General features: G+C 65.7%; 76 protein-coding genes and 2 tRNA genes (1 of these 78 only partly in view). 48 read left to right on the top strand and 30 right to left on the bottom strand.

What is annotated here, in order from left to right; all coding sequences use genetic code 11:
* Together lepB and tldD are read right to left on the bottom strand one after the other, a co-directional pair.
* Nucleotides 1-716, bottom strand: partial view of a signal peptidase I gene (gene lepB, locus QW881_RS26750; protein WP_315757600.1) — the 5' portion only. 76 nt of this gene lie to the left of the window's left edge; 716 of the gene's 792 nt are visible here — the first part of the coding sequence; its start codon is at nucleotides 714-716; its stop codon lies beyond the left edge, outside the window.
* Nucleotides 713-2,137: a metalloprotease TldD gene (gene tldD / locus QW881_RS26755; RefSeq protein WP_315757599.1), complete on the bottom strand. Its 1,425-nt coding sequence runs from the start codon at nucleotides 2,135-2,137 to the stop codon at nucleotides 713-715. Before tldD ends, lepB begins: the two co-directional genes overlap by 4 nt.
* 84 nt (nucleotides 2,138-2,221) lie before the next feature.
* Between tldD and QW881_RS26760 the strand changes: the two genes are divergently transcribed.
* Nucleotides 2,222-2,722: a GNAT family N-acetyltransferase gene (locus tag QW881_RS26760; RefSeq protein WP_315735867.1), complete on the top strand. Its 501-nt coding sequence runs from the start codon at nucleotides 2,222-2,224 to the stop codon at nucleotides 2,720-2,722.
* 85 nt (nucleotides 2,723-2,807) lie between these two features.
* Here the strand turns inward: QW881_RS26760 and QW881_RS26765 are convergent, their stop codons facing one another.
* Nucleotides 2,808-3,437, bottom strand: a complete 630-nt coding sequence (locus tag QW881_RS26765) for an invasion associated locus B family protein (RefSeq protein ID WP_315757598.1) — start codon at nucleotides 3,435-3,437, stop codon at nucleotides 2,808-2,810.
* A 482-nt stretch (nucleotides 3,438-3,919) separates the two neighbouring features.
* On the opposite strand from QW881_RS26765, the gene coxB reads away from it, so the two are divergent.
* The 15 genes from coxB to QW881_RS26840 all read left to right on the top strand — a co-directional run bounded on the left by coxB (nucleotide 3,920) and on the right by QW881_RS26840 (nucleotide 16,541).
* Nucleotides 3,920-4,756 (top strand): cytochrome c oxidase subunit II, encoded by an 837-nt coding sequence (coxB, locus tag QW881_RS26770; protein WP_315757597.1) that lies wholly within the window; start codon nucleotides 3,920-3,922, stop codon nucleotides 4,754-4,756.
* 69 nt (nucleotides 4,757-4,825) lie between these two features.
* Complete coding sequence (ctaD, locus tag QW881_RS26775) at nucleotides 4,826-6,439, top strand: cytochrome c oxidase subunit I (RefSeq protein ID WP_315735873.1); 1,614 nt, start codon at nucleotides 4,826-4,828, stop codon at nucleotides 6,437-6,439.
* 158 nt (nucleotides 6,440-6,597) lie between these two features.
* Nucleotides 6,598-7,536, top strand: coding sequence for a heme o synthase (locus QW881_RS26780; protein ID WP_315757596.1), 939 nt, complete (start codon nucleotides 6,598-6,600; stop codon nucleotides 7,534-7,536).
* 7 nt (nucleotides 7,537-7,543) lie between these two features.
* Nucleotides 7,544-7,720, top strand: coding sequence for a CoxF protein (locus QW881_RS26785; protein WP_315735877.1), 177 nt, complete (start codon nucleotides 7,544-7,546; stop codon nucleotides 7,718-7,720).
* A 34-nt stretch (nucleotides 7,721-7,754) separates the two neighbouring features.
* A complete protein-coding gene (locus QW881_RS26790) occupies nucleotides 7,755-8,390 on the top strand; it encodes a cytochrome c oxidase assembly protein (RefSeq protein ID WP_315757595.1) in 636 nt (211 codons plus the stop codon).
* Between the two features lie 87 nt (nucleotides 8,391-8,477).
* Nucleotides 8,478-9,335: a cytochrome c oxidase subunit 3 gene (locus tag QW881_RS26795; RefSeq protein WP_315757594.1), complete on the top strand. Its 858-nt coding sequence runs from the start codon at nucleotides 8,478-8,480 to the stop codon at nucleotides 9,333-9,335.
* 166 nt (nucleotides 9,336-9,501) lie between these two features.
* Nucleotides 9,502-9,891, top strand: coding sequence for a DUF983 domain-containing protein (locus QW881_RS26800; RefSeq protein WP_315735883.1), 390 nt, complete (start codon nucleotides 9,502-9,504; stop codon nucleotides 9,889-9,891).
* A 190-nt stretch (nucleotides 9,892-10,081) separates the two neighbouring features.
* Nucleotides 10,082-10,858: an SURF1 family protein gene (locus tag QW881_RS26805; protein ID WP_316158937.1), complete on the top strand. Its 777-nt coding sequence runs from the start codon at nucleotides 10,082-10,084 to the stop codon at nucleotides 10,856-10,858.
* A gap of 141 nt (nucleotides 10,859-10,999) precedes the next feature.
* Nucleotides 11,000-11,479, top strand: coding sequence for a MerR family transcriptional regulator (locus QW881_RS26810; RefSeq protein WP_315757592.1), 480 nt, complete (start codon nucleotides 11,000-11,002; stop codon nucleotides 11,477-11,479).
* Nucleotides 11,364-11,837 carry a carboxymuconolactone decarboxylase family protein gene (locus QW881_RS26815; RefSeq protein ID WP_315757680.1) on the top strand — a complete coding sequence of 158 codons (474 nt, stop codon included), beginning with the start codon at nucleotides 11,364-11,366 and terminating at the stop codon, nucleotides 11,835-11,837. Before QW881_RS26810 ends, QW881_RS26815 begins: the two co-directional genes overlap by 116 nt.
* A gap of 65 nt (nucleotides 11,838-11,902) precedes the next feature.
* Entirely contained in the window at nucleotides 11,903-12,097 is a 195-nt protein-coding gene (locus QW881_RS26820; protein ID WP_315757591.1) for a hypothetical protein, read from the top strand.
* Between the two features lie 277 nt (nucleotides 12,098-12,374).
* Nucleotides 12,375-13,790 (top strand): threonine synthase, encoded by a 1,416-nt coding sequence (gene thrC / locus QW881_RS26825; protein ID WP_315757590.1) that lies wholly within the window; start codon nucleotides 12,375-12,377, stop codon nucleotides 13,788-13,790.
* Complete coding sequence (locus QW881_RS26830; protein WP_315735902.1) at nucleotides 13,790-15,079, top strand: pitrilysin family protein; 1,290 nt, start codon at nucleotides 13,790-13,792, stop codon at nucleotides 15,077-15,079. The genes thrC and QW881_RS26830 overlap by 1 nt, the downstream gene beginning before the upstream one ends.
* Before the next feature lie 114 nt (nucleotides 15,080-15,193).
* The gene (locus tag QW881_RS26835) at nucleotides 15,194-15,781 is read left to right on the top strand and encodes a GNAT family protein (RefSeq protein WP_315735904.1); all 588 of its coding nucleotides are present in this window, start codon (nucleotides 15,194-15,196) and stop codon (nucleotides 15,779-15,781) included.
* A 142-nt stretch (nucleotides 15,782-15,923) separates the two neighbouring features.
* Nucleotides 15,924-16,541, top strand: a complete 618-nt coding sequence (locus tag QW881_RS26840; RefSeq protein WP_315757679.1) for a hypothetical protein — start codon at nucleotides 15,924-15,926, stop codon at nucleotides 16,539-16,541.
* 122 nt (nucleotides 16,542-16,663) lie between these two features.
* Here the strand turns inward: QW881_RS26840 and QW881_RS26845 are convergent, their stop codons facing one another.
* From QW881_RS26845 to QW881_RS26865, 5 genes are all read right to left on the bottom strand, one after another.
* Entirely contained in the window at nucleotides 16,664-17,155 is a 492-nt protein-coding gene (locus QW881_RS26845; RefSeq protein WP_315757589.1) for an ATP F0F1 synthase subunit B, read from the bottom strand.
* On the bottom strand, nucleotides 17,155-17,715 hold the full coding sequence (locus QW881_RS26850; RefSeq protein WP_315757588.1) for a F0F1 ATP synthase subunit B': 561 nt from the start codon (nucleotides 17,713-17,715) through the stop codon (nucleotides 17,155-17,157). The genes QW881_RS26845 and QW881_RS26850 overlap by 1 nt, the downstream gene beginning before the upstream one ends.
* A 28-nt stretch (nucleotides 17,716-17,743) precedes the next feature.
* The gene (locus tag QW881_RS26855; RefSeq protein ID WP_006615622.1) at nucleotides 17,744-17,971 is read right to left on the bottom strand and encodes a F0F1 ATP synthase subunit C; all 228 of its coding nucleotides are present in this window, start codon (nucleotides 17,969-17,971) and stop codon (nucleotides 17,744-17,746) included.
* A 40-nt stretch (nucleotides 17,972-18,011) separates the two neighbouring features.
* Nucleotides 18,012-18,755 carry a F0F1 ATP synthase subunit A gene (locus tag QW881_RS26860; RefSeq protein WP_315735910.1) on the bottom strand — a complete coding sequence of 248 codons (744 nt, stop codon included), beginning with the start codon at nucleotides 18,753-18,755 and terminating at the stop codon, nucleotides 18,012-18,014.
* A gap of 73 nt (nucleotides 18,756-18,828) precedes the next feature.
* Entirely contained in the window at nucleotides 18,829-19,206 is a 378-nt protein-coding gene (locus QW881_RS26865; protein WP_315735912.1) for an AtpZ/AtpI family protein, read from the bottom strand.
* 286 nt (nucleotides 19,207-19,492) lie between these two features.
* On the opposite strand from QW881_RS26865, the gene QW881_RS26870 reads away from it, so the two are divergent.
* From QW881_RS26870 to QW881_RS26880, 3 genes are all read left to right on the top strand, one after another.
* Nucleotides 19,493-20,116: a 2-hydroxychromene-2-carboxylate isomerase gene (locus QW881_RS26870; RefSeq protein WP_316158938.1), complete on the top strand. Its 624-nt coding sequence runs from the start codon at nucleotides 19,493-19,495 to the stop codon at nucleotides 20,114-20,116.
* 102 nt (nucleotides 20,117-20,218) lie between these two features.
* Nucleotides 20,219-20,785: a hypothetical protein gene (locus QW881_RS26875; protein WP_315757586.1), complete on the top strand. Its 567-nt coding sequence runs from the start codon at nucleotides 20,219-20,221 to the stop codon at nucleotides 20,783-20,785.
* 24 nt (nucleotides 20,786-20,809) lie between these two features.
* Nucleotides 20,810-21,277, top strand: a complete 468-nt coding sequence (locus tag QW881_RS26880) for a secondary thiamine-phosphate synthase enzyme YjbQ (protein WP_315757585.1) — start codon at nucleotides 20,810-20,812, stop codon at nucleotides 21,275-21,277.
* Nucleotides 21,278-21,385: 108 nt separating this feature from the next.
* Here QW881_RS26880 and QW881_RS26885 read toward each other — a convergent pair whose 3' ends face one another.
* On the bottom strand, nucleotides 21,386-23,056 hold the full coding sequence (locus QW881_RS26885; RefSeq protein WP_315757584.1) for an MFS transporter: 1,671 nt from the start codon (nucleotides 23,054-23,056) through the stop codon (nucleotides 21,386-21,388).
* A 352-nt stretch (nucleotides 23,057-23,408) separates the two neighbouring features.
* On the opposite strand from QW881_RS26885, the gene QW881_RS26890 reads away from it, so the two are divergent.
* On the top strand, nucleotides 23,409-24,083 hold the full coding sequence (locus QW881_RS26890) for a response regulator (protein ID WP_008961908.1): 675 nt from the start codon (nucleotides 23,409-23,411) through the stop codon (nucleotides 24,081-24,083).
* A gap of 674 nt (nucleotides 24,084-24,757) precedes the next feature.
* Nucleotides 24,758-25,369 carry an Imm21 family immunity protein gene (locus tag QW881_RS26895; RefSeq protein WP_315757583.1) on the top strand — a complete coding sequence of 204 codons (612 nt, stop codon included), beginning with the start codon at nucleotides 24,758-24,760 and terminating at the stop codon, nucleotides 25,367-25,369.
* 142 nt (nucleotides 25,370-25,511) lie between these two features.
* Here QW881_RS26895 and QW881_RS26900 read toward each other — a convergent pair whose 3' ends face one another.
* The 3 genes from QW881_RS26900 to QW881_RS26910 all read right to left on the bottom strand — a co-directional run bounded on the left by QW881_RS26900 (nucleotide 25,512) and on the right by QW881_RS26910 (nucleotide 26,798).
* Nucleotides 25,512-25,814, bottom strand: a complete 303-nt coding sequence (locus QW881_RS26900) for a HigA family addiction module antitoxin (RefSeq protein WP_315757582.1) — start codon at nucleotides 25,812-25,814, stop codon at nucleotides 25,512-25,514.
* A gap of 10 nt (nucleotides 25,815-25,824) precedes the next feature.
* The gene (locus tag QW881_RS26905; protein ID WP_315757581.1) at nucleotides 25,825-26,109 is read right to left on the bottom strand and encodes a type II toxin-antitoxin system RelE/ParE family toxin; all 285 of its coding nucleotides are present in this window, start codon (nucleotides 26,107-26,109) and stop codon (nucleotides 25,825-25,827) included.
* 464 nt (nucleotides 26,110-26,573) lie between these two features.
* Nucleotides 26,574-26,798 (bottom strand): hypothetical protein, encoded by a 225-nt coding sequence (locus QW881_RS26910; protein WP_315757580.1) that lies wholly within the window; start codon nucleotides 26,796-26,798, stop codon nucleotides 26,574-26,576.
* Between the two features lie 53 nt (nucleotides 26,799-26,851).
* On the opposite strand from QW881_RS26910, the gene arsA reads away from it, so the two are divergent.
* Complete coding sequence (gene arsA, locus QW881_RS26915) at nucleotides 26,852-28,606, top strand: arsenical pump-driving ATPase (RefSeq protein ID WP_315757678.1); 1,755 nt, start codon at nucleotides 26,852-26,854, stop codon at nucleotides 28,604-28,606.
* A gap of 157 nt (nucleotides 28,607-28,763) precedes the next feature.
* On the opposite strand, the gene QW881_RS26920 is transcribed toward arsA, so the two are convergent.
* The 6 genes from QW881_RS26920 to QW881_RS26945 form a co-directional block, all read right to left on the bottom strand.
* A complete protein-coding gene (locus QW881_RS26920) occupies nucleotides 28,764-32,282 on the bottom strand; it encodes a PAS domain-containing hybrid sensor histidine kinase/response regulator (RefSeq protein ID WP_315757579.1) in 3,519 nt (1,172 codons plus the stop codon).
* A 448-nt stretch (nucleotides 32,283-32,730) separates the two neighbouring features.
* Complete coding sequence (gene hemA / locus QW881_RS26925; protein WP_315757578.1) at nucleotides 32,731-33,960, bottom strand: 5-aminolevulinate synthase; 1,230 nt, start codon at nucleotides 33,958-33,960, stop codon at nucleotides 32,731-32,733.
* A 209-nt stretch (nucleotides 33,961-34,169) separates the two neighbouring features.
* Nucleotides 34,170-35,228 (bottom strand): MBL fold metallo-hydrolase, encoded by a 1,059-nt coding sequence (locus tag QW881_RS26930; RefSeq protein ID WP_315757577.1) that lies wholly within the window; start codon nucleotides 35,226-35,228, stop codon nucleotides 34,170-34,172.
* A gap of 275 nt (nucleotides 35,229-35,503) precedes the next feature.
* Nucleotides 35,504-37,642, bottom strand: coding sequence for a HAMP domain-containing methyl-accepting chemotaxis protein (locus QW881_RS26935; RefSeq protein ID WP_315757576.1), 2,139 nt, complete (start codon nucleotides 37,640-37,642; stop codon nucleotides 35,504-35,506).
* 243 nt (nucleotides 37,643-37,885) lie between these two features.
* The gene (locus QW881_RS26940) at nucleotides 37,886-38,620 is read right to left on the bottom strand and encodes a porin family protein (RefSeq protein ID WP_315757575.1); all 735 of its coding nucleotides are present in this window, start codon (nucleotides 38,618-38,620) and stop codon (nucleotides 37,886-37,888) included.
* A 220-nt stretch (nucleotides 38,621-38,840) separates the two neighbouring features.
* On the bottom strand, nucleotides 38,841-39,152 hold the full coding sequence (locus QW881_RS26945) for a hypothetical protein (protein WP_315717894.1): 312 nt from the start codon (nucleotides 39,150-39,152) through the stop codon (nucleotides 38,841-38,843).
* A 286-nt stretch (nucleotides 39,153-39,438) separates the two neighbouring features.
* Between QW881_RS26945 and QW881_RS26950 the strand changes: the two genes are divergently transcribed.
* Complete coding sequence (locus QW881_RS26950; protein WP_315757574.1) at nucleotides 39,439-41,427, top strand: methyl-accepting chemotaxis protein; 1,989 nt, start codon at nucleotides 39,439-39,441, stop codon at nucleotides 41,425-41,427.
* 74 nt (nucleotides 41,428-41,501) lie between these two features.
* Here the strand turns inward: QW881_RS26950 and QW881_RS26955 are convergent, their stop codons facing one another.
* From QW881_RS26955 to QW881_RS26965, 3 genes are read right to left on the bottom strand one after another with little or no spacing between them, the layout of a single operon-like run.
* Entirely contained in the window at nucleotides 41,502-43,766 is a 2,265-nt protein-coding gene (locus QW881_RS26955) for a xanthine dehydrogenase family protein molybdopterin-binding subunit (protein WP_315757573.1), read from the bottom strand.
* Nucleotides 43,756-44,814, bottom strand: a complete 1,059-nt coding sequence (locus tag QW881_RS26960) for a xanthine dehydrogenase family protein subunit M (RefSeq protein WP_315757572.1) — start codon at nucleotides 44,812-44,814, stop codon at nucleotides 43,756-43,758. Before QW881_RS26960 ends, QW881_RS26955 begins: the two co-directional genes overlap by 11 nt.
* Nucleotides 44,811-45,305 carry a (2Fe-2S)-binding protein gene (locus QW881_RS26965; RefSeq protein ID WP_315757571.1) on the bottom strand — a complete coding sequence of 165 codons (495 nt, stop codon included), beginning with the start codon at nucleotides 45,303-45,305 and terminating at the stop codon, nucleotides 44,811-44,813. The genes QW881_RS26960 and QW881_RS26965 overlap by 4 nt, the downstream gene beginning before the upstream one ends.
* Nucleotides 45,306-45,501: 196 nt before the next feature.
* Here QW881_RS26965 and QW881_RS26970 point away from each other — a divergent pair, with 196 nt between their 5' ends.
* Nucleotides 45,502-46,083, top strand: a complete 582-nt coding sequence (locus QW881_RS26970) for a TetR/AcrR family transcriptional regulator (protein ID WP_315757570.1) — start codon at nucleotides 45,502-45,504, stop codon at nucleotides 46,081-46,083.
* A 21-nt stretch (nucleotides 46,084-46,104) separates the two neighbouring features.
* Nucleotides 46,105-46,533, top strand: a complete 429-nt coding sequence (locus QW881_RS26975; RefSeq protein ID WP_315757569.1) for a hypothetical protein — start codon at nucleotides 46,105-46,107, stop codon at nucleotides 46,531-46,533.
* Nucleotides 46,534-46,554: 21 nt separating this feature from the next.
* Here the strand turns inward: QW881_RS26975 and QW881_RS26980 are convergent, their stop codons facing one another.
* The gene (locus QW881_RS26980; protein ID WP_315757568.1) at nucleotides 46,555-47,256 is read right to left on the bottom strand and encodes an alpha/beta hydrolase; all 702 of its coding nucleotides are present in this window, start codon (nucleotides 47,254-47,256) and stop codon (nucleotides 46,555-46,557) included.
* Nucleotides 47,257-48,062: 806 nt separating this feature from the next.
* A complete protein-coding gene (locus QW881_RS26985) occupies nucleotides 48,063-48,863 on the bottom strand; it encodes an IclR family transcriptional regulator C-terminal domain-containing protein (protein WP_315717886.1) in 801 nt (266 codons plus the stop codon).
* Nucleotides 48,864-49,074: 211 nt separating this feature from the next.
* Here QW881_RS26985 and QW881_RS26990 point away from each other — a divergent pair, with 211 nt between their 5' ends.
* The 4 genes from QW881_RS26990 to corA all read left to right on the top strand — a co-directional run bounded on the left by QW881_RS26990 (nucleotide 49,075) and on the right by corA (nucleotide 55,089).
* Nucleotides 49,075-50,433 carry an aromatic ring-hydroxylating dioxygenase subunit alpha gene (locus QW881_RS26990; RefSeq protein ID WP_315757567.1) on the top strand — a complete coding sequence of 453 codons (1,359 nt, stop codon included), beginning with the start codon at nucleotides 49,075-49,077 and terminating at the stop codon, nucleotides 50,431-50,433.
* Nucleotides 50,434-50,626: 193 nt separating this feature from the next.
* Nucleotides 50,627-52,066, top strand: coding sequence for a glutamine synthetase family protein (locus QW881_RS26995; protein WP_315757566.1), 1,440 nt, complete (start codon nucleotides 50,627-50,629; stop codon nucleotides 52,064-52,066).
* A gap of 318 nt (nucleotides 52,067-52,384) precedes the next feature.
* Entirely contained in the window at nucleotides 52,385-53,989 is a 1,605-nt protein-coding gene (locus QW881_RS27000; protein ID WP_315757565.1) for a hybrid sensor histidine kinase/response regulator, read from the top strand.
* Nucleotides 53,990-54,051: 62 nt separating this feature from the next.
* Nucleotides 54,052-55,089 (top strand): magnesium/cobalt transporter CorA, encoded by a 1,038-nt coding sequence (corA, locus tag QW881_RS27005; protein ID WP_315757564.1) that lies wholly within the window; start codon nucleotides 54,052-54,054, stop codon nucleotides 55,087-55,089.
* A 244-nt stretch (nucleotides 55,090-55,333) separates the two neighbouring features.
* Here corA and QW881_RS27010 read toward each other — a convergent pair whose 3' ends face one another.
* On the bottom strand, nucleotides 55,334-56,617 hold the full coding sequence (locus QW881_RS27010) for a hypothetical protein (protein WP_315757563.1): 1,284 nt from the start codon (nucleotides 56,615-56,617) through the stop codon (nucleotides 55,334-55,336).
* Between the two features lie 117 nt (nucleotides 56,618-56,734).
* Between QW881_RS27010 and QW881_RS27015 the strand changes: the two genes are divergently transcribed.
* From QW881_RS27015 to QW881_RS27030, 4 genes are all read left to right on the top strand, one after another.
* Nucleotides 56,735-57,463 carry an SDR family oxidoreductase gene (locus QW881_RS27015; RefSeq protein ID WP_315757562.1) on the top strand — a complete coding sequence of 243 codons (729 nt, stop codon included), beginning with the start codon at nucleotides 56,735-56,737 and terminating at the stop codon, nucleotides 57,461-57,463.
* Between the two features lie 15 nt (nucleotides 57,464-57,478).
* Nucleotides 57,479-57,826 carry a hypothetical protein gene (locus QW881_RS27020; RefSeq protein WP_315717880.1) on the top strand — a complete coding sequence of 116 codons (348 nt, stop codon included), beginning with the start codon at nucleotides 57,479-57,481 and terminating at the stop codon, nucleotides 57,824-57,826.
* A gap of 132 nt (nucleotides 57,827-57,958) precedes the next feature.
* Nucleotides 57,959-60,034: a HAMP domain-containing methyl-accepting chemotaxis protein gene (locus tag QW881_RS27025; protein WP_316158946.1), complete on the top strand. Its 2,076-nt coding sequence runs from the start codon at nucleotides 57,959-57,961 to the stop codon at nucleotides 60,032-60,034.
* Between the two features lie 181 nt (nucleotides 60,035-60,215).
* The gene (locus tag QW881_RS27030) at nucleotides 60,216-60,854 is read left to right on the top strand and encodes a VOC family protein (protein WP_315757560.1); all 639 of its coding nucleotides are present in this window, start codon (nucleotides 60,216-60,218) and stop codon (nucleotides 60,852-60,854) included.
* A 767-nt stretch (nucleotides 60,855-61,621) separates the two neighbouring features.
* Here QW881_RS27030 and QW881_RS27035 read toward each other — a convergent pair.
* A tRNA-Thr gene (locus tag QW881_RS27035) sits at nucleotides 61,622-61,696 on the bottom strand.
* Nucleotides 61,697-62,047: 351 nt separating this feature from the next.
* Between QW881_RS27035 and QW881_RS27040 the strand changes: the two genes are divergently transcribed.
* The 10 genes from QW881_RS27040 (at nucleotide 62,048) to QW881_RS27085 (ending at nucleotide 69,626) form a co-directional block, all read left to right on the top strand.
* Nucleotides 62,048-62,230: a hypothetical protein gene (locus QW881_RS27040; RefSeq protein ID WP_315757559.1), complete on the top strand. Its 183-nt coding sequence runs from the start codon at nucleotides 62,048-62,050 to the stop codon at nucleotides 62,228-62,230.
* 25 nt (nucleotides 62,231-62,255) lie between these two features.
* Nucleotides 62,256-63,974 carry an FAD-dependent oxidoreductase gene (locus tag QW881_RS27045; RefSeq protein WP_316159247.1) on the top strand — a complete coding sequence of 573 codons (1,719 nt, stop codon included), beginning with the start codon at nucleotides 62,256-62,258 and terminating at the stop codon, nucleotides 63,972-63,974.
* 150 nt (nucleotides 63,975-64,124) lie between these two features.
* Nucleotides 64,125-65,414, top strand: coding sequence for a UDP-N-acetylglucosamine 1-carboxyvinyltransferase (gene murA / locus QW881_RS27050; protein WP_315757557.1), 1,290 nt, complete (start codon nucleotides 64,125-64,127; stop codon nucleotides 65,412-65,414).
* Nucleotides 65,415-65,438: 24 nt separating this feature from the next.
* Nucleotides 65,439-65,888, top strand: a complete 450-nt coding sequence (locus tag QW881_RS27055) for a DUF2948 family protein (RefSeq protein WP_315735991.1) — start codon at nucleotides 65,439-65,441, stop codon at nucleotides 65,886-65,888.
* An 87-nt stretch (nucleotides 65,889-65,975) separates the two neighbouring features.
* On the top strand, nucleotides 65,976-67,271 hold the full coding sequence (gene hisD, locus QW881_RS27060; RefSeq protein ID WP_315757556.1) for a histidinol dehydrogenase: 1,296 nt from the start codon (nucleotides 65,976-65,978) through the stop codon (nucleotides 67,269-67,271).
* Nucleotides 67,268-67,774, top strand: coding sequence for a UPF0262 family protein (locus tag QW881_RS27065; RefSeq protein WP_315717869.1), 507 nt, complete (start codon nucleotides 67,268-67,270; stop codon nucleotides 67,772-67,774). Before hisD ends, QW881_RS27065 begins: the two co-directional genes overlap by 4 nt.
* A gap of 69 nt (nucleotides 67,775-67,843) precedes the next feature.
* Nucleotides 67,844-68,314: an arsenate reductase ArsC gene (locus QW881_RS27070; protein ID WP_315757555.1), complete on the top strand. Its 471-nt coding sequence runs from the start codon at nucleotides 67,844-67,846 to the stop codon at nucleotides 68,312-68,314.
* Nucleotides 68,315-68,494: 180 nt separating this feature from the next.
* Entirely contained in the window at nucleotides 68,495-69,124 is a 630-nt protein-coding gene (locus QW881_RS27075; RefSeq protein ID WP_006613056.1) for a Maf-like protein, read from the top strand.
* 48 nt (nucleotides 69,125-69,172) lie between these two features.
* Nucleotides 69,173-69,376: a DNA gyrase inhibitor YacG gene (gene yacG / locus QW881_RS27080; protein WP_315757554.1), complete on the top strand. Its 204-nt coding sequence runs from the start codon at nucleotides 69,173-69,175 to the stop codon at nucleotides 69,374-69,376.
* 174 nt (nucleotides 69,377-69,550) lie between these two features.
* Nucleotides 69,551-69,626 (top strand) — tRNA-Phe (locus tag QW881_RS27085).
* 269 nt (nucleotides 69,627-69,895) lie between these two features.
* Here QW881_RS27085 and QW881_RS27090 read toward each other — a convergent pair.
* From QW881_RS27090 to QW881_RS27110, 5 genes are all read right to left on the bottom strand, one after another.
* Nucleotides 69,896-70,705, bottom strand: coding sequence for a DUF3616 domain-containing protein (locus QW881_RS27090; RefSeq protein WP_315759586.1), 810 nt, complete (start codon nucleotides 70,703-70,705; stop codon nucleotides 69,896-69,898).
* A 377-nt stretch (nucleotides 70,706-71,082) separates the two neighbouring features.
* Nucleotides 71,083-72,114, bottom strand: a complete 1,032-nt coding sequence (locus QW881_RS27095) for an N-acetylmuramoyl-L-alanine amidase (protein ID WP_315759587.1) — start codon at nucleotides 72,112-72,114, stop codon at nucleotides 71,083-71,085.
* A gap of 99 nt (nucleotides 72,115-72,213) precedes the next feature.
* Entirely contained in the window at nucleotides 72,214-73,506 is a 1,293-nt protein-coding gene (locus QW881_RS27100) for a hypothetical protein (RefSeq protein ID WP_315759588.1), read from the bottom strand.
* Nucleotides 73,413-74,114, bottom strand: coding sequence for a hypothetical protein (locus QW881_RS27105; RefSeq protein ID WP_316159246.1), 702 nt, complete (start codon nucleotides 74,112-74,114; stop codon nucleotides 73,413-73,415). The genes QW881_RS27100 and QW881_RS27105 overlap by 94 nt, the downstream gene beginning before the upstream one ends.
* Before the next feature lie 280 nt (nucleotides 74,115-74,394).
* The gene (locus QW881_RS27110) at nucleotides 74,395-74,622 is read right to left on the bottom strand and encodes a hypothetical protein (protein WP_315759590.1); all 228 of its coding nucleotides are present in this window, start codon (nucleotides 74,620-74,622) and stop codon (nucleotides 74,395-74,397) included.
* A gap of 133 nt (nucleotides 74,623-74,755) precedes the next feature.
* On the opposite strand from QW881_RS27110, the gene QW881_RS27115 reads away from it, so the two are divergent.
* The 5 genes from QW881_RS27115 (at nucleotide 74,756) to QW881_RS27135 (ending at nucleotide 93,004) form a co-directional block, all read left to right on the top strand.
* Complete coding sequence (locus QW881_RS27115) at nucleotides 74,756-76,399, top strand: hypothetical protein (RefSeq protein WP_315759591.1); 1,644 nt, start codon at nucleotides 74,756-74,758, stop codon at nucleotides 76,397-76,399.
* 21 nt (nucleotides 76,400-76,420) lie between these two features.
* The gene (locus QW881_RS27120; protein WP_316159245.1) at nucleotides 76,421-77,512 is read left to right on the top strand and encodes a phosphatase PAP2 family protein; all 1,092 of its coding nucleotides are present in this window, start codon (nucleotides 76,421-76,423) and stop codon (nucleotides 77,510-77,512) included.
* Nucleotides 77,513-77,522: 10 nt separating this feature from the next.
* Nucleotides 77,523-79,772 (top strand): hypothetical protein, encoded by a 2,250-nt coding sequence (locus tag QW881_RS27125; protein ID WP_315759593.1) that lies wholly within the window; start codon nucleotides 77,523-77,525, stop codon nucleotides 79,770-79,772.
* Nucleotides 79,773-80,545: 773 nt separating this feature from the next.
* Nucleotides 80,546-87,223: a hypothetical protein gene (locus QW881_RS27130; RefSeq protein WP_315759594.1), complete on the top strand. Its 6,678-nt coding sequence runs from the start codon at nucleotides 80,546-80,548 to the stop codon at nucleotides 87,221-87,223.
* 135 nt (nucleotides 87,224-87,358) lie between these two features.
* On the top strand, nucleotides 87,359-93,004 hold the full coding sequence (locus tag QW881_RS27135) for a hypothetical protein (protein ID WP_316159244.1): 5,646 nt from the start codon (nucleotides 87,359-87,361) through the stop codon (nucleotides 93,002-93,004).
* Nucleotides 93,005-93,216: the final 212 nt, after the last annotated feature.

Genomic DNA, 93,216 nt, shown 5'->3' on the forward strand with positions numbered 1-93,216 from the left:
AGGTCCCAGGAGCCGACCACCGCGTCGGCGCGGCCCACGAGGTTGTCGATCGGCAGCAGGCCAACGCCGCCGTCGCGCAAGGCAACGCGGCTGTCGGCGGAGTTGTCGCGGTTGTCGCCGAGCACGAACAGCTTGCCGGGCGGAACGGTCACCTCCGGGGTGTTGTCGAGCCGGCCGTTGTCGCGCATCTTGAAGATCAAATGCGACACGCCGTTCGGCAGCGTCTCGACGTAACGATAGGCCGGCTCGTTACGGCCGGTGTCGTCCTCGGCATCGCCGATGCCGTCCGGCTTCAGCGCGGCTGCCTGGCCGTTGATGTAGAGCTGGCCCTGGCGCATCTGGATGCGGTCGCCGGGCAGGCCGACGACGCGCTTGACCCAGGCCTGTGAGGTGTCGCCGGGCCAGCGGAACACGACGACGTCGCCCCGCTTCGGCGTTTCGCCGAACAGGCGGCCGGTCTCGGGCAGCGTGATCTGCATCGGCAGCGACGAGGTGCCGTAGCCATAGGGGAATTTCGACGCCAGCAGGGCGTCGCCGATCATCAGGGTCGGCTCCATCGAGCCGGACGGCACGTAGAACGGCTCGGCGATCGCGCCCTTGGCGACGAACACCACCATCACCACGGCGGCGAGTTGCGCAAGCTGACCGCCCCAAGTGGTTTCCTTACGCACGGCCTTGGTTCCGATCTTGCTCGTGGACATCTTGTCGAGGCTCATCGGCCCGTGCCTCCAACGGTGATGCGATCCATGCGAAGCGTCGGCTGACCGACGCCGACCGGCACGCCCTGGCCGTTCTTGCCGCAGGTGCCGATGCCGGTATCGAGCGACAGATCGTTGCCGATCATGCTGATGCGGTTCAAATCCGTCGGGCCGTTGCCGATCAGCATCGCGCCCTTCACCGGCGCACCGACCTTGCCGTTCTCGATCTTGTAGGCCTCGGTGCACTGGAAGACGTATTTGCCCGAGGTGATGTCGACCTGGCCGCCGCCGAAATTGACGGCATAGATGCCGTTCTTGACGGATGCGATGATCTCGGCCGGATCGTGCTCGCCGGCCAGCATGTAGGTGTTGGTCATGCGCGGCATCGGCACATGTGCGTAGCCCTGGCGGCGGCCGTTGCCGGTCGGCGCCATGTTCATCAGCCGCGCGTTCTGGCGGTCCTGCATGTAGCCGACGAGGATGCCGTCCTCGATCAGCAAGGTACGGCTGGTCGGCGTGCCCTCGTCGTCGATCGACAGCGAGCCGCGGCGCGAGGCCATGGTGCCGTCATCGACCACGGTGACGCCCTTGGCGGCGACCGGCTTGCCCAGCAGTCCGGCAAAGGCCGAGGTCTTCTTGCGGTTGAAGTCGCCCTCGAGGCCGTGGCCGACGGCCTCGTGCAGCATCACGCCGGGCCAGCCGGCCCCTAGCACGACGTCCATCTCGCCGGCGGGGGCGGGGACAGACTCCAGGTTGACCAGCGCCTCGCGCAGCGCGCCGTCGGCGGCCTCGCGCCACGCCTTGGTCTCGATGAAGCGCGCATAGGCCTCGCGGCCGCCATAGCCCTTGCCGCCGCTCTCCTGGCGATCACCCTGGCCGGCGACGACGGAGATGTTCACGCGCACCAGCGGGCGGATGTCGCGATAGCTCTCGCCGTCGGGCCGCAGGATCTCCACGACCTGCCAGGTCGCGCCCAGGCTCACCGTCACCTGGCGCACGCGCGGATCCTTGTCGCGCAGATACGCGTCGATCTCGCCGAGCAGCTTGACCTTGGTTTCGAAGCCCGGGGCGTCCAGCGGATTGTCGTCGCCATAGAGCCGGACGTTGGTGTGCGGCGGTGCGCTCGCGAACGTGCCGGAATAGCCGCCCCTGACCGCGCTCACCGCATCGGCGGCGCGCATCAGGGCCGGCAGCGACACGTCGGAGGAATGGGCATAGCCGACCGCGTCGTCCTTCACCGCGCGCAGGCCGAAGCCCTGGCTGGTGTCGTAGGTCGCCTGCTTCAGCCGGCCATTGTCGAAGGTCAGCGCCTCGGTCTGGCTGTATTCGAAGAACAATTCGCCGTCATCGGCGCCGGCCAGGCCGCGCGCGACCTCGCTCCGGACCGCATCGCGATCCAGATTGGCGCGCTCGAGCAGGGAAGTGGTGGGAGCAGTCATGTGTCAATCCGTTGTCGGAGCGTTCATTCCAAGATAGTTGTTTTGACGCCGGGGCGCGAGGGGCTGGATGATTACCGAACTGACATGGTTGAGATCGTTCCCATCACGTCCGCTCACATCGAGAGCTTCCACCGCACGCTCGATCATGTCGCGCGCGAGCGGCGCTATTTGTCGTTCGTGCAGGCGCCGCCGCTGGAGTCCACGCGCGCCTTCATTCTGAACAACATCCACGAGGGATATCCGCAATTCGTCGCTCTCTCGGCCGGGGAGGTGGTCGGCTGGTGCGATGTGACGCCCAAATCGGGGCCAATCGATGCCCGGATCGGGGTGCTCGGCATGGGCTTAATGCCGCAGTTCCGGCACCAGGGCCTCGGCAGGCGACTGATGGCGGCGGCGCTCGAGGCCGCGCGGGCGGCCGGCTTCTCGCGTGTCGAGCTCACGGTCTACCGCAGCAACACCAACGCTATCCGGCTTTACCAGAAGGCCGGATTCCTGCTCAAGGCGGTGCAGCCGCGGGAGCCCGGCGATGACGGGTTCGACAAGACCCTGCTGGTGATGGCGCTGGCGCTCGACGGCCCGCGCTGAGGCCGCGGCGCGCGCATTCAGACGCGCGAACTCACGGCTCGATCACGGCATCGTGCGCGGGAGGGCCTGTCAATCGTGGCCAACGTCAGGGCAGCTTGTCGAAGCCTTCGGCGAGTCCGTTGAGGCTCAGCGGGAAGCCGATCCCTTCCTCCGGCGTCTCGAAGATGATGAAGGTCGCGGTCTTCGCCGTCTTGAGCTGGCCGAGCAGCTTGTCCTCCAGCACCACCTCGGCGACGCAGCCATTGGGCAGGCAGCGCACGAAGCCGGCGCGGCCGACGTCCTGGTTGTCGAGCTTCAGGCCGAGGCCGGAGGGCAGCAGCACGCCGAGCGGCGCCACCACGCGCATCAGCCGGCTCTTCTGGTCGGCGGTCTTCAGCATGATCACGGTGAGGCCGGCATTGGAGCGGTCCTCGGCCACGACGCTCTGGATCAGCGCGCACTGCTCGCTCTGCGCGCCGGGCGGCGTGTCGCAGCGGATCTGCCAGTCGCCATGCACCGAGCGCACCGCGCCCTGTGCCAACGCCGCGTGCGGCACGCCGACCACCGTCGCGGCCATCAGCGCGATCGCCGTTGCTGCGGCGGAGGTCATTGCGGCGACACGCGTGAGTCGCGCACGCACCGCGCTGAATCGGTACAAACGGCGCGAGTCATTCGCAGCTGGGGTCGACATGTCAGCTGTCCTGTCCGTTGAAACCCTGATCCGGGTCGGTGCCATGACAATTTCCTGTGGGTGATCTGCGCGTCCGACGCCATGATACGGCAATGATGGCGTCTTGAGGACAGCGTCACCGGCGTACGGCACGAAACGATACCAAATATGGCCGCACCCCGGTGGGGGCGCTGCCGCAGCGCCTCGCCGAATCAGCCTCGCAAACGGCCGTGTCCCGTTTGCCTACATCGCGCCGCACGCCTGTCAAGCGCCCGTTGCCCGCGAAATCACGGCATGCGGCAATCTCCCGGAAAATACGCCTGTCGCGACGAACAGCGCGGCGCGCGATATCCGGCGCAAGACTGCATTGCGATAGATCAAGAATTATGGTTTGAGAAGAAAGATTTCGTCATTCCAGTGAACTGGCCCAGGTGCTTTTCTATGCATCCGCCCGAAGGCCATTTGTCAGGAGAGCGGATCGAACGGCGCGCCGCCGCGTGAAGCGGGCGGTGCGCTGAGGGGGAAAGTTCTGAAGGGAGCGCGACGGCATGAAGATGTCGAGAGGCCAATTGAGCGCCTTGCTGGGGTTGGCTGTAACGGGCATGACGCTCGTGTCGGGTGGAGCGGCGTTTGCTGAAACGGGGCAGCCGGCGCCATGGGAAGTCAAGCTGCAGGAGGCTGCGACGCCGGTGATGGAGAACATCACCTGGTTCCACGGCCTGCTGCTGACGATCATCACCATCATCACGCTGTTCGTGCTGGCGCTGCTGATCGCTGTGGTGGTCAAGTTCAACGCGCGCGCAAATCCGGTGCCGTCGCGGACCACGCACAACACGCTGCTCGAAGTGGCGTGGACGCTGATCCCGGTGCTGATCCTCGTCACCATTGCGGTGCCGTCGTTCCGCCTCTTGTTCCTCGAGCTCGACGTGCCGAAGGCGGACCTCACGATCAAGGCGACCGGCAAGCAGTGGTACTGGAGCTACGCCTATCCCGACAACGGCAAGTTCGAGTTCGACTCGCTGATGGCGCAGGACAAGAAGCCGCGCCTGCTGGCGGTCGACAATGAGATGGTCGTGCCGGTCAACAAGGTGATTCGCGTCCAGACCACCGGCGCCGACGTCATCCACTCCTTCGCCGTGCCGTCCTTCGGCATCAAGATCGACGCCATTCCCGGCCGCCTCAACGAGACCTGGTTCAAGGCGACCAAGGTCGGCATGTATTACGGCCAGTGCTCCGAGCTGTGCGGCAAGGATCACGCCTACATGCCGATCGCGGTGCGCGTCGTGAGCGACCAGGAATTCACCGCCTGGGTCGAGGACGCCAAGAAGAAGTACGCCAGCGCGCCCACCAGCACCTACGCGTCGGCTGCGGGCATATCGCAGTAGCGCGCGGGGACGAGCGCTTAGGATTGAGGGCCGCCTCGCGCGGCCTACGGGGACACTGAGGATTGGACAATGGCGACGAACGCGACGACCCTGACCGGCCATGACGATCACGCGCACGACCATCCGACCGGATGGCGCCGCTGGATCTATTCGACCAACCACAAAGACATCGGCACGATGTATCTGATCTTCGCGGTGTGCGCCGGCATCATCGGCCTCGTCATGTCGGTCGCGATCCGCATCGAGCTGATGTATCCGGGCGTGCAGTTCTTTCACGAGAACCACACCTACAACGTGTTCGTGACCTCGCACGGCCTGATCATGATCTTCTTCATGGTCATGCCGGCGATGATCGGCGGCTTCGGCAACTGGATGGTGCCGCTGATGATCGGCGCGCCGGACATGGCGTTCCCGCGCATGAACAACATCTCGTTCTGGCTGCTGCCGGCCTCGTTCGCGCTGCTGCTGACCTCGACCTTCGTCGAGGGCGAGCCCGGCGCCAACGGCGTCGGCGCCGGCTGGACGATGTATGTGCCGCTGTCGACCTCAGGTCATCCGGGACCGGCGGTGGATTTCGCGATCCTGTCGCTGCATCTCGCCGGTGCGTCGTCGATCCTCGGCTCGATCAACTTCATCACCACCATCTTCAACATGCGTGCGCCGGGCATGACCCTGCACAAGATGCCGCTGTTCGTGTGGTCGATCCTGGTGACGGTGTTCCTGCTGCTGCTGTCGCTGCCGGTGCTCGCCGGCGCCATCACCATGATGCTGACCGACCGCAATTTCGGCACCACCTTCTTCGATCCGGCCGGCGGCGGCGACCCGCTGCTGTTCCAGCACCTGTTCTGGTTCTTCGGCCATCCGGAAGTGTACATCCTGATCCTGCCCGGCTTCGGCATGATCAGCCAGATCGTGTCGACCTTCTCGCGCAAGCCCGTGTTCGGCTATCTCGGCATGGCCTACGCCATGGTCGCGATCGGCGGCATCGGCTTCGTGGTGTGGGCGCACCACATGTACACGGTCGGCATGTCCTCGGCGACGCAGGCCTATTTCGTCGCCGCCACCATGGTGATCGCGGTGCCCACCGGCGTGAAGATCTTCTCCTGGATCGCCACGATGTGGGGCGGCTCGATCGAATTCCGCGCGCCGATGCTGTGGGCGGTGGGCTTCATCTTCCTGTTCACGGTCGGCGGCGTCACCGGCGTCGTGCTGGCGAATGCCGGCGTCGACCGCGTGCTGCAGGACACCTATTACGTCGTCGCGCACTTCCACTACGTGCTGTCGCTCGGCGCCGTGTTCGCCATCTTCGCGGGCTGGTACTACTGGTTCCCGAAGATGTTCGGCTACATGTATAACGAGACCATCGCCAAGGCGCACTTCTGGGTCACCTTCGTCGGCGTGAACCTGGTGTTCTTCCCGCAGCACTTCCTCGGCCTGTCGGGCATGCCGCGCCGCTACATCGACTATCCCGACGCCTATGCCGGCTGGAATCTGGTGTCGTCGATCGGCTCCTACATCTCGGCCTTCGGCGTGCTGATCTTCATCTACGGGGTCGTCGACGCCTTCATGCGCAAGCAGCAGGCGGCGAACAATCCGTGGGGACCGGGCGCGACGACGTTGGAATGGACCCTGTCCTCGCCGCCGCCGTTCCACCAGTTCGAGGTGCTGCCGAAGGTGCAGTGAGCCTGATCTCTCCGACGCGGCGCCCATCCGGCGCCGCGTCGATATCCGCCGGTGGTGCGCCCGATGGTTTGCCGGATGGAGTCTTGAATCGAGGTTCTGGCGGGCCCTGCGTCAGAGCCGTTTGAATTGAAGCCTGTGAATTGAAGTCTGGATTCGTCGTGTCGATCATCGATCAGAACGCCATTGCCGTCGGCCCGCGGATTTCCGAGGCCGATGTCGGCGACTACCTCGCGCTCTTGAAGCCGCGGGTGATGTCGCTCGTGGTCTTCACGGCGCTGATCGGCCTGCTGATCGCGCCCGGCCATTTCCATCCGGTTCTCGCCATCACCTCGCTGCTGTGCATCGCCGTCGGCGCCGGCGCCTCCGGGGCGCTGAACATGGCGCTGGAAGGCGACATCGACGCGCTGATGTCACGCACCGCCAACCGTCCGATCCCGCGCGGCCGCATCACCCGCCAGGAGGCGCTGGCCTTCGGCATCACGCTGTCGTTCTTCTCGGTGCTGACGCTCGGCATCCTCGTCAACTGGTTCGCCGGCGCGCTGCTCGCCTTCACCGTCTTCTTCTACGTCGTCATCTACACGCTGTGGCTGAAGCGCTGGACCGCGCAGAACATCGTCATTGGCGGCGCCGCCGGCGCCCTGCCGCCGGTGGTCGCCTGGGTGTCGGCCACGGGATCGATCGCGCCGGAGCCGCTCTGGCTGTTCCTGATCATCTTCTTCTGGACCCCGCCGCATTTCTGGGCGCTGGCGCTGTTCCGCAGCGACGATTACGCCCGCGCCGGCGTGCCGATGCTGCCGGTGGTCGCCGGCCCCGATGCGACCCGGCTGCAGATCCTGCTCTACACGATCGTGCTGGTGGCGGTCGCGCTGGCGCCCTGGCCGCTCGGCTATTTCGATGCCGTCTACGGCGTCGTCTCGCTGGCGCTCGGCGCCGGCATGCTATGGCTCGCGATCGAGGTGTTCCGCAAGCGCGAGCGCAGCACCTCGTTGCGCGCCAACCGCAGGCTGTTCGCCTTCTCGATCCTTTACCTGTTCGCACTGTTCGCGACGCTCGGGCTCGAAGCGGTCGCGCGCATGATCGCGCCGCTGATCTGGTAAGAGGCGCATGGCGATCACGATGGCAGATCCGAACGAGCAAGAGGGCATCGTCCTCACCGAGGCGCAGCTGCGCAGCCGCCGTCGCCGCTCGATCGCGATTGCGCTCGCGCTCGGCGTGCTGGTGGTGCTGTTCTTCGCGGTGACCATGGTGAAGGGTCCCGCGGTGCTGAATCGGCCGATGTAGAGACGCGATGCAGGACAGGGCGAAGCAGACCGCAATGGAGACAACCGACCAGATCGTTCCGGCGACAGCGCCGGCCGCGCCGCGCCGCGGCCTCGGCCGCGATGCGCTGGTCGGCGGCATCTGCGGCGCCGTCGTGGTGCTGATGGTCGGCGCGTCCTATGCGGCCGTGCCGTTCTACAACTGGTTCTGCCGCGCCACTGGCTTCAACGGCACCACGCAGGTCGCGACCGCGGCGCCGTCGTCGGCGCCGCTGGCGCGCCGGATCGGCATCCGTTTCGATGCCAATGTCGCCGGCGGGCTGCCGTGGAAGTTCGAGCCGGAGAAGACCGAGATCGAGGTCGCGATCGGCGAGGTGGTCACGGTCTACTACAAGGTCACCAACCAGGCGGCGCGCACCACCATGGCGCAGGCGGCCTACAACGTGACGCCGCTGACGTCGGGCGCCTATTTCCAGAAGATCAACTGCTTCTGCTTCACCGAACAGACCATGGCCCCGGGCGAGACCCGTGAGATGCCTGTCGTGTTCTACGTCGATCCGGCGATCGCGGCCGATCACGAGAATGACGGGCTGAAGACGATCACGCTGTCCTACACCTTCTATCCCGTCCGCGACGCCGAGCCCAAGCCGGTCGCCGCGGGCGAGCCGGACAAACCGCGGGGCAACCTGTGACCGCGCGGACGTCCGATGTCCGGGGACCATTGCTGTTGAACGACACCGTGCCGGCGCGACCGGCATCGATCTGGGGAGAGACCTGACATGGCTGAGGCGCACGCCAAGCATCACGACTACCATCTCGTCGACCCGAGCCCCTGGCCGTTCGTCGGCTCGGTCTCGGCCTTCATCATGGCGTTCGGCGCGATCGGCTGGATGCACAAGATGTTCGGAGCCGCGCCGGTCGTGTTCGGCATCGGCACCATCGGCGTGCTCTACACCATGGCGAGCTGGTGGGGCGACGTCATCAAGGAAGCGCAGTACAAGGGCGATCACACCCGCGTGGTGCAGCTCCATCACCGCTACGGTATGATCCTGTTCATCGCCTCCGAGGTGATGTTCTTCGTCGCCTGGTTCTGGGCCTATTTCAATGCCGCGCTGTATCCGAACTTCGAGGTGCAGGCCACCCGCGACGCCCTGTTCGGCGGCGTCTGGCCGCCAAAGGGCATCGAGACCTTCGATCCCTGGCATCTGCCGCTGCTCAATACGCTGATCCTGCTGACTTCGGGCACCACGGTGACTTGGGCACACCACGCGCTGCTCGAGGGCGACCGCAAGGGGCTGAAATACGGCCTGATCCTCACCATCCTCTTGGGCGCCACCTTCACCTGCGTGCAGGCCTATGAGTACAGCCACGCGACGTTCTCGTTCGCCGGCCACATCTACGGCTCGACCTTCTTCATGGCGACCGGCTTCCACGGCTTCCACGTCCTGGTCGGCACGATCTTCCTGATCGTCTGCCTGGCGCGCGCCTATGCCGGCCACTTCACGCCCAAGCAGCATCTCGGCTTCGAGTTCGCGGCCTGGTACTGGCACTTCGTCGACGTGGTCTGGCTGTTCCTGTTCATCTGCATCTACGTCTGGGGCCACGGCGCCGAGGCGATGGCCCACGGCGCGCACTGAAGCTGGCGCGTACCGGTTCCGCCGAACGTGCTAAGAAGGGGCGGCCGTCGGGCCGCCCTTTCTCGTTGCGGCGGCGCCCGGCGGTTGATCGAAATGTGATCCGCTCTCGTCGCCTCCGGTTGTATCACCATGAGGCGTCGCCCGGCCGCCCAGGGGGCAAGACACCATGACCACCCATCCGCCCGTCACTTTGGCCCAGACCGTCCTGCGCGGGCTCGCCTGCCGCTGCCCGCGCTGCGGCCGGGGCAAGCTGTTCGACGGCTTCCTTAACCTGCGCAAGCGTTGCGAAGCCTGCGATCTCGACTACGCCTTCATCGACACCGGCGACGGTCCGGCGATCTTCATCATGATGCTCGCCGGCGCCATCGTGGTCGGCGCCGCCCTGATCGTCGAGGTGAAGTATCAGCCGCCGTTCTGGGTCCATGCCGCGCTATGGGGACCGCTGATCCTGGTGACGACGCTGCTGCCGCTGCGCGCGATGAAGTCGCTGCTGATCGCCCTGCAATTCCACCACAAGGCCGCGCCCGGCCGTTTGGTGGACAAAACGCCGCGATGAGGGACTTAACTGATCGCCGCCGGCGTGGTGCGCTCCCTCCCCCCTTGTGGGGGAGGGGTGGGGAGGGGGGGAGCTCCGGCGGCAGTCTTTGTGGGGCTACCCCCACCCCCAACCCCTCCCCGCGAGGGGGAGGGGAGCGCACCGTCTGCGTCGGCAGAGCGCGCAGCCTGTCGTTGGCGGCCCTGCAACGATGACCTCGACCCGCCCCAACACCTCATCTCGCGCCTTTGCCGCCTTCACCCTCGTCATGGTCGCACTGTTCATCGGCCTCGGCGTCTGGCAGTTGCAGCGCCGGGCAGCGAAGCATGCGCTGATCGCCGCGCTCACCGATCGCGTCGCCGCTGCGCCCGCGCCGCTGCCGCCACAGACGGAATGGCGCACGCTGACGCCGGAGCGCGACGAATTTCGCCGCGTCAGCTTCACCGCCACCTACACCAGACTGCCGGATGCCATGGTCTACAGCGCCGGCTCGGCCGTGCGGGAGGACGTCTCCGGGCCGGGCACCTGGGCGTTCCTCCCCGCGCGCCTGCCGTCTGGCGAGACCGTCGTGATCGACGCCGGCTTCGTCGCCAACACGATGCAGGAACGCGCGGTACAGGACCGCGCCACCGCCAAGCTGGTCACCGCCGAGCCGCTCACCCTGACCGGCTATCTGCGTTTCCCCGAGGCTGCAGGCGTGCTCACCGCCGCCGAAAACCGCGGCAAGCGGCTGTGGTTCACGCGCGATCATCTGGCGATGGCCAAGGCGCTCGGCTGGGGCGAGGTCGCACCGTTCTACATCGACCTCGAGACCCCGGTGCCGGACAACGGCATCCCCAAGCCCGGCCCGTTGTCGCCGCATCTGCGCGACGAGCACATGCAATACGCGATCACCTGGTTCTCGCTCGCCGCGGCGCTGATCATCGCGTTTGCGGTGTGGGCGAGGGGACGGCGCGCGGCGGATCGATGCCCCCCGCAGCGCGCATGAGCGACAGCGACATGCGGAACCGGTGCTGACCCCGCAGGTCGCAGCCGCTCATGCGCGCTGCGCCCCCCGCAAAACGGCGCTTGACTTAGAGTGCGCTCGAACCCGTAGCCTGCCGGGCGTCGTGAATGGAGACGGGAGCGCATGAAGATCGGCGAGCTGGCCAGGCAGTCGGGGCTGACGCCCCATACGATCCGCTACTATGAGCGGATCGGGCTGCTGCCCAGGGCCGATCGCGATCGTCAGCGGCAGCGGGACTACGACGCATCGATCCTGACCTGGATCGAATTCCTCGGCCGGATGAAGGCTACGGGAATGCCGATCCGGGACATGCTGCGCTATGCCGAGTTGCGGGCGCGCGGCGTCGCCACCGAGCCCGAGCGGCGCCAGCTCCTGGAGCGGCATCGCGACGTGGTCCGGGCGCGCGTCGCCAGCTTGCAGGACTGCCTTCTCGTTCTCGACGGCAAGATCGCCGGCTATGCCGGCACCAGCAAGAGGACGAACGATCATGACGCCATCAACGCCCAGCCGATCCACGACGACGAACCCGACGCCGTCCAGCCCGCAAGCCGGCGCGACCGGCAATCAGGATCGGCTGGCGCGCGGCCGGCGCGCGCTCGATAGCATCGACGGCGAGGCCGGCCACAATGTGATCGCGGCGCTCGCCGACATCGCGCCGGATTTTGCGACCTACGTGATCGAGTTTCCGTTCGGCGACATCTATTCACGCCCCGGCCTCGATCTGCGCAGCCGCGAGATCGCGACCATCGCGTCCTTGACCGCGCTCGGCAATGCCACCCCTCAGCTCAAGGTTCATATTCATGCGGGCCTCAATGTCGGCCTCAGCCGCGACGAGATCACCGAGGTGATCATGCAGATGGCGGTCTATGCCGGCTTTCCCGCCGCGCTCAACGGCCTGTTTGCGGCCAAGGCCGTGTTCGCCGAGGCCGATGCGAAGGGCGCGGAGGCCGCACAGCTCTGAGCGGCCGCCGGGTCACTCGTAGCCCGCATGAGCAACGCGACATGCGGGACCGGTGCCGACCCCGCATGTCGCTGTCGCTCATGCGCGCCACGGTTGCGGGCTACGGCTTGGCCTCGATCGACCGCACGCTCCCCGAGACCTTCACCGGCGCGCCGGTCAATCTGTCGAGATCGACCTGCAGGCAGCAGGGCACGCCCATGTCCTCGCCCTGGCGGATCACGATCGGCCCCTCGGCTGCCCAGGCGAGCTCGCGCAGATAGCCGGCAGACGACGATCGTCAACGTTTCTACCGAACGCATTGAACCGGGCGATGACGGCGGAGCGGGAGGCTGGTTCAGAGCGCCACCATGCGCTGCGCTCCCGCGCCGGCGTCCGTAACGCCGCCGTAACCCGGAGCCGCGACCATTGCTGTGCCAACAACCGGTTTCGCGCACGGGCCAAAACCATTATGGTGCCGGACCATGTTGCCGCCAGGCGGTTCCGATTTCGAATTCAATCAACGGGTTATGGCCTGGTGACGCAGGTCAGGAGAGCGGTTTGACGCGCTATGTTTCGACCCGCGGGGAAGCCCCCGCGCTCACCTTCTGCGACGTGATGCTGACCGGGCTCGCCCGCGACGGCGGCCTGTACGTGCCCGAGACCTGGCCGCAGCTCTCGGCCGACACCATCGCCTCGTTCTTCGGCCGGCCCTATTGGGAGGTCGCCGTCGAGGTCATCAAGCCGTTCGTCGCCGGCGAGATTTCCGACGAAGAGCTCGGCCGCATGGCCAACGAGGCCTATGCCACCTTCCGCCACCCGGCCGTGGTGCCGCTCGACCAGATCGCGCCGCATCAGTTCGTGCTGGAGCTGTTCCACGGCCCGACCTTGGCGTTCAAGGACGTGGCGATGCAGCTGATCTCGCGGCTGATGGACCACGTGCTCGCCAAGCGCGGCGAGCGTACCACCATCGTCGTCGCGACCTCCGGCGACACCGGCGGCGCCGCGGTCGAGGCTTTCGCCGGCCGCGACAATGCCGATCTCATCGTGCTGTTCCCGCATGGCCGCATCTCCGAGGTGCAGCGGCGGATGATGACGACGTCGGGTGCGGCCAACGTGCATGCGCTGGCGATCGAAGGTCATTTCGACGACTGCCAGGCGATCGTGAAGGGCCTTTTCAACCATCACGGCTTCCGCGATTCGGTCAGGCTGTCGGGCGTCAACTCGATCAACTGGGCGCGCGTCGTCGCCCAGGTGGTCTACTACTTCACCTCGGCGGTCGCGATCGGCGCGCCGCACCGCGCCGTCGACTTCACCGTGCCCACCGGCAATTTCGGCGACATCTTCGCCGGCTATGTCGCCAAGCGCATGGGCCTGCCGGTGCGCACGTTGCGCGTCGCGACCAACGTCAACGACATCCTCGCCCGGACGCTGACCACCGGCATCTACGAGGTGCGCGAGGTGCATGCGACGGCTTCACCCTCGATGGACATCCAGGTGTCGTCGAATTTCGAGCGGCTGTTGTTCGAGGCCGGCGGCCGCGACGCCGGCACGGTGCGGCGGCTGATGGAGAGCCTCAAACAGTCCGGCCGCTTCGTGTTGCCGGATGCGATGCTGGCGGCGATCCGCGCCGATTTCGATGCCGGCCGCGCCGACGAGACCGAGACGGCGGCGGCGATCCGCGCTGCGTTCCGCGAGGCCGGCGATCTCGTCGATCCGCACACGGCGGTGGCGCTGGCCGTGGCCGATCGCGACGGCACGGATCTGACGGTGCCGAACATCGTTCTGTCGACCGCACATCCCGCCAAATTCCCTGATGCGGTCGAGGCCGCCTGCGGGATGCGGCCGCATCTGCCGTCGTGGCTCGAAGGGCTGATGAGCAAGCGCGAGGACATCAGGATCATGCGGAACGACCAGGCCGAGGTGGAGAAGTTCATCCGCTCGGTCAGCCGGGCCGCCAAGCAGGGAATTGCATGATGGGTGTGGAAGTCACCAAGCTGCCGACGGGGTTGACGGTCGTCACCGACACGATGCCGCATCTGGAGACGGCGGCGCTCGGGGTCTGGGCCGGCGTCGGCGGCCGCGACGAGAAGCCGGATGAGCACGGCATCTCGCATCTGCTCGAGCATATGGCATTCAAGGGCACGACGACGCGCAGCGCCCGCGAGATCGTCGAGACGGTCGAGGCGGTCGGCGGCGATCTCAATGCCGGCACCTCGACCGAGACCACGGCCTATTACGCCCGCGTGCTGAAGGCGGACGTGCCGATGGCGCTCGATGTGCTCTCCGACATTCTCGCCAATCCGTCGTTCGTGCCGGAGGAGCTGGAGCGCGAGAAGAACGTGATCGTACAGGAAATCGGCGCGGCACAGGACACGCCCGATGACGTCGTGTTCGAGCATCTCAATGAGCTGTGCTTTCCGGACCAGCCGATGGGCCGCTCGCTGCTCGGCACCGCCAAGACGCTGGAGGCGTTCGATCGCGACAAGCTGCACGGCTATCTGTCGACGCATTATCGCGGACCCGACATGGTGGTCGCGGCGGCCGGCGCCGTCGATCATCAGCGGGTGGTCGAGGATGTGACGAAGCGATTTGCCAGCTTCAATGGCGGCCCGGCGCCGAAGCCGCTGCCGGCGACATTCGGCAAGGGCGGCTCGCGCGTCGTGCACCGCGATCTCGAGCAGGCGCATCTCACGCTTGCGCTCGAGGGCGTGCCGCAGGCCGATCCGTCGCTGTTCTCGCTGCAGGTGTTCACCAACATCCTGGGCGGCGGCATGTCGTCCCGGCTGTTCCAGGAGGTGCGCGAGAACCGGGGGCTCTGCTACTCCGTCTATACGTTCCACGCGCCCTATAGCGACACCGGCTTCTTCGGCCTCTACACCGGGACAGATCCGGCCGACGCGCCCGAGATGATGGAGGTCGTGGTCGACATCATCGGCAATGCGGTGGAGACCTTGAGCGAGGCCGAGGTCGCCCGCGCCAAGGCGCAGATGAAGGCCGGGCTGCTGATGGCGCTGGAGAGCTGCAGTGCCCGAGCCGAGCAATTGGCGCGGCATATCCTGGCCTATGGACGGCCGCAGACCTTGCAGGAGATGGTCGCCAAGATCGAGGCGGTCAGCGTCGAGAGCACGCGCGATGCGGCGCGGGCGCTGCTCGCACGCAGCAAGCCGGCCGTCGTCGCGCTCGGCACCGGCAGGGGTCTGGACACAGCGGTAACTTTCGCCGAAGGTCTGACCGGTTCGAGATCGAAGGCCCAACTGCACTGAACGTGGTGCGGCTCGGTGCGGTCTTCGCATTGAATTCCGCCAGGACTCGGCGCCGGAGATCTGGGGTGGGTCGGAGCAGGCTTCGACCCGGAAAGAGCAGGGGGAGCATCACAGATGGCCCTGTTTCGCTTGCCATCCAACGGACCGGCTGCGCTGGCTCCGCGCGGCCAGGGCCTGCTGCTGCGCGCGCCGCAGATGGCCGATTACGCGCAATGGGCGCGGCTGCGCGAGATCAGCCGCGACTATCTCACGCCCTGGGAGCCGATCTGGCCGTCCGACGACCTGACGCGCTCCGGCTTCCGCCGCCGGCTGCGCCGCTATGCCGAGGATATCTCGGCCGACCGCTCCTATCCGTTCATCCTCTTCCGTGAGCAGGATGGCGCCATGCTCGGCGGCATCACGCTCGCCAATGTCCGCCGCGGCATCGTCCAGGCCGGCACCATCGGCTACTGGATGGGGCAGCCGTTCGCGCATCATGGCTACATGACGGCGGCGCTGCGGCTGCTGCTGCCGACCTTGTTCGGCGAGCTCAATCTGCACCGGGTCGAGGCGGCCTGCATCCCGACCAATACGCCGTCGATTCGCGTGCTGGAGAAATGCGGCTTCACCCGCGAGGGCCTGGCGCGTCGCTACCTGTGCATCAACGGGGTCTGGCAGGACCATTACCTCTATGGCCTGTTGCACGAGGATTTCCGGGGGTAGCAATCGTGATCGGGATGGCCGCGGGAGAGGCCGATCGGGGCTGGTTCCGGCCTCTGAATTGGGTATAGACGCCTGGGCTGGGCGACCGAGTTGCCGAGGATATCAGACGATGCGAGAGACGAGCGTGATCAGGGTTGGGACGTTGGCAGCCGTGCTGCTGGCCTTGGGAGCCGCGGGCGCGGCGCCGCCGGCGGCCGCCCAATCGCTGACCGACCGCTTCAAGAGCCTGTTCGGCGGCGGCTCCGACAACAAGGGACAGGAGAACTTGCCGGCCGGCGGCGGACCGCCGGCCGATCCGACCGAGGGCCTGACCTGTCCGCCGGTCAGCATTCGCGCCGGTGCCTCGACCTATGCCGTGGCCGCGCCCGGCAAGCAGGCGGTCGGCAATGACGTCCGGTTCCAGGCGTCGATCACGAAGACCGCGCGCGAATGCAATCTCAACGGGGCCGAAATCACCGCCAAGATCGGCATCCAGGGCCGCATCGTTGCCGGCCCCGCGGGCGCGCCGGCGAGCGTCGACATTCCCATGCGCATCGCCGTGGTCCAGGGCGGCATCGGCGAGAAGGTGATCGCGACCAAGTCGTATCGCACCACGGTGCAGATGACCGAGGACGGCAGCGTGCCGTTCACGATCGTCGCCGAGGACATGGTCTATCCGGTCCCGCCGCCCGGCGCCAATGCCGACAATTACGTCTTCTACATCGGCTTCGACCCGCAGGCCCTGACCCCGGAGCGGCCGCACGGCAAGAAGCGGAGGTGAGGCGGGTGAACGACGGCGAGGCCGCGCTCGGCATGTCCGGGGCTGATGGCCTTCAACGCAAAAGGCCGGCGCGATGAAATCGCCCCGGCCTTTTGAAAATACTGGATCAGATGGACTGCCGCTCAGTTCAGCTTGCGGCCGACTTCCGCGATGCCTTTGGCGACGAGGTCTTCGCCAAGAGCGCCCTTGACCGACTGCGACAGCACGGTCGCGGCGGCCTGGACGGCGGCCTCCGCCGCAGCGGACCTGACGTCGGCGAGAGCCTGGGCCTCGGCGAGGGCGATCTTGCCCTCGGCGGCCTTGGTGCGACGGGCGACGAAGTCTTCCATCTTGGCCTTGGCCTCGGCCGCGATGCGCTCGGCTTCCGCCTTGGCGCTGGCGATGATCTCCTCGGCCTCACGTTCGGCACTGGCGCGGCGGGTCTTGTAGTCGGCGAGCACCTTGGCCGCCTCTTCCTTGAGCCGCTTGGCCTCCGCCAACTCGTTCCTGATGCGCTCGGAGCGATTGTCGAGCGCCTTCAGGACCGTGCGGTGGACACCGAGATAGGCGAACAGGCCCATCAGGATCACGAAGGCAATCGCAACCCAGGTTTCCGGATCAGCAAGCAAATGCATCAGGCTGTTCCCTTCAACGATGCATCGACCGCAGCCTCGACCGTCTTGGCCGCAGGGGCCTTGCCGGTGAGCTGCTTCACGATCGCGCTGGCTGCGTCTGCGGCGATGCCGCGGACATTGGTCATTGCGGTCGTGCGCGTGGTGGCGATGGACTTCTCAGCCGCCGCAAGCTTGGCAGCGAGGCTGTCTTCCAGCGCCTTGCGCTCGGCGTCCGAAGAAGCCGCGAGCTTCTCGCGGGTCTCGGCTCCGATTGCCTGGGCACGGGCACGAGCCGTCGCCAGCTCGCTTTCATACGCCTTCATCGCGGCTTCGGATTCATCCTTCAGCCGCTGCGCTTCAGCCAGATCGCCGTCGATCGACTTCTGGCGGGCGTCGATGACGGCCCCGACCTTCGGCAGCGCCACACGCGAGACAATCACGTACAGCGCCACGAAGGCGATCACCAGGGAGACGATCTGGGAGGGAAAGGTTTCCTTCTGGAAGGGAGGGAAACCATGCCCGCCATCGGCCTCAGTATGGGCGCTTGCGGTGCCCTTGGCCTCGCCATGACTTTCAGCCACGGGCTTCTCCTGTCCGGCTCAGGCCGTCTTAGACGGCGTACAGCAGGAGCAGCGCGATCAGCAGCGAGAAGATGCCGAGCGCTTCGGTCACCGCGAAGCCGAAAATCAGGTTGCCGAACTGGCCCTGGGCAGCCGACGGATTGCGCAGAGCGGCCGACAGATAGTTGCCGAAGATGATGCCGATGCCGGCACCCGCGCCACCCATGCCGATGCAGGCAATGCCCGCGCCAATGTACTTCGCTGCAACCGGATCCATGAAACGAACTCCTTTGAGGGGTTTGGTAGAGAGGGCCGGATCAGTGGCCCGGATGGATAGCATCGTTGAGATAGATGCAGGTGAGGATCGTGAAGACGTAGGCCTGGAGGAACGCGACCATCAGCTCAAGGCCGGTCAGCGCGACCGTGAGGCCGAGCGGCAGCAACGCGCCAACCTTGCCGACGAAGCCGAGCGCGCCGAGCATGGTCACGAAGCTCGCGAACACCTTCAGCGTGACGTGGCCGGCCAGCATGTTGGCGAACAGACGGACGCTGTGCGAGATCGGGCGGGAGAAGAAGGAGATGATTTCGATCACGACCACCAGCGGCAGGATCACCGCGGGGATGCCGGACGGCACGAACAGCTTAAAGAACTTCAGGCCGTTCTTGTAGAAGCCGTAGATGATGACCGTCAGGAACACCAAGAGCGCCAGCGAGAAGGTGACGATGATGTGGCTGGAGACGGTGAAGGTGTAGGGGATGATGCCGACGATGTTCGAGACGAAGATGAACATGAACAACGAGAACACCAGCGGGAAGAACGTCATGCCGTGCGAGCCGGCGCTGGTTCTGATGGTGTTGGCGACGAATTCGTAGGACAGCTCGACCACCGACTGGAACCGGCCCGGCACGAGCGCTCGCCCGGCGGCCATCATCATGACGGCGATCAGCACGACCGCGAGCAGCATATACGCGGACGAGTTGGTGAAGGTGATCTCCTGATTGCCGATGTGGCCGATCGTGAAGATCTTGTTGAGATGGAATTGGTGGATCGGATCGATCATCCGCGTGGCGTCTCAGTTGTTCACCGGCCACGCCGGCGCTTTGCAATTCACTCGACGATCTTCCGCGCTGATCTCACTGGCGGGGCCTGTCGGGAGCTATGCCTGCGGATCTCACCACGTTCAACACGCCGGCGGCAAAGCCGAGCAGGAAAAACACGATGAATCCGAAGGGCGATGTCGACAGCAAGCGGTCGAAGCCCCAGCCAAGCAACGCGCCGACGAGGACACCGGCGATCAACTCGGACGACAGTCGCAGGCCACGCGCCATGGCCGAAGCCCGGGCTGCAGTGTCACCGCTGCCGTTTCCAGGTTGATCAGCCCCGATCTTTCGGCCGTCGCGAATTTCGGACAACCGTTGGTCGAGACTTCCGAGCCTTGCGGAAAGCGCAACCTCATCGGGCGACTTGTCGCGATCCTTGTGTCCGCTGCTCTCGTTCGTGTCATCCGCCATGTGCCATCCGCCACGTGTGGAGACCCGACCCGGTGCCGCGAGTTTCAGGAATTAGCGCCCCATCGCCCTTTAAAGCCGGGCGGACCATACTGACCGCATCCCCCCAAGTCAAGATTGCGTGTTGAACTGTTAGATGCCTGAATTTACACGTTTTCTCGGCTTTTTCGTCAGATCGGTCGCGCGTGTCACCGCGCCGCATCAACAGTGTTGTGTGCGGCTGCGATCTTGCACCCGTCAGGACCCTCTGATCAGCTCTCGCTGAGCTCCAGCCAACACGGGAACCCTCATGGCGCGCCAGATCGACTACTATTTCTCGCTGCAGTCGCCATGGGCCTATATCGGCCACCGGCTGTTCCGCGACATCGCCGCGAGCCACGGCGCGACCGTCAACCTCAAGCCGGTCATGCTGGTGGACCTTTTCGCCGAGACCGGCGGGCTTCCACTGGCCAGGCGCCATCCGGCGCGGCAGCGCTATCGCATCGTCGAGTTGAAGCGGTGGCGCGACAAGCGCGGTCTTGATTTCCACATCCAGCCGAACAACTGGCCCTTCAACGCCCGGCTCGCCGACGGCGTCGTCGTCGCGGCGCAGCAGGCCGGCCTCGATCCGGAGCCCTATCTGCAGCGCGCCTTCCCGGCGATCTGGGAGCAGCAGCTTAATCTTGCGGATGCCGAGGTGATCGCGGGCTTGGCCGATGCAGCCGGACTGCCGGGCCGCGATCTCGTGACGCAGGCGGCGACGGACGTGGTCGGGGCCGCCTACGAGCAGAACCGGCAGGACGCGATCGCGGCCGACGTGTTCGGCTCGCCGGCCTATGTGCTGGACGGCGAGATCTTCTGGGGGCAGGACCGGCTCGAGCTGCTGGCGGACGCGTTGAAATCCGGTCGCTCCGCCTATACGTCCGAAACATAGGTGCGGCCTGTGGCAGGGGATCGCACCTGGGGCAACGTCATGGCCGCGACACAATGTCGGCGTGCATGGCGGCGGTTGCGAATGCGCCTGGGAGAGCCAGCCATGAGTCTCACGAAGCCCTACCGGCCGCCCCTCCTCGCGCTGTTGGCGTTGAGCTGCCTCGGCGGAGAGGCGTTTGCGGTCGAGGACACCGCGCCTGACGGCGACAAGGGACGCTACACGATGTCGACGACATCGGATGGCGTGATCCGGCTCGATACGAGGACCGGTGCGGTCTCGATGTGCAACAACAGCGGTGGGTCGGGCTTCGCCTGTTACACGGTGCCCGATGAGCGCGCCGCGCTGGATGCCGAGATCGGCCGTCTGCAGGCGGAGAATGAAAAGCTCAAGGGCCAGCTCGCGTCGCGCGACCAGAGCATCTCCGGCAAGATCGATGAGCCGCTGCCGAAAGATCAGGCGCTGCCCAAATCCGATCAGTTGAAGAAAGCCGAACCCAAGACGGGGGACAGGCCCGGTGAATCGAAATCCTCCGATGGAACGCGCAAGCTCGAGATCCCGCTGCCCAGCGACCAGGACATGGATCGCATGATGGGGTTCCTCGAACAGGCTTGGCGCCGGCTGCTCGACATGGCGACGCGGGTGCAGAAGGACGTCTCGGGCAGGATCTGAGACCGCTTCGAGGAGGCTGAACGCATGCCAGCCAGATCGATGTCGCGCAGCGCGCCCTCGGCGAGCGTCATCAATACGATCGTAACCTCGACTCTGACCGTACAGACTTCGGGCCGCGGCTTCACCGATCTCACGCGCGAGGTCGAGGCGTTCCTGCGTGAAGTATCCGCCAGGGAAGGCGCGGTGACCTTGTTCATTCGCCACACCTCGGCGTCGCTGATGATCCAGGAGAATGCCGATCCCACCGTGCTGCACGATCTCGCCACGGCGCTGGCGCGGCTGGCGCCGGAGAATGCCGGTTGGGTGCACGACACCGAGGGGCCCGACGACATGCCGGCGCACGTCAAGACCATGTTGAGCGCGGTCTCGCAGCAGGTGCCGGTGCAGGACGGCCGCATGATGCTCGGCACATGGCAGGCGCTCTATCTGATCGAGCATCGCGCGCGTCCGCATCGGCGCGAGGTGGTGTTGCAGTTCATCGGCGCGGCCTGAGGCCATAAAAGAGAAAATCCCTGGCGCAAAAAGCGGAACGGCCGCGGAGTGATCCGCGGCCGTTCGTCGTTGGAAGCAGATGCAAGCGGGGTGCCGCTCGCCTCGTGATCAATCGGCCTGGATGTCGACGTCCTTGGTCTCCGGCAGGAAGATGAAGCCGACGACCGCGGTGATCACGGCGAACGTGATCGGGTACCACAGGCCGGCATAGATATCGCCGGTCGAAGCCACGATTGCGAAGGCGGTGGCGGGCAGCAGGCCGCCGAACCAGCCGTTGCCGATGTGGTAGGGCAGCGACATCGAGGTGTAGCGGATCTTGGTCGGGAACAGCTCGACCAGCATCGCCGCGATCGGGCCGTAGACCATGGTGACGAAGATCACCAGGATCAGCAGCAGGCCGATGATCGCCGCGACCTGCGGACGGAAGATGTCGAACGGATGCGCCATCTTCACGATCGCCGGGTTGCCGGCCTTCGGATAGCCGGCCTCGCCGATCGCCGCCGTCAGCGCCGGGTTGCTGGTCTTGGCGTCGGTGTAGGGCACTTCCTTGCCGTTGAAGGTAACCTTCACGCCGGAGCCGGCCGGACCGTACACGGTCGAGTACTTGACCGAGGACTGGGCCAGGAAGGCGCGGGCGGTGTCGCAAGGCGCGGTGAAGACACGGGTGCCGACCGGGTTGAACAGGTCGCCGCAGCCGGCGGGATCGGCCACCACTTCCACCTTCGTCGCCTCGATCGCCTTCTCCAGCGCCGGGTTGGCGTTGGTGGTGATCATCTTGAAGATCGGGAAGAAGGTCAGCGCCGCGATGAGGCAGCCGCCCATGATGATCGGCTTGCGGCCGATCTTGTCGGACAGCATGCCGAACACGACGAAGAAGCCGGTGCCGAGCAGCAGCGACCAGGCGATCAGCAGGTTGGCGGTGTAGCCGTCGACCTTCAGGATCGATTGCAGGAAGAACAGCGCGTAGAACTGGCCAGTATACCAGACCACGCCCTGGCCCATGGTGGCGCCGATCAGGGCCAGCAGCACGATCTTGGCGTTGCCCCAGTTCGCGAACGCTTCCGTCAGCGGCGCCTTCGAGCTCTTGCCCTCGTCCTTCATCTTCTGGAACACGGGCGACTCGTTGAGGCGCAGACGGATCCAGACGGAGACGCCGAGCAGCAGCACGGACACCAGGAACGGAACGCGCCAGCCCCATTTGGCGAAGTCGGCCTCGCCGATGATGGTGCGGGTGAACAGGATGACCAGCAGCGACAGGAACAGGCCCATCGTCGCCGTGGTCTGGATGAAGGAGGTGTAGTAGCCGCGCTTGCCCATCGGCGCATGCTCGGCGACGTAGGTGGCCGCACCGCCATACTCACCGCCGAGCGCGAGGCCCTGCAGCAGGCGCAGACCGATCAGGATCACCGGTGCTGCGAAGCCGATGGTCTCGGCGTTCGGCAGGATGCCGACGATGAAGGTCGACAGACCCATGATCAGGATCGTGACCAGGAAGGTGTATTTGCGGCCGACGATGTCGCCGATGCGGCCGAACACGATGGCGCCGAACGGGCGAACCAGGAAGCCGGCGGCGAAGGCCAGCAGCGCGAAGATGTCGCGGGTGGCCGGCGGGTAGGCGCTGAAGAACTGCGCGCCGATGATCGAGGCCAGCGATCCGTAGAGATAGAAGTCGTACCACTCGAACACGGTGCCGAGAGAGGAAGCCAGAATGACGAAGCGTTCGTCCTTCGTCATGCCTCCCGATCTCGCTTGTGTGGCTACCATTGTCGACATCGGCATTCGCTCCCCATGATTGTTGTGATGATGGCTTTCGCCTCCGCATGCCGGACTTGGACGGCGCAGGTCGCGGAGACCTTGGCCTTCAGTAACATTGCAGTGAAACCCGCCCCAATACGACTTTCGGCTCTGCCCTCTGCGGCGCGCGGGAAAGATGGGGACATTGCGGCGGATCAAGTTCGGTGAGCGGCCGTCGCGTTACCGATGTTGCGTTGCACAAGGTTCGGATTAACCGCCTTCCCTGCAAGTGGAATTGGACGCTTGCATGCAACCGGTGGCCGGGCGAGTATTTCCGGAAAACCGGGCGCGTGCAGTTGCAGCATGTCGTCGGTCTCGCAAGGTCAAGTCTGGATTCATGGCGGCTGCCAGCACCCATCTCGTCATTGCCGATGATCACCCGCTGTTCCGCAACGCTTTGCGGCAGGCGGTTGCGAGCGTGCTCGCGGAGGCCGTGGTCGACGAGGCCGGTTCGTTCGAGGACCTCACCGCACTGCTGGAAAAGGATTCCGAGGTCGATCTCGTACTTCTCGACCTCACCATGCCCGGCATCTCCGGCTTCTCGGGCCTGATCTATCTGCGCGCGCAATATCCGGCGATCCCGGTGGTCATCGTGTCGGCGAGCGACGACGGCGCGACGATCCGCCGCTCGCTCGATTTCGGCGCGTCCGGCTTCATCCCGAAACGGTTCGGCGTCGATACGCTGCGTGATGCCATCAAGAAGGTGATGGACGGCGACGTCTGGGTGCCGCCCGACACCGACCTCGCCGCCGGGGCCGATCCGGAGATGACGAAGCTGCGCGACCGGCTGGTCACCTTGACCCCGCAACAGGTGCGTGTGCTGATGATGCTGTCGCAGGGCCTCCTCAACAAGCAGATCGCCTACGAGCTCGGCGTCTCCGAGGCGACCATCAAGGCGCATGTCTCGGCCATCCTGCAGAAGCTCGGTGTCGAGAGCCGGACCCAGGCCGTGATCGCCGCCGCGAAGATCGCGGGCAGCGCCTGGCGGCAGGATACGCCGACGGGGAAGTAGGCGACGGGAAAATCTGGATGAGTCGTCATTCCGGGATGGTCCGAAGGACCAGGCCCGGGATCTCGAGATTCCGGGTTCGGCTCTGCGAGCCGCCCCGGAATGACGATACCCCGCAACTGTCTGCCGGAGGCGCGACTGGCCGGCGCTTGATGCCGCCTTGCAGTGTATGTGGACAGCGTCCATTCCGCACGCCTTCTGCTTCACTCGCGACACACCTTCACGGCCTCGCGGCGCACAGCGCGTCCGAGCTTTGCCAATCATCGGCCCTCTTGAAGATAGAGGGCGCAGGGAAGGCCGGGCGCTGGCCGCGCCCGTGGCCCGCCTGCAGAAAAAAAGCAGGCGGCAGTCACCACAGGTCTGGCCGAAACACCCGGCCTTCCCTGCGCGATGGCTTTAACGGCTGCTCCGCGCTCTCCTCGGGGACCGGCTTTCTTGCCCCCGTCATCCGCAACACCGTCGTCACGGATTTGGCATCAGCAACGGGATGCCAGGACCACACGGCTTGACCGTGCGCGCCGGATCGTTCGTCGGCATGCCAAAGCACGCTGCGACCCGACGCGCCCACCGCATCCCGCGCCCCACGTTCGTGACGATCGCGAAGCGCCCCTCATGGCGGGCACGGGATGGTGCGACTCGTAGCATGATTTCTGGAAAAAAGAAATAAGAATCTTGGTGTGCTTGATCGAACCGGCAGCTCCGCTGGCCAGCGGGAATCTGCTATCTCCCGGCCTATGAACCGAACTCGCACCTGGATCGACACGGCCGGCGGTCCCCACCTGCTGATCCCGGAGGAGCAACTGCCACATTGGCGAGGCATCGAGGGATGGCGCAATCACGAAGACCCGGAGGACCAAAGTGACTATGCGCGTGCATGTAGGGTGACGAACTGGTTGGGATTGATCGTCTGCGGCGATGGATCCGCTGTTGTGTTGTCGGGCGATGTGGGTGACGTGGCATGGTACGCGGATGACCAGGACGACCGAGGTTTTCTCGTTCAATGGATCGGCGTGGACGACGAGGGACTGATCGATCTTGCATTGCGGATGCCACAATTGCGAGACGGTCTCTGCGGTTCAGACGCTGAGTGGATTCAATTTGAGACCGGTACGTCCGGGGTCATGTGGCTGATCGATGCAGCCGATCGAGGCGATGATCTTCGTGGCAATTTTCTGATCCTGGCGTTACGGCCAGGAAGATATCTCGCGAGAGCCGCTGACTGCGAGTCTCCCGGGCTCGCGATTGTCGTCCGAGAGATTCGCTGGATCAGCCAATTGACTCCGCTGTAGGACGCGGGCGGCGGCTGGCGGCCCCGAGTAGGTGCCGCTCCAGCATGACCCCAAGTGACGAAGATGGTGTGTTTGGTAGAGTGTTGGCCATTCCGACCGCTGCGGGTAGAGGTCCCTCCGGACCGCGCCGCACAGCGCGGCACTAGCCGGCCTGCGTCCGAACTCCTGCGCGGGTCGGCAGCTTCTTCGCGGCATCGCCAACTTCCAGCTGCGCTGGCCGTAATTCGTAGATCTTCTGCAAGTTGAGCCAGAAATCGGGGCTATTTCCAAACCAATGGCCGAGGCGCAAAGCAGTGTCGGCCGTGATGCCACGCTGCCCATTCATGATCGCGGTGATCCGGTTAACTGGTACGTCAAGCTGACGCGATAACTCTGCGGCTGACATCCCGAGCTCATCGAGTTCTTCAGCGAGATGAACGCCCGGATGAAGGGGGGTGCGTGCCACGACGTGTCTCCTAGTGATAGTCGGCAATCTCGACATTGACCGAACCGGGCGAGCCAGGCGGCCATTCGAAGCATATCCGCCATCGATCATTGATGCGGATGCTGAACTGGCCCTGCCGATCGCCCTCGAGCGATTCAAGCCGGTTGCCGGGCAGGGCGGCAAGATCCTTCAAGCTCGTAGCGGCTTCAAGTCGATCGAGTCGTATCTCCGCCTGCCGGACGAAGCCGGAGAATTCCCGAACAACTTCGCCATTGGCAAAGCGCGCGGTCCCTTTGCCCCGATCACCGACGATCATGGCAGCAACCTAACAGAATTACGATATACGCAAAGCATAAAGGTCATGCCAAAACGTGCCGTTGGCGTCAACTCCGACTACTGCGAATGCCGATCTGCAGTGTCCTAAGGCTGACTGCTCCGCCGCCACCATCTGCTGGATGCGCCACTGCCTGAGCAGGGCGCGGAGCGAGGCGGCTTCAGCGGCTTGTTGAGCACCGCGCGACTTGCAGCCCGTTCGCCGATCCGAGAGATGGACCTGAAAGCGCGACGGGCTCGCGCATCACGAGAACATCGGTTTCTCCGTCCGTTGATCCATCTCAACGAGGTCGCGGCCGAGGTTGCTATCAAGCTTCGGCTTGTATCCCATCACTGGGCAATGCAGCTTTCAGAATGTGTGATGACTGATGGCCAACAGGATGTCGTGATCTGTTCGACCGTGCGTACTGCCATCTGCACGGAGGGCGGCACGTTAGGTGAGGCCCGTTAGGAGATCTGCCCGCGGTTGATCCCGGCGCCGTGGTCGTCCGTGCGACCTGCTTGCGCTTGAGCCGATGAATTGAGCCCTTCCTCGCGAAGATCCTCCTTCGCGAAGGTCGTCCTCGCGAGAATTTCAACCGCTTGGGCGCGCATGTTTTCCGCTGCTTCGGACGCGTTGAGCCGATGAACCATCTTGAACGAACCATCTTGAGCGCAACGCTCATCGCGCATCCCGGCGACCGGCAGACCGTCGCATGACCGCTCCCTCCGTAGGACAGCCAATGATGCTCCCGTTTCGCGCGCTGATCTCCCCAACCTCGTATCTGTTTTTTACCGGAAAGGGCGGCGTCGGTAAGACCTCGCTTGCGTGCGCCACGGCCGTTGGCCTCGCCGATCGCGGAATGCGCGTTCTCATCGTCAGCACCGATCCTGCGTCGAACCTCGACGAGATGCTCGAAGTCAATTTGAGCGACCGGCCTACGCCGGTGCCAAACGTGACCGGACTTTCGGCGATGAATATCGATCCCGAGGCTGCTGCCGAGAGTTATCGCACCAGAGTGCTCGAACAACTCGGACCGGAGACCACCGCCGGCGAGCGATCGACCGTGCGCGAGCAGCTCTCCGGCGCCTGCACCACCGAAATCGCCGCCTTCGACGAATTCGTGGGACTGCTGGACGGCGATGTGGCGGGGTTCGATCACATCATATTCGATACCGCCCCGACCGGCCACACGCTGCGGCTCCTTAGCCTGCCAAAGGCGTGGACGGGCTTTCTCAAGGACAATGATCGGGGTGCGTCCTGCCTCGGGCCGCATTCAGGCTTGAAGATGCAGGAAGATCGCTTTCGCAAGGCGCTCCAGGCCCTGGGCGATTCCAAGCGGACGACGATCATCCTCGTTACCCGCGCCGACCACGGCGCAATCCGCGAGGCGGCCAGGACATCGAGCGAACTCGATGCGCTCAATCTCTCCAACCAGCTCCTCGTGGTGAACGGGCGCTTCCACGCGACCGACCCGACCGACGTCGTCGCGGTTGCCCTCGAGCGCGATCAGGACGAGGCGTTGGCCGCCATGCCGCCGTCGCTCACGAAACTGCCGCGAGACGAAATCCCGTTGCTTGGCTTCGACGTCGTCGGCCTCACGCCTCTGAGGGCGCTCTTGTCACCGTCCAATCAGCCGTCAGTCGCATCCGCCAAGCCGAGCGACGAACCGGTTGACCTCCCTGGCCTAGACCGGTTGGTCGATGACATTGCGCAGGGTGGGCACGGCCTCATCATGGTCATGGGCAAGGGGGGCGTCGGAAAGACGACGATTGCGGCCGCCGTTGCGGTGGGGTTGGCCAAGCGGGGCCATGCCGTCCACCTCAGCACGACCGATCCCGCAACTCACGTCGCTTTCGTCGTCGATGGCGTTATGCCGGGCCTGACGGTCGATCGGATCGACCCCAGAGTCGAGACGGAGCGGTATGTCGCGAAAATATTGGCGAGCCGAAGCCGGGACCTCGACGAACAAGGCAAGGCTCTTCTGCTCGAAGACCTCGCTTCACCTTGTACCGAGGAAGTCGCTGTGTTCCACGCCTTCTCGCACGTCGTTGCGCAGGCACGGAGCGCCTTCGTGGTGCTCGATACGGCGCCGACGGGCCACACACTCCTTCTGCTGGACGCGACCGGCGCCTATCATCGCCAGATGACGAGCCAGCTTGCGCCGACCGCTGCGGGACGCATCGTTACCCCGCTGATGAGACTCCGAGATCCGAGCCACACAAAGGTGATCCTGGTGACGCTGCCGGAGACGACGCCGGTTTCCGAGGCCGCCTCCCTTCAGGACGACTTGCGGCGTGCCGGCATCGAACCATACGGCTGGGTCATCAATAAGAGCCTCGCCGTCTCGGAAACCCGCGATCCTCTGCTGCGGCTTCGGCGAGATAAAGAGCGGACACAGATAGCTCGCGTTCAGAACGGGCTCGCAAAACGCGCTTTCATCATCGGATGGCGAAACAAGCCGCCCGTCGGCGTGGGAGAGCTTCGGACTCTGTCATGAACGTTGCCTCGCGGCATCCAATGATGTCCGTTGGGGACCCGGAGCCGCCACCACGCGACCTTCGGGTTTCAAATTGACCGGGTGCCGGTCCAACCGAGCGAAATCCATATGCGATAGCCCAGCCCAAAAGGCGAAGCTCGCGGCCGCGTCTACACGACTACTCCGCCGCCACCATCTGCTGGATGCGCCACTGCCCGAGCAGCGCGCGCAGCGAGGCTGGCTTGAGCGGCTTGTTGAGCACGGCGATGTTGTCGTCGCGGGCGGCGGCGCGGACGTGGGGGCTGCGGTCGGCGGTGATCAGGATCGCGGGCAGCGCCTCATTGAAGCGGCGGCGGATGTCGCGGATGGCGGCGATGCCGTTGCCGCGGTCGAGATGATAGTCGACGAGCAGGCCGGTGACGGCGCCGTCGCGTGCCGCGATCGCCTCCACCGCGGACTCCGGATCAGGGACGGCGATCACCTCGGCGTCCCACGCCGTCAGCAGGGTCTTCATGCCGTCGAGGATCGCGGGATCGTTCTCGATGCAGACGATCAGGGCGCCCGCGATCGGCGTCGTTGCCAGCGGGGTCGCGGTGGTGACGGCGGCGGTGTGGTTGATCGCCTTCGCGATCGGCACCGTCACTGAGAACACCGAGCCGCGGCCGGGCCGCGAGGCCAGCGCAATGCCGTGATTGAGCACACGCGCGATGCGCTCGACGATCGACAGCCCCAAGCCGAGGCCGCGCGCGATCCGCGCGCCCTGCTCGAGGCGGTGGAATTCCTTGAAGATCTCGCCGCGCTTGACCGGGGGGATGCCGACGCCGGTGTCGTAGACGCCGATCTGCAGCGACTGGCCGTGGCGGCGGCAGCCGACCAGCACGCGCCCCTTGGGCGTGTACTTGATGGCGTTGGAGATGAAGTTCTGCAGCAGCCGGCGCAGCAGCAGGCGGTCGGATTCGACCGGCAGCGACGACGGCACGAACGCCAGCTCCAGACCCTTGGCGCGCGCGGCCGGCGCGAACTCGATCTCCAGCGAGCGCATCAGGTCGGCCATCTTGAAGCTCGAGATCGAGGGCGTCATCGCGCCGGCGTCGAGCCGGGAGATGTCGAGCAACGCGCCGAGAATCTCCTCGATCGCCTCGAGCGAGTCGTCGATGTTCTCGACCAGGCGCGAATCCTCGCCCGCCGTCTGCCGCTCGACCAGGCTCGTCACGTAGAGCCGCGCCGCGTTCAGCGGTTGCAGAATGTCGTGGCTGGCGGCGGCGAGGAAGCGCGTCTTGGAGATGTTGGCGTCCTCGGCGGCGCTCTTGGCCAGCGCGAGCTCCGAGTTCAGCCTTGTCAGCTCCTCGGTGCGGTCGCGCACGCGCTTCTCCAAGGTCGCATTGGCGCGCTCCAGCGCTTCGGCGGCCTCGAACGAGGGCGTCACGTCGGTAAAGGTGATGACGAGGCCGCCATCCGGCATGCGGTTGGTGCGGACCTCGATCACCATGTGGCGGTCGGCGAGGCGTTCCAGATAAGGCTCGCCCTCGGTGGTGTAGGCGGCGAGTCGGCGCGCCAGCAGCGCCTCGCTGTCCTCATAGGTCGGCGCGCCGATCGTGCCCATGAATTCGAGGATTTCCTTCAGCGGGCTGCCGATCTGCACCAGATCCGGCGGCAGCCCGAGCAGGTCGACGAACTGGCCGTTGGAGCAGATCAGTTGCAGGTCGGCGTCGAACACCGCGATGCCCTGGCGCACATGGTTGAGCGCGGTCTGCAGGATCTCGCGGTTGAAATGCAGCGCGGCGTGGGAATCGTCGAGCAGCTTCAAGGCGGCCTTGGCCGACACCGTGCGCTTGCGCAACAGCAGCGACATCACGAGGCGCGACGACGCCGCGCCAATCGAGGAGGCGATCAGGTGCTCGGCATGGCGCAGCAGCTCGAAATCGGCCGGTGCGGCCGGATCGAGCGGGAGGTTGCGCTGGGCGGCGAACGCCTCGAACGAGGCGCGGGCGCGGTCGGGACCGAGATATTGGCCGACCGTGCTCTGGATGTCCTGCACCGTCACGGTCGAGCGCCAGCGCCGGAAGCTCGGCGCACTCGGCGTCAGCTCGGCCGGTACGAAGATGTCGGCCTGCAAGAGCTCGATCGACGACGGCTGCCGCGCCAGCGACAGCACGATGTAGGTCAAGAGATTGAGCGACAGGCTCCACAGCACGCCATGCAGCAGCGGCGGCAGATCGGTGCCGAGCAGCGCCTGCGGCCTGAGTGCCTCCAGCCCGAACGGGCCGTGCTGGAGAAACAGGATGCCCGCGGTCGAGGTGTCCAGGAAGCTCGGGATGAAGAGCGTGTAGAGCCAGACGGCGAAGCCGACCAGCATGCCGCCCATGGCGCCGCGCGCGGTCGCGCGCCGCCAGAACAGACCGCCGAAGAAGCTCGGCGCGAGCTGGGCGATGGCGGCGAACGACAGCAGACCGATCGCGGCGAGCTGGGTGTTGCCGAGCGCGCGATAGTAGAAATAGGCCATCACCATGATGGCGAAGATCGCGATGCGGCGGGTGCCGAGCAGGAAGCCCGCGAAGTCGCGGCCGATCTCGCGCTGCTCCTGACGCTGCAGCACCAGCGGCACGACGATGTCGTTGCACACCATGATCGACAGCGCCACGCATTCGACGATCACCATCGCGGTCGCCGCCGACAATCCGCCGACGAAGACGAGGATCGACAGCCATTGCGAATTGGCCTCGATCGGCAACGCCAGCACATACATGTCGCTGTCGACGGCGCCGAACGGGAAGGTGACGAGGCCGGCGAGCGCGATCGGAATCACGAACAGATTGATCGCGACCAGATAGAGCGGGAACAGCCAGCGCGCGCGCGACACCTCGGCGTCGTCGGCGTTCTCGACCACGCTGACATGGAACTGGCGCGGCAGCAGCATCGCGGCGCAGAACGACAGCAGGGTCATGGTGAGGAAATTGCCGATGCCCGGCACATATTCCAGCGCGCGCTCGGCCTCCGGCGATTTCATCGCACGCTCGATCAGCTCGACCGGCGAGAACATCCAGAAGGTGACGAAGGCGCCGGCGGCGATGAAGGCGACGAGCTTGATGATCGACTCGGTCGCGACCGCCAGCATCAGGCCGTGCTGGTGCTCGGTGGCGTCGGTCTGCCGCGTGCCGAACAGCACCGCGAAGACGGCCATCGCGAGCGTGACCATCAGCGCCATGTCGCCGACGATCGGGATGTGGGCGAAGGCGCGGTCGTCGATCAGGATGGTCTGCAGCGAGGAGGCGACGGCCTTGAGCTGCAGCGCGATGTAGGGCACCGAGCCGATGATCGCGATCAGCGCCACCGTTGCTGCGACCGCCTGGCTCTTGCCGTAGCGGGCGCCGATCAGGTCGGCCACGGACGTGATGTTCTGCGACTTGGCGAGCTGGATCACCCGGCGCAGCAGCGGCGTGCAGGCGCCGACCATCAGGATCGGCCCGAGATAGATCGCGAGGAAGTCGACGCTGGTGCGCGAGGCGAAGCCGACCGAGCCGAAGAAGGTCCAGGAGGTGCAGTAGATCGCCAGCGACAGCGGGTAGATCAGCCCAGCCAGCCGGCCACGGCTCTCCGCCGGCCGCCGCTCTCCGGCCCGGTTGCCGCGGCTGGCGACCAGGAACAGGAAGCCGATGTAGCCGAACGCGGCTGCGATCACGCCCCAGTCATGCAGCATGGCCTTCGCGAACTCCTCGATCACTGCGCCCTGTGAATTGGCTGCGAACTTAGCGCTTTGCGAGAGGCGGGGCGATAGGGATGTGGCGGGGGACGCAGGGAACGAGGAGGCGTCGTTAAGGGCGGGCGCTTCGGCTACGTCGGCGGTGTCAGGCGGATAGTCGGCTTCAAGGTGATGAGAGTCGATCTCTCAAGGCGCGGCCGGTCGGCTCCCCTCCCCCTTGCGGGGAGGGGTTGGGGGTCTCCGGGCGCCGAAGGTAGTTGGCGTGCGCCTCGGCCCATCCGCATTTCAACTTGGCAGTCGGACTCGCCGCTCCATTGGGGAGCCCAAGCTCTCACGGAGAGCGGGACTCGTGGACCCCCACCCCCGACCCCTCCCCGCAAGGGGGAGGGGAGCGCACCGCGCGGTCGCGTCGACGTGTGCGGGCTCACCGGGAGAAGTCTAACAGCTACTCCGCCGCCATCGCCTTCTTGTGCAGCGAAAGGCCCAGCCGTTCCCAGACCTGCAGCAGGGCCTCGGCGAGGCGGTCGATCAGGCCGTCATCGTGATAGGGCGAGGGCGTGATGCGCAGGCGCTCGGCGCCCTTGGCGACGGTCGGGTAGTTGATCGGCTGGATGTAGATGCCGTGCTCTTCCAGCAGCAGGTCGGAGGCCTGCTTGCACTTCTCGGGATTGCCGACGAACAGCGGCACGATGTGGGTGTCGTTGGTCATCACCGGCAGGCCGGCGGCGTTGAGGATCGCCTTCACCCGAGCGGCGCGGTCCTGGTGGCGTTCGCGCTCCCAGCTCGACGATTTCAGGTGCTTGATCGCAGCCGTGGCGGCCGAGCAGATCGGCGGCGGCAGCGCGGTGGTGAAGATGAAGCCCGGCGCATAGGAGCGCACGGCATCGATGATCTCGCCCTTGGCGGCGATGTAGCCGCCGAGGCAGCCGAACGCCTTGGCGAGGGTGCCTTCGAGGATGTCGATGCGGTGCATGACGCCGTCGCGCTCGGCGATGCCGCCGCCGCGCGGGCCGTACATGCCGACCGCATGCACCTCGTCGACATAGGTCATCGCGTTGTAGCGCTCGGCGAGATCGCAGATCGCTGCCAGCGGCGCGACGTCGCCGTCCATCGAATACAGGCTCTCGCAGGCGATCAGCTTCGGCCGGTTCGGGCCGGCCGCGATCAGGAGCTCTTCGAGATGGCCGAGGTCGTTGTGGCGCCAGATCTGGCGCTCGCAGCCGGACTGGCGCACGCCCTCGATCATCGAATTGTGGTTCAGCGCGTCCGACAGGATCAGGCAGTCGGGGATCAGCTTGGCGAGCGTGGCGATGCCGGTCTGGTTGGAGACATAACCGGAGGTGAACAGCAGCGCCGCTTCCTTGCCGTGGAGGTCGGCGAGCTCGGCCTCGAGCTGTACCAGGGGATGATGGGTTCCGGCGATGTTGCGGGTGCCGCCGGCCCCGGTGCCGACGCGGGTCGCGGTCTCGACCATCGCGCCGACCACCTTCGGGTGCTGGCCCATGCCGAGATAGTCGTTGGAGCACCAGATCACGACATTGCGTGGTCCGCTCGGCGAGTGCCAGGTCGCATGCGGGAACCGGCCGGCGATGCGTTCGAGATCGGCGAAGACACGGTAGCGACGCTCATCATGCAGGCGACCGAGGGCGGCACTGAAGTACTGGCTGTAGTCCATCACGAAACCCGAACTGGCGCGCTGCAGTGCAGCATCTGAAGTGAAGACCTCGCGGCATGCGTGGCGTGAGGTCTTCTTAGAGCGTTTCCAGAGCGGCTGTCGAGCCGGAATCCCACGGCGGGAATTGGGCGATTTGTCCAAGGGAGGAGTGATCTCGGCCGAACGGCGCCCGGATTACGGCGACGCGGCGGCGGCACAGCTCCGCGGCCTCAGGTGGTGCGATAATGCAGCACGCCGTCGACATCCTGGCCGGTCAGCCGACCCTCGACCAGCATGTAGTTGACGTGGGCGATCAGCTCGCCGGCGGCAAAGCCCATCTGGTGCGGGTCGAGCACGTGCTTGTGGAACACGACCGGCACGAGCTGCGCCGAGGTCTTCGGCCCGTCGCGGCAGGCGTCCGCGATCATCCGGCAGCGCTCCTCGTGGTGGTCGGCGAGCTGCTTGATGCGCGTCTTCAGCCCGTAGAACGGCACGCCATGGCCTGGCAGCACCAGCACGTCATAGGGCAGGGTGGTGGTGAGGCTCGCCAGCGAAGCCAGATATTCGCCGAGCGAGTTCTGGTCGGGCTCGACCGCCCAGACGCTGACGTTGGGCGAGATCTTGCTCAGCACCTGGTCGGCGGACAGGAACAGCTTGTCGGCGGCGCAATACAGCATGACCTGGTCGAGCGCGTGGCCGCCGCCGGTGATGACCTTGAAGCGCCGGCTGCCGATCTGGATCTCGTCGCCATGGGAGATGCGGCGGTAGGAGGCCGGCAGCACCGAGACGCGCTGCAGATATTCCTGGCCGCGGCCGAGCAGCTTGTCGGTCAGGGTCTCGTCCATGCCGTGGCGGCGGAAGAACAGCCGCTGGGCATCGCGGCGCTCTTCGGTGCCGCGGTTCTGGTGATAGACCGACTGCAGATACTCGACCTGCGACATCACCAGCGGGCAGTTGAAGCGCTCGACGATCCAGCCGGCGAGCCCGACATGGTCGGGATGCGAATGCGTCACGATCAGCCGGCTGATCTTGACGTGTTTGAGCGGGCCATCGAGCAGTCGCGTCCAGGCGGCGATCGACTCCTCATTGCCGAAGCCGGAGTCCACCGCGACCCAGCCGTCGCCATCGGCGAGCAGATAGATGTTCACATGGTTGAGGCGGAACGGCAGCTTCAGGCGCAGCCACAGCACGCCGGGCGCGACCTCGACGACCTGGTCCTCACCGGGATGCTGCTCCCAGGGATAGCGCAGGGCTTCGGCGGAGGAGTGAACGGTGTCTGTCTTCGTCATGCCTCATCGATTAACGGCCGCTGCGGGCGAGCGCCAGCCGAAAAACACATGGCTGGACGGCATTCCGGGGTACGGAAGGTGCTTCGGGTCGCGCCAGCATGACCTGCCTCGACGCCTTCTGCTTCGCCACGCCCCCCGTCATTCCGGGGCGAGGCCGCAGGCCTCGAACCCGGAATCTCGAGATTGTCTTGCGCTCATAAGCTCGAGATTCCGGGTTCAATCGCCAATGCGTAAAGCGCATTGACGATTGCCCCGGAATGACCGGCGAGTAGCAACTACGCTGCCCTGATGTTGGTCAGGAACGAATCGACCTCGGCGCGCAAGGTGTCGGCCTCGCGGCGCAGCGCCTCCGAGGCGCTGAGCACCTCGTTGGCGGAGGTGCCGGCCTGGGCCGAGGCGCTGGAGACGCCGGTGATGTTGTTGGAGACCTCGGTGGTGCCGGAGGCCGCCTGCTGGATGTTGCGGGCGATCTCGTGCGTCGCGGTGCCCTGCTGCTCGACGGCGGCGGCGATCGCGGTGGTGACGTTGTCGATCTCGGCGATGGTCTCGCCGATGTTGCGGATCGCCGACACGGCCGACGAGGCGACCTGCTGCATGCCGGCGATCTGGGTGCGGATCTCATCGGTGGCCTTGGCGGTCTGGCTGGCGAGGCTCTTCACCTCCTGGGCGACCACGGCGAAGCCGCGGCCGGCCTCGCCGGCGCGCGCCGCCTCGATGGTGGCATTGAGCGCGAGCAGGTTGGTCTGCGAGGCGATCGCCTGGATCAGGTCGACGACGACGCTGACGCGGCTCGCATTGTCGGCAAGACCCTGCATGGTGGAGTCGGTGGCGCCGGCCTCCTCGACCGCCTTCTTGGCGATCTGGGCCGAGGTCACGACCTGGCGGCTGATCTCCGCGATCGACGACGACAACTGCTCGGTGCCGGCCGACACGGTCTGGACGTTGACCGAGGTCTCCTCGGCAGCCGCCGCGACCGCATTGACCAGCGAGTTGGACTGGTCGGCGGTCTGCGACATGCTCTGCGCGGTCGCCTGCATGGCCGTGGCGGAGTTCTGCAGCGTGCCGAGGGCGCTGCGCACCGTCGCCTCGAACGTGGCGATCTGCGCCTCCATGCGCGCGGCGCGCTCGGCCTTGGCGGCGTTCTCGCGGTCCTGATCGGCGGCCAGGGTGCGGGCACGGACCATGTTGTCGCGGAACACCTGCAGGGTGTCGACCATCGCGCCGATCTCGTCGCGCTGCTTCGAGGCCGCAATCTCGGTGTCGAGATCGCCGCTCGACAGCGTCTGCATCGCCTGCTGCAGCCGCTTGATCCGGCGCAGGATGTTGCCGCCGACATAGAGCCAGACGAACAGCACCGAGCCGAGCAGCGTGGCTGCGCCGGCACCGACCATGCCGAGCGTTGCCAGCTCGATGTCACGGCCCGCCGTGCTGGTGGCGCTTTCGGTCGACTTGCGCACGCCTTCGACGAGCTGCTGCACGCTGATGTCGAGACCGACATTGAGCTTTCGCGTCTCCTCCAGCACGGTCTGCCCGTAATCGTTGGCGTCGAGCTCCTTCTCGCGCGTCTTGAACACGCGGGCCTTGCCCTCGCCGAGTGCGGCGAGCTTCAGCGCGGCATCGTGGATTGCCTTGGTGCTGCGGCCGGTCGGCAGCAATTCGAGATTGGATTTGAGCTGCGCCACCGCCTCCTTGAACTGCCGCTCGATCGTCTCCAGCGTGTCGCTGTCGTTGGCCGAGAGCGCGGCAGCCATCTGCGCCACCAGCAGGTTGCCGGACGCGATCACGTTGCCGAGCTGCTCGACGAACCGTGCGGCTGCCGTTGCGTCGTCCGCGGACACCTCGGCTGCGACGAGCACGGCGTTGAGCTGCGTCTGGGCATCCAGCATCGGCTCGTTGGCGGCGGCAGTGAAGTCCGCCTGCGCCTTGCGCAACGCATCATACTGCTTGTTGTGTAGGGCGGCGACTTCGAGACGCTCGCGTGCGGCCGACACCAGGCTCTGATTGGCCTCGTTGATGTTCTTGATGGTCTCGGCGAGCGGCGCCACCACGCTTTTCGCGGCGCCGAGCGCGCTGATCTCGCTCAGGCGCTCCTGCGTGGTCTTCTGGATCTCCTGCATCTTCTTCAGGCGATCGTTGAGCGCGTCCTCGCTCTGGGACTGCAGCAGCGCCGGGCCGAGGCTGGCCAGGCCTGAGCTCTGCGCCAGCAGTTGCAGGCTCGAGGTGAGGCGCGGAATCTCGCGGTCCGAGAGCTCGACCATGGTGCCGCCGACGTGTCGCAGCATCAGTCCCGCAGCGACGCTGATCGCGATCGCCATGCCGGCGATCACTGCGAAGGCTGCGAACAGGCTGCCGCGGACGCCCCATCCAGGTCGCAGGACTCCGAGCACCCTGCTGAAGCTGAACCGAATCGCCATCTCTGGTGTCCCCCGATATGCACTACTTGGAGCTGTTGCTTGCAGGCAGTATCGCGGCGGGCGGTTAACAAATCCGGGAAACTACTCGGGCAGTGCTGAGTTTTCTCGCATTTTCGCATTTCACCGTGCGGCATTTAACAGGACGGAAAGGATTGTTGGGCCGCGCTTTCGATAACCTATGACAGAAAAGGCCGGCATCGCTGCCGGCCTTCCCGTCGTTTGTTGTTATTTGACGCCTGCGGATCAGTAGCGGGCCGCGAGCGGAGCGCCCCAGTTGAAGCGGTAGTTCACGCCAGCCTTGAAGGTGTGGTCGTCGGTGGTGAAGCTGCCGGTCGGGACCAGCGCGGCGGGCGCCGTGAAGGTGGCGCTGCCGAAATTGTAGTACTGATACTCGGCCTTGGCCGACCAGTTGGGCGCGAACATGTATTCGAGGCCGGCGCCGACGGTCCAGCCGTTGCGGTGGTCGCCGTTGGTTGCGAAGCCGATCGGCGTGCCGGCGAACGTCACCTTCTCGTTGTTGTCGGAATAGGCGTAGCCGCCCTTCACGTAGAGCAGGCCCGGACCCCAGGTGTAGCCGAAGCGGCCGGTGATCGAGCCGAGGCCGCGCTGGCTGTTGGTGTAGACGAGGCCGCCGGGGAAGGCGGCGCCGACGCTGCCGCTCAGCCAACTGTACTGGCCCTCGGCGCCGATCACCCAGGTCGGTGCGAACTGCCAGTCGGCGCCGACCTGCACGCCGCCCAGGAAGCGGCCGTTGGAGTTGTTGCCGGTGGCGAGGCCGGAGAAGTTGTTGTCGCTGGAGAACGCGCCGCCGAGATGGGCGCCGAGATAGAAGCCGGTCCAGTTGTAGATCGGAGCGGCATAGGCCGGCGGCGCCTTGGTGGCGTAGGGATAGGTCCGGGCGCCGAAATCGGCGGCGACAGCGGACTGGGCCGAGGCCAGCGCGGCGACTGCAACGGTTGCGAACAGGATCTTCTTCATGGCGGGGTCTCCGATACTCAACTAACAAGGCTCGCGCATCGCGCGCCGTCGATGCATCGGAGATAGATTGCTTTCGAATAAAATGCTGTCACTCGCGCAGCACACTGGCCTCCAACCCGACCTTCTGCGGGCAAAGGTTCTGGCGTAGTTAGCAATGCACTAACGAAGGCTGAACCGGGAGTTAACGCCGGGCCCCTTTGTGCCGTCGCGGCACAACCGGTTAAGGTGCGTTAAGTGCTCGATGCAAGGCCGCGACTGCGTCGCGCAGCTGCTCGCGATGAACGATGTCGTCCTTGGGCATCGAAGCGATGCCGGCGGCGAGCTCGTGAAGGATCGCGGCGAGCAGTCCAAAGTTCAGATGCATATGGATCGATTTGCGGACGTCCTCGGGGCCGGGGCGCTCCAGGGTCAATGCCAGGCCAGATGATTCGAGATGGGCTTCGAACCGCGAGGAATGCTCGAACGTGCCGGCATAGAACTTGTCGGGATATTCGAGCGCGATCTCGGCCTTGTCCGGGATGGGTTTCGACATGGTGGCTCCTGAGCGGCGATGCGCGGATGTTCGCAGATCCGCCTCCCGCCGCCTTGCGCCAGGTCATAGTGGGCGGAGCGCCTGCGTCCCCCGATCGAGACTGGCCGGACCGCATTTCTACGGGGGCGGAAATTTACCTTCCCTGAGAAAAGGTTGTGCACGCTGATCAAATTGACGACTCGATGCCGGTCGTTCCGGACGGACCAGCTCCATGCAAGCGAGCGGAGAGGGCTCCGGCGGGGCGACGGCGGGTGCAGTCCACCTTCCAGCGAAATGTGCCGCCGACATGAAGATGCGTCTCTCCATTTCCACGTTCATTGCGGCTTTTGGCCTTGTGCTCGCGCTCGGCTTCGGTGCGGTCGTGCTGACCAGCGCCTATGCGTTGCGCGAACTCAAGGTCGGCGGGCCGCTCTACGACAAGATCAAGCTCGGCAATGATCTGGTGGCCGACATCCTGCCGCCGCCTGAATATGTGCTCGAGGCCTATCTCGAGGCGACCCTCGCACTCCGGACGCCGAAGGCTCTCGACACGCATGTCAGTAAGCTTTCGCAGCTGAAGAAGGACTACGAGGATCGCAAGACGTTCTGGACCGGCTCGGCCCTGCAGCCCGACCTGAAATCGCTGCTGGTCGAACGATCGGACGGCGAGGTCCGGAAATTCTGGCAGGCCCTGGAGGCCGAGTTGATCCCGGCGCTGCGCTCCGGCGACATGGCGAAGGCCGATGCCGCCTATGCCCGGCTCGCCGAAGCCTACGCCGCCCACCGCGCGGTGATCGATACGCTCGTCGACAAGGCGAACAAGCTGAATGCGGACATGGAGGCCACGGCGGCGACCCAGGATCGCAGCATCTCCATCGTCGTGTGGACCGTGTCCGGCATCGTTCTGGCTCTGGTCGTCGCCGGCATGTCGGGGCTGGTGATCGGCGTCGTCCGTCCGCTGTCGCGCATGACCGGCCTGATGCGGCGGATCGCCGAGGGCGATCTGTCGGCCGACATTTCCTATTCGGAACGCGGCGACGAGATCGGCGCGATGGCGGGCGCGCTGAGCATCTTCAAGACCAACGCGCTCGAGAACGCGAGCCTGCGCGACAAGCAGGAGCGCGATCGTTTGGCCGCCGAGGAGCATAAGAAGCGCGCCATGCTCGACATGGCCGACGTGATCGAGCGCGAGACCGAGACGTCCGTCGAAGCGGCGGCGGGCGCATCGCGCCAGGTCGAGGCCGTCGCCGCAGGCCTCTCGAAACTGGCCGAGGAGCTGTCGACCGATGCGCAATCGGTGGCCGCGGCCTCGGAGCAGTCGCTCTCCAATGCCCAGACGGTCTCGTCGGCAGCCGAGCAACTGAGCTCGGCGATCCGCGAGATCTCGAGCCAGGTGGCGCGCGCCAGCACGATCACCAAATCGGCGGTGACGGAGCGCGAGAAGGCGAAGAACACGATGCTCTCCTTGTCCACGGCCGTGGACAAGATCGCCGAGGTCTCCAACCTGATCGGCGGCATTGCCGAGCAGACCAACCTTTTGGCGCTCAATGCCACCATCGAGGCCGCGCGCGCCGGCGATGCCGGTCGCGGCTTTGCCGTGGTTGCGGCCGAGGTCAAATCGCTGTCGGATCAGACCGCCAAATCGACCGAGGAGATCTCGCGCCTGATCGGCGAGGTGCAGACCACCACGCAGGCGACCGTCGACGTCGTCGAGGGCATCGGCAGCCAGATTTCCGAGATCGACGAGGTCGCAGCCTCGATCGCCGCGGCGATGGAGGAGCAGCACGCGGCGACCCAGGAGATCAGCCGCTCGGTCCAGTCATCGGCCAGCGCGGCGCGCGACGTGTCGTCCAAGATCGGCAATGTCGGCAGGGACGCCGGCATGGTCAATGATCGGGCCGCCGAGGTGCGCAACGCCATCGGCTCCGTGGCAACGGGCCTGACCTCGCTCCGTGCCACGCTGGTGAAGGCCGTCAGGACGGCGACCGCCGAAGCCGATCGCCGTCAGTCGCCGCGGTTGAAGTCGAGCCTGTCGATCAAGGTCGTCGACGATCGCAAGGGCGCAATGAAGGCCGATCTGGTGGATATTTCCGAGGGCGGCGCCTGGATCCGGTTCGATCCCGAGCCGGGCATCGGCGATCGCGGCGTCATGGAATTCAGCGGCTTCGACGGCCGCGTGCCGTATCGGGTTCGCGCCCGTGAAAAGGACGCGCTGCATGTCGAGTTCGACCCCGGCCAAAATCGCGAGGCGTTCCTGGCGTGGTTCAGGCGGACCTTCGCACGGCAGGCGGCGTAGACGGAGCGCCGTCGCTTGCCTCCGCTCTCGGCCAAGAGAACGGAGGCTTCGTGCCGGTCCTCAACGCGCCATCGTCATTGGCGCGAGACCAGATCGCTGATCCGCACCGGAAAGCGCCTGATCCGAATGCCGGTCGCGTGCGCCACCGCGTTGGCGACCGCCCCGGCGGAGCCGGTGATGCCGATCTCGCCGACGCCCTTGACGCCGAGCGGGTTGACGAACGGATCGTGCTCCTCGACCGTGAAGGCCTCGATCGCCGGGACGTCGGCATTCACCGGCACATGATACTCGCCGAGATTGGCGTTCATGATCCGGCCGCTGCGGCGGTCGGTGACCGCCTCCTCGTGCAGCGCCAGCGAGATGCCCCAGATCATGCCGCCGACGAGCTGGCTCCGCACCAGCTTCGGATTGATGATCCGGCCCGCCGCGAATGCGCCGACCATGCGGGTCACCCTGACCTGGCCGAGATCGGGATCGACCTTCACCTCCGCGAAGACGGCGCCGTGTGAATGCATCGCATATTGCTCGTTCGCGGCAGGGTCGGGCAGCCCGCTGCCGGAGCCCTCGACTTCGTCGAGGCCGGCGCGGGCGAGGATGTCGGCATAGCTCTCGCCGCGGCCCTCATCGTCGCGCCGGAGCAGCCGCCCGTTGCGAGCGATCACGCCGGCATTGCCGGCGCCGAACAGCGGCGAGCGCTGATCCGCCGTCGCAAGCTCGGCAAGCTTCGCAATCACCGCGGCCCCCGCATTGTGGATCGCGGTGCCGACGGTCGCCGTATGTGCCGAGCCGCCGGCGATGCCGGCATCCGGCAGGTCGGAGGTGCCGGCCTTGAACGTCACTTGGTCGAGCTCGACCGCCAGCGAGTCTGCCGCGATCTGTGCGAAGGCGGTCCAGGCGCCCTGGCCCATGTCGTGCGCGCCGCTCTCCACGACGCCGGTGCCGTCGCGCCGGATCACCGCGCGGGCCTGGCCCGCGAACATCAGCGCATGGAACGTCGCCGTGCCCATGCCCCAGCCGACCAGGAAGCCGTCCTTGTCGCGCATCATCCGCGGCTTCAGCGGCCGCTCCCACCAGCCGAACCGCTCGGCGCCTTGCGTGTAGCACTCGCGCAGCGCCTTGGATGAGAACGGTTTGCCCGTGGCCGGCTCGACCTCGGCGTAGTTCTTGACCCGGAAGGCGAGCGGATCGAGGCCGCAGGCTTCCGCCATTTCGTCGACGGCGCTCTCCAGCGCGATCGATCCGGGCGCGATTCCGGGGGCGCGCACGAACAGCGGCGTGCCGGTGTCCATGCGCACCGCGTCATAGGTCGTCGCGATCGCCGGCGCGGCATACAGCGTGTGCGTCACATGCGCCGCCGCCTCGTAGAAGTCCTCGAAGCTCGAGGTCGCGATCCGCGCGTGATGATGGATCGCCGACAATTGTCCCGCGGCATCGGTGCCGAGCTGCAGCGTCTGCCGTGTCGGCGAACGATGGCCGAACGGACCATAGAGCTGCTCGCGGCGCACCACCAGCTTCACCGGGCGGCCGACCATCTTGGCGGCGAGAATGCCGAGGACCTGCGGCCCGGCCATCAGGCCCTTGCCGCCGAAGCCGCCGCCGAGATAGGGGCTGCGGATCAGGATGTTCTCAGGCGCGATGCCGAACAGCTCGGCAAGGCGGCCGCGCATCATCACCAGGCCCTGGGTCGGCGTGTCGATGATGAGCCTGTCGCCCTGCCACTCGGCGACGATCGCGTGCGGCTCCATTGCATTGTGATAATGCGGCGGGGTCTCGTAGATCGCGGTGATCTGCTTGTCGCTGCCCGCCAGCGCGGCCTCGACATCGCCGTGACGGCTCTCGGCGGGAAAACCCATGCCGACGACAGGCGGCACATAGGCGTCGGTGGCATCGAGACCGATGCGGGCCGGCTCGGCCTCGTAGCGCGGCGACAACAGCGCGGCGCCCTCGGTCGCGGCTTCCAGGCTTTCGGCAATGACCAGCGCGATCGGCTGGTTGGCGTAGCGCACACGGTCGTTCTGCAGCGCCTCGAAGCGGAATGCGAACGGGTTCGGCTTGCCGTCGGGATCGGCGTGCAGCGGCGGCCGGTTGGCGGAGGTCATTACCTCGACTACGCCGGGATGCGCCTTGGCGGTCTCGACATCGAGCGAGACGACGCGGCCGCGCGCGATGCTGGAGACGGCCAGCACGGCGTAGAGCAGGCCGGGCGGATTGTTGTCGGCGGCATAGCGCGCCGTGCCGGTGACCTTGGCGCGGCCATCGACGCGCGACAGCGACTGGCCGATGTTGGAGCCGTGGCGGAGATGGGCGGGATCGCGGGTCGGATTGAGCTCAGGCGTCATGGAGTGCTCCTGGAACGGCGGAGAAGGGAGAGGCCGGCAGCGCCGGCATGCGCGATGGCGTGCCTTGGCTCGCGGCCTGCAGCGCGCGCACGATCAGGCTGCGCGCGAGCGGGATCTTGTAGGCGTTGTCTCTGGAGGGCTTTGCGTCGTGCAGCGCCGCCTCGGCAGCGCGTTCAAACAGGTGCGTATCCGCGGGCCGTCCTGCGAGCAGCGCTTCGGCTTCATGGGGCCGCCATGGCTTGGCAGCGACGCCGCCGAGCGCCAGGCGCGCCTGCTTGATGCTGCCGTTCTCGATCACGAGACCGGCTGCCGCCGAGACGATCGCGAACGCGTAGGAATTGCGCTCGCGGACCTTCAGATAGCGCGCGTGCCTGGCGAACGCGCGCGACGCCGCGGGCAGCCGGACCGCGACGATCATCTCGCCCGGCGCGAGCACGCTCTCGCGCTCCGGCGTGCTGCCGGGCAACAGATGCAGCGCCTCCAGCGCGACCTCGCGCCGGCCCGCTTTGCCTTCGATCTCAACCACGGCATCGAACGCCGCCAGCGGCACGCAGAAGTCGGAGGGATTGGTGGCGATGCAGGCCTCGCTCCAGCCCAGCACAGCGTGCTGGTGGTTGTCGCCGCCGCGGGCGTCGCAGCCGGCGCCAGGCGTGCGCTTGTTGCACGCCGACGCCGGATCATAGAAGTAGGCGCACCGCGTCCGCTGCAGCAGATTGCCGCCGACGGTGGCGGCATTGCGCAGCTGCGCCGAGGCGCCGGACAGCAGCGCTTCTGCGACCGCCGGAAAATCATGCGCGAAGACCGCGTCATGCGCGAGGTCCGCATTGCGCACCAGCGCGCCGATCCGGACGTCGCCATTGCCGAGCGTCTCGATCCGCGTCAGCTCCTTGATCTGCGAGATGTCGACCAGCCGCGCCGGCCGGACGACATTGCCCTTCATCAGATCGAGCAGGTTGGTGCCCGAAGCGAGATAGGCCGCGCCGGGCGCGCTGGCCGCCGTGATCGCGTCCGCGACCGTCGACGGCTTCACGTAGTCGAACCGGTTCATGCCGCGCGCTCCGTCTTGTCAGCAAGCGTCGCCTGCGCGTCGAGCACGGCCTCGACGATGCCGACATAGGCGCTGCAGCGGCACAGATTGCCGCTCATGCCTTCCCGGACGCGGTCCGGGTCGTCGCCGGCCTGGCCTTCATTGATGAGCCCGACCGCGCTCATGATCTGGCCCGGCGTGCAGAAGCCGCATTGCAGGGCATCATGGGCGATGAAGGCTTCCTGCACCGGGTGCAGCTGGTCGCCTTGAGCCAGTCCTTCGATGGTGGTGATCGCGGCGCCGTCGAGGCTGACGGCCAGCGTCAGGCAGGAGTTGATGCGGCGGCCGTCGACCAGGACGGTGCAGGCGCCGCACTGGCCGCGGTCGCAGGCCTTCTTGGTGCCGGTGAGGTGGAGGCGCTCGCGCAGCAGGTCGAGCAGGGTGACCCTGGGGTCGTCGAGCGCAAGCGTTCGCGGCTCACCGTTGACGGTGAGTCTGACAGTCCAATTCATGCGTTGTTCCGATCGAAGCGATGGCCTAATCGGATCGCAGCGGGCACCGCCTTACGGGCGGTGGTCCGTCCAGATCCAGCGACCGCGGGACGACAGCTCAGGAAGGTTGGCTGTCCCGGGTAGCAGGTCTATTTATACGGAGGGTTCCTCCGTTTAGCAAGGGGACATGAACGGTCCGTCATCAAGAGCTGGTGAGATGCAGACGAAACCACAAGAGCGGCCGCGCAAGCCGCGCGCCGATGCGCAGCGAAATCGCGAGCGCGTGCTGGAGGCCGCCAAGGCGGTGTTCAGCGCCGGCGGCGCCGAAGCCAGCCTGGAAGCGGTGGCGCGCCAGGCCGGCGTCGGCATCGGCACGCTCTATCGCCATTTCCCCACCCGCGAGGACCTGTTCGAGGCGGTGTACCGGCGCGAGGTCGAGCAGCTCTCGGAGCTCGCCGAGGCGCTGAAGAGCGAGCCGTCGCCGGTCGAGGCGCTGCGGCGCTGGCTGCGCTCGACGGTGCAGTTCGTCGCCACCAAGAAGGGCATGATGGCCGCGCTGGCGATCGTCATGAACGCGAACTCCGAGCTCGCCGCCTATTCGCACGGCCATCTCACCCGCTCGATCGGCGCGCTGCTGTCGCGTGCCGTCGAGGCCGGCGAGATCCGCAACGACATCAGCGCCGACGACGTCCTGCGCGCGCTGATCGGCATGTGCTACATGCACGACCAGACCGGCTGGCAGCAGAGCGTGCTGCGGCTGTTGGATGTGTTCGTAGATGGGCTGCGGGTGCAACGTTGAGGCTCCCGTCAGGAGCCGATGATGCGAGTCGCCGTCGCCCTTATCTTGCTTGTCGCGCTGGTCTGTTCGGGCGAGTGGGTCTATCGCAGCTTCGTCCGGCCCATCGATCCGCTTCCTCCCGAGATCGCCGCGCTTGCGGACCATTTTGAAAGGAATGGCATCAAGGTCTCGCCCTTTGCCGTACGGCATGGCTTTCGACATTCGGAGGTGCAGGCGGTCGCGGCCTTCGAGGTTGCGGAGCTTCCGACCCCATTTATCGTTATCGTTTGCCCCGATGGCCGATCCGCGGCCGTCCGGCTTGCGGGGCTCAAGGGTGACGGCGTGAGGAGTACTGGCCAGAATGGCCGCATGGTGCTGGACCTCGGCCTGTGGGCCGACGACGACCAGGAGCGCGCGGCGAAAATTCGAGCTCTGTTCGAAACCTTCGAGGGCGAGATGACCGCCCGCTAGCCGCGCGCCTCACGATTGCAGTTATCCCCTCAACCACTCCATCAGCGCCTGCGCGGTTTCCTCCGGCTGCTCGGGCTGCGGCAGGTGACCGCAATTCTCCAGCACGACCAGCCAGCTGCCGTCGATGCCGTCGGCCATCTCCTTCGACAGGCTGTTCGGAATGGTGTTGTCGGTGTCGCCGGTCAGCACCAGGGTCGGGCAGCGGATCGCGGTCAATGTCGGCCGCGAGTCCGGACGCGACATGATGGCCGTCAGCTGCCGGATGAAGCCGATGACGCCGACCTCCTCGGCCATGTCGTGCACCAGCTGGCGCAGCCGCGGATCGTCCTGGCGCGACGGATGGACGAAGCCTGAGAACAGCTCGTCGACCACGCCGTGATAGTCGCCCTCCTTGGCGCGGGTGATCATGGTGCGGCGGCGCGCGCTCGCCTCCGGCGTATCGGGCCGCGCCTGGGTGTTGATCAGCGCCAGCCGGCCCACGCGCTCCGGCGCCTGGCGCATGATCTCGAAAGCGATGTAGCCGCCCATCGAATGTCCCGCGAGCGCGAAGCGCGGCGGCGCCTCGGCCAGGATGCGGCGCGCGATCGCGGCCATGCTGTCATCGCGGACGTGGTTGGCCACCATCACCGGCCCGAGCCGCCACAGCGCGGGGATGACAGGCGCATAGATGCGGGGCGACGAGATCAGTCCAGGCACCAGCACGAGCGGCAGCGCATCAGTCATGGGTCTTCCCCCGGAAACGGCGTTCACCTGCAGGTCCGGGTGTCTTCCACCCGGCATGCCATTTACGCGCGTGAGGCGGCCGATGTCCAACGATGTGCTGCGGCTCGCGCCCGCCGCCCCAGGCCGACAACCTCGTCCCCCGCCGTGTCCTGGCTCCTCCTGCGCCTCTTCGCGGCAGCGGGCGGCCGGTCGGATGATCGCGGTGATCGGGTCGCACGCAATGCTGCTTGGGCCGCGGCGCCTTTGGCTTTCGTGATTGCGGCGCCATTCGCGGCAATCTGGTGGCGTCGTCCGCAATTCGCGCGCGAGGCGGGGATCCAACTACTTCCGCTCCGGATCATGCCACCATCGCATGCAGCGCGATGATACCTGGATGGATCGTCAATCGTGGCAAACAGGGTCGGGCGTCACGATAATATCACGTAATGGGCGTGGAGCCAGGCGTCGGAAGGGTTGCGACTACAACGATTAGTTCGGGCAGCCGGTAACTTCACGTGGCCGGCGATGGCCGGCTCTCTCGTCCTGTTGCGTCGATGAGTTGGTAGCACCGCGCTATCGGTGATGACATCGGAACGATTGTCGCGCGAAGTCCGGCTCTCACGAGAACGGCGAGTGCGCCGATCCGCGATGCAGCGAGGGGCGGGACGACGTGCTCGATCAGCGGCGCGACGATGCGTCCCGGCGATGTCGCTGCCGGATGGAACAGCGGCGCTCGTGGCCGCGAGTTCGATGCGAAGGTTGCGATGGCGTGACCTGATGCGCGAGCGAGAGCCAGCGCGCCAGCGGCCGAGGCCTCTCCCCGACAATCAGACGAGCAGTGGCTGCGCCGTGGCTGCGAGCTTCTTCAGCAGCGGCAGGAAGCGCTCCTTCATCTCGTCGACGCCGATGCGATCGACGTGGCCGCCGATGTTGGCGGCGGCGATGATGCCGCCGTCATAGCGGCGAATCGGCACTGAAATCGAGCGAAAACCCTGCTCCGCCTCACCGTCGACGAGCGAGTAACCGTCGTCACGGACGGCGATGATCGACGCGAGCAATGCTTCCTTGTCGGTGATCGTCTGCGGCGTCATCTCGGTCAGCGTCATGCGCTCGACGGCCTGGCGCAACTGATCGTCCGGCATCCGGCTCAGCAACACGCGGCCGACCGACGTGCAGAACGCCGGCAGCCGATAGCCGATTTCGAGCCCGGTCGAGAACATCCGCGTCGACGTCGCGCGCGCGATGAAGACGACCGACTCGCCGTCGAGGACGGCGAGCGAGCAGACCTCGCGCGCCTCGCCGGCCGTGTTGTCCATCAACGGCTGCATCACGCTGTTGATCTGGTTGGAGGCGAGATAGCTGGAGGCCAGCAGCAGCACGCGCGGCGTCAGCGAGAACAGCCGGTCGTCGCCATGGACGAAGCCGGAGGCCTTCAGTGTCAGCAGAATCCGTCGCACCGTGGCGCGGGCGAGGCCGGTGAGTTCCGCGGCCTTGCTCAGCGTCATCGGGCGGCCCTCGCGGCTGAAAGCTTGTATCACCCGCAGGCCGCGATCGAGCGCTTCCACGAACTCGGGACCGTCGCCCCGAGCCTGCTTCTTCTCCTCATCAGTGCGCTTCAGTTTCGGCATCGGCCTGACATGATCCGCTGTTGTTGTTTTCGGCCGCAGTGAAGCTGCAGTCCGTTGGCCCCTCGGCTTCGGTTGTAGCTTTTTCACTTGCGCTTCTCCCCACTTAAAGCGAATCTAATCTGGGCGAACATGTGTTCGTCTAGCGAACATTATTAGATGATCGCGTGACGCTCAACGCCCGACTTGCGACGGAACAGGAGAGACGGCCATCATGATGAGCCAGGAGCAGAACGACCTGATCACGCGCGTCGGACCCGGCGCGCCCGCCGGTAAACTAATGAGGATGTACTGGCAGCCGGCCGCGCTGGTCGATGAGCTCGCGGGCGAGCGGCCGGTGCGCGCGGTGAAGTTGCTCGGTCAGGACTTCGTGCTCTTCAAGGATGCGCAGGGCCGCTACGGACTACTTGATCGCGATTGCCCGCATCGCGGCGCAGATCTCGCCTTCGGACGGCTGGAGAACGGCGGGTTGCGTTGCGCCTTCCATGGCTGGCTGTTCGACGCCGACGGCAATTGTCTGGAGACGCCGGCCGAACCGGCCGGCTCGCCGCTGTGCAAGAACGTCAAGCAGCGCGCTTATCCCGTGGTCGAGAAGGGCGGCATCCTCTGGGCCTGGCTGGGCGAGGGCGCCGCCCCGGCGTTCCCGGATCTCGACTGCTTCACCGCGCCAGACGCGTACACCTTCGCCTTCAAGGGCCTGATCGAATGCAACTGGCTGCAGGCGCTGGAGGTCGGCATCGATCCCGCGCATGCCTCGTTCCTGCACCGCTTCTTCGAGGACGAGGATACGTCGACCGCCTATGGCAAGCAGTTCCGCGGCGCCTCCGCCGACAGCGAGCTGCCGATGACCAAGGTGCTGCGCGAATATGATCGTCCGATCATCAATGTCGAGCGGACCGAATACGGCCTTCGCATCATCGCGCTGCGCGAGATCGATGCCGAGCGCACCCATGTGCGCGTCACCAATCAGCTGTTCCCGCATGCCTTCGTGATTCCGATGAGCACGGAGATGACGATCACGCAGTGGCACGTGCCGGTCGATGACGAGAGCTGCTACTGGTACGCGATCTTCACCAGCTATGGCGCGCCGGTCGACCGGGCGAAGATGCGGGCACAGCGGCTCGAGCTCTATGAGCTGCCCGACTATCGCTCGCGCAAGAACAAGAGCAACGACTACGGCTTCGATCCACGGGAGCAGGCGACCGCGACCTACACCGGCATGGGCAGCGACATCAACGTGCACGACCAGTGGGCGGTGGAGTCGATGGGCCGGATCCAGGACCGCACCCGCGAGCATCTCGGGCAATCCGACAAGGCCATCATCCAGTATCGCCGTCTGCTGCGCGAGCAGATCGAGAAGGTCGCGGGCGGCGAGTCGCCGATGCTGTTCCTCGATGCCGCTGAGGCCCGCAGCGTGCAGGGCCCGGCGACGATGGACGGCATCGGGCCGACGCGCGGCTGGGAGACCTACTGGATGGAAGTCGACGTCCGCCGCCGCCGCAACGCCCCCTGGGCCCCGCCGGTGCCGGCGGATATCATTCGGCTGGCCCCGCATCTGAGCGCGGCGGAGTAGCTCCTTTGCTCCGAGTTGCCGTACGGTGGCCAAAGCCGGCGGAACGGCGCAACGCGCCGTCCGACGGCGTGCCCACCATTCACGTGCACCGTCGCGGCGGTGGGCACGTCGCGTTCGCGGTGTCCGCTGGCGCAAGAGTAGAGACACCGCCGCGAACGCGCCCTTGCCCGTCCTACGATTCGAGGAGCCATCGTTGAGTTTCGTCCAAAGGCATCAGCTGTGGACCGCCGAGCAGGCCGAGGCCGCAGTGCGCATGCGCCGCCTCGCCGAGGAGCAGGGCCTCACCACCATCCGCTTCTCGTTCCCGGACCAGCACGGCATCCTGCGCGGCAAGACGCTCACCGTCGATGCGGCGCTGTCCTCGCTCGAGGACGGCTGCTCGATCACGACGACCCTGCTCGCCAAGGACACCTCGCATCGCACCGTGTTTCCGGTGTTCACCGCCGGCGGCGGCTTCGGCATGGCCGAGATGCAGGGCGGCAGCGATGCACTGATGGTCGCCGATCCCACCACGTTCCGCGTCCTGCCCTGGGCGTCCGGCACCGGCTGGGTGCTGTGTGATCTGTACTTCGCCAATGGTGCGCCGGTCCCGTTCGCCACGCGCAATCTCTATCGGTCGGCATTGGCGACGCTCGATCAGCGTGGCTATCAGTTCATGGCCGGCCTCGAGGTCGAGTGCCACATCTTCAAGGTCGAGGACCCGCGTCTCGCGCCCGGTGACGCCGGCTCGCCCGGCCAGCCCGGCGTGCCGCCGACGGTCAGCCTGCTGACGCAAGGCTATCAGTATCTCACCGAGCAGCGCTTCGATCAGATGGAGCCGGCGCTCGAGATCATCCGGGCGAACCTCGTCGCGCTCGGCCTGCCGTTGCGCTCGATCGAGCTCGAATATGGCCCGAGCCAGTGCGAATTCGTGCTGCAGCCGGGCATCGGGCTGGCGCCTGCAGATACGATGGTGCTGTTCCGCAGCGCCGTGAAGCAGATCGCGCAGCGCCACGGCTATCACGCCACCTTCATGTGCCGGCCGCGCATCCCCAACGTGATGTCGTCGGGCTGGCATCTGCACCAGTCGCTGGTGGCGCGCGACGGCAGCAACGCGTTCATGACGGAGGACGCCGAAGGTCTGTCCGCGCTCGGCCGCCAATACATGGCGGGCCTGCTCGCGCATGCGCGCGCCTCCGCGCTGTTCTCCACTCCGACGATCAACGGCTACCGGCGCTACCGCGCCTATTCGCTGGCGCCGGACCGCGCCATCTGGGGCCGCGACAACCGCGGCGTCATGATCCGCGTGCTCGGCGGCCCCGGCGACCGCGCCTCGCGCCTGGAGAACCGCATCGGCGAGCCTGCCGCCAATCCCTACCTCTACATGGCCTCGCAGATCGCAGCCGGCCTCGACGGCATCGATCGCAAGCTCGATCCCGGCTCGTCCGCTGACGTTCCCTACGAGACAAAGGCCGATCTCCTGCCGAAATCCTTGGGCGAAGCGGTCGATGCGCTGAAGCAGGACGCGTTCTTCCGCGAAGCCTTCGGCGCCACCTTCATCGACTACTACACCTTCCTCAAGACCGCCGAGCTCGAGCGCTTCCAGGCCGAAGTGTCGGACTGGGAGCAGCGCGAATATTTCGAGATGTTCTGACGGCGATGCCAGCGCCTCACACGCTGCGCGTCAGCCCGCCGTCGACCCGGATGCTCTGCCGGTGATGTAGGCCGCGCTCCGTCGTCGAGCGCGCAATGCGCCGACGATGATGCGGCGCAGGTATTTCCATTTCCGCCGGATTTGTTCCCACGCCGCCTCTCGCATTTTCGTGAGCCCTGTGTGCGCTGTCCTGCGCGGAGGCATGCCTGCGGGAACCCGATCCGATCCTTCGGCATATCGAAGGGGCGCGTTGCGCAACTCACGCCGGTGTCGGCGCGACCCTGCATGTCATGGAGAGAGAAGGCGGAGCAAGGAAGCATGTTGGAACACAAGCCGCAGCGCGATCGCGCGGTCGTCGATAGCGGCGATGCATCCGATCTATCGTCGGAGCGCCACGACATCTTCTTCGCGGCCGTCGAGACCACGCGGATGCCGATGATCGTCACCGATCCGCGCCAGAACGACAATCCGATTCTGTTCGCCAACCGGGCGTTCCTGGAAATGACCGGCTACGAAATCTCCGAGATCGTCGGCGCCAATTGCCGCTTCCTGCAGGGGCCGGACACCGACCGCGACACCATTGCAGCGATCCGCACGGCGATCGCCAACCGCCAGGACATCGCGGTGGAGATCCTCAATTATCGCAAGAATGGTGCTGCGTTCTGGAATGCGCTGTTCGTCAGCCCGGTCTACAACCGCGACGGCGAGCTGGTCTATTATTTCGGCTCGCAGCTCGACGTGTCGCGCCGCCGCGACGCCGAGAGCGCGCTGGTGCAGTCGCAGAAGATGGAGGCGATCGGCCAGCTCACCGGCGGCATCGCGCACGACTTCAACAACATCCTGCAGGTCATCATCGGCTACACCGAGACCCTGCAGGGCGCCGTCGCCGATCTGGCCCCGCGGCACCGCCGCGCCGTCGAGAACATCCGCACGGCCGCCAATCGGGCCGCGACCTTGACGCAGCAGCTATTGTCGTTCGCGCGCAAGCAGCGGCTCGACAGCCGGCCGATCAACCTCAACAACATGATCGAGACCATGGTGCAGATGGCGCGCCACACGCTCGGCGACAGCGTGCGCATCGTCGTCAAGGCGCAGCCGGGCCTGTGGAACAGCCGCGTCGACCAGACCCAGGCGGAGGTCGCGCTGCTCAATCTGTTTGTCAACGCGCGCGATGCGATGCCGCACGGCGGCACGTTGACCATCCGCACCGAGAACAAGGAGATCGCGGAGGAGGACATCGTGCAGTTCGGCGTGCCCAAGGGCGGGCGCTATGTCGCGCTGAAAGTGTCCGACGACGGCGTCGGCATTCCGCACCATATTCTCGCGCGAGTCGCCGAGCCGTTCTTCACCACCAAGGAGGAGGGCAAGGGCACTGGGCTCGGCCTCGCCATGGTCTACGGCTTCACGCGGCAGTCCGGCGGCAGCACCTATATCTACAGCGAGGTCGGGCTCGGCACGACCGTGCAGCTGCTGTTTCCGGCGACCGAGCAGGCGATCGCCGCGCCCTCGATCCGGCCGCAGATGGCGATGGAGCGGTCGGGCAGCGAGCGCATTCTGATCGTCGAGGATCGTCTGGATGTGGCCGAGCTCGCGCGCTCGATCCTGGAGGATTTCGGCTATCGCATCGAGGTCGCCGCCAATGCGCATGCCGCGCTCGAGCTGCTGGATTCGGAGGCCCGCTTCGATTTGCTGTTCACCGATCTCGTGATGCCCGGCGGCATGAACGGCACGGTGCTGGCGCGCGAGGCGCGCAAGCGTCAGCCGAAGCTGAAGGTGCTGCTGACGACCGGCTATTCGGATGCCGCGGTCGAGCGCGCCGATGCCAACATCGGCGAGTTCGAGATCATCAACAAGCCGTACCGCCGCACCGATCTGGTCCGCCGCGTCAGGCAATTGCTCGACGGCCCGACCGGCGTGACCTGATGCGACGCTTGACCCGGCGAGTCCGCGCGTCGAAAGTCGGTCCGGAAAGCGGAGATTCAGCCATGCGTCCCGTCACGATGCAGACAGCGGCCGATGCGCCGGCCGTGCCCACGCGCGGCGCGTCGCGCGAGCCCGGCGTGGTCGCGGCCAGCGTCTATGCCGATGGCCGCCGCGTCGCCGACATCGCCATCGAGGAGGCCGGCGCCTGGCGCAGGCGGCCGGGCCATGTGGTGTGGATCGGGCTGCATGAGCCTGATGCTGAGCTGCTGCAGCGCGTGGCCGAGCAGTTCGGACTGCACGAGCTCGCGATCGAGGATGCGTCGAAGGCGCATCAGCAGCCCAAGGTCGAACGCTACGGCGATGCGCTGTTCGTCGTCGCCCGCACCGCGCAGCTCGTCAACGAGCACATCGTGTTCGGCGAGACCCACGTCTTCGTCGGCCCCGGCTTCGTCGTCTCGGTGCGCCACGGCGCCTCGACCTCCTATGGCGCGGTGCGCGAGCGCTGCGAGAGCTGTCCCGGCTCGCTCGCCAAGGGCGAGGACTACATCCTCTATGCGATCCTCGATTTCATCGTCGACAACTACCGCCCGGTGACCGAGAGCATCATGGCGGAGGTCGAGACGCTGGAGGAGGTCGTGCTGCAGCGGCCGCTCGCGCGTCACGAGGTCGACCTTCTGTATCGCCTGCGGCGCGACCTGCTGCGGCTGCGCCGCGCCGTCGGCCCGGTGGTCGACGTCTGCAAGCGGCTCGAGCACGTCGACAACGTCGCGATCGATGCCGAGATGGCGCCGCTGTTTCGCGACGTCCTCGACCACGCCAAGCGCGCCGAGGAGGATGCGGATTCCCTGCGCGAGATCCTCGCCTTCGTGTTCGAGGCCAGCATGATGGCCGGCCAGGCGCAGCAGACCGACATCGCCCGTCGCCTCACGGCCTGGGCCGCGATCCTTGCGGTGCCGACCGCGGTCGCCGGCATCTACGGCATGAACTTCGAGCACATGCCTGAGCTGAAATGGCAATACGGCTACTACGCGGTGCTCGGTTTCATCGCCACTGTCTGCAGCGTGCTATATTGGCAGTTCAGGCGGCGCGGGTGGCTGTGAGTTGACGGACCGTTGGTCCCTCCTCCCGAAGCGGGGCGGGTCACTTGCGAGCGGCGCGAGGCGTTGCCCCGAATCCCTGCGCCAAAGCGATGCGCGATGCCAGTGCACTGAGTGCGGTGGCGTCGAGACCGCCGAGCACGACGTGGCGGCGTGTGACATCGAAATCCGAGCTGCTCAGCGGGACCCCCTTGCGGCATGATGGGTCTGCCGTTGAGGCGACAAGGCGCGTGCCATGGCGCAGCGGTCACGCCGCCGCGGATCGCCCCTGATGCGCGAACCACCACGCGGCGATGGCGTCCGTCAGTTCGTCCCAGGTCGCGGTCGGCAGGTCGGGCACGGCGACGCGCACGCTGTAGCGATCCGTGGTGGCGTCGTGAAACCATTCCGTCGCAGCGAAATCGAAGCCGAAGCTGCCGGCGTGGCGGATCGGCAGCCCGGCGCGCCGCAGATCATCACTCATGGCGGTTGCGGCTTGCCGCGCGGTGGTCTCGTCCAGAGGCGCGCGGCCTGCCAGCGTGACGTAGAGGCCGTGCGCGAAGTCGAGCTCCGCGGTCAGTTCGGGAAGCGTCGTCGCGAATTGACGCCGCGCGCGCCGGCTGTTGCGCAGGATGGCGGCGACGCGGCGCGCGGTCAGCTCGCGATAGGCGGGCAGGCCGACATAAGGCGGGAAATGCGCCGGCAGCGCGGCGCCGCCGAGCAGCCTGACGGCGTTGCGCGTCTCGTCCGGCAGCGTCTGAAGCGCAACGCGGCTTGCAGAGCCGGCATTGGTCCAATCGCTGAAAGCGACCGAGCCAAGCCGGCCGTACTCGGCGCCGAGCGAGTCGAGCTTGGTGTGGCTGCGCACCATCACGACCGGCACGTTCCAGCGTCGCGCCCAGGCCAGCACGCGGCGAACGCGGCCGGAGCCGTTGGCAAAGCAGGTGGTGTCGAAGATCAGGAGATCGATCGCCGGGCGGTCGCAACTCAGCACGGCTTCGAAGCGCGGCGCGGTCGCGCTGGAATCGATCAGCAGCAGCCGCGGCGCGGGCGAGGGCTGCGCCAGCGCGGCGGCAAGGTCGCGGGTCAGCGTCACCGGGCGCAGATGCCGCGCATGCGCCGCGACCAGCTCCTGCGTCTCGCCATAGGAGCCCGGCAGCATCAGCAGGTCCGCCGTACCGAGAACGGGCCGCGTCGCCAGCAGCAGTGCCGCGATCGCGGCCATGCCGGAGATGGTGTAGATGGTGTCCTGACGGCTCTCGCCCACCGCATAGAATGACGGCCCGCGCACGTCGAGATCGGCGCGCTGATAGTCGTAGCTGAAGGCGAACGGGCCGGCGCGATGATCGGCGGCATCCGCCCAGGCCGTCTCCGTCGCGGTCCAGTCGCCCAGCGCGTGCTCCGCCTTCAGCGCGGCCGTGAGCTGAAACTTGCGCCGGATGACCTCCATCACGGCGCGCGGCGCCGGCAGCGCATGCGGTCTCCGCAGGCAGTCGTTCAGGAGCTGCAGCTCCTGATGCTTGCGGGCGAGATAGGCTTCGATCGTCTCCATCGGCCTCTTCACGGGTGATGCGTCCGGGATGCAACGCGCAGGAATTGCCATGGGTCCAAACGCGGTACGGCAGCGCTGCGCGATTTGCGGTAGTCTGGCCGGACAAGGGAGAAGATGATGAGCAGGGAACTGGAAGGCAAGGTGGCGGCGGTCACCGGCGCGGCGTCGGGCATCGGGCTGGCCAGCAGCGCAGCGATGCTGGCGGCCGGCGCGCGCGTCGTCATGATCGATCGCGACGCCGCGGCGCTGGCGAGCCTGCGCGAGCGGCACGGCGACGCCGTGATCCCCGTGGTCATCGACCTGCTCGATCCCACGGATTGCGCCACCCTGCTGCCGCGCGTCCTCGATGCGGCCGGCCGGCTCGACATCCTCCACGCCAATGCCGGCAGCTATCTCGGCGGCGATCTCGTCGACGCCAGGACCGACGCCATCGACCGCATGCTGAACCTCAACGTCAACGTCGTGATGAAGAATGTGCGCGACGTTCTCCCGCACATGATCGCGCGCGGGACGGGCGACATCATCGTCACCAGCTCGCTCGCGGCGCATTACCCGACGCCGTGGGAGCCGGTCTATGCGTCGTCGAAATGGGCGATCGACTGCTTCGTGCAGACGGTGCGCCGCCAGGTGTTCAAGCACGGCATCCGCGTCGGCGCGATCTCGCCAGGCCCGGTGGTGACCGCGCTGATCGCGGACTGGCCGGCCGAGAAGCTGAAGGAGGCGCGCGAGTCCGGCAGCCTGCTGGAGCCGGGCGAAGTCGCCGATGTCGTGCTGTTCATGCTGACCCGCCCGCGCCATATGACCATCCGCGACGTCGTGATGCTGCCGACGAATTTTGATCTGTAGGGCAGCCAAATTTTCATGAGCTGGAATCAGCCCCAAGTGATCGCCGCGCGTCAGGACATCCTTCAAGTGGCGCGGGATGTCCTGTCCGGCGCCGTGTCTCCGATCGAGGGTGCGCGAAGCATCGCAAGGCTTCGCTTCACCGCGCGGCTCGAGACCGATGTCGACATTCTTCCCCTGGTTGGAATCGACTCCGAAACGGACGCGCTCCCGCTTGGCCGCGATCGCGAGCACTGGCAGGCGCAAGCGCTGATCGACCTGCAGGGGGCGATCGATGACGCGCAGCGCTGGGCGCGCGACGTGGCAGACAGCCGTTGCCGAAGCCTTCTGGCTCGCTCGGACAGTCTGTTGCGATGGCCGGGTTGACGGCCGTTCCAGGCTGCCGCCTTCACAGCGTCCGCGTATGACGATGAGTCCGGGAAACTACGGAGATTGAATTAAGCACGGTCTTAAGCATGCGGACCGTAGCTTCATGCGAATCAAATCCGAGGTTTAACGATGAAGATCGGCCGCCTGTTCGCAATTTCCATGCTGTCGGTGACGGCTTTGGCCGTCCTGCCTGCTGCTCAAGTCGTGATCGAGCAGGTCAGGGCTGTCAGCCACAAGGCCGAGGCGATCAAGACGGTCGAGGCGTTCGGCGCCGTGCTGCTCTACGCGCAGGACGTGGTCGGCCATCGCGCCCCCTACATCACGCCCATCTTCCAGGATACTCCCGCCACGCCCGCGCAGCTCGAAGGCGTGCGCAAGATCAGGCAGTCCGCCGACGCATCCTTCGCCAGGGCGCGCGCGCAGCTGGCGAACGTCTCCAACGGCGAGGCGATCACACGCAGCCTGGACCAGGCCTCGTCCAAGCTGAACGAGATCCTCGCCAAGGTGGACCCCGCGCTGACCGCGCCGCTGAACGCGCGCGATCCGGCCGTCATCAAGAGCTTTCTCCCCGGGGTCACCCAGGTCGCCCTGGCAATCGAGCCGATCCTGAACCAGCTGCAGAACCGCATTGCCAATGCCGACGCGTCGCTGACGACGCTGCTCGACGTGGCCCGCACGGCGCAAGACCTGCGCGTGACCGCCGGCGGTCGTGCCGCCGCGCTGTCGCCGGCGCTCAGCGCTCGCCGCGCCGTGGCTCCGGCCGAGAAGGCGGCGATGGATCGCGCCCAGGGCCGCACCGAGGTCGACCGCGAGCGCCTGGAGGCCGGCATCGACCAGCTCGGCAATCCGGAGCGCCTGCTCACGGCCTTCAAGGACGCCCGGGAGGCCTATTTCGGACGCGCCGTTCCGATCGTCGACAAGGACATCGCCGCCGGGCTCGGCGATCTCAACTACGCACTCACCGCCGACAGCCTGGCCGAGGCGGTCGTCCCGGCCGTGCAGAAGTTCTTCGTCGTGCGCGACGCCGCGATCGCCGAGGCCCGCGAACGCGCCGTCGCGGCGCGCGATGCAGCCTATCTGATGCTCGCGCTGGCGACGGCGGTGGTCGCGGCCCTCGCCGGCATTCTCGTGTTCGTCACCATGCTGCTGCGCCGCCGCGTGATCAACCCGATCGTGAACCTGACCGGCCTGATCGGCGAGATGGCGGCCGGCCATGACGACGTGGCGATCCCGACGATCAATCGCGACGACGAGATCGCCGCGATGACCGGCTCGCTGCAGACCTTCAAGGAGGCGCTGCTGGAGAAGAAGCGCGCCGAGCAGGCGGCCGCGGCCGACGCGCAGGCCAAGATTGAGCGCGGCCAGCGTGTCGAGCGCTTCACGCGCGAGTTCGAGATGGCGATCGGCGAGGTCGTCGGCATCGTGTCATCGGCGTCGGCCGATCTGGAGCGCTCCGCCGCCACGCTGACGACGACCGCCGGCCGCTCGCTGGAGCTCGCCACCGTGGTGACCTCGGCGTCCGAGGAAGCCTCGACCAACGTGCATTCGGTCGCCGCGGCTGCCGAGGAGATGAGCTCGTCGGTCAACGAGATCAGCCGCCAGGTGCAGGACTCCGCGCGCATCGCCAACGAGGCGCTGGCGCAGGCGCGCAAGACCAACGACAACGTCGCCGAGCTCGCCAAGGCCGCCGCGCGGATCGGCGACGTCGTCGAGCTGATCAATGCGATCGCCGGACAGACCAACCTGCTCGCGCTCAACGCCACCATCGAGGCCGCCCGCGCCGGCGAGGCCGGACGCGGCTTCGCGGTGGTCGCCTCGGAGGTGAAGGCGCTGGCCGAGCAGACCGCCAAGGCGACCGGCGAGATCGGCCAGCAGATCGGCGGCATCCAGGCGGCGACCCAGGAGTCGGTCGGCTCGATCAAGGAGATCGGCGAAACCATCGCCCGGATGTCGGAGATCGCCTCCGCCATCGCCTCCGCCGTCGAGGAGCAGAGCTCGGCGACGCGCGAAATCTCGCGCAACGTCCAGCAGGCCGCTCACGGCACCCAGCAGGTGTCGGCCAACATCGCCAGCGTCCGGCAGGGCGCCGACGACACCGGCTCGGCCTCGTCGCAGGTGCTGTCCGCCGCGAAGTCGCTGTCCGGCCAGAGCAGCCGCCTCCGCGACGAGGTCAGCCGCTTCCTGAACTCGGTGCGGGCGGCGTGAGGCTGGCTTGATGCGTCGGCCGCGGTGAGGCGCGCGCCTCGCTCGTCGATCGCCGCGGAACCGCGTAGCCTGCATGAGCGCTTGCGAGCAAAGGGTCTGCAGTCCCGGCTGTCGCTGATGTTCACCGCGCGAGATCGCCGCCGGCGATCTCTTCCACTTGGGGCGGAGGTACAGGAAGGACATGCTGATGCTCGATCACCTCACGGTCATCGCGCCGAGCCTCGCCGAGGGCGTTGCGCATGTTCGCCATTGCATCGATCTCGATGTCCCGTTCGGGCAGCGCCATGACTATATGGGCACCCACAATCATCTGCTTCAGCTAGGCGATGCGGTCTATTTGGAGATCGTGGCCGTGGATCCTGAGGCGGTGACGCCCCGGCGGGTGCGTTGGTTTGGTCTGGATGACCATGGGCGGGTGAGGGCGGATTGGGACGAGGGGCGCCGCCTGCGCGGCTGGGTCGCAAGGACGGATGCGATCGATGTGGTCATGGCCGGACATCCGGATGTGTTCGGCGCGAAGGCGGCTCTGCCGGACGCCAATCCGTCGTTCGATTTCGCGATTCCCGAGGATGGCTCGCTGCCGCGCGATGGCGCAGTCCCCTCCATCATCGACAGGCGCGGCAGGCCTCGTGCGATGGCGAGCATCGCCGATCTCGGCGCGCGCTTGAGGTCGTTCGTGCTCGAACATCCGGACCTCGCGGCGCTGCAGGCCTTCTATCGCGCGCTGCCGGTGGATCGTCCGCCCGAGATCAGGCCCGGGCCGCGGTTGCGCTATCGCGCGCAGATTGAAACACCGGCCGGCTTGAAGGAGCTGACGTGACCTGCAGCGATGTCATCGCTTCGGCGCTTCAGGCGCCCGCCGCGTTGCTGTGGTTTTCGACGCGGGGCAACTGATCCCGGCGGCCCGTTCGAGGTGACGCCGGGAGTGCGCTAGGCCGGCTTGGTCTGCTCCGCGATCGCCCTGGATTAAGGTGACAGTGCACTTTTCCGGCTAGCCTGCCGTAGCTCGTCGCATACCCCCATGCCCAAACTGCCCGTCGTGCCAGTTTGCCGCAGCAGTTCGGCTTGCACCGTCGGGCAAATCACCTTCACATTTCCCGGCGTCCCGCGCTCATCGAAGAGGGGCGCTTCGCGAGTCGTCACGAGCGTTGTGTGTGGGATGCGATGGCCGGTGTGTCGCCAAGGCGCGTCAGCGCGAGACGGCTGGTGACATGTCGGACGGTGAAGTCGCGTGGTCCTGGCCTCCCGATGCTGAGGTCAAGCTCGCTGATGTGCGTCAGTGCATCGCGGGTGATGGGGGCAACAAAGCCCGGTCCCCAGGGAGAGCGCGTATAAATCGTAAGCCCATCGCGCAGGGAGGGCCGGGCGTGTTCGGCCAGACCTGTGGTACCTGCCGCCTGCATTTTTTTCCGCAGGCGGGCCACGGGCGCGGCCAGCGCCCGGCCTTCCCTGCGCCCTCGATTTCCGGAGAGGGCGGTGCTGCAGCAGAGCTCGGACGCAAATCGCGCCGCGAGGCCGATGACGCGCATCTGTGCATGGCTTGCGGTCCCGAGGCGTCGCCGAAGATCATGTCGGGGAAGAATGCCCTGGTGCTGCCGGACAGGATTGAACTGTCGACCTCTCCCTTACCAAGGGAGTGCTCTACCACTGAGCTACGGCAGCAAAGGGACTGGCGGGGACAGGCCCGAAGGCCGCGACCGAACGCGGGCGGTTCTTGCCACAAGGTCCCCGCCTGCGCAAGCGCGGCTCGTCCGGTTTTCGGGGAAAGACGTCAGCGTGATGCATCGAAAGGGAGCGAAAGACCTCCGAATCGGAGCGAAATCGCCCGTTCACGGCGGATTCTCGCGGTTGGCCGCCCTTGGCGTCCCCAATGCCCGGGTCACGCCGGCAACTCCCCATCCGGGCGGGCGACGGCCGGTCGGGCGGAACCTAGCGTCTGCGTCGCCAACGCCTCTTGGCTTTCGCATCTGCGGCCCCAATTGTGCCTCTGGTATGGGGTGACCGGGGGGAGGGATGACGGATAAGACCGGGAAGGCGGCGCCGAAGGGCGCGCGCGAGGAGCGGCTGAAGCAGGCGCTGCGCGAGAACCTGAAGCGGCGCAAGGCGCAGAGCCGCGAGCGCAGCCAGACGGTGATGGCCGAGGAGGGCGGCGTGGACGAGGCCGCTGTCGACGGTCCGGACGATTCGAAGCGTTGAGCAGATTGCAAGCGGGGTGGGCGTGATGGCGGCGGATGAAGGGATGACGGTGGAGGCGGGGGCACAGCGGGCGGAGCTGGCGAAGACGTTGCCGCGCTTCGACCAGACGTTTCCGGAGCTGACGCCGCCGGAGATCGCGCGTCTGCGGGGCTTCGGCGAGATCCAGACCTATCGTGACGGCGAGCTGCTGTTCGAGACCGGCAAGCCCGGCCCCGGCATGTTCGTGATTCTCAAGGGCCATGTCGCGATCACCCAGCGTGACGGTCTCGGTCACGTCACGCCGGTGATCGACCAGGGGCCAGGGCAGTTTCTGGCCGAGATCGCCCAGCTCTCCGGCCGCGTCGCGCTGGTCGACGGCCACGCCGAGGGCGATGTCGAGGTCATCCTGATTCGTCCCGAACGATTGCGCGCGCTGTTGATCGCCGAGGCCGAGCTCGGTGAGCGCATCATGCGGGCGCTGATCCTGCGCCGTGTCAATCTCATTCAGGGCGGCGCCGGCGGCCCGGTCATGATCGGGCCGCCGCAATCGGCCGCGATCGCGCGGCTGCAGAGCTTTCTCACCCGCAACGGCTTTCCGCACCATCTGCTCGATCCCGCCGTCGATCACGACGCGGCCGATCTGATCGCGCGCTATTCGCCGACGCCGGCCGAGCTGCCGCTGGTGGTGGTGTCCGACGGCAGCGTGCTGCGCAATCCCAGCGAGACCGAGCTGGCGCGTGCCGTCGGCATGATCGGTGGTCCGCGCGGCGAGAAGATCTACGATGTCGCGGTCGTCGGCTGCGGGCCGGCGGGCCTGGCCACCGCGGTGTATGGCGCCTCCGAAGGTCTGTCGGTGGCGGTGCTGGATTCGCGCGCGTTCGGCGGCCAGGCTGGCGCCAGCGCCCGCATCGAGAACTATTTTGGCTTCCCGACCGGCATCACCGGCCTCGCGCTGACCGCGCGCGCCTTCAACCAGGCGCAGAAGTTCGGCGCCGAGATCATGATCCCGGTGTCGGTCAATGCGCTCGACTGCGAGCGCAGGGCCGGCGCCTTCGTGCTGGCGCTCGAGGGCGGCGACGAGGTGCGGGCGCGCTCTGTGGTGGTTGCCAGCGGCGCGCGCTATCGCCGACCTGATCTCGACCGGCTCAAGGAGTTCGAGGGCCGCGGCGTGTGGTACTGGGCCTCGCCGATCGAGGCGCGGCTGTGCGCGGGACAGGAGGTTGCGCTGGTCGGCGGCGGCAACTCCGCCGGCCAGGCCGCGGTGTTTCTGTCGGGCCACGTCAAGAAGGTGCGGATGATCATCCGCGGCGGCGGGCTTGCCGCGTCGATGTCGCGCTATCTCATCGAGCGCATCGAGGCGACGCCGAACATCGAGCTGTTGTTCAACACCGAGGTCGTCGCGCTCGATGGCGGGGCCGACACGGGGCTCGAACGCATCACCTTGAAGAGCCGGCTGTCGGGCGAAGAGACGCCCGCCGACATCAGCAATCTGTTTCTGTTCGTCGGCGCCGATCCCGCCACCGGCTGGCTCGACGGCTGCGGCATCACGCTCGACCGCGCCGGCTTCGTCGTCACCGGCGCGCAGTCGGAGCAGAATGCCGGGCGGATGGTGTCGCCGCTGGAGACCTCGGTGCCCGGCGTCTATGCGGTCGGCGACGTCCGCTCCGGCTCGGTCAAGCGCGTCGGCGGCGCGATCGGCGAGGGCGCCCAGGTCGTCGCCGCGCTGCACGGGTTTCTGGCCGATGTGCTCGTACCACCGGTCTGATTCGCGCGTTCCCGCCGCGGCGGGCCGCACCGTCGGGGGATGAATTCCCCGGCGATGCGACCTGCCGTTGCGAACCCATCAAATCGCCGTAATGTCGGTCCTGTTGCGCCGACCTTAGCCCAATTTCCCGGCCAGCCCCACAGGACCAGCATGGATCGCATTCGCATCGTCGGCGGCAACCCGCTTCGCGGCACCATCCCGATTTCGGGCGCGAAGAACGCCGCCCTGCCGCTGATGATCGCGGGTCTTTTGACGCCGGAGACGCTGATCCTGGACAACGTCCCGCGGCTGGCCGACGTCGCGCAGCTGCAGCGCATCCTCGGCAATCACGGCGTGGACATCATGTCGGTCGGCAAGCGTCCCGGCGATGGCCAGTACCAGGGCCAGACGCTGCAGATCTCGGCGGCCAACATCATCGACACCACGGCGCCGTATGAGCTGGTGTCGCGGATGCGCGCCAGCTTCTGGGTGATCGCGCCGCTGCTGGCGCGCATGCACGAGGCGCGGGTGTCCCTGCCCGGCGGCTGCGCGATCGGCACCCGTCCGGTCGATCTCCTGATCATGGCGCTGGAAAAGCTCGGCGCCAATATCGACATCGACGCCGGCTACGTGGTCGCCAAGGCGCCGGGCGGCCTGCGCGGCGGCACGATCGATTTCCCCAAGGTCACCGTCGGCGGCACCCATGTCGCGGTCATGGCCGCGAGCCTCGCCAAGGGCACGACCGTCATCACCAACGCCGCCTGCGAGCCGGAGATCACCGATCTCGCGGACTGCCTCAACAAGATGGGCGCGCGCATCACCGGCGCCGGCACGCCACGCATCGAGATCGAGGGCGTCGTTTCTCTGCACGGCGCGCGTCACACCGTGCTGCCCGACCGCATCGAGGCCGGCACCTATGCGATCGCCGCGGCGATGACCGGCGGCGATGTCCGGCTCGCCGGCGCGCGGCCGGAGCTGTTGCAGTCCGCGCTCGACGTGCTGATCGAGGCGGGCGCCGAGATCACGAGCGACGCCGAGGGCATCCGCGTCGTCAGAAACGGCCACGGCATCCGCCCGGTGCAGGTGACGACCGCGCCGTTCCCCGGCTTTCCGACCGACCTGCAGGCCCAGCTGATGGCGCTGATGGTCTGCGCGCAGGGCGCCTCGGCGATCACCGAGACCATCTTCGAGAACCGTTTCATGCATGTGCAGGAACTCGCGCGGTTCGGCGCGCGTATCAGTCTCGATGGCGAGACCGCGCGGATCGAGGGCACCTCGAGCCTGCGCGGCGCGCCAGTGATGGCGACCGATCTGCGCGCCTCGGTGTCGCTGGTCATTGCCGGGCTTGCTGCGGAAGGCGAAACCATGATCAATCGCGTCTATCATCTCGATCGCGGCTTCGAGCGGCTGGAGGACAAGCTGAAGGCCTGCGGCGCCATGATCGAGCGCATCCGCGAGTGAGGGCGCTGCCAAGAGGATGAGACCGTGACCGACCGGCTCAAACTGATCGCGCTCGATGCCGACGATCTCGCCGTCATCTCGGCCCATGTGCAGGACGCGCGGGTGCAGGCGGCCGACATCATCTGGCGCCAGGCCGAGAAGCGGCTGGTGATCGGCATGAACCGGCTCGACTGGGATCAGGCGCTGCATGGCGAGAGCGAGCCGCGCCGGCTGTTGGCGGCGCTGCGGTTCGACCGGGTGCTGGCCTGCAAGTCGCGGCGGATCGAGGTCGATGCGCCCGATACTGTGCTGGAGCTGATCGGCATCGAATTCCATGCCGGCGCCGAGCCGCCCGCCGGCAGCGCGCTGCTGCTGTTCTCCCATGGCGGCGCATTGCGGCTCGATGTCGAATGTCTGGAATGCGAGCTGACCGATCTTGGCGAGGACGATCTCGGCACCAGCGATATCGATGGCGGTCCGCCGCTGACCCGGTAGGCGCCTGTTCAAAGGGTTGACGGCCCCGCGCTGCCGCGCCATTGAGCAGGGGGTCGGGGGCAGCCACCCCTTCGGAAAGTGCCAGAGATGCCCATTCGCCTGTCCCGCACCAGCGCCGATTTCGACACCCAGTTTCGGCAGTTTCTCGCCGCCAAGCGCGAGACCTCCGCCGACGTCGAAGCCGCCGCCCGCGCCATCGTCGACGACGTCGCCCGGCGCGGCGATGCGGCGCTGCTCGAGGCGACGCGCAAGTTCGACCGCTTGGAGCTCGACGCCTCCTCGCTGCGCGTCAAGCCTGCCGAGATCGAGGCCGCCTTCAAGGCCTGCGATACGGCCACGCTGGATGCGCTGAAATTCGCCCGCGACCGCATCGAAGCCTTTCATCTCAAGCAATTGCCGCAGGACCAACGCTTCACCGACGCCGCCGGCGTCGAGCTCGGCTGGCGTTGGAGCGCGATCGAATCGGCAGGGCTCTATGTGCCGGGTGGCACTGCGGCCTATCCGTCCTCGGTGCTGATGAACGCCATTCCGGCCAAGGTCGCAGGCGTCGCGCGCCTCGTGATGGTGGTGCCGGCGCCGGACGGCAGGCTCAATCCGCTGGTGCTGGCCGCCGCCCATCTCGGCGGCGTCTCCGAGATCTACCGCGTCGGCGGCGCCCAGGCCGTGGCGGCGCTGGCGCATGGCACCGCGACGATCGCTCCCGTCGCCAAGATCGTCGGCCCCGGCAATGCCTATGTCGCCGCCGCCAAGCGGCTGGTGTTCGGCAAGGTCGGCATCGACATGATCGCCGGCCCCTCCGAGGTGCTGGTCATCGCCGACGACAGCGGCAATGCCGACTGGATCGCCGCCGATCTGCTCGCGCAGGCCGAGCACGACGCCAGCGCGCAGTCGATCCTGATCACCGACAGCCGCCGCTTGGCATCCGACGTCGCCCGCGCCGTCGAGGGCCAGCTCAAGACCTTGCCCCGCGCCGCGATCGCCGGCGCGTCGTGGGCCGATTTCGGCGCCATCATCGAGGTCGAGCATCTCGACCAGGCGGTGCCGCTGGCGGACGCCATCGCCGCCGAGCATCTGGAGATCATGACGGCCGATCCCGACGCGTTCGCGGCCAAGGTCCGCAATGCCGGCGCCATCTTCCTCGGTGCGCACACGCCGGAGGCGATCGGCGACTATGTCGGCGGCTCCAATCACGTGCTGCCGACCGCGCGCTCGGCGCGGTTCTCCTCGGGCCTCGGCGTGCTCGACTTCATGAAGCGCACGTCGCTGTTGAAATGCGGCCCCGAGCAGTTGCGCGCGCTGGGACCAGCAGCGATGACTCTGGGCAAGGCCGAGGGTCTCGACGCCCATTCACGCTCCGTGGGAATACGCCTCAATCTGCCATGACCCAGCACCCGCCAGGCGACGACCGGACCAATCGCATCGTGGCGGTGACGCTCGACGAGGAGTCGATCGGCCGCTCCGGTCCGGACATTGAGCATGAGCGGGCGATTGCGATCTACGACCTCGTCGAGGAGAATCTGTTCGCGCCCGAGGGCGCCGACGGCGCCGGTCCCTTCACCCTGCATCTCGGCATCACCGCCAACCGGCTGATGTTCGACATCCGCAAGGAGGACGGCACGCCTGTCGTGACGCATCTGTTGTCGCTGTCGCCGTTCCGACGGATCGTGAAGGACTATTTCATGATCTGCGACAGCTACTACCAGGCGATCCGCACCGCGACCCCCGACAAGATCGAGGCCATCGACATGGGCCGCCGCGGCATCCATGACGAGGGTTCGCGCACCTTGCAGGAGCGGCTGAAGGGCAAGGTGCGGGTCGATTTCGAGACCTCGCGCCGGCTGTTTACCCTGATCACCGTGCTGCACTGGAAGGGCGAGGGCCAGTGATGCCGTCCGCGCTGCATCGTCGCCTGCTGCCGAGCCCGGCCACCCTCGCGGCCGAGGGCGCCTAGGCGCATGGCCGAGGTGCCGCCGCGCGCGCGCCAGCCGCAGGCGGTGCTGTTCGCCTGCGGCCAGAACAGCGTGCGCTCGCCGATGGCCGAGAGCCTGCTGCGCCAGATGTATCCGCAGGCGCTCTATGTCCGCTCCGCCGGCGTCAAGAAGGGTGAGCTCGACCCGTTCGCGGTGTCGGTGATGGCCGAGCTCGGCCAGGACATCTCGCAGCACAAGCCGACCACCTTCGAGGAGCTCGATGACTGGGAGGGGCTGAATTTCGACCTCATCATCACCCTCTCGCCCGAGGCCCATCACAAGGCCCTGGAACTGACCCGCACCATCGCCGCCGACGTCGAATACTGGCCGACGCCCGACCCGACCGGCGCCGACGGCAACCGCGAGCAGAAGCTCGCGGCCTATCGCGAAGTCTGCGACGGCCTGTTCACGCGGATCCGCAAGCGTTTCGGCAAGCCTGGCCCGGCGGGCTTGTAGGGTCCGGTTCCACCGCAGGTGTCATCGAACCGAAATACCAACGTCGTCCCCCGCTCAAATTCGCGCCGTAGAGCAGGCCCGTCGCAGCCTTGTCGCAGCCTTCGGGTTGTGGAATGACAGCCCTTCCGATAGGTTCCGCGCGCACGCCCCGCCGCTTCCGAATCCCCCAGCGAAATCAGCATGCTCGGCCGTCCCAAAATCGTTCTTGCATCCGGCTCGCCGCGGCGTCTGGCGCTGCTCAACCAGGCCGGCATCGAGCCCGACGCGCTGCGCCCCGCCGACGTCGACGAGACGCCAAAGCGTGGCGAGCTGCCGCGCGCCTGCGCCAATCGGCTGGCCCGCGCCAAGGCCGATGCCGCGCTCAAATCGGTCCAGCTCGACGACGAGCTGCGCGGCGCCTTCATCATCTCCGCCGACACGGTGGTCGCCGTCGGCCGCCGCATCCTGCCGAAGGCCAATCTGGTCGACGAGGCCTCGCAGTGCCTGCGCCTCCTGTCCGGCCGCAACCATCGCGTCTACACCGCGATCACCCTGGTGACGCCGAAGGAGGCGTTCCGCCAGCGCCTGGTCGAGACCCGCGTCCGCTTCAAGCGGCTCAGCGAGGACGACATCCAGGCCTATATCGGCTCCGGCGAATGGCGGGGTAAGGCCGGCGGCTACGCCGTGCAGGGCATCGCCGGCTCGTTCGTGGTCAAGATGGTCGGCTCCTACACCAACGTCGTCGGCCTGCCGCTCTACGAGACCACGACGCTCCTCGCCGGCGAGGGGTTTCCGATCCGCTTCGGCTGGCTCAACACCGTCGGCGTCTGACCATCCGCGGGGGTGCATCCGCGCGTCCAGCCCATTAAATAACCGCCGATGTCCGACGAATCGCCCAACCGGAGCGCCCCCGCTTCGAAATCCGCCAAGCCCGTCCGCCGCTGCCCGATCTGCAACCGGCCCGCGGCCGAGCCCGTCCGCCCGTTCTGCTCGCCGCGCTGTCGCGACGTCGACCTGCATCGCTGGCTCAGCGGCTCCTATGTCATCCCGGCCGCCGAAGGCGACGAGGACGACGTCGAATAGCGCCGTGTTTTCATCATCTTGCCCCTGCGGTGCCGGCCGGTCGTGACGGGCGTCCCGCGCCGCCGCGCAACCGCACAAGGAATGTGAAAACTTCGCCTCAGGGCGGTAGACAGCGCCGCCCGCTCTGACTATAACCCGCCGGCTCGCCGGGCTTTTTTGCCCTTCACGAGACCTGCCCAGGTAGCTCAGTTGGTAGAGCATGCGACTGAAAATCGCAGTGTCGGTGGTTCGATTCCGCCCCTGGGCACCATTTTTCGTTCGCCAGCGTTCCCTATCGTTCGCACGCGTTCGTCGATCAGCAAGAACCACCATTAAACCAATCCCTTCGCCGTCCAATGGCGCCCGGTATGGTTCGCGATTGTTCGATGGCATCCGGCGTCATCGGGTACACTGCAGGTAAGCCAAAAAGGCCGGGTATACTGGCTGGCCGCCCGGCGTGCCTTGCCAAAGTGCGAACTATCGAAAAATTGCAACGTCGCCGGCGGAAAGGTCGGTTGATGACGCATTCGACGCGATCATTTACGGCTTGACATCGATGCTCCTGAAGGGCCGCTGAGCTGGCGGAGTTTTCTCATCGTCGCAAACCGCTCCATCATCGCTCAGCAATTGCACTGCGTCGCTATTGGGGACGGCCATTGCACCCTCAGGTCTGATACCCGCCAGATCGACTTTGGGGCGTTCGACCGGGTCAGAGCCGATGCCGTTCCACAGAAAGATGGCGAAGCCACCGGCCTGATCGGAAACCGGCCCGGCGACGATGACATACTGCTCGGGTTGTGAGCTGATCAGATCCATGCTGCGAAACCCGCGGCCACCGAGCGAAAGTCGGACGACGGGACCGAATTCCGGCGCGTCGCCGCGGTCGATCACTGGCGCGGGGTTCAACAAAGGGATAACTAAGGCCTTCCCATCGATGATGGGCGCTCGCAATCCGATCAATAATTGACCGGAGGGCGTGGCCGCCAACGCCTCGATATTGAGAGCGGACGATTCCACGCCAGCGGCCGTCGCAAGCGGTACCGCGAGCGACTTTGCCGGATTGCCGGCACCCATCAACGTCGGCACTGATCCGGTTTTGCCAATGCTCGTCGCAAACAAGATGTTTCGCTTGCGTTTGAACTCTGCGTCCTTGTTGAAAGAATGAGAGCTTATCCAATAAATTCGATCGCCAATCCGCGCGGCGGCCTCCAGATCAGACTTGTCGAACGACGTGAACGGCTCCATGTCCACCCCCTCTCCAATCGGTTCGGGATTTCCGCGCCGGTAGATTTTGAAGTCGATTGGTTTCGTCGCTGGCGACGGCAAAATGCTCAGCGTCGATGAACGCACCAGCAGACGCCTCGCACAGGCCTTTATAGTCGAGCGCGTGACTTTGGGATACAAGGCTACACGCGCTCGCAACCAGGACAGCGACGATTTTGCAAAAACGCACGGCGGCGCCCTCAATTTCTCGACGTTGTTCCGACTTGGCGTATCTTCAATGACTCAATATGGCTGGACCATCTACGCCAGCACTCGAACTCGTTAGCTTGTCGAAGTCGGCGAGGTGTGCCGGCGATTCCGCCGAGCCTAGTGTTTGCGAACGGATTTTACGCGCTGTCCGCAGGGGTTCGCATTTGGACTTGCGGCGCTTTGGAAGCGGATGTGTGATTATATCCTCCTCACGTCAGGCGCTATTAGTGTTGACGATAAAGCGCCCTGTCGTCTCAGATCTTGTCGTTGACCCATTTGTCCAGCGCGGCCTCGGTGTCGGGACCGAACAGGCGCTCCGGACAATCCGTGGTCCCCGCATTTTCGGGCGTGTATTTGTGACCGTGGATGGCGCTTTTTGGCAGCTTGTATTCGCTGAGCAACCAGCGAACCAGGGCGATGGACGCGTTTTCTTGCGGCGGAGTCATCTGGTCGCCTTGGGCCGCGCTGTGTTCGATACCGATCGAATCGGCGTTTGCGTTCTTTGCGTGCCACGCCTTGTCGCCGTCATGCACCATTTGAAAAATCGATCCGTCGCGGCCAATCACGTAGTGGGCGGACACCTTCGAGGCCGGGTTCAAGAAATGGGAAATAGTGCCGTCGACATTGCGGCTTGTGGTGTAGTGCATGATGACGCGGCGGATCGGCATTCCATTGCGGCTGGAATGGTTCGGGCTCTGGATGAACTGCTTGATGGAAGGCTTCGGTGGCTGCTCGCTCGTACCGTGAATGGCGTCGTGCGGGGCGTGGTCTGAGACGACGTGATCGGACAGGTCGTGATCTGACAGGTTGTCCTGGGGCACGTCGCTGGCGACCGCCTGTCCACCGCCTCCGAGGTCGTCGATCTGGTGCCTCGCCGTGGGGAGAAGCGCCAGGACATTGTCCGCATAGAGATGGGTCGGCGTATAGATCGGTCCGATGAAGCGAATGAAATCCTCCGGCGTACCGACATGGTCGCGCCATCCCTCATACGGCGACCGGTCCAGGAAATTCCAGTAGCCGGCGATGAACTTCTTGCGCGAGGTGAACCTGCAATATTTGTCGGTGCCGTCGTGCGCCGCATAGTCCACCGGCGTGGCAAAGCCGTTCATCTCGCTCCGCCATTTCAACCTGGCGAAATTGCGAAAATCCGTCGCCAGGCTGCTGCGGCCGTAGCCGCTTTCCAATGTCCATTGTGCGACGGTCACCGCGCGAAGAGCTGCAAACTCGACGTCCGCGGCGAGATAGTCCTTGACCAATGCCTTGAATTCCTCGGTGTAGGGGGCCATTTTTTGTCTCTCCATGATGCGTGTCTTCGAGCGTTGAAGTCATCCCGATCGGGCCGTAGTCTGCGCGCGGCCGACGCTGGCGTCAGCGCGCGCCAACGTTCAGATCTTTCCTGTCAGACTGATCTTGTAGATGTCGCTGCGCGCACCCGTGTCTTCGTCGTGCCCGCGCCCATAGGAGCCGGTGAGACCAATGTAGCCGTCCTTGTCGAGGTTGTAAGTCAGGCTCGACTGAAACAGCGAGAGCCCACGGCCGGAATAGGCTTCGTAGGCCCAATGATAGGAGACCGACCCTGCGAAATGGGAGAAGAAGTCCGAGGTGCCGGGATAGAGCGTCATGGTCAGTTGCGGACCGATACGCAGGGCACGGCTCCTGTCATTGAAGGCGAGCGGCCTGCTGCCGTTGACGATGCCGGCATACTGGACCAGCAGGCTGGGGTCGAAGCGCACGATCAGCGGAAGGCCCGCAAAGGGCTTGAAGGGCGAGTGAATGTGGACGCGGGAATAGTCGTCGTAGACGGGAAGCCATTCAAACGTCAGGTTGCTCGCCGTCGTCTGCCTGATGCGATCCTCCACACCGCCGCCGCGCAGGCGAAAATAGTTTGCCGAATAGACGTCGCCGGAAGTCACGGTGCCGTATTCGAACACCCCGCCATAGGCTAGCTTGTCGGCGTTCGCGTCGGCTTCCGAAACAGCCGAGTTCGTCGAACGATTGGCGGTCACGTAGCCGCCGGTGCTCGTGTAGTAGGAGCCCGCGCCGGCGAAGTTGTAGAGCAGTGCCGCCGTGCCATCGAGCGACCAGTTGGCGTTCTGCTTGATCTGGTCGCGGGAGTAGGAGATTTCCGCGCCCGTCGCCTTTGCGACGTCCTGCGGACAATTGGCGATACCGATGTCCTTCCAGTCCTTGCGCAGCAGCGGCACGAATCCACGGCATTTGGCGTGGGCGTTGTTCGGAGCGTCATCGCGCTCCGCCGACGGTGGGACGTGACCTGCGGCTCGGGCAGGCGCCGCGAATGTTTCCGTCGCGTTCGGCAGGGCGGCCAAGGCGGTCGACGCGGAGCCGGGCCGGCTGGCTTGCATGTTGTCCATGCGCTGCCGTCCTTTTCGTTCCGGGCGTTGGCCGATCGCCCGTTTGAGCGCGGCCCGCTCCTTCTCATCCATCGTCGCGTAGATGCTCAAGGCCAGCGAGACCTTGCTCGCCTGCTCGCTCGATCCCGCGAGGACATCGCCCGTCGGACACGACGCGACCAGAAAGAGCATGCCTGCAGCGGTCGCTCTCGAAACTGTGCCGGATCTCGACATCACACGTTCTCCCGCGCCTTGACGACCTTGATGATGTCGGAAATCGTCGCGCAGTCGCTGAGCGCCCATGCGCCCAGGGCGACGTTGTGCCAATGCTGGCGGTCGATGCCCCCACGAATGACGTCCTTGGAAGGGGCGTCGTCGTAACCGAGGTCGGCCAGCGCCGTGTCGTCCGTCAGTGTCGTTCCCGGCGACAGCTCGTCCATGATTGCGTAGACGAACTGCTTCGCGTTGGATGGCGCCCTTCTGGTCGAGGCCGTGGCGGACGGCAGGGCCAGTGCCGGAGTTGCTGCGGCCTGGGAGCCTGCGGCGGCAGCAGCCATGGCGGCAGCGGGCCTGTCGGCAGCAGGCGTGCCGGCAGGCTTCGCGGGCGCGAGATACTTGCTGATGAAGCCTTCGAGTACGTCGGTTCCGAGATATCCTGCCGATGCAAAGCTGAGGAGAGTGTGCCAGTCAAACGGACTCGTTCCGGGTCCGGCATTTGCAATGTAGATGACTCCCGCGGCGAGACCGACCAGCATGCCGATCATCAGGCTGGTGACGAGGCGTGCCGCCTGATAAAGGTCATTCGGGCTGACGCCCTGGCTCTTGGCGTCATCAGCCATTCCTTTGAGTCCGACGATGGCACGGGCCCCCTGGCCGAGAAGACCCATCAGTCCTGCGAGGACGAGAACGATCAGCATCGTGGTCGGTTGGTTCATCGAATGTCCCCTGAATTGATCTGTTTCAACTGCGCAATACGAATTGCGATCTCAAACCGAGAACGTCTGCTGAGCCTGCGATTGGCTGACGGACATGGTCGTGCCGCGAACGAATGACGACATACCGGAAGAAAAGTGACCCGGTGGATCGACAGTTCGCTCGGCTCCAGCGCACGACTTGATAGTTCAAAGCGCTGCGCGTCAGTTGTGAGTAAAGCGTGAGTTTTTGCGATCCGGGCAGACAGGCGGTTTGCGAACTGGTGCCAGTTCACTCACTCACTCAGGAGCGCTTCAATGGCTCCAGGTCATGCTCGCCGATGCGGTCGACGAGCAGGATCAGCCAGTGGATCGTCTGGCGCTCCAGCGCGGAGAGATCGGAACGCTGCGCCAGATGCAAGGCCTCCGGACGGAATTCGGCCCAGCGTCGATAAAAATCGATCAGATCACGCGGAGCGATCTGCTCCCCTTGCTGGTTCTCGCCCTCGTCGCCGTCCCCGCGGTTTGTCATGCTGCGAGGTTAATGCAGGCGGCCGTTTCCGGCGGCGTGAAAAAAGCGTGAAGGCGCTTGGATGTCGCGTCAAGAGAGTGTTAGGTTGCCTGCATTGCCAGGTTGCGGATGTCTCACCATTAGGATTATTGGGGTGGAGACCAAGCGCATTGAGATCAATTTGTTCGGAGCCTGCGTGGTTCGGTCCACGCGGCCTGGCGGATTCGAGATCGCAGGCGCCAAGCACAAGGCGCTGTTCGCATTGCTGGCGACCGCGCCGTTTGGACGCCGTACGCGCTCCTTCCTGCAGGATACTCTCTGGGGCACAGCGTGCTATGATACTGGAAGACAAAGCCTCCGGCGGGCCTTGTCCGATATCAAGCAGATCATGGGCGACGGTTTCGCCGAAGTTCTGAGCAGCACGAATTCCGACCTGACCCTCGACCTGACGCAGGTATCCTTCATCGGACGGCCGGGGGCGGGCGAGTTGCTCGAAGGGATCAACATCCGCGAGGAAGGCTTCAATCGCTGGCTCAGCGCGATGCGCCTCAATCCGGAGCAGATCTACTCACTCTACAGCCTGTCATCGCAGCCGCCGCCCCGGTCCATGCTGCCGGCGATCGCGGTCCTGCCGTTCCGGACGATCGGCGGCACGGCCGAGCAGGGGCTTCTCGGTGACTGGCTTGCCGAGGAGACGTCCCGCTCGCTGTCGCGGTCGAATCTGATCGCGGTGATCTCGCATTGGTCGAGTCGGGCCCTCGACCACCATGTGGTCGATATACCGACCGTCCGCGCCAGCTTGGCGGTCGACTATTGCGTGGCGGGCACGCTGCGCGTTGGCGCGAACGAGCTCGTACTGGACGCTGATTTCGTCGATACCGCATCTGGACGCATCCTTTGGACGCGACAATTCGCCGGACCGCTCGAAAGCTTCATCGGCCGTTCGGCGGAAGGCGTTTGCGAAATCGTCGTGGCCGTCGGGCGCGCCATCGCGGACGATGCGATCGTGCACGTGGCCGGCCGGCACCTTGCCGACCTGCGGGATCACCGCCTGCTGCTCGCGGGCGTCGGTCTCATGCATCGACCATCGTTGCGCGATTTCGCCAAGTCGCGCGACCTGATCGAGGAAGCCATGCGGCGCGCGCCGCATGCGGCCGAGACCCATGCCTGGTTTGGAAAATGGCATATTCTGAGTGTCTTCAATGGTTGGAGCACGGATTCCCGGAAGGACACAAGGATCGCAATCGACAGCACCGCCCGCGCGCTCGATATCAATCCCGAGAACGCCTTCGCGCTGACCATCGATGGCTTCGCGCACAACAATCTTCTTCGTCGCATGGACATCGCGGGAGCACGCTACGCCGCCGCGTTGCGCCTCAATCCGAATGAATCGCTCGCCTGGCTGATGAGGAGCGCGCTGCACGCGTTCCGCGACGAGCCGGACGCGGCGGTCAGCGCGGCCGAAAAGGCGCGGCGGCTCTCGCCGATCGATCCGTTCCGATATTACTATGAGTCGCTGAGCGCAACGGCGCTGTTCGCAGCCGGGCGTTACGCGGAAGCGCTCGAACTCGCAGACCGGTCCCTGTTGCGCCACGACCGCCACATCTCGACGCTGCGGGCCAAGGCGGCATCACTGCATTGCCTTGGCCGCACGCAGGAGGCCGCGGCCGCCGCGCGCGAAATTCTCCGCCGGCAACCCGACTTCACCGTCGCCGGCTATCTTCGTGGACATCCGGCAGGCGATCACGAGTTTGGACGTCGCGTGGCTGCCGCCCTGGCGGGCGCAGGCATTCCGTAGAAGCCATTGGGAGGGCTGGACATGAGTCAATCGGGCGGCATGGGAGGCATGGGAGGCATGGGAGGCATGGGAGGCATGGGAGGCCTCACCGCCACCGGACTCGGCGCTCTCCTCACCGCCGGCGTCGATCCGGTCTACGACCCCGTGCTGGTGCAAGGCCTGCAGATCACCGAGCAGGCCATCACACATGTTGCGGGGGACTGCAAACCAAGGGGCGCCAAGGAGCTGAGCTTCTCGTCCGCCAATAATATGGAGCTTTGGGCCGACTGGGTTCGCGGATCCCTCTACTTGACGGACTTTCTGACCGACTTCGGCTGGAACGTACGTACGGGCCATAAGAGACAGGAAGGCGTCGAGTTGACCTACGGTGGACGTACCAACATCTTCTATTCGGTGCATCGTCCCGACGCCGCCTGCTTCGAGGAGCAGGTCAAATTCCTGCGGGACTATCTCGATCAGCGTCCGGACCGGACGCCTGAAATCATAAGCCAGCTCGGGTTTCCGACTCCTTATTTCAGCATGATCCTCGGCCTGCAGACCGTCCCCAACCACTATACGCTGGAGTTGATCACCACCACGCAGGTGCTGGCGGCCCACACGGCGATGTTGGTCAAGCATCATCTCGCCTGCCGCCGTCCCGACCGCCTCAGCGCCAAGGTCATGCCGATCGTGCCAACGCCCGCTCATGCGACATTTCCCAGCGCGCATGCCACTGAAGCGTTTGCGGTCGCCGAGGTTCTCAATACGCTTCTTGACAGCCAGGAGCACTATCCGGACGTCGAACAGCGGAGAGCACTCATCACGAAGCTCGCGGAGCGCATCGCCGTAAACCGTACCGTCGCCGGGCTGCATTATCCGATCGACAGCTGGGCCGGCGCAATACTGGGGCGTGCTGTTGGCCAGATCGTGTTGTCGAAATGCGGCATCGACTGCGATGTCGACGGATATGAGTACTGCGCAAACGGTCATCGCGACTTCTTCGTCGACGAGTTCGCCAAGGGCCCGAACCCGTGTTTCGGGGTCCATGAGAAAACAAAGGTCGCCGTCAAACCCAGCGAGCTGTTTACGTGGCTGTGGAATAAGGCCCGCCAAGAATTCGACCTCTCGCAATAGGAGGATCGTCATGACCGAAGACGACACTGTCCGAGATGGATCCGGCGCTCCGGCCGAACTGCCCCTGTATCTTGGCCCCTACGAAGTCTGGAACTTCGGTGTCGGTCGCGGCTACGCGCTTCCGATCATGCGTAAATCCTGGCGCTTCATCAGTGCGCTCGCGGAGCTTGGTGCGGCAGGGCGCAATAGCGGAATCGCGCGAAGCAGGCCGGGGGCGTGGTTGCCGACGTTGTGGAAGCCGCTTAATGAGCGGAATTTCGTTCCCTTCGTCATCGAAAATCCCGTCGTCAGGATGCCGGAGCTGGAGGATTTCGATAATTTTCTGGTCAGCGGCTTCATCGACGTGATGCAGCCAGCTTTGGATGCAACCGCGGCTGCCGAAACCTCGATCACAGAAGCCGCCGACATATCGCTGGATCGAGTCGAGTCACCCCGCTTTCGCATCGCCTTTCCGGTCACGGATGCGGCCATGCACAAGCTCGCGTCTGTGCCGGAGGCTCCGATCTGGCATCCCGACCCGGATCTTCGCGACCGCATCGGAGCGGGCAGGCGGATCACCGTCATGGCGGTGATCGACGACGGCATCCCCTTCGCGCATCGCCACTTTCGCGACGCCGGCGGAACGCGAAGCCGGGTCGAGTTCTGCTGGCTTCAATCGGTCGCGATCAAGGAGAACCAGAACAGCGTGCTGTTCGGCCGCGAATACACCCGCGAGGAGATCGACCATCTGATCAGGCTGCATGGCGACGACGAAGACGTTCTTTATCGCGAGGCCGGGGCGACGAAGGATACCGAGGAGCTCGGCAGCATGATCGACCGCCACGCGACGCACGGCGCCCACGTCATGGACCTTGCCACCGGCTATGCGCCCGAACGCCGCGAGGAGCCGGCCGAGGACATCCGCATTATTGCGGTGCAACTGCCGAACACGATCGCCTGGGACACGTCCGGCTTCGGCAAGGACATGTATATGTTGTCGGCTTTCCACTACATCTTCGACCGTGCCGATATGATCGCGGCCAAGGAAGGCTACGACGTCGACAAGCTTCGCCTGGTGATCAATTTCAGCTACGGGTTCTCCGGCGGCCGGCACGACGGCGGCAGCGAGCTGGAAGCGGCGATCGACGAACTGGTGAAGAAACGTCGCGAGCTGGGATGTCCGACCGCGTTGGTCGTGCCGGCCGGCAATACGTTTCTCGATCGCCTGCACGGGCTGATCCGGCCTAGTGATTTCGTCGATGGCGCGGCGCAGTTTCGTTGGCGGATCCAGCCAAACGACCGCACGCCGAGCTATCTTGAGCTCTGGTTCTGGCAAGGCTTCGATCCGAAGGGTTACAAGATCGAATTGCGGGATCCGCAGGGGCGGCTGCGGTCGGAACTCAGCATTGAAATCAAGAACACGGGTCGAGCTGGAGAAGATCCCCACGTCGTGGAAGATATCAAGAACGACCTGCAGCGCCCGGTTGGCCAGATCAGCGTCGATGTTCACAGGGCCGGCGGCAAGCGCGCGGACGTGGCGAGCGGGCGCCACCGTGTGCTCGTGGTCCTGGCGCCAACGGAGCCTGAAGATGCATCGCTTCCGCGCGCCGAGTCCGGACAATGGACGGTGGTGGTCAAGCGCGGACAGGCGGCCCTGATCGATCATCCGATCCATTGCTGGATCCAGCGCTCCGCCGATCCCATGAGCCTGCGTTCGGGCAGCCGTCAGAGCTATTTCGACATGGCCGCCCACGAAGAAACGCGCTTCACGCCGCAAGGCGACCTGACCGAAGAGGATCCCGGCGAGGACGACACGCGGCCTTCGTTCGTCAGGCGCTTTGGAAGCCTCAGCGGTCTGGCGACCGGAACGACATCCCTCGTCGTGGGGGGCTACCGGCTCGGCGCCGGACTCGGTTCAGGCCTCGGCTCTGCGCGCCCTTCACGCTACAGCTCCGCCGGTGCGCTGCACGAAATATGGCCGGGCAATCACGTCGACTGCTCGTCGATGTCGGACCGCTCGCGCGTCCTGTGGGGCACGGTCGCGGCCGGCGTGCGCAGCGGATCGCTGTCCTTCGTGCAAGGCACCAGCTCGGCGGCCCCGTTCGTCGCCCGGCAATTGGCGGAGGCGTTTGCGACCGCCGAGAGCGTCGACCCAACGGCAATCGATAACTATCTGTCGCTGCTGTCGGGACGCCCGAGTGACCCTGATGACGATAAGCTGACCACGGCGCGGCTTGGCCACGTGCGCGTTCCGCCTCATCGGCAACCGGGCCTCGGCTAGGGGCGGCATCGATGCCTTGATCGTACAGCCAATGTCCGCGACGATGCTCGGCGGCGCCTTGGGCAGACCTGTGCCGGATCACGATGCGCGTCCTGACCGACCGATTGACATTTCACGATTAACTCACGCGACAAAGACGGACCGTCCGATATTCTCGCCTCGAACGTCAGTCGAGGCGCCTCAGCATGCAAGGACCTTCACGCGACGACGGCCTTGCCGACAAGGGAGGCGTCGGCGGATAACGGACTGGATTTCAACAGTGTCACGTTCATCTGTTGAGCTTGGCGCCATGAACGATTGCAAGAGGTTTCTTTCGAAACAGCGTTTGAGGCAGTGTCATCAGCTGGTGCTGTGTTGGTTCTTCATCCCAAAATGCACTTGTTTATACGAAGTCGATAAACCGAGTGTAGCATTTCGGTAGCGCGATCATAACAATATGGCTCGGTGATATGCCGCTCGATGCACGTGTCATCGATCGATCCAGCAAAGCGACGACGCCTGCGAGGGCTGGCGTTTTGCGAAACGGGTGTTGCCCCAGGACGAAGGTTCGCTGCGAAAGTCGATTGCGTTGCCACGGTTAAATGCGCGATCGGAGGGCTGATGCTCGCAACGGGCATCCCCTTCTCCTGGGAATTGCGGCCTGGCTAGCGTGACGACGTTGCGCCGTTTGCGATGCGCGAGCCCTGAATGGCGGAGAGTGACGGCGGGGCTCCAGTCGCAGCCGATGTTTCGACTGTACAGCCCGCCGGTTGCGTCCAGAAGCGGAGAGCAAAATGACAGGTCTGATCAAGAAGCTCGGGGCTCAGTTCTTCACGATCCAGAACGACAGTCTGTCGGAGGTCATCCGGTTCGGATCCGATGCTGCCGGCGCGCTGGTCTTCGAACCGGCCTTCACCTCCGCGGTGCGCTTCAAATGCGCCCGTTTTTTCGACGGCGATTTGACCAAGCCGCGATCCGTCATACGCTCGAGCGATGCGGTTCTGGAACGTCTTTCAGACGGACGCTTTCAGATCGCGATGATCTTGCCATTCCCGGCGATCCTCTTTCCCGAGATTCCGGAGTTCAAGGGCGTTCCTGATTTTCTGGCGCAGATCATGTTCACGATCACTCCGTCACAACCTTTCGCTGCTGATGGGTCGCTGTTGATCCAGGAATATCAGACCGAATATGCGAGCTGGAGTCCCGGAGGCACCCAGTCTGGCGATGCGCCGCCTCAGGATGCGGCGCACTATGTCGACAGCGCGGGAAATCCCAAAGCCATCTCGCTCAAGGAGCTGACCGACAAGTCGACCGTCAGAAGCGTCGAACTTGACATGTTCGGATCGAATGCGAGTCGGACCATCGACAGCACGCACTATCCTCTTCTTGACCGATGTTTTTCCGACAGGACGAATCTCGAATTCAAGGACCGCATCGTTATTCAGCCCCAGCATGCACCCGGCGAATTCAACTTCGACAAGCCGCGAGGCGTGGGTATCAAGCCGGTGGGAATACGACCTTTCGCCCAGACGGCCACGTCCTCTTCGCTTGGCTTCTCGGCGATTGTCGGACTTGGCGCGAGCACTGCCGGCGAAGCCAAGGCCGACCTCTTACTCGATGGCGAATTTCGAGCAGATGGCCTCGTAATCGACGGGCATGTCGACGTCGAGATGGTTCAGGATGTCAACAACGACCCCTATCTGTCTCCGTCCGCTTCAGGAACTGCGGATACGAATGAGTTCTATTGGTACATGCGGGTGCGGTCGGTGCCCGTCACGGCATTTTCCACGATTTGGAACGAACGGATCGCTAAGCCTTATCTCGACGCGTTGCGAACCACCGACGACGCGAGTGATCTCTCCTTCGTCCCGCTGATCGGGAATATTCAGCCGCTCGGGGCAGGCGACAAGCTCCCGGCGTTTGAGCTGTTGTTCGATGTCGTACAGCAGCTCAAAGGCCGCAATCGTTCGGAAATCGCGGACCCCGTCCTGATTGGATTTCGTCCCGACGCCGCGTCGAAAGTGGAGTTCGCGGCGGAAGCGGTATTTCCCGGCTTGATCACGCATGCGAACACGGCGGTCCGCCGCCGGTTGAAGATCACGATCGAGCGGCAGCGCCTGGAGGAAAGCTTCGAATGGTTCGATATTCAACGGACGAAGGCGGCAGCAAAGCCTGAAATCACCATCGCGATTGAGACGGACGAGCGCCTCACCCAGGATGCAGCCGGAGGCAAGGTTCGAATTGGAGCCCTGGATCTGGATGTGCCGGACGGGTTCAATCCGCAAACGGCGGGAAGATCCGACGACGATCAGGGAAGGATCAAGGTCCGCTACAACGTCACCTTTGACTCGGCCGATCCGACGCGCGCGAGCCGTTCAAGTGCCGAACGCGATCCGAAAGGCAGGCCAGGGCGCGCGAGGCTGCCGCGTCACGGCGAGGCGATCCCGCGCATCGCGGCGCGGATTGACCATTTCGATCTGACCGGCGTCCTGCCGGGGTCGCAGGACCCGATTCCGGACGCGGGGCAGGCGTTTGATGCCGTCATCGAGGAATTGGCGCGGGCGATATCCGGCGGAGCGACCGATCCGAACGACAGGCCGATCAGGCGAGAGCAACGGATCGCGGGCGATTTGCAGCGCGCGGCCCCGATCGTGATCGTCGACGGCAATGTTGCGCAGCCACCGGTCACGGCTCAGATCGACACGCCGTTCTTCCTGCGCGGCGAGGAGGTCACCGCCAACAACAGGAACCGCCGCCTCAGCCTGACGCTCCAAAGGCGAGCGACCAAGGCGAAGGCGGCCAGTTACCGCACCATCGTCATCGATCCCGAGCCTATGACGGTCGCGCTGGTCGACGTCCCGGCGTTCGAGCTCGAGAGCGACGATGTTGCGGAAAACGACGGTGAGATCGCCAATTGGCAGACATCCGAGCTGGAGGGATCGAAGTGGGAGATCGCCAGGATCAGCGACGGTTTCGATCTTTTCCTTCCGCCGCAGGCGACCGGGGAGGCGGCCGAGAAGGGGGCGCCCTGGCCGGCGGTCTCGCCGGAGGGAGCGGGCGCCCGGACGCTCGACTACCGGCTCGGCACCACCGCACGGCTGAACCTGCGCTCGTCCTACTTCAAGCAGCGCTATGCGGAGGCGCCGTGGAATTTGCGGCGGGTGCTCGGCTTTGCCGGGCAACGCGCCCCCGGCGCCGGGCTCAATACCGCGCGGTTCGAATTCCTCTACGGGCTTGCGTCGCGGTTCACGGCGGGGTCGTTGCGGCTTGCCGAACTCGGCTCCCGCATCGGTGGCATCCGCGATCCGCTGCCGGCACGGCCGCGCGGCATCACGCGGTCGCTGCTTGATGAAACTGAAACGAAGAAGACCCTGGTTTCAGAGCAACCGCTGGTCGAGGCGGAACTATACGACCGGTTTCGCAGTGTCTCTGCATCCTTCACCAAGGCCTGGGGCACGCGCATCGCGTTGTTCGAAACCTATCGCGAAGGCAGCGACGAGCCGCTGGCGCTGGAGGCGAAGGTCGCGTTCACGCTGCGGGTCAAGCCGAAGGCCGGCGATCCCGCCGCCGACATGGATCAGCAGCCCTGGAAACCCGACAGCAAATCCGCAGGGCTGAGGGGTGGCGCGACCTGGGGTTTCGAATCCAGGAACATCTACGACGAAGTCATCGAGGCGGATTCGAGCATGCCGCCCGTCAGCACGCGCGGCCAGATCGTCAACCCGGCGTTTTCCGCCTTGGGCGGTTCGGGATTCGTGCGCGCCTTCTTTGCCAACGGCAAGACGCGGATCGTATCCGACACCAGCTTCGGCCGCACCCATACCTACGCGGTCGAGCGGATCGGGCGCATCGGCGTGTTCTGGAACGTGGCCAAGCACGTCATCGTCTACCAGCGCACCGTGCTGCCGCCGGATCAGTTCGCCAGCCAGCAGGCGGGCCAGCATTTCGGACGGCCGGTGCTGCGCAAGGTGCAGGAATATGTCGATATCCTGCAGCCCGAACGGGCCTACCCGGAGAAGGGCGCCGCGCCGAAGACGCGCGGGTTCGTGGAGGCATGCCTGTTCCGCACGCGCCGCATCCCGGTCGACAGCCGCTGGGGGCACGACGTGCCGGACGGCTGGATCGTCCCGCTGTGGAAGGAGGGGGAAGACCCCGACATCTATCCGAAGCCTGACATCCGGCTGCAGCTGACCGCGGCGCAGACCGACGCCGCGGCGACGATTCCGGGCCGCTTCGGAAATCCGAGCCAGCTCGTCTTCTTCACCTCCACGCGCAAGCAGGATGGCGATGATCCCAACATCTGGCCGCCGCGGCCCGACATCGATTTCATCAACGTGCCGCATCCGGCGCCGGTGGGCGAGCCGGACATGGACCCGACGACGCCGGACGGCAAGGCGCCGGACGATATCATGCGCGATACGCTGCTCGGGCGCTGCACCTTCGACATCGACTGCGCGAATGCCGCCACCAATCTGGTGACCGAGCGGACCAAGGCCGAACCGATCGGAGCAGTGCTCGAAACCGTCACCATGATGCGGTCGGGGCCAACCAATACTGCCGGCGGACCACCCGCGCAGGCGCTGTCGCTGCGCCGGGAGCTCGAAGGGATTCTGGGCGATGCACGCCGGCTGGAAGGGGTACTCGGCGAAGCGTTGTCGATCGGCCGCACGGCGCTGGGAAATCTGCTAAGCGTTGCTGGAAAGAGCAAAGAGGACATCGAGGAAGCCCTCAACACGGAAATCGATCGCCTCGGCGAGATCAAGGCCCGGGTTCATCGTGAGGCGGCAACCGTACGCAAGACCATTGCCCAGGCCGTCGATCGCGCGAAAGCCAACCTCGATGGCGCGAAGTCCGGCTGGACCGACGCCAGCAAGGAGGTTCAGGCCCGGCTGAAGATGGAGATTCAGAAGGCGTTGCTGTCGCGCATCGATACGTTGTCGCGCGAACTCGACGCGGTCAGCGGACGGCTCGACGAATTCCTGGACGGCGTCAATGCCGACCAGGCCGAAGTGCTGGCCAACCGGATCGAGGAAACCCTGGCACCGGTCCGGCTGACGATCTTCAGCGCCATCAACAGGGTCGGAGACGGTCTCGCGCGACTCGACCAGAGCATCAAGACCTTGCGCCGTGACATCGACGATGCGCATGCCGCCGTGAAGCGGGACGCCGCGGAGCTGAAGAGCAGAATTCCTGATGTCGACTGGCGATCGCTGGTCACGCTCTACGAGGAGTATCACGCGAGAGCGATAGAGGCGCTCGATGCCGCGGACCGGCTGGCACGCCGCGATCTGCCGAAGGCGATCAAGGACTCGAAGCTGTTTGCCGTCAAGGCCGAAACCGTGACCGAGTTCCTGACGCGTATTCGCCGCAAGCTCGACGAGACGCATCGTCTGACCGTCGCGGACATGACCAAGCTGGGGGCAACGATCGAGCAGGCTCGGGCCGCAGTTGTGACCGCCGTCGACTGTGCCGTTGCCGAGATCGGCGTCGTCGCTGTGGACATGCAGAACCTGACGGACGAAGGAGCGCGATTGGCTGCCGCCGCCGATGCGGCGCTCGCAGAGTTCGGATCCGGATTCGAAGCCAGGTATGACGGCGCGGTCACCGAAATTCACAGACTGTGCCGTGACGCTGCGTCCGGCATTCCCGCGATCAAGGGACAAGTGGAAGCTCAGCTGAACACTTTGGGCCAGATCGCCGTCAGCCTGCGGGCCAAAGTCGATCAGGGCGCCAGCGATGTGCTGGCCGTGGTCGGCAATATGCTCGATGAAGTCGGTGTCAGCATCGATCAGCAGGAGCTGAAATTGAGGACCGCGCTGGACGAGGCGGCGAACGGCGCGAATGTCACCCTCGGCGATCTCGAAACCAAGCTCGTGGACGCCATCGATGGCGCTATTGGCAAGCTCGAGGGTAACGCCGGCCAACTCGCCGCGGCGATTGCCGACGCATCTGCAGCGCTCCGGAAGGGGGCCGACGATATCGTCCATGGTCTACGCGACAGGATTCCACCGGGGCTTGCGGACGACATCCGGGTGCTGGAGCAGGGCTACAAACGCCTCGCCAATGCGCCGAGCTTCCAGAACCCCAGTGATACGCTGGCCCTGATCCGCGCCGCAGGCTCGTCGCCGCTGCTGCCGAACCTCAAGTTCAACCGCGACCGCATCGCCTATTTCTTCGACGATGCGCGCGATGCGGTGAAGAGCTCTCCCGTGGTCGGGCTGATGAACCGGCTGGGCGACGACCTGAAGGCCCTGGGAATCCGGGTGCCGACCGGCGAATTCCTGGAGCGGCTGATCCCGAAGGAGCTGGAGAAATACGATTTCGGCAAGCTGTTTCCCGATCTCGGCGGCCTCAAGCTCGACAATCTGTTCAAGAACATCCGCCTGCCGGTGCTGAACGACAAGGTCAAGGTCACTCACGGCTTCGACAAGGCAAGCCTCACCGCATGGGCCAAGGCTGAGGCCAAGGCGCCTTTCCCGAAGCGGGCGGAGATCTTCGAGTTCGGTCCGCTCAAGCTCTCGGCGGTCGATGCGGGCTTCGACGCGCTGGCTGATATCGTGGTCGGCCTCGACGGAGTCATGAAGCGCACCACAAAGGCCGAGGTTATCGGCGATTGGGAGCTTGCTTTCAGCGGGCAGCCGCTGGTCACTCTGGAACGAACCCGGGTATTCTTCGAGAACGGTGGCGGCCTCAATGTCGATATCGATCCGAGCCGCGTCCGCTTCGACAAGGCGATCAAGTTCCTGTCCGATCTGATCAAGTCGTTCAGCGATCCGAATTCCGGTTTCTTTCTCGAAATGCTGGAAGACAACGGCACGCCGTCGGGGCTCGCGGCGCGGATCGAATTGCCGATGCCGCCGTTGTCGTTCGGAGCGTTCTCGATCACCGGTTTGCGGTTCTCGAGCTCGTTCGAGCTGTTGCTGATCAAGGGCAGCGGCGGCAAGCGGGGCGATTTCGCGCTCGGGGTCACGCTGGCGCTCGGTCTCAAGAAAGAGCCCTTCATCCTGCGGGTCTGGATTCTCGTCGGCGGCGGGTGGCTGGAGACGCGCGCCAAATACTTCCCTTCCACTGGCAAGCTGACCAGCGCCGTCTCGATTGGCCTGACCGCCGGCCTTGGCCTTGACTTCGCCTTCGGCCCCTGCCGCGGCTTTGTCTTCGTGATGGTCGGGGCCTATGTGGAATTCGAGAGCGGCAGCGGCAACAGCTTCTCGATCGCCGTGATCTTCATGGTGCGCGGCGGAATCGTCATCCTCGGCCGTTTCAACATCGGTCTCTATCTGCTGCTGGAACTGATCTACCAGGACGACGGCTCGTTGATCGGACGCGGCACCATCGAGGTCAGTTTCAAGATCTGCTGGTGCTGCCAGATCAAGGTTCGCCAGGGCGTCACCTACTACCTGAGGAAGGGCAGTGGCAGCAGCGCCAGCATGGCGTCTGCGGCGCCGGCGCATCATCTCGACAATTTCGCCTGACGGGAGCCAGCCATGAAGTTCGTCCTGTTCTGCGACCTCCTGCGTGCTCCCAGCGATCACGCGAAGCCCATCATCGGCGCCCGGCTTTCCGGCGCGGCGATACGCCTGTCGACCGGTGAGACCGATGCCGCACTCGTGGCGCTGTTCGCCAAGGTCCGCGGCAAGGCCTTGCCGAAGCCCGACCAGGCCGGGTTCGACAGCTATCTCGATGATCTTGGACAGGACGTGGGACCGCTGTTCCCCTGGATCGGCGGCGAGCTCGGCTTCTCGTTTCTGTGGGCCGCCGCTGACAGCGGCACGATACCTTTGGCGAGCGATCCGGCCGGCGTGACGGCCGTGCCGATTCCCATCCCCACCCTTGCCGATGGGTCCAGGCAGGCAAACTTCGAGCTTTCCGAGACGGCGCTTCGCGGGCTGCTCCATGCGGCGCTCGCGGATCTCGTGTCCGCTGGGCCTCACACCGACAGGTTCACCAAGGTCGAGCCGTTCAAGCTGTTCGGATGGGATGACGACGGCGGGGCCGAACCCATTGACGAAATCGCAGACGATGCGGGCACGAACTTTCGCTATCAGGCCTTCATGGCCGGCCTCGCGTCGCTCCCGGCACCGGTCCCCCATGGCCGTCTCAATTTGGTGCGGTTCGTTCAGTTGAGCGCTGTGAACCCGGCCCGGGGCAAGCGCCGTCTCGTGGTGGCAGCCCCCCGATTCAAGCCGCGCAACACGACCGTGTGGCTGGAGCCGAAATTCGATGCGGTCTCCTGGAAGCTGCAGGATCAGAACATCGTCGCGACGATTCCCTACCAATCCGATTTCGGCGGCCACGCCATCGAGGTGATCTGCCGCGCCATCGATCTCGACGAGGTTCTGACCGGCAGCGCTAGTTTCCTTCAACGCGAATCCCTCTGGGTCGCGCGACGCTACGACGGGAAGGCGGGCGATAGCCGCGACGGCGTCGGCTTCGAGGATTGGCTGGCCAATCTTCCAGAATTAATGGCCGATGCCTTCGACCTGCCGCGCCTGCTGCTGCAGGCCATGGAAGATGACATCAAGGCGACGGGCTCTCGGCTCACGGCTGCCATCGCGAATATTGGCCGTGCGAGAGGCGCGCGGTTGATGACGGATGCCACTCTCCTCGCGTTGCGGGACATCGTCGGTCCGGGTTGCATCGCCTATGCGACGACCGACGTCCTGAAAGGACCGAACGGCTCACCCGCCCATGCCGCGATGATCGAGCAGGTCAATTGGGCGGTGAAGGACTACAACACGGGGTCTCCGCTCGATGCGGCCGCCGCAAAGGCGTTGTCGGATGCGGTCCGCGAGGATGATCGCAGATTTCGCCAGGGCTTCGGGACCGGCGCGGGCGATGCTGCGCCATGGTTCGACATCCTCGCCGGCGTGCTGGGGCCGGCGCTCGAATTGCCGGCGACGGGCGAAGCGTTTGTCAGCGCGATCGCCTCGCGTGTCGCGATCGACCCCGCCGCCGTCGGTGCCTTCGACCCGTCGGCGCTGCGGCGGGTGGTCGATGCAGCGGCCTTGCCGGACAATGCGGCGGCGCTCCAGATCGCACTGTGGCGCCGGGCGAATCCGGGCCTCGAGACCTGGTTTGCCGCCGCCCGCGACGCATTCGAAGCGCTGACAAGTCGGGGGTTGAGGCTGGTCGCGATGCTGCGAAAGGCCAATGTCGATCTGCCCTGGCTCGACGAGCAGGGGATCTGGAAAAAAGCGGCCGATCCGAAGGTGCCGGACATCGATGCATTGCGGGGGAATATCCGGGAAGCGATCACCGCCTATGTCCTCGGCACGGTTTGTGAAGCGAAGGGCACGGCGCTTGGTCTGGAGAAGACCTATCAGGATCAGCACGGACGCATGGCACAGTTGCCGGCCGGCGCGCGCGCCGATATCGCCCACGCCATTGATGGCGTGGTGAAAGACCGCCTCGCCAATTGGTTCAGGACGCCCGAGCATGATGGGGTCGGGACCACGCTGCTGAAAGGCGATCTCGCCGCCGATGCCCAGCCGATCGCGCTGCAGATCGACCGCCTCGTGGTCGGTGCCGGTGCGTCGCCCGACTTCAATGAAGACATCGCCGGGTTCGGCGTGCTGATGCGACGATCGCAGCCTGCCGACGATTGGCGCTGCCTCACCGCGACATTCGGTGAAATCAATCCGGACCGGGGCTACGGCACCGGCGCCACCGAGGTGACGTTCGAAACCGCGCCGAAGACGGTGATGGGTGCGCTCCCAGTCGCCTATACCAGCCAGATGCCCCAGGCGATCGTGATGTACGACAACCGGCCGATCGTCGGCGACAGTCTGGCCGACGCGCCGATCGAGGACCAGCCCGGCATTGCGCCGCCGCCGCGCATCCTGCGGCTATTCCAGCCTGTGGTCCAGGACACGCCGCCGGCGGAAACGCTGCTGCCATTCCTGGCCTATGGCGCGACCTACGAAGTGGCGCCGTTCGGCATCTCCAATCATGGCGCGTTGCCGGAGATCATCCGGCGCGACGACTATCCGGCGATCCTGGACCCGGCCAAGTTGAAGAACCCGTTTCCGGCCGGCAGCGCGTTCGTGCGCCAATTCTCGTATTTGCGGCAGACCGGCATCGGGGCGCTGCACGTCGCACCGGTCGTCGATGAAGCCCAGAAGCAGGGACAGGCGTTCCATCCCATGGTCCTGCCGAAGGCGGTCAAGCCGCTGGCGGAGGAGATCCTGGTTCCGGCGCGAGCCGTCACGCCATGGGATACGCGCGCGAATCTGCCCAACAGCGCCCTGAAGCTGAAGACGGCGCTGCTGCTCGCCGATGGCGATGGCAATCCGCTGCTCAGCAAACCCGGAACGATCAATTGCGGTGAGCTGAAATTGACCGTGAGTGCGCCGGTGACGCCGCTGGAGGATTTCGATCGCTGGATCGCGCTGGAGGAAGCCACCTTGTCCGAGCCGAACAGGACAAGGCTGCGTGGCTTCCGCAAGGCGCTGCGTGTCTATCACCAGCAGCAGGTCTTCGCGCTGCATGACAAGGAAGCCGAGATTGGCCAAGCCGTGGCCAACGAAAACGCGAGCAGGGCGAACGCGCTCCGCAAGGAAGCCGAGGCGATCAGGGCGACATTGGATCTGCAGGATCCCGCGGTCGGTGCACTTGCCGTCGCCGTGACCCGTGTTCGCCGCAACGGCGCCCTGCCCAAGGAGACGGTCGCGGATTTCAAGCCCGAGCTGATCGACTGGTCGTGGACGTGGGAGTCGGCGGTGGATCCCAAGAAGCCGTTCGCGGACAAGCGCAAGCCGATCGACTTCACGTGCAAGGTCGACAAGGACGTGACGAAGCCGGTCTTCGACAAGTCGACCAGAACGATCTCGGTTGCGGCGGGCGATGTCGTCGTCGTGCATTTGTTTGCCGCCGTGCCGGACGAATTGTTCAGCGACCCGGTGGCGCCCGGCAAACGCCGCTTTGACAGCGTCGTGCTGGAGAAGGCCGCGCTGCACGACGGCACCGGCCCGGTGCTGGTTTCGAGCGGCAGCGGTGCCAAATACCGCCTGTTTGCGATGCATGCCCTTGCGGTCGAGGCGGCGTCGCGCCGACTGCCTTCCGATGCAGAGCTGGCGGCAGCCATCGAGGGCAGCATCGTTGGCGACGTGTCGGTGAATTTCGACGAGCACACCGGCGACATGCGGTTGGATTTCAAGCGCGCGCCGTCTGTTGCGATGGACGCGGTCGGCGATATCACCGTCGGCTCGCAGGCATGGCGATGGACCGGCCGGCCCCTCGCGCCGTTCCCGTTTTCAGCGGCGCGCGATCTGAACAGGTTCCCGACGCAGGATCCCCAGAACCCCGGGGCCACCGAACCGCCATCGCCTTCCGAATTTGCCTTGCTGTGGGACGTCGAAGGCTTCGCCGAGCGCCTCGATGAAACGCTCGACAACGAAACCGTCGCGGTTGCGATCAACGAGAGGATCGTATCGGTCGCGAGTACAGCGACCAGTGAGCCGCAACCGACGCGCATCGCGCTACGCTCGCCGGCCCGGCAGGACACCGCCCGCTATATGCGCTTCCGGGTCATCGCCGCGAACCGCTATGCCGCGGCCTACGCGGCAGCGCGCCAGCTTGTTGCGGTGCAGGCCGCGCAATGGAAAAGCCCCAGCGGCAAGTGGACGACGCCCTGGTACCGGCTGTTGCGGCCGGCGAAGCAGCCGGACGCGGTGCCGAAGCCTGGCATTCGGGCGCTGATTCCGCTGACGCGCGCGTTGCGGGAAGGCGACGATGTATCTCCGGTGGCTGGTGTGCTGGCTGTCGTCGACGGCGCCTGGTTCGAGCATGCGGGCCTTGCGGAGTGGATGCTGGCGGAGGTCGAGACCGCCTATCGCAAGAGACTGATGATCGCTCCCAATACCACCGTCGCCAGGGCCGCGGCGGAAATCGGGCCCGATCCATTGTTGCGGACCTATGGCCTCGGCCAGAAGGAAGGCGTGACGCCAGACCACAACGCCCTGAAGACGGCTGTCCCGCTCGACGTCGCCGGCCCACTCGGGCACGGCTTCGATACCGGCACGGCCACCGGTCTCTACCTCAACAGTTCGTTCATTGTCCGTGCCCCGGCCCTGGCTGCCGCGGACCCGACGGCATGGTGGATGAGCAAGCTGGTGTTCCGCCGCTACATCGTGCCGGAAGTGACCCGCGACTATTGGACGAAGTCCGTAGCCACACCCGTGACATCCGCCACGCCGCAATTATCCGCGACACTGCACGCGATCGGCGCGACGGCGAACAACGCCGTCCTGAAATTCAGGGCGGCAGGCAAGCTTGTGTTTGGCAAAACGCCGCCTCAGGCCGAGGTCGTGGCTCAGGCCACATGGTCGGGTCAATCCTGGACGGTGCAAATGATCGGCGGCGGCGTCAGCGACAGTTTCTCTGTCGCCGAACCGACCTTCGATTTGCGGGTCCTTGCGGTGCGACGTCTGTCTCGGGTCCCGCCGGACGAGCCGCAACAATATGCCTGGTATGAAATCCTCGTCCTGGTCAAACCGAAAGGCCGCGCATGGCGGATCGCCTGGCAAGGTCAATGGTTCAACGACGCAAAGTTCGTCGACGGGAAGGATAGCTCGAAGGCCGAGCTCGAAATCGATTTCGTTGTCGAATCCCAGACGGGAGTATCGATCGGCGAGAAGCGCGTCAGTGCTGCTCTCCAGGTCTCGGAGGCCACCGAAGGCCGATGGACCCAATTCATGCCGAACGCGGAAGCCGTTCGCGCCAGCAAGGTTCCGCTGACGTCGCTGTCGCTGTCGGTCGACCCGACTTCGAACATGAGATTGCTGCTCAAGTCCGGTGGCAATAGGTTCGCTTGGCTAGCAAGCAATGACCTGACGGGCGCGGGACGTCGCACGGCAGGAAAGCCCGATCAAGGCTTGGTCAACTTGCTGCTCCTGACCAAGCGCATCGCCAGCGTCGCGGGCACCGATGAGGAGGCCTACGTCGGTCTCTACGATTCCGCGGCCGGCTACGATAGCGCGGTGAAGGCCGTGGTGCTGTCCTGGTTCGGCAACGCGGCGCCGAAATTGTCAGATCAGAAGCAACTCATCGGGCGCATTCTCACCGTTCGTCTCAGCAATCCGGAGGTCCAGCAGAGCAAGATCGACGAATGGAAGAAGGATCCGTGGAAGTGGTTCTTCCCCGCCGAGGACGGCAGCGAGAAGCTGGATGCTTCGCGGGTTTTCGGCGAGCGCCGGCCGCCGGATGCGTCAGCTCAAATTATCGAGATCTATGCACCGATCCCGCTCACTGTCTGAAGCGGGCTCGCTGGATCGACTTGTTCGACCTCGCGGGTGGCTATGATCCGGCTCGTTGACGTGGATTGAAAGGAGGCCATTGTCAATTCAAGGATTGAGCTGCATGGGACGGGAGCAGGCTGCATGATTTAGTGGGCTGGACTGCACCCCTTAAGTGAGACACGATAATTTCTGTGACAGGCATTTCGAGGATGACCTGTGGCAGCAAGAGG

This window comes from Bradyrhizobium sp. SZCCHNS3016 (assembly GCF_032484535.1).
Classification (GTDB): Bacteria; Pseudomonadota; Alphaproteobacteria; order Rhizobiales; family Xanthobacteraceae; genus Bradyrhizobium.

Bases quoted from the DNA above. Each gene is read 5' to 3' on its own strand.
- tldD (WP_315757599.1), bottom strand. From the start codon at position 2,137: ATGACTGCTCCCACCACTTCCCTGCTCGAGCGCGCCAATCTGGATCGC.
- QW881_RS26760 (WP_315735867.1), top strand. From the start codon at position 2,222: ATGGTTGAGATCGTTCCCATCACGTCCGCTCACATCGAGAGCTTCCAC.
- QW881_RS26765 (WP_315757598.1), bottom strand. From the start codon at position 3,437: ATGGCACCGACCCGGATCAGGGTTTCAACGGACAGGACAGCTGACATG.
- coxB (WP_315757597.1), top strand. From the start codon at position 3,920: ATGAAGATGTCGAGAGGCCAATTGAGCGCCTTGCTGGGGTTGGCTGTA.
- ctaD (WP_315735873.1), top strand. From the start codon at position 4,826: ATGGCGACGAACGCGACGACCCTGACCGGCCATGACGATCACGCGCAC.
- QW881_RS26785 (WP_315735877.1), top strand. From the start codon at position 7,544: ATGGCGATCACGATGGCAGATCCGAACGAGCAAGAGGGCATCGTCCTC.
- QW881_RS26790 (WP_315757595.1), top strand. From the start codon at position 7,755: ATGGAGACAACCGACCAGATCGTTCCGGCGACAGCGCCGGCCGCGCCG.
- QW881_RS26795 (WP_315757594.1), top strand. From the start codon at position 8,478: ATGGCTGAGGCGCACGCCAAGCATCACGACTACCATCTCGTCGACCCG.
- QW881_RS26800 (WP_315735883.1), top strand. From the start codon at position 9,502: ATGACCACCCATCCGCCCGTCACTTTGGCCCAGACCGTCCTGCGCGGG.
- QW881_RS26805 (WP_316158937.1), top strand. From the start codon at position 10,082: ATGACCTCGACCCGCCCCAACACCTCATCTCGCGCCTTTGCCGCCTTC.
- QW881_RS26810 (WP_315757592.1), top strand. From the start codon at position 11,000: ATGAAGATCGGCGAGCTGGCCAGGCAGTCGGGGCTGACGCCCCATACG.
- QW881_RS26815 (WP_315757680.1), top strand. From the start codon at position 11,364: ATGACGCCATCAACGCCCAGCCGATCCACGACGACGAACCCGACGCCG.
- QW881_RS26820 (WP_315757591.1), top strand. From the start codon at position 11,903: ATGTCGCTGTCGCTCATGCGCGCCACGGTTGCGGGCTACGGCTTGGCC.
- QW881_RS26830 (WP_315735902.1), top strand. From the start codon at position 13,790: ATGGGTGTGGAAGTCACCAAGCTGCCGACGGGGTTGACGGTCGTCACC.
- QW881_RS26835 (WP_315735904.1), top strand. From the start codon at position 15,194: ATGGCCCTGTTTCGCTTGCCATCCAACGGACCGGCTGCGCTGGCTCCG.
- QW881_RS26845 (WP_315757589.1), bottom strand. From the start codon at position 17,155: ATGCATTTGCTTGCTGATCCGGAAACCTGGGTTGCGATTGCCTTCGTG.
- QW881_RS26855 (WP_006615622.1), bottom strand. From the start codon at position 17,971: ATGGATCCGGTTGCAGCGAAGTACATTGGCGCGGGCATTGCCTGCATC.
- QW881_RS26860 (WP_315735910.1), bottom strand. From the start codon at position 18,755: ATGATCGATCCGATCCACCAATTCCATCTCAACAAGATCTTCACGATC.
- QW881_RS26865 (WP_315735912.1), bottom strand. From the start codon at position 19,206: ATGGCGGATGACACGAACGAGAGCAGCGGACACAAGGATCGCGACAAG.
- QW881_RS26870 (WP_316158938.1), top strand. From the start codon at position 19,493: ATGGCGCGCCAGATCGACTACTATTTCTCGCTGCAGTCGCCATGGGCC.
- QW881_RS26875 (WP_315757586.1), top strand. From the start codon at position 20,219: ATGAGTCTCACGAAGCCCTACCGGCCGCCCCTCCTCGCGCTGTTGGCG.
- QW881_RS26880 (WP_315757585.1), top strand. From the start codon at position 20,810: ATGCCAGCCAGATCGATGTCGCGCAGCGCGCCCTCGGCGAGCGTCATC.
- QW881_RS26885 (WP_315757584.1), bottom strand. From the start codon at position 23,056: ATGCCGATGTCGACAATGGTAGCCACACAAGCGAGATCGGGAGGCATG.
- QW881_RS26890 (WP_008961908.1), top strand. From the start codon at position 23,409: ATGGCGGCTGCCAGCACCCATCTCGTCATTGCCGATGATCACCCGCTG.
- QW881_RS26905 (WP_315757581.1), bottom strand. From the start codon at position 26,109: ATGATCGTCGGTGATCGGGGCAAAGGGACCGCGCGCTTTGCCAATGGC.
- QW881_RS26910 (WP_315757580.1), bottom strand. From the start codon at position 26,798: ATGCGCGATGAGCGTTGCGCTCAAGATGGTTCGTTCAAGATGGTTCAT.
- arsA (WP_315757678.1), top strand. From the start codon at position 26,852: ATGCTCCCGTTTCGCGCGCTGATCTCCCCAACCTCGTATCTGTTTTTT.
- QW881_RS26920 (WP_315757579.1), bottom strand. From the start codon at position 32,282: ATGCTGCATGACTGGGGCGTGATCGCAGCCGCGTTCGGCTACATCGGC.
- hemA (WP_315757578.1), bottom strand. From the start codon at position 33,960: ATGGACTACAGCCAGTACTTCAGTGCCGCCCTCGGTCGCCTGCATGAT.
- QW881_RS26930 (WP_315757577.1), bottom strand. From the start codon at position 35,228: ATGACGAAGACAGACACCGTTCACTCCTCCGCCGAAGCCCTGCGCTAT.
- QW881_RS26935 (WP_315757576.1), bottom strand. From the start codon at position 37,642: ATGGCGATTCGGTTCAGCTTCAGCAGGGTGCTCGGAGTCCTGCGACCT.
- QW881_RS26940 (WP_315757575.1), bottom strand. From the start codon at position 38,620: ATGAAGAAGATCCTGTTCGCAACCGTTGCAGTCGCCGCGCTGGCCTCG.
- QW881_RS26945 (WP_315717894.1), bottom strand. From the start codon at position 39,152: ATGTCGAAACCCATCCCGGACAAGGCCGAGATCGCGCTCGAATATCCC.
- QW881_RS26950 (WP_315757574.1), top strand. From the start codon at position 39,439: ATGAAGATGCGTCTCTCCATTTCCACGTTCATTGCGGCTTTTGGCCTT.
- QW881_RS26955 (WP_315757573.1), bottom strand. From the start codon at position 43,766: ATGACGCCTGAGCTCAATCCGACCCGCGATCCCGCCCATCTCCGCCAC.
- QW881_RS26960 (WP_315757572.1), bottom strand. From the start codon at position 44,814: ATGAACCGGTTCGACTACGTGAAGCCGTCGACGGTCGCGGACGCGATC.
- QW881_RS26965 (WP_315757571.1), bottom strand. From the start codon at position 45,305: ATGAATTGGACTGTCAGACTCACCGTCAACGGTGAGCCGCGAACGCTT.
- QW881_RS26970 (WP_315757570.1), top strand. From the start codon at position 45,502: ATGCAGACGAAACCACAAGAGCGGCCGCGCAAGCCGCGCGCCGATGCG.
- QW881_RS26975 (WP_315757569.1), top strand. From the start codon at position 46,105: ATGCGAGTCGCCGTCGCCCTTATCTTGCTTGTCGCGCTGGTCTGTTCG.
- QW881_RS26980 (WP_315757568.1), bottom strand. From the start codon at position 47,256: ATGACTGATGCGCTGCCGCTCGTGCTGGTGCCTGGACTGATCTCGTCG.
- QW881_RS26985 (WP_315717886.1), bottom strand. From the start codon at position 48,863: ATGCCGAAACTGAAGCGCACTGATGAGGAGAAGAAGCAGGCTCGGGGC.
- QW881_RS26990 (WP_315757567.1), top strand. From the start codon at position 49,075: ATGATGAGCCAGGAGCAGAACGACCTGATCACGCGCGTCGGACCCGGC.
- QW881_RS27000 (WP_315757565.1), top strand. From the start codon at position 52,385: ATGTTGGAACACAAGCCGCAGCGCGATCGCGCGGTCGTCGATAGCGGC.
- corA (WP_315757564.1), top strand. From the start codon at position 54,052: ATGCGTCCCGTCACGATGCAGACAGCGGCCGATGCGCCGGCCGTGCCC.
- QW881_RS27010 (WP_315757563.1), bottom strand. From the start codon at position 56,617: ATGGAGACGATCGAAGCCTATCTCGCCCGCAAGCATCAGGAGCTGCAG.
- QW881_RS27015 (WP_315757562.1), top strand. From the start codon at position 56,735: ATGAGCAGGGAACTGGAAGGCAAGGTGGCGGCGGTCACCGGCGCGGCG.
- QW881_RS27020 (WP_315717880.1), top strand. From the start codon at position 57,479: ATGAGCTGGAATCAGCCCCAAGTGATCGCCGCGCGTCAGGACATCCTT.
- QW881_RS27025 (WP_316158946.1), top strand. From the start codon at position 57,959: ATGAAGATCGGCCGCCTGTTCGCAATTTCCATGCTGTCGGTGACGGCT.
- QW881_RS27030 (WP_315757560.1), top strand. From the start codon at position 60,216: ATGCTGATGCTCGATCACCTCACGGTCATCGCGCCGAGCCTCGCCGAG.
- QW881_RS27040 (WP_315757559.1), top strand. From the start codon at position 62,048: ATGACGGATAAGACCGGGAAGGCGGCGCCGAAGGGCGCGCGCGAGGAG.
- QW881_RS27045 (WP_316159247.1), top strand. From the start codon at position 62,256: ATGGCGGCGGATGAAGGGATGACGGTGGAGGCGGGGGCACAGCGGGCG.
- murA (WP_315757557.1), top strand. From the start codon at position 64,125: ATGGATCGCATTCGCATCGTCGGCGGCAACCCGCTTCGCGGCACCATC.
- hisD (WP_315757556.1), top strand. From the start codon at position 65,976: ATGCCCATTCGCCTGTCCCGCACCAGCGCCGATTTCGACACCCAGTTT.
- QW881_RS27065 (WP_315717869.1), top strand. From the start codon at position 67,268: ATGACCCAGCACCCGCCAGGCGACGACCGGACCAATCGCATCGTGGCG.
- QW881_RS27070 (WP_315757555.1), top strand. From the start codon at position 67,844: ATGGCCGAGGTGCCGCCGCGCGCGCGCCAGCCGCAGGCGGTGCTGTTC.
- QW881_RS27075 (WP_006613056.1), top strand. From the start codon at position 68,495: ATGCTCGGCCGTCCCAAAATCGTTCTTGCATCCGGCTCGCCGCGGCGT.
- yacG (WP_315757554.1), top strand. From the start codon at position 69,173: ATGTCCGACGAATCGCCCAACCGGAGCGCCCCCGCTTCGAAATCCGCC.
- QW881_RS27095 (WP_315759587.1), bottom strand. From the start codon at position 72,114: ATGGCCCCCTACACCGAGGAATTCAAGGCATTGGTCAAGGACTATCTC.
- QW881_RS27105 (WP_316159246.1), bottom strand. From the start codon at position 74,114: ATGAACCAACCGACCACGATGCTGATCGTTCTCGTCCTCGCAGGACTG.
- QW881_RS27110 (WP_315759590.1), bottom strand. From the start codon at position 74,622: ATGACAAACCGCGGGGACGGCGACGAGGGCGAGAACCAGCAAGGGGAG.
- QW881_RS27120 (WP_316159245.1), top strand. From the start codon at position 76,421: ATGAGTCAATCGGGCGGCATGGGAGGCATGGGAGGCATGGGAGGCATG.
- QW881_RS27125 (WP_315759593.1), top strand. From the start codon at position 77,523: ATGACCGAAGACGACACTGTCCGAGATGGATCCGGCGCTCCGGCCGAA.
- QW881_RS27130 (WP_315759594.1), top strand. From the start codon at position 80,546: ATGACAGGTCTGATCAAGAAGCTCGGGGCTCAGTTCTTCACGATCCAG.